Annotated in this window: 116 protein-coding genes, 1 tRNA gene and 2 pseudogenes (1 of these 119 cut by a window edge); 67 read left to right on the forward strand and 52 right to left on the reverse strand. The window is 56.8% G+C overall.

Annotated elements, in window-relative coordinates; all coding sequences use genetic code 11:
• Positions 1-35: 35 nt before the first annotated feature.
• On the reverse strand, positions 36-1,295 hold the full coding sequence (gene rho / locus AC14IB_RS00505) for a transcription termination factor Rho (RefSeq protein WP_068857571.1): 1,260 nt from the start codon (positions 1,293-1,295) through the stop codon (positions 36-38).
• Between the two features lie 192 nt (positions 1,296-1,487).
• The gene (trxA, locus tag AC14IB_RS00510; RefSeq protein WP_068857570.1) at positions 1,488-1,817 is read right to left on the reverse strand and encodes a thioredoxin TrxA; all 330 of its coding nucleotides are present in this window, start codon (positions 1,815-1,817) and stop codon (positions 1,488-1,490) included.
• Positions 1,818-1,961: 144 nt separating this feature from the next.
• On the opposite strand from trxA, the gene ppx reads away from it, so the two are divergent.
• Positions 1,962-3,467, forward strand: coding sequence for an exopolyphosphatase (gene ppx, locus AC14IB_RS00515; RefSeq protein ID WP_484230062.1), 1,506 nt, complete (start codon positions 1,962-1,964; stop codon positions 3,465-3,467).
• A 32-nt stretch (positions 3,468-3,499) separates the two neighbouring features.
• Here the strand turns inward: ppx and ppk1 are convergent, their stop codons facing one another.
• Positions 3,500-5,590: a polyphosphate kinase 1 gene (gene ppk1 / locus AC14IB_RS00520; RefSeq protein WP_484230063.1), complete on the reverse strand. Its 2,091-nt coding sequence runs from the start codon at positions 5,588-5,590 to the stop codon at positions 3,500-3,502.
• Between the two features lie 41 nt (positions 5,591-5,631).
• Positions 5,632-6,654, reverse strand: coding sequence for a porphobilinogen synthase (gene hemB, locus AC14IB_RS00525; RefSeq protein WP_484230207.1), 1,023 nt, complete (start codon positions 6,652-6,654; stop codon positions 5,632-5,634).
• A 131-nt stretch (positions 6,655-6,785) separates the two neighbouring features.
• On the opposite strand from hemB, the gene AC14IB_RS00530 reads away from it, so the two are divergent.
• Positions 6,786-7,280, forward strand: coding sequence for a thioesterase family protein (locus AC14IB_RS00530; protein ID WP_068857567.1), 495 nt, complete (start codon positions 6,786-6,788; stop codon positions 7,278-7,280).
• A 3-nt stretch (positions 7,281-7,283) separates the two neighbouring features.
• Here AC14IB_RS00530 and AC14IB_RS00535 read toward each other — a convergent pair whose 3' ends face one another.
• Positions 7,284-9,209 carry an ATP-binding cassette domain-containing protein gene (locus AC14IB_RS00535; RefSeq protein WP_484230064.1) on the reverse strand — a complete coding sequence of 642 codons (1,926 nt, stop codon included), beginning with the start codon at positions 9,207-9,209 and terminating at the stop codon, positions 7,284-7,286.
• Between the two features lie 88 nt (positions 9,210-9,297).
• Between AC14IB_RS00535 and AC14IB_RS00540 the strand changes: the two genes are divergently transcribed.
• From AC14IB_RS00540 to AC14IB_RS00550, 3 genes are all read left to right on the forward strand, one after another.
• Entirely contained in the window at positions 9,298-9,831 is a 534-nt protein-coding gene (locus AC14IB_RS00540; protein WP_484230065.1) for a hypothetical protein, read from the forward strand.
• 20 nt (positions 9,832-9,851) lie between these two features.
• Positions 9,852-10,280: a hypothetical protein gene (locus AC14IB_RS00545; RefSeq protein WP_484230066.1), complete on the forward strand. Its 429-nt coding sequence runs from the start codon at positions 9,852-9,854 to the stop codon at positions 10,278-10,280.
• 146 nt (positions 10,281-10,426) lie between these two features.
• A complete protein-coding gene (locus AC14IB_RS00550) occupies positions 10,427-11,200 on the forward strand; it encodes an FKBP-type peptidyl-prolyl cis-trans isomerase (RefSeq protein ID WP_484230067.1) in 774 nt (257 codons plus the stop codon).
• A gap of 58 nt (positions 11,201-11,258) precedes the next feature.
• On the opposite strand, the gene AC14IB_RS00555 is transcribed toward AC14IB_RS00550, so the two are convergent.
• On the reverse strand, positions 11,259-11,519 hold the full coding sequence (locus tag AC14IB_RS00555) for an accessory factor UbiK family protein (protein WP_484230068.1): 261 nt from the start codon (positions 11,517-11,519) through the stop codon (positions 11,259-11,261).
• 396 nt (positions 11,520-11,915) lie between these two features.
• On the opposite strand from AC14IB_RS00555, the gene AC14IB_RS00560 reads away from it, so the two are divergent.
• The 5 genes from AC14IB_RS00560 (at position 11,916) to AC14IB_RS00580 (ending at position 15,918) form a co-directional block, all read left to right on the forward strand.
• Entirely contained in the window at positions 11,916-12,647 is a 732-nt protein-coding gene (locus tag AC14IB_RS00560) for a TorF family putative porin (RefSeq protein ID WP_484230069.1), read from the forward strand.
• Positions 12,648-12,713: 66 nt separating this feature from the next.
• Entirely contained in the window at positions 12,714-13,052 is a 339-nt protein-coding gene (glnK, locus tag AC14IB_RS00565; protein ID WP_068857562.1) for a P-II family nitrogen regulator, read from the forward strand.
• Between the two features lie 249 nt (positions 13,053-13,301).
• Positions 13,302-14,576 (forward strand): ammonium transporter, encoded by a 1,275-nt coding sequence (locus tag AC14IB_RS00570; protein WP_484230208.1) that lies wholly within the window; start codon positions 13,302-13,304, stop codon positions 14,574-14,576.
• Positions 14,577-14,759: 183 nt separating this feature from the next.
• A complete protein-coding gene (locus AC14IB_RS00575) occupies positions 14,760-15,017 on the forward strand; it encodes a hypothetical protein (RefSeq protein WP_484230070.1) in 258 nt (85 codons plus the stop codon).
• 10 nt (positions 15,018-15,027) lie between these two features.
• Positions 15,028-15,918: a cation diffusion facilitator family transporter gene (locus tag AC14IB_RS00580; protein WP_484230071.1), complete on the forward strand. Its 891-nt coding sequence runs from the start codon at positions 15,028-15,030 to the stop codon at positions 15,916-15,918.
• Here AC14IB_RS00580 and AC14IB_RS00585 read toward each other — a convergent pair.
• The 6 genes from AC14IB_RS00585 to lptM form a co-directional block, all read right to left on the reverse strand.
• On the reverse strand, positions 15,909-16,658 hold the full coding sequence (locus AC14IB_RS00585; RefSeq protein ID WP_484230072.1) for an HAD family hydrolase: 750 nt from the start codon (positions 16,656-16,658) through the stop codon (positions 15,909-15,911). The genes AC14IB_RS00580 and AC14IB_RS00585 overlap by 10 nt on opposite strands.
• Positions 16,655-17,581, reverse strand: coding sequence for a tyrosine recombinase XerC (locus tag AC14IB_RS00590; protein WP_484230073.1), 927 nt, complete (start codon positions 17,579-17,581; stop codon positions 16,655-16,657). The genes AC14IB_RS00585 and AC14IB_RS00590 overlap by 4 nt, the downstream gene beginning before the upstream one ends.
• Positions 17,578-18,267, reverse strand: a complete 690-nt coding sequence (locus AC14IB_RS00595) for a DUF484 family protein (RefSeq protein WP_484230074.1) — start codon at positions 18,265-18,267, stop codon at positions 17,578-17,580. The genes AC14IB_RS00590 and AC14IB_RS00595 overlap by 4 nt, the downstream gene beginning before the upstream one ends.
• On the reverse strand, positions 18,260-19,108 hold the full coding sequence (gene dapF / locus AC14IB_RS00600; RefSeq protein WP_484230075.1) for a diaminopimelate epimerase: 849 nt from the start codon (positions 19,106-19,108) through the stop codon (positions 18,260-18,262). The genes AC14IB_RS00595 and dapF overlap by 8 nt, the downstream gene beginning before the upstream one ends.
• A gap of 77 nt (positions 19,109-19,185) precedes the next feature.
• Positions 19,186-20,436, reverse strand: a complete 1,251-nt coding sequence (gene lysA, locus AC14IB_RS00605) for a diaminopimelate decarboxylase (RefSeq protein WP_484230076.1) — start codon at positions 20,434-20,436, stop codon at positions 19,186-19,188.
• A 44-nt stretch (positions 20,437-20,480) separates the two neighbouring features.
• Positions 20,481-20,621 carry an LPS translocon maturation chaperone LptM gene (gene lptM / locus AC14IB_RS00610; RefSeq protein ID WP_484230077.1) on the reverse strand — a complete coding sequence of 47 codons (141 nt, stop codon included), beginning with the start codon at positions 20,619-20,621 and terminating at the stop codon, positions 20,481-20,483.
• A 66-nt stretch (positions 20,622-20,687) separates the two neighbouring features.
• On the opposite strand from lptM, the gene cyaY reads away from it, so the two are divergent.
• Positions 20,688-21,002 (forward strand): iron donor protein CyaY, encoded by a 315-nt coding sequence (gene cyaY, locus AC14IB_RS00615; RefSeq protein ID WP_484230078.1) that lies wholly within the window; start codon positions 20,688-20,690, stop codon positions 21,000-21,002.
• Here the strand turns inward: cyaY and AC14IB_RS00620 are convergent.
• Positions 20,986-21,888 carry a LysR family transcriptional regulator gene (locus AC14IB_RS00620; RefSeq protein ID WP_484230079.1) on the reverse strand — a complete coding sequence of 301 codons (903 nt, stop codon included), beginning with the start codon at positions 21,886-21,888 and terminating at the stop codon, positions 20,986-20,988. The two genes, cyaY and AC14IB_RS00620, sit on opposite strands and share 17 nt — an antisense overlap.
• A 92-nt stretch (positions 21,889-21,980) precedes the next feature.
• Here AC14IB_RS00620 and AC14IB_RS00625 point away from each other — a divergent pair, with 92 nt between their 5' ends.
• Together AC14IB_RS00625 and cysD are read left to right on the forward strand one after the other, a co-directional pair.
• Entirely contained in the window at positions 21,981-22,946 is a 966-nt protein-coding gene (locus AC14IB_RS00625) for a sodium-dependent bicarbonate transport family permease (RefSeq protein WP_484230080.1), read from the forward strand.
• A gap of 14 nt (positions 22,947-22,960) precedes the next feature.
• Positions 22,961-23,866, forward strand: a complete 906-nt coding sequence (cysD, locus tag AC14IB_RS00630) for a sulfate adenylyltransferase subunit CysD (RefSeq protein ID WP_484230209.1) — start codon at positions 22,961-22,963, stop codon at positions 23,864-23,866.
• Between the two features lie 78 nt (positions 23,867-23,944).
• Here cysD and rimO read toward each other — a convergent pair whose 3' ends face one another.
• Complete coding sequence (gene rimO, locus AC14IB_RS00635) at positions 23,945-25,285, reverse strand: 30S ribosomal protein S12 methylthiotransferase RimO (protein WP_484230081.1); 1,341 nt, start codon at positions 25,283-25,285, stop codon at positions 23,945-23,947.
• A gap of 260 nt (positions 25,286-25,545) precedes the next feature.
• Between rimO and glnL the strand changes: the two genes are divergently transcribed.
• Both glnL and glnG read left to right on the forward strand, forming a co-directional pair.
• The gene (gene glnL, locus AC14IB_RS00640; protein ID WP_484230082.1) at positions 25,546-26,622 is read left to right on the forward strand and encodes a nitrogen regulation protein NR(II); all 1,077 of its coding nucleotides are present in this window, start codon (positions 25,546-25,548) and stop codon (positions 26,620-26,622) included.
• Entirely contained in the window at positions 26,619-28,055 is a 1,437-nt protein-coding gene (gene glnG / locus AC14IB_RS00645; RefSeq protein WP_484230083.1) for a nitrogen regulation protein NR(I), read from the forward strand. The genes glnL and glnG overlap by 4 nt, the downstream gene beginning before the upstream one ends.
• A 39-nt stretch (positions 28,056-28,094) precedes the next feature.
• On the opposite strand, the gene AC14IB_RS00650 is transcribed toward glnG, so the two are convergent.
• From AC14IB_RS00650 to AC14IB_RS00660, 3 genes are read right to left on the reverse strand one after another with little or no spacing between them, the layout of a single operon-like run.
• On the reverse strand, positions 28,095-28,460 hold the full coding sequence (locus AC14IB_RS00650; RefSeq protein WP_484230084.1) for a DUF3106 domain-containing protein: 366 nt from the start codon (positions 28,458-28,460) through the stop codon (positions 28,095-28,097).
• Entirely contained in the window at positions 28,447-28,785 is a 339-nt protein-coding gene (locus AC14IB_RS00655; RefSeq protein WP_484230085.1) for a hypothetical protein, read from the reverse strand. Before AC14IB_RS00655 ends, AC14IB_RS00650 begins: the two co-directional genes overlap by 14 nt.
• Positions 28,782-29,351 (reverse strand): RNA polymerase sigma factor, encoded by a 570-nt coding sequence (locus tag AC14IB_RS00660; RefSeq protein ID WP_484230086.1) that lies wholly within the window; start codon positions 29,349-29,351, stop codon positions 28,782-28,784. The genes AC14IB_RS00655 and AC14IB_RS00660 overlap by 4 nt, the downstream gene beginning before the upstream one ends.
• 169 nt (positions 29,352-29,520) lie before the next feature.
• Here AC14IB_RS00660 and AC14IB_RS00665 point away from each other — a divergent pair, with 169 nt between their 5' ends.
• Positions 29,521-29,985, forward strand: coding sequence for a tRNA (cytidine(34)-2'-O)-methyltransferase (locus tag AC14IB_RS00665; protein ID WP_484230087.1), 465 nt, complete (start codon positions 29,521-29,523; stop codon positions 29,983-29,985).
• An 18-nt stretch (positions 29,986-30,003) separates the two neighbouring features.
• On the opposite strand, the gene secB is transcribed toward AC14IB_RS00665, so the two are convergent.
• From secB to rsgA, 4 genes are read right to left on the reverse strand one after another with little or no spacing between them, the layout of a single operon-like run.
• Entirely contained in the window at positions 30,004-30,465 is a 462-nt protein-coding gene (secB, locus tag AC14IB_RS00670) for a protein-export chaperone SecB (RefSeq protein WP_484230088.1), read from the reverse strand.
• Positions 30,466-30,489: 24 nt separating this feature from the next.
• Positions 30,490-30,744, reverse strand: a complete 255-nt coding sequence (grxC, locus tag AC14IB_RS00675) for a glutaredoxin 3 (protein ID WP_484230089.1) — start codon at positions 30,742-30,744, stop codon at positions 30,490-30,492.
• A 25-nt stretch (positions 30,745-30,769) separates the two neighbouring features.
• Positions 30,770-31,180, reverse strand: coding sequence for a rhodanese-like domain-containing protein (locus tag AC14IB_RS00680; protein ID WP_068857545.1), 411 nt, complete (start codon positions 31,178-31,180; stop codon positions 30,770-30,772).
• A 48-nt stretch (positions 31,181-31,228) separates the two neighbouring features.
• Entirely contained in the window at positions 31,229-32,251 is a 1,023-nt protein-coding gene (gene rsgA, locus AC14IB_RS00685; protein WP_484230090.1) for a small ribosomal subunit biogenesis GTPase RsgA, read from the reverse strand.
• Positions 32,252-32,332: 81 nt separating this feature from the next.
• On the opposite strand from rsgA, the gene orn reads away from it, so the two are divergent.
• Positions 32,333-32,899, forward strand: a complete 567-nt coding sequence (gene orn, locus AC14IB_RS00690) for an oligoribonuclease (protein WP_068857543.1) — start codon at positions 32,333-32,335, stop codon at positions 32,897-32,899.
• On the opposite strand, the gene queG is transcribed toward orn, so the two are convergent.
• Positions 32,886-33,989, reverse strand: coding sequence for a tRNA epoxyqueuosine(34) reductase QueG (gene queG / locus AC14IB_RS00695; RefSeq protein ID WP_484230091.1), 1,104 nt, complete (start codon positions 33,987-33,989; stop codon positions 32,886-32,888). The genes orn and queG overlap by 14 nt on opposite strands.
• Positions 33,990-34,015: 26 nt before the next feature.
• Between queG and AC14IB_RS00700 the strand changes: the two genes are divergently transcribed.
• The 13 genes from AC14IB_RS00700 to AC14IB_RS00760 all read left to right on the forward strand — a co-directional run bounded on the left by AC14IB_RS00700 (position 34,016) and on the right by AC14IB_RS00760 (position 47,715).
• Positions 34,016-34,867: an NAD(P)H-hydrate dehydratase gene (locus AC14IB_RS00700; RefSeq protein WP_484230092.1), complete on the forward strand. Its 852-nt coding sequence runs from the start codon at positions 34,016-34,018 to the stop codon at positions 34,865-34,867.
• Between the two features lie 13 nt (positions 34,868-34,880).
• The gene (gene tsaE / locus AC14IB_RS00705) at positions 34,881-35,348 is read left to right on the forward strand and encodes a tRNA (adenosine(37)-N6)-threonylcarbamoyltransferase complex ATPase subunit type 1 TsaE (protein WP_484230093.1); all 468 of its coding nucleotides are present in this window, start codon (positions 34,881-34,883) and stop codon (positions 35,346-35,348) included.
• Positions 35,345-36,595 (forward strand): N-acetylmuramoyl-L-alanine amidase, encoded by a 1,251-nt coding sequence (locus AC14IB_RS00710; protein ID WP_484230094.1) that lies wholly within the window; start codon positions 35,345-35,347, stop codon positions 36,593-36,595. The genes tsaE and AC14IB_RS00710 overlap by 4 nt, the downstream gene beginning before the upstream one ends.
• A 9-nt stretch (positions 36,596-36,604) precedes the next feature.
• Entirely contained in the window at positions 36,605-38,416 is a 1,812-nt protein-coding gene (gene mutL / locus AC14IB_RS00715; protein ID WP_484230095.1) for a DNA mismatch repair endonuclease MutL, read from the forward strand.
• 8 nt (positions 38,417-38,424) lie between these two features.
• Positions 38,425-39,372 (forward strand): tRNA (adenosine(37)-N6)-dimethylallyltransferase MiaA, encoded by a 948-nt coding sequence (miaA, locus tag AC14IB_RS00720; protein ID WP_484230210.1) that lies wholly within the window; start codon positions 38,425-38,427, stop codon positions 39,370-39,372.
• A 134-nt stretch (positions 39,373-39,506) separates the two neighbouring features.
• The gene (gene hfq / locus AC14IB_RS00725) at positions 39,507-39,824 is read left to right on the forward strand and encodes an RNA chaperone Hfq (RefSeq protein WP_484230096.1); all 318 of its coding nucleotides are present in this window, start codon (positions 39,507-39,509) and stop codon (positions 39,822-39,824) included.
• 8 nt (positions 39,825-39,832) lie between these two features.
• A complete protein-coding gene (hflX, locus tag AC14IB_RS00730; RefSeq protein WP_484230097.1) occupies positions 39,833-41,140 on the forward strand; it encodes a ribosome rescue GTPase HflX in 1,308 nt (435 codons plus the stop codon).
• Between the two features lie 13 nt (positions 41,141-41,153).
• Positions 41,154-42,281: an FtsH protease activity modulator HflK gene (gene hflK, locus AC14IB_RS00735; protein ID WP_484230098.1), complete on the forward strand. Its 1,128-nt coding sequence runs from the start codon at positions 41,154-41,156 to the stop codon at positions 42,279-42,281.
• Positions 42,281-43,153 carry a protease modulator HflC gene (hflC, locus tag AC14IB_RS00740; RefSeq protein ID WP_484230099.1) on the forward strand — a complete coding sequence of 291 codons (873 nt, stop codon included), beginning with the start codon at positions 42,281-42,283 and terminating at the stop codon, positions 43,151-43,153. Before hflK ends, hflC begins: the two co-directional genes overlap by 1 nt.
• A gap of 195 nt (positions 43,154-43,348) precedes the next feature.
• Positions 43,349-44,536 carry an ATP phosphoribosyltransferase regulatory subunit gene (locus AC14IB_RS00745; protein ID WP_484230211.1) on the forward strand — a complete coding sequence of 396 codons (1,188 nt, stop codon included), beginning with the start codon at positions 43,349-43,351 and terminating at the stop codon, positions 44,534-44,536.
• 24 nt (positions 44,537-44,560) lie between these two features.
• Positions 44,561-45,856, forward strand: coding sequence for an adenylosuccinate synthase (locus tag AC14IB_RS00750; protein ID WP_484230100.1), 1,296 nt, complete (start codon positions 44,561-44,563; stop codon positions 45,854-45,856).
• A 27-nt stretch (positions 45,857-45,883) separates the two neighbouring features.
• Positions 45,884-46,384, forward strand: a complete 501-nt coding sequence (locus AC14IB_RS00755) for a DUF2505 domain-containing protein (protein ID WP_484230101.1) — start codon at positions 45,884-45,886, stop codon at positions 46,382-46,384.
• A 107-nt stretch (positions 46,385-46,491) separates the two neighbouring features.
• A complete protein-coding gene (locus AC14IB_RS00760; RefSeq protein ID WP_484230102.1) occupies positions 46,492-47,715 on the forward strand; it encodes a DUF445 domain-containing protein in 1,224 nt (407 codons plus the stop codon).
• Between the two features lie 55 nt (positions 47,716-47,770).
• Here AC14IB_RS00760 and AC14IB_RS00765 read toward each other — a convergent pair.
• Positions 47,771-47,857 (reverse strand) — tRNA-Leu (locus AC14IB_RS00765).
• 85 nt (positions 47,858-47,942) lie between these two features.
• Here AC14IB_RS00765 and rnr point away from each other — a divergent pair.
• The 10 genes from rnr (at position 47,943) to radA (ending at position 57,586) form a co-directional block, all read left to right on the forward strand.
• Positions 47,943-50,366 carry a ribonuclease R gene (gene rnr / locus AC14IB_RS00770; protein ID WP_484230103.1) on the forward strand — a complete coding sequence of 808 codons (2,424 nt, stop codon included), beginning with the start codon at positions 47,943-47,945 and terminating at the stop codon, positions 50,364-50,366.
• 19 nt (positions 50,367-50,385) lie between these two features.
• Positions 50,386-51,132 carry a 23S rRNA (guanosine(2251)-2'-O)-methyltransferase RlmB gene (rlmB, locus tag AC14IB_RS00775; RefSeq protein ID WP_484230104.1) on the forward strand — a complete coding sequence of 249 codons (747 nt, stop codon included), beginning with the start codon at positions 50,386-50,388 and terminating at the stop codon, positions 51,130-51,132.
• Between the two features lie 216 nt (positions 51,133-51,348).
• Entirely contained in the window at positions 51,349-51,879 is a 531-nt protein-coding gene (locus AC14IB_RS00780; RefSeq protein WP_484230105.1) for a hypothetical protein, read from the forward strand.
• 263 nt (positions 51,880-52,142) lie between these two features.
• Positions 52,143-52,529 (forward strand): 30S ribosomal protein S6, encoded by a 387-nt coding sequence (gene rpsF / locus AC14IB_RS00785; protein WP_068857529.1) that lies wholly within the window; start codon positions 52,143-52,145, stop codon positions 52,527-52,529.
• A 14-nt stretch (positions 52,530-52,543) separates the two neighbouring features.
• A complete protein-coding gene (gene priB, locus AC14IB_RS00790; protein WP_484230106.1) occupies positions 52,544-52,846 on the forward strand; it encodes a primosomal replication protein N in 303 nt (100 codons plus the stop codon).
• 12 nt (positions 52,847-52,858) lie between these two features.
• Positions 52,859-53,086, forward strand: coding sequence for a 30S ribosomal protein S18 (rpsR, locus tag AC14IB_RS00795; RefSeq protein WP_068857527.1), 228 nt, complete (start codon positions 52,859-52,861; stop codon positions 53,084-53,086).
• A 14-nt stretch (positions 53,087-53,100) separates the two neighbouring features.
• Positions 53,101-53,547 (forward strand): 50S ribosomal protein L9, encoded by a 447-nt coding sequence (rplI, locus tag AC14IB_RS00800; protein WP_068857526.1) that lies wholly within the window; start codon positions 53,101-53,103, stop codon positions 53,545-53,547.
• Positions 53,548-53,665: 118 nt separating this feature from the next.
• Positions 53,666-55,060, forward strand: a complete 1,395-nt coding sequence (gene dnaB, locus AC14IB_RS00805; protein ID WP_484230107.1) for a replicative DNA helicase — start codon at positions 53,666-53,668, stop codon at positions 55,058-55,060.
• Positions 55,061-55,113: 53 nt separating this feature from the next.
• Positions 55,114-56,226 (forward strand): alanine racemase, encoded by a 1,113-nt coding sequence (alr, locus tag AC14IB_RS00810; protein WP_484230108.1) that lies wholly within the window; start codon positions 55,114-55,116, stop codon positions 56,224-56,226.
• Positions 56,219-57,586 carry a DNA repair protein RadA gene (radA, locus tag AC14IB_RS00815; protein WP_484230109.1) on the forward strand — a complete coding sequence of 456 codons (1,368 nt, stop codon included), beginning with the start codon at positions 56,219-56,221 and terminating at the stop codon, positions 57,584-57,586. The genes alr and radA overlap by 8 nt, the downstream gene beginning before the upstream one ends.
• Before the next feature lie 23 nt (positions 57,587-57,609).
• Here the strand turns inward: radA and AC14IB_RS00820 are convergent, their stop codons facing one another.
• Both AC14IB_RS00820 and AC14IB_RS00825 read right to left on the reverse strand, forming a co-directional pair.
• A complete protein-coding gene (locus tag AC14IB_RS00820; protein WP_484230110.1) occupies positions 57,610-58,383 on the reverse strand; it encodes a hydroxypyruvate isomerase family protein in 774 nt (257 codons plus the stop codon).
• Between the two features lie 5 nt (positions 58,384-58,388).
• Positions 58,389-59,276 (reverse strand): NAD(P)-dependent oxidoreductase, encoded by an 888-nt coding sequence (locus tag AC14IB_RS00825; protein WP_484230111.1) that lies wholly within the window; start codon positions 59,274-59,276, stop codon positions 58,389-58,391.
• A 134-nt stretch (positions 59,277-59,410) separates the two neighbouring features.
• Between AC14IB_RS00825 and AC14IB_RS00830 the strand changes: the two genes are divergently transcribed.
• The 4 genes from AC14IB_RS00830 to minE all read left to right on the forward strand — a co-directional run bounded on the left by AC14IB_RS00830 (position 59,411) and on the right by minE (position 61,632).
• The gene (locus tag AC14IB_RS00830) at positions 59,411-59,665 is read left to right on the forward strand and encodes an acyl-CoA-binding protein (protein ID WP_484230112.1); all 255 of its coding nucleotides are present in this window, start codon (positions 59,411-59,413) and stop codon (positions 59,663-59,665) included.
• A gap of 79 nt (positions 59,666-59,744) precedes the next feature.
• Positions 59,745-60,482, forward strand: a complete 738-nt coding sequence (minC, locus tag AC14IB_RS00835; RefSeq protein WP_484230113.1) for a septum site-determining protein MinC — start codon at positions 59,745-59,747, stop codon at positions 60,480-60,482.
• 82 nt (positions 60,483-60,564) lie between these two features.
• Positions 60,565-61,374 (forward strand): septum site-determining protein MinD, encoded by an 810-nt coding sequence (gene minD, locus AC14IB_RS00840; protein WP_484230114.1) that lies wholly within the window; start codon positions 60,565-60,567, stop codon positions 61,372-61,374.
• Positions 61,375-61,377: 3 nt separating this feature from the next.
• Complete coding sequence (minE, locus tag AC14IB_RS00845; protein ID WP_068857517.1) at positions 61,378-61,632, forward strand: cell division topological specificity factor MinE; 255 nt, start codon at positions 61,378-61,380, stop codon at positions 61,630-61,632.
• Between the two features lie 83 nt (positions 61,633-61,715).
• Here the strand turns inward: minE and AC14IB_RS00850 are convergent, their stop codons facing one another.
• Entirely contained in the window at positions 61,716-62,276 is a 561-nt protein-coding gene (locus AC14IB_RS00850) for an outer membrane lipoprotein (protein WP_484230115.1), read from the reverse strand.
• A gap of 76 nt (positions 62,277-62,352) precedes the next feature.
• Positions 62,353-64,011 (reverse strand): energy-dependent translational throttle protein EttA, encoded by a 1,659-nt coding sequence (gene ettA, locus AC14IB_RS00855; protein ID WP_484230116.1) that lies wholly within the window; start codon positions 64,009-64,011, stop codon positions 62,353-62,355.
• A 94-nt stretch (positions 64,012-64,105) separates the two neighbouring features.
• Between ettA and nhaA the strand changes: the two genes are divergently transcribed.
• On the forward strand, positions 64,106-65,257 hold the full coding sequence (nhaA, locus tag AC14IB_RS00860) for a Na+/H+ antiporter NhaA (RefSeq protein ID WP_484230117.1): 1,152 nt from the start codon (positions 64,106-64,108) through the stop codon (positions 65,255-65,257).
• Between the two features lies 1 nt (position 65,258).
• Here nhaA and AC14IB_RS00865 read toward each other — a convergent pair whose 3' ends face one another.
• Both AC14IB_RS00865 and AC14IB_RS00870 read right to left on the reverse strand, forming a co-directional pair.
• On the reverse strand, positions 65,259-66,197 hold the full coding sequence (locus AC14IB_RS00865) for a metal-dependent hydrolase (protein WP_484230118.1): 939 nt from the start codon (positions 66,195-66,197) through the stop codon (positions 65,259-65,261).
• A gap of 26 nt (positions 66,198-66,223) precedes the next feature.
• Entirely contained in the window at positions 66,224-67,168 is a 945-nt protein-coding gene (locus tag AC14IB_RS00870) for an alpha/beta fold hydrolase (RefSeq protein WP_484230119.1), read from the reverse strand.
• A gap of 211 nt (positions 67,169-67,379) precedes the next feature.
• Here AC14IB_RS00870 and glyA point away from each other — a divergent pair, with 211 nt between their 5' ends.
• From glyA to thiL, 9 genes are all read left to right on the forward strand, one after another.
• Entirely contained in the window at positions 67,380-68,651 is a 1,272-nt protein-coding gene (gene glyA, locus AC14IB_RS00875; protein WP_484230120.1) for a serine hydroxymethyltransferase, read from the forward strand.
• 165 nt (positions 68,652-68,816) lie between these two features.
• Positions 68,817-69,287 carry a transcriptional regulator NrdR gene (gene nrdR / locus AC14IB_RS00880; protein ID WP_484230121.1) on the forward strand — a complete coding sequence of 157 codons (471 nt, stop codon included), beginning with the start codon at positions 68,817-68,819 and terminating at the stop codon, positions 69,285-69,287.
• Entirely contained in the window at positions 69,287-70,441 is a 1,155-nt protein-coding gene (gene ribD / locus AC14IB_RS00885) for a bifunctional diaminohydroxyphosphoribosylaminopyrimidine deaminase/5-amino-6-(5-phosphoribosylamino)uracil reductase RibD (RefSeq protein WP_484230122.1), read from the forward strand. Before nrdR ends, ribD begins: the two co-directional genes overlap by 1 nt.
• A 3-nt stretch (positions 70,442-70,444) precedes the next feature.
• Positions 70,445-71,116: a riboflavin synthase gene (locus AC14IB_RS00890; RefSeq protein WP_484230123.1), complete on the forward strand. Its 672-nt coding sequence runs from the start codon at positions 70,445-70,447 to the stop codon at positions 71,114-71,116.
• The gene (locus AC14IB_RS00895; protein WP_484230124.1) at positions 71,109-71,462 is read left to right on the forward strand and encodes a hypothetical protein; all 354 of its coding nucleotides are present in this window, start codon (positions 71,109-71,111) and stop codon (positions 71,460-71,462) included. The genes AC14IB_RS00890 and AC14IB_RS00895 overlap by 8 nt, the downstream gene beginning before the upstream one ends.
• Positions 71,463-71,498: 36 nt before the next feature.
• Positions 71,499-72,602, forward strand: coding sequence for a bifunctional 3,4-dihydroxy-2-butanone-4-phosphate synthase/GTP cyclohydrolase II (ribBA, locus tag AC14IB_RS00900; RefSeq protein WP_068857507.1), 1,104 nt, complete (start codon positions 71,499-71,501; stop codon positions 72,600-72,602).
• Positions 72,603-72,632: 30 nt separating this feature from the next.
• Positions 72,633-73,106, forward strand: coding sequence for a 6,7-dimethyl-8-ribityllumazine synthase (gene ribH / locus AC14IB_RS00905; RefSeq protein WP_068857506.1), 474 nt, complete (start codon positions 72,633-72,635; stop codon positions 73,104-73,106).
• Between the two features lie 3 nt (positions 73,107-73,109).
• Positions 73,110-73,550 carry a transcription antitermination factor NusB gene (nusB, locus tag AC14IB_RS00910; protein ID WP_484230125.1) on the forward strand — a complete coding sequence of 147 codons (441 nt, stop codon included), beginning with the start codon at positions 73,110-73,112 and terminating at the stop codon, positions 73,548-73,550.
• A gap of 42 nt (positions 73,551-73,592) precedes the next feature.
• Positions 73,593-74,591: a thiamine-phosphate kinase gene (gene thiL / locus AC14IB_RS00915; RefSeq protein ID WP_484230212.1), complete on the forward strand. Its 999-nt coding sequence runs from the start codon at positions 73,593-73,595 to the stop codon at positions 74,589-74,591.
• A gap of 109 nt (positions 74,592-74,700) precedes the next feature.
• On the opposite strand, the gene AC14IB_RS00920 is transcribed toward thiL, so the two are convergent.
• Genes AC14IB_RS00920 through AC14IB_RS00940 form a run of 5 tightly spaced genes read right to left on the reverse strand, consistent with a single transcriptional unit; the run spans position 74,701 to position 79,790 of the window.
• A complete protein-coding gene (locus AC14IB_RS00920) occupies positions 74,701-75,750 on the reverse strand; it encodes a putative solute-binding protein (RefSeq protein ID WP_484230126.1) in 1,050 nt (349 codons plus the stop codon).
• Positions 75,751-75,769: 19 nt separating this feature from the next.
• Positions 75,770-76,477, reverse strand: coding sequence for a hypothetical protein (locus AC14IB_RS00925; RefSeq protein WP_484230127.1), 708 nt, complete (start codon positions 76,475-76,477; stop codon positions 75,770-75,772).
• A complete protein-coding gene (locus AC14IB_RS00930) occupies positions 76,477-77,991 on the reverse strand; it encodes a flavin-containing monooxygenase (protein ID WP_484230128.1) in 1,515 nt (504 codons plus the stop codon). Before AC14IB_RS00930 ends, AC14IB_RS00925 begins: the two co-directional genes overlap by 1 nt.
• A 26-nt stretch (positions 77,992-78,017) precedes the next feature.
• Positions 78,018-78,944, reverse strand: a complete 927-nt coding sequence (locus AC14IB_RS00935) for a ferritin-like domain-containing protein (protein ID WP_484230129.1) — start codon at positions 78,942-78,944, stop codon at positions 78,018-78,020.
• Between the two features lie 18 nt (positions 78,945-78,962).
• Positions 78,963-79,790, reverse strand: coding sequence for an SDR family NAD(P)-dependent oxidoreductase (locus AC14IB_RS00940; protein WP_484230130.1), 828 nt, complete (start codon positions 79,788-79,790; stop codon positions 78,963-78,965).
• Positions 79,791-79,901: 111 nt separating this feature from the next.
• Between AC14IB_RS00940 and AC14IB_RS00945 the strand changes: the two genes are divergently transcribed.
• The 3 genes from AC14IB_RS00945 (at position 79,902) to ribA (ending at position 82,158) form a co-directional block, all read left to right on the forward strand.
• Complete coding sequence (locus tag AC14IB_RS00945; protein ID WP_484230131.1) at positions 79,902-80,924, forward strand: helix-turn-helix transcriptional regulator; 1,023 nt, start codon at positions 79,902-79,904, stop codon at positions 80,922-80,924.
• Positions 80,925-80,970: 46 nt separating this feature from the next.
• Positions 80,971-81,477, forward strand: a complete 507-nt coding sequence (locus AC14IB_RS00950; RefSeq protein ID WP_484230132.1) for a phosphatidylglycerophosphatase A family protein — start codon at positions 80,971-80,973, stop codon at positions 81,475-81,477.
• 81 nt (positions 81,478-81,558) lie between these two features.
• Positions 81,559-82,158: a GTP cyclohydrolase II gene (gene ribA / locus AC14IB_RS00955; RefSeq protein ID WP_484230213.1), complete on the forward strand. Its 600-nt coding sequence runs from the start codon at positions 81,559-81,561 to the stop codon at positions 82,156-82,158.
• Between the two features lie 17 nt (positions 82,159-82,175).
• Here the strand turns inward: ribA and AC14IB_RS00960 are convergent, their stop codons facing one another.
• From AC14IB_RS00960 to AC14IB_RS00980, 5 genes are all read right to left on the reverse strand, one after another.
• Entirely contained in the window at positions 82,176-82,589 is a 414-nt protein-coding gene (locus AC14IB_RS00960; RefSeq protein WP_484230133.1) for a CBS domain-containing protein, read from the reverse strand.
• Between the two features lie 122 nt (positions 82,590-82,711).
• Positions 82,712-84,625 (reverse strand): 1-deoxy-D-xylulose-5-phosphate synthase, encoded by a 1,914-nt coding sequence (gene dxs, locus AC14IB_RS00965; protein WP_484230134.1) that lies wholly within the window; start codon positions 84,623-84,625, stop codon positions 82,712-82,714.
• Between the two features lie 44 nt (positions 84,626-84,669).
• Positions 84,670-85,539: a polyprenyl synthetase family protein gene (locus AC14IB_RS00970; RefSeq protein ID WP_484230214.1), complete on the reverse strand. Its 870-nt coding sequence runs from the start codon at positions 85,537-85,539 to the stop codon at positions 84,670-84,672.
• Positions 85,540-85,567: 28 nt separating this feature from the next.
• Positions 85,568-85,819, reverse strand: a complete 252-nt coding sequence (locus tag AC14IB_RS00975; protein WP_068857493.1) for an exodeoxyribonuclease VII small subunit — start codon at positions 85,817-85,819, stop codon at positions 85,568-85,570.
• 87 nt (positions 85,820-85,906) lie between these two features.
• Entirely contained in the window at positions 85,907-87,922 is a 2,016-nt protein-coding gene (locus tag AC14IB_RS00980; protein WP_484230135.1) for a TonB-dependent receptor, read from the reverse strand.
• A 120-nt stretch (positions 87,923-88,042) separates the two neighbouring features.
• Between AC14IB_RS00980 and AC14IB_RS00985 the strand changes: the two genes are divergently transcribed.
• Entirely contained in the window at positions 88,043-88,528 is a 486-nt protein-coding gene (locus AC14IB_RS00985) for a hypothetical protein (RefSeq protein ID WP_484230136.1), read from the forward strand.
• 36 nt (positions 88,529-88,564) lie between these two features.
• Positions 88,565-89,263 (forward strand): TetR/AcrR family transcriptional regulator, encoded by a 699-nt coding sequence (locus AC14IB_RS00990; protein WP_484230137.1) that lies wholly within the window; start codon positions 88,565-88,567, stop codon positions 89,261-89,263.
• On the opposite strand, the gene mtgA is transcribed toward AC14IB_RS00990, so the two are convergent.
• Positions 89,223-89,912, reverse strand: coding sequence for a monofunctional biosynthetic peptidoglycan transglycosylase (mtgA, locus tag AC14IB_RS00995; RefSeq protein ID WP_484230138.1), 690 nt, complete (start codon positions 89,910-89,912; stop codon positions 89,223-89,225). The genes AC14IB_RS00990 and mtgA overlap by 41 nt on opposite strands.
• Positions 89,913-89,919: 7 nt before the next feature.
• Complete coding sequence (locus AC14IB_RS01000; protein ID WP_484230139.1) at positions 89,920-90,906, reverse strand: class 1 fructose-bisphosphatase; 987 nt, start codon at positions 90,904-90,906, stop codon at positions 89,920-89,922.
• A gap of 150 nt (positions 90,907-91,056) precedes the next feature.
• Here AC14IB_RS01000 and mscL point away from each other — a divergent pair, with 150 nt between their 5' ends.
• The 5 genes from mscL to AC14IB_RS01025 all read left to right on the forward strand — a co-directional run bounded on the left by mscL (position 91,057) and on the right by AC14IB_RS01025 (position 96,538).
• Positions 91,057-91,473 carry a large-conductance mechanosensitive channel protein MscL gene (gene mscL, locus AC14IB_RS01005; RefSeq protein ID WP_484230140.1) on the forward strand — a complete coding sequence of 139 codons (417 nt, stop codon included), beginning with the start codon at positions 91,057-91,059 and terminating at the stop codon, positions 91,471-91,473.
• A 5-nt stretch (positions 91,474-91,478) separates the two neighbouring features.
• Entirely contained in the window at positions 91,479-92,915 is a 1,437-nt protein-coding gene (locus tag AC14IB_RS01010) for a patatin-like phospholipase family protein (RefSeq protein ID WP_484230141.1), read from the forward strand.
• A gap of 129 nt (positions 92,916-93,044) precedes the next feature.
• Positions 93,045-94,139, forward strand: coding sequence for a ferredoxin reductase (locus tag AC14IB_RS01015; RefSeq protein WP_484230142.1), 1,095 nt, complete (start codon positions 93,045-93,047; stop codon positions 94,137-94,139).
• A 30-nt stretch (positions 94,140-94,169) separates the two neighbouring features.
• The gene (locus AC14IB_RS01020; protein ID WP_484230143.1) at positions 94,170-95,288 is read left to right on the forward strand and encodes a fatty acid desaturase family protein; all 1,119 of its coding nucleotides are present in this window, start codon (positions 94,170-94,172) and stop codon (positions 95,286-95,288) included.
• 23 nt (positions 95,289-95,311) lie between these two features.
• Positions 95,312-96,538: an esterase/lipase family protein gene (locus tag AC14IB_RS01025; RefSeq protein WP_484230144.1), complete on the forward strand. Its 1,227-nt coding sequence runs from the start codon at positions 95,312-95,314 to the stop codon at positions 96,536-96,538.
• On the opposite strand, the gene AC14IB_RS01030 is transcribed toward AC14IB_RS01025, so the two are convergent.
• From AC14IB_RS01030 to AC14IB_RS01040, 3 genes are read right to left on the reverse strand one after another with little or no spacing between them, the layout of a single operon-like run.
• Positions 96,535-97,248 (reverse strand): MIP/aquaporin family protein, encoded by a 714-nt coding sequence (locus AC14IB_RS01030; protein WP_484230145.1) that lies wholly within the window; start codon positions 97,246-97,248, stop codon positions 96,535-96,537. The genes AC14IB_RS01025 and AC14IB_RS01030 overlap by 4 nt on opposite strands.
• Positions 97,249-97,251: 3 nt before the next feature.
• Positions 97,252-97,731, reverse strand: a complete 480-nt coding sequence (locus AC14IB_RS01035; protein WP_484230146.1) for an arsenate reductase ArsC — start codon at positions 97,729-97,731, stop codon at positions 97,252-97,254.
• A 14-nt stretch (positions 97,732-97,745) separates the two neighbouring features.
• On the reverse strand, positions 97,746-98,093 hold the full coding sequence (locus AC14IB_RS01040; RefSeq protein WP_484230147.1) for an ArsR/SmtB family transcription factor: 348 nt from the start codon (positions 98,091-98,093) through the stop codon (positions 97,746-97,748).
• Between the two features lie 41 nt (positions 98,094-98,134).
• Between AC14IB_RS01040 and AC14IB_RS01045 the strand changes: the two genes are divergently transcribed.
• Both AC14IB_RS01045 and AC14IB_RS01050 read left to right on the forward strand, forming a co-directional pair.
• Entirely contained in the window at positions 98,135-98,764 is a 630-nt protein-coding gene (locus tag AC14IB_RS01045; protein ID WP_484230148.1) for a DNA-3-methyladenine glycosylase I, read from the forward strand.
• A 64-nt stretch (positions 98,765-98,828) separates the two neighbouring features.
• Positions 98,829-100,148 (forward strand): alkaline phosphatase PhoX, encoded by a 1,320-nt coding sequence (locus AC14IB_RS01050; protein WP_484230215.1) that lies wholly within the window; start codon positions 98,829-98,831, stop codon positions 100,146-100,148.
• On the opposite strand, the gene AC14IB_RS01055 is transcribed toward AC14IB_RS01050, so the two are convergent.
• The 5 genes and pseudogenes from AC14IB_RS01055 to AC14IB_RS01075 all read right to left on the reverse strand — a co-directional run bounded on the left by AC14IB_RS01055 (position 100,139) and on the right by AC14IB_RS01075 (position 107,450).
• Complete coding sequence (locus AC14IB_RS01055) at positions 100,139-101,065, reverse strand: transglutaminase family protein (protein ID WP_484230216.1); 927 nt, start codon at positions 101,063-101,065, stop codon at positions 100,139-100,141. The genes AC14IB_RS01050 and AC14IB_RS01055 overlap by 10 nt on opposite strands.
• Positions 101,066-101,091: 26 nt before the next feature.
• The gene (locus AC14IB_RS01060; RefSeq protein WP_484230149.1) at positions 101,092-103,566 is read right to left on the reverse strand and encodes a circularly permuted type 2 ATP-grasp protein; all 2,475 of its coding nucleotides are present in this window, start codon (positions 103,564-103,566) and stop codon (positions 101,092-101,094) included.
• A gap of 38 nt (positions 103,567-103,604) precedes the next feature.
• Positions 103,605-106,529, reverse strand: a pseudogene (locus AC14IB_RS01065) (transglutaminase family protein); the annotation flags it as partial.
• Positions 106,530-106,763: 234 nt separating this feature from the next.
• A pseudogene (locus AC14IB_RS01070) lies at positions 106,764-106,955 on the reverse strand (transglutaminase N-terminal domain-containing protein); the annotation flags it as partial.
• 87 nt (positions 106,956-107,042) lie between these two features.
• A complete protein-coding gene (locus tag AC14IB_RS01075) occupies positions 107,043-107,450 on the reverse strand; it encodes an OsmC family protein (RefSeq protein WP_484230150.1) in 408 nt (135 codons plus the stop codon).
• A 90-nt stretch (positions 107,451-107,540) separates the two neighbouring features.
• Between AC14IB_RS01075 and AC14IB_RS01080 the strand changes: the two genes are divergently transcribed.
• Positions 107,541-108,419 carry a crotonase/enoyl-CoA hydratase family protein gene (locus tag AC14IB_RS01080; RefSeq protein WP_484230151.1) on the forward strand — a complete coding sequence of 293 codons (879 nt, stop codon included), beginning with the start codon at positions 107,541-107,543 and terminating at the stop codon, positions 108,417-108,419.
• Between the two features lies 1 nt (position 108,420).
• Here AC14IB_RS01080 and AC14IB_RS01085 read toward each other — a convergent pair whose 3' ends face one another.
• The 3 genes from AC14IB_RS01085 to AC14IB_RS01095 all read right to left on the reverse strand — a co-directional run.
• Entirely contained in the window at positions 108,421-109,812 is a 1,392-nt protein-coding gene (locus AC14IB_RS01085; RefSeq protein WP_484230152.1) for a DEAD/DEAH box helicase, read from the reverse strand.
• 54 nt (positions 109,813-109,866) lie between these two features.
• Positions 109,867-111,021: a PAS domain-containing sensor histidine kinase gene (locus tag AC14IB_RS01090; protein ID WP_484230153.1), complete on the reverse strand. Its 1,155-nt coding sequence runs from the start codon at positions 111,019-111,021 to the stop codon at positions 109,867-109,869.
• 110 nt (positions 111,022-111,131) lie between these two features.
• Positions 111,132-111,511, reverse strand: partial view of a dienelactone hydrolase family protein gene (locus AC14IB_RS01095; protein WP_484230154.1) — the 3' portion only. It continues 535 nt past the right edge of the window; the window shows 380 of its 915 coding nt (coding positions 536-915); the start codon falls outside the window, past its right edge; its stop codon occupies positions 111,132-111,134.

Genomic DNA, 111,511 nt, shown 5'->3' on the forward strand with positions numbered 1-111,511 from the left:
GAACGCCAGCCCAGTACCTCATGCGGATGGAGCGCTTATTTGCGCTTCATCATGTCGAAGAATTCTTCGTTGGTCTTGGCGTCTTTGAGTTTATCGAGCAGGAACTCGATGGCCGCAATTTCGTCCATGGAATGCAGCAGCTTGCGCAGAATCCAGACCTTCTTCAATTCATCGTCACCCATCAAGCGTTCTTCGCGACGCGTGCCAGACTTCTTGATGTTGATTGCCGGGAAGACGCGCTTTTCAGCGATGCGGCGATCCAGGTTGACCTCGTGGTTGCCCGTGCCCTTGAACTCTTCAAAGATCACTTCGTCCATTTTCGAACCGGTTTCGATCAGCGCCGTGGCGATGATGGTCAGCGAGCCGCCCTCTTCGATGTTACGTGCTGCACCGAAGAAACGCTTTGGACGTTCCAGCGCATGAGCATCAACACCGCCGGTGAGCACTTTGCCGGAGCTTGGAATCACCGTGTTGTAGGCGCGCGCTAAACGCGTGATGGAGTCGAGCAAGATGACCACATCTTTTTTGTGCTCGACCAAGCGCTTGGCTTTTTCCAACACCATTTCGGCAACCTGAACGTGACGCGCAGGCGGTTCGTCGAAGGTCGAGGCCACCACTTCGCCACGCACCGTGCGCTGCATTTCGGTAACTTCTTCTGGGCGCTCATCGATCAGCAGCACGATCAGGTAAGAGTCCGGATTGTTGCGTGCGATGGACTGTGCCAGCGTCTGCAAGAGCATGGTTTTACCGGCTTTCGGCGGTGCCACGATAAGCGAGCGCTGACCTTTGCCAAACGGCGCAATCAGATCGATGGTGCGTGCCGTGACATCTTCCGTGGAGCCGTTACCCAGCTCCATGAACATGCGCACGGTCGGGAACAATGGCGTCAGGTTTTCAAACAGGATCTTGTTACGGGCGCTTTCTGGCGAGTCCAGGTTGATCTGGTTGACCTTAAGCAGGGCAAAGTAACGCTCAGTTTCCTTGGGCGGGCGAATCGTGCCGGTGATGGTGTCGCCAGTACGCAAATTGAAGCGACGAATTTGCGATGGGCTGACATAAATGTCATCCGGGCCGGCCAGGTAGGAACCTTCAGAGGAACGCAGAAAGCCGAAGCCGTCAGACAAGATTTCCAGAACGCCATCACCATAAATCTCTTCGCCGTTTTTAGCGTGAGTTTTAAGAATGGCAAAAATGATGTCTTGTTTGCGGTTGCGGGCCATGCTTTCCAGGCCCATCGTTTCGGCGATCTTGATGAGTTCGCCAATCGGCATTTTCTTTAGTTCGGTGAGGTTCATACCGTGGTTTCAATTAGAAATAAAAGGATTAAGCACATCTAAGCTGAGCCTGAAAGGCTAAGTCGTTCGGCAAGGGACCACTGGCGTTGGTAGGTGCTAACGGGTTACAGGGCGCAGAGATCGAAGAGAACGGATGCAACGAAGATGGCGTGTTGAGAACGGTGACGCCCGAATGGGCGTCACCGACATGACTTATATAGTGGAGTCGATGAACGCTGTCAACTGGGACTTGGACAACGCGCCGACTTTCGTTGCTGCAATCGCGCCGCCTTTGAAGAGGGTCAGCGTTGGAATGCCGCGAACACCGAACTTGGCGGCCGTTGCGCCGTTGTCGTCAACATTGACCTTAACGATCTTGATACGGCCGGCATATTCGCCTGCAATTTCATCCAAAACCGGTGCGATCATTTTGCACGGGCCACACCAAGGGGCCCAGTAGTCCACCAAAACGGGGACATCAGACTGCAAAACATCGGCTTCAAAATTGGCGTCATTGGTGTTGACGATCAGTTCGCTGCTCATCGCGGCACTCCGCATGTGGGATCAAGTGGTTGTTGATAATAGCACCGTCTATTGCAAAAGCATGCAAGACAGATGCAATCAACGCTGGGTAAACTCCAGCTAGTATTAAAATTTATCGAGTCAATGCAAAGGAGCGCGCTGCGCATGACCAGACCGCTGCGCTTAGATGATGGCCTAATGGCCGCTGTCGATTTAGGTTCAAACAGTTTTCATTTGGCGATTGCGCGCTTAGATCATGGGGTCATTCGCGTAACCGAAAGCTTGTCTGAAAAAGTGCAACTTGCCGCTGGTTTGGATGCAGATGGCAACCTCGATGAGGCCGCTCAGGAACGCGGACTGGCGTGTTTGTCCCGCTTTGCACAGCAGTTGCATGGTGTTGAGCCGAAGCGGCTACGCATCGTGGCCACCAACGCGTTGCGGGTGGCTAAAAATGCCCGCGAGTTTGTTCGCAAAGCTGAACTTATTTTGAATCACCCGATTGAAATTATTGCGGGTCGTGAAGAGGCGCGTCTGATTTATGTCGGCGTGTCACAAACACTGGCCAGTGAAGGCAAGCGGTTAGTCGTAGATATTGGCGGTGGCTCGACCGAGTTCATTATCGGTACGGGTGTGGAGCCGATACTGACCGAGTCCCTGCACATGGGCTGTGTCAGTTTTACGCAGCGCTTTTTCCCTGATGGCGCACTGAGTGCGAAAGCACTGGATCGTGCTATTACGGCTGCTAAACAAGAGATTGCGGGCATTCAGTCGGCCTATGAGGACCTAGGTTGGGACAGTGCTGTCGGCTCTTCGGGCACCATCAAAGCCGTTCGAACCGTGGTGCAGCAGTTGGGCTGGGCCTCTACCGATGGCCGCATCACCTCCGACAGCATGGCTAAATTGCGAGAGCGAATCCTGGAAGCTCGCGATGTGCGGGATATCGATTTGCCCGGCCTAAAAGAAGATCGCCGCCTCATCATGCCGGCGGGCTTCGCGATTGTTTCTGCGATTTTTGAAGCCTTTCATCTCGACACCTTGGATTACTCCGACGGTGCCTTACGCGAAGGCGTGCTACATGATTTGTTGGGCCGCTTTCAGCAAGGCGATATTCGCGATAACACGGTGAGTTCCTTGCAGGCACGGTATAGCGTAGACCCCGCACTCGGTGAGCGTGTCTCGGATACTGCGTGGCAACTCTTCCAGCAAACCGAAGGTGCCCTGTGTTTGCGTGAAGAAGATGCTGCCGTGTTAATTCGCGCCGCCCGTTTGCATGAAATTGGTAAGGCGATTTCCCACTCGGGCTATCACAAGCACGGTGCTTACCTGCTCCAGCACTCCGATATGGCGGGGTTTTCGCGACCTGAACAAGAGTCAATGGCGCAGCTCGTAGCCTGCCATCGCCGTCGCCTTCGCCCTGAACATTACACCGCGCTATTAAGTATTGGTGGCCTGCCGCTATTCCGACTGTGCTTGCTGTTGCGATTAGCGGTGCTGCTGCACCACAGCCGCAGCCGTGAGCCTTTGCCTGCGATTAAATTGCATACCGATGGACAGACTTTTGAGGTGCGCTTTCCGCGGGGTTGGTTGGCGAGCCACCCGCTGACGCAAGCGGACCTTAATGAGGAGAAAGGCTATTTTGACGCCATCGGGCTGGCGCTGGATTATGCCTAAGGCATGATCCAGCGCTGCCTGAGCGTCTAGCGTTAGGTCAGTTTTTTCAGCAGCACTTGCTGGGCAATATGGGGAGGCTCCTCACCCGCATCGGCACGCAACCACTCACCACTCGGCTGTAACAACCAAGCTTGCGTGTTGTCCAACAAGTACGTGTTAAGGCCTTCCTCGATGACCCGGTCCCTCAACGTCGGGTCGAGAATGGGGAAGCAAGTCTCTACGCGTTGAAACAGGTTGCGATCCATCCAGTCCGCACTAGAGCAAAAGACTTTGGGGTCGCCGCCGTTCTCAAAATAAAACACACGCGTGTGTTCAAGAAAGCGCCCAACAATAGAGCGTACGGTGATGTTTTCTGAAATGCCGGGGATGCCCGGGCGCAGGCAACACACAGAGCGCACAATTAAATCAATGCGAACCCCCGCCTGCGAGGCCTTAATCAGGGCCTGCATAATATGCTTCTCGGTCAGCGAATTGATTTTCACAATGATGCGACCAGGAATGCCGGAGGCTGCGTTTTGCGCTTCTTGCTCAATCATATGCAGCAGTTGCGGGTGCAGTGTGAACGGCGCGTGCAGCAATTGCTTCAGGCGTAATACGCGCCCCATGCCGGTGAGCTCTTGGAAGATTTTGTGCACATCTTCGGCCATTTCCGGATTGGCGGTGAGCAGACCATAGTCAGTGTATAGGCGCGCATTGCCAGCATGATAGTTGCCAGTGCCTAAGTGTACGTAGCGCATTAGCTTTCGACCTTCGCGCCGCACGACCAGAATCATTTTCGCGTGGGTTTTATAGCCGACAATGCCATACACCACGATGGCGCCGGCTTGTTGCAGCTTATTTGCGACTTCAATGTTGGACTCTTCATCGAACCGAGCGCGCAGCTCGATGACCGCGGTAACTTCTTTTCCGTTACGCGCAGCCTCGGCCAGCACATTGACGATTTCTGAGTCAGGACCGGAGCGATACAGCGTTTGCTTGATCGCCAATACATTCGGGTCGCGCGCGGCTTGACGCAGGAAATCAATAACTGGGGCAAACGACTCAAAGGGGTGCATAAGCAAAATATCTTGCTGTTGCATGGCCTCAAAAATGTTGTCGGCCTTTTGCAAAACGCTCGGGATGCGCGGGCGGAATGGCGGGAATTTTAAGTTGGGGCGATCAAAGTTAGACAGCATGCGCGCCAAATTCACCGGGCCATTACATTGGTACAACGCCTCATCCGGAAGACCAAATTGCTTTAATAAATAATCGATGATGCTGCGTGGGCAATTGTCGGCCACCTCTAAACGCACCGCCGCGCCATAACGGCGAGACAGTAACTCGCCCTTCAGCGCCAAAGCCAAGTCTTCGGCGTCTTCGTCCACGTTCATGTCGGCATTTCGGGTAACGCGAAATTGGTAGCAACCGTTCGCGGTCATGCCGGGAAAAAGCTCGGAGACATGTTCGTGAATAATGGAAGACAACATCACGTGCTGATCACCGCCATCACTGATCTCATCCGGAAGACGAATGACGCGAGGTAGGGAGCGCGGTGCAGGAACAACGGCGAGTGACATCTGCCGACCGAAGGCATCTTTGCCATCCAGCGAGACAATAAAGTTCAGCGACTTGTTCACGAGTCGCGGAAACGGGTGAGCAGGATCAAGGCCAATGGGTGTGAGCACCGGCAGAACTTGCTCCTTGAAGTACTTCCGTACCCAAACGGATTGTTTCTCGTTCCATTCTTCGCGGCGTAAAAAGCGGATATTTTCAGCGGCCAGCGCAGGCAGCAGCTCTTCATTCAAAATCCGATACTGCCGATCCACCGCCGCATGACAAATCTGTGAGATTTGCTTTAGCACATCGTGTGGCATTAGTCCGTCCGGGCCGGGCGCACTGCGTCCAAAAGAAACTAATTGCAGCAGCCCAGCCACGCGAATTTCAAAAAACTCATCCAAATTGCGCGAGAAAATGAGCAGGAAAATCAGTCGCTCTATGAGCGGGTGGCGCGCATCAGTTGCCTGCTCAAGTACGCGTAAATTGAAGTCGAGAATGCTGAGTTCGCGATTCAAATACAGTGCAGGGTTTTGCAAATCAATGGTGTCCAACGAGGCCGTCATGTAACGCATCCGTTTAGCTTTCATGACATTAGATCTCAGTTTAATGACAGGCGTATTGCACTGTCTTAGCGACTGCCGGTAATTTCTCTTTCACGCAACAGGCGCGCGGCCTCGGGCGCAAAGTAGGTCAGAATGCCATCGGCCCCTGCCCGCTTGAAGGCCAGTAAGGATTCTAAAATCACGGCCTCACGATTCAGCCAGCCTTGTTGAAACGCTGCCACATGCATCGCGTATTCGCCACTGACTTGATAGGCAAAAGTAGGCACTGCAAATTGATCTTTCACTGTTTTTACGATATCGAGGTAGGGCATTCCAGGCTTCACCATAACCATATCCGCACCTTCGGCGATATCCATAGCGACCTCGTGCAGCGCTTCATCTCCGTTGGCAGGGTCCATTTGGTAGCTGAATTTATTGCCACCTTTTAAATTCCCCGCGGAGCCGACGGCGTCGCGAAAGGGGCCGTAGTAACTGGAGGCATACTTGGCGGCGTAAGACAGGATACTGACGTTGATGTGTCCGGCAGCTTCTAGTGCATCACGAATTGCCCCAATTCGGCCGTCCATCATGTCAGAGGGTGCCACAATATCGGCGCCTGCATCTGCCTGCGATACCGCCTGTTTCACCAGTGCTGCAACCGTGACATCGTTAAGCACATAGCCGGCTTCATCGAGAATGCCGTCTTGCCCATGTACGGTGAAGGGGTCTAGGGCTACATCGGTAATGATGCCCAGATCAGGGTATGCCGCTTTCAATGCACGGGTGGCTCGTTGCGCCAAACCCTCAGGGTTCCATGCCTCCTCCGCCAATAGTGACTTAGCTTCTGGTGGTGTGACCGGAAACAAGGCCAGTGCAGGAATGCCCAGTGCGACCCATTCGGCACAGGCGCTTACGAGGCGGTCAATGGATAAGCGTTCAACGCCGGGCATGGAGGCCACAGGCTCGCACCGATTCTCGCCTTCCAGCACAAAGACCGGGTAGATTAAATCGTTGGCGCTCAGACTATGCTCTCGCACCAAGCGCCGGGCCCACGCATTAGCACGTAAGCGGCGCAGGCGAGTGGCGGGGTAAGGGGCGCGTAAGGGCATAGCGTGGGGCATGTCATTTCTCTGTGTGGTCAGTCCGTGACTCAAGCTTAGCGTAATGCTCTCTTCTAGACACGATGGCAGCTCGCCTTACGCATGATAGAGTCGGCCATATTTTTAGGGACTCATCAGTCATGACTCAAGACGTCACCGATGTTGCAGCACTTCAAGCCAAGCAGGAGCGCCTGCAAGCGCTGCAAATGCAATTAATGAACGGCTTTAATCTCACGCCGTTTAATCAGCATATTGGCGCTCGTATTGTCTCGGTCACGGAAACGGAAGTGCGTGCTGAAATTGCTATGCAGCCCTGTTTAGTGGGCAATGTCTTTAAGCAGATCTTGCACGGTGGAGTGATTGCGACCTTGCTCGACAATGTGGGTGGCGTTGCTGCGATGACAGCGGCGTATGCGCGTTTGAAAGGCGAGCCGCGTGAAGAAAAAATGCGCCGTATGGGTCAGTTAGGCACGATCGATATGCGGATTGACTACCTGCGTCCGGGGCGCGGCGAGCAGTTCACAGCGATAGGCCGAGTGGTGCGCGTGGGCAGCAAGATCTGTGCAACGCAAATGGAATTGCGCAATGAGCAAGATGTGCTCATTGCGACGGGCAATGCAGTATTCCACTTTTAAGCCTTACTGCGTTAACGCTTCCAGCTCATCGTTTTTACTGAGCCAGTCAGACTCTGCCTTGGCGAGTGCAGTTTGGGTCTCTGACTGCTTGGCTAGGGTCTGCTTCAGCTGCGCGGCATTCGCGGTCTCATAAATAGTCGACGCACTAAGGGCTTTCGCGCAGGCCTCGAGCGTCGCTTGATGTTCAGCCATTGCTGCCTCGAGTTTTACCAGTTGCTGCTGAAGCGACCGAATATCCGCGGAGCGCACAACTTTTTTTGGCGATGCGCTAGCGTCTGTCTTGGGCTCAGTAGCAGCGACTTTAGGTTGCGTTTTGGCCGTGGCCTGCGCAGAAGCCGTTACGGCCGCGCGTGCAGTTTCTGCTCGCCACTTTCTCAGCCACTGTGTGTAATCGTCTAGGTCGCCATCGAAACGCTCGACGCGACCATTGCAGACTAGCCAGAGCTCATCGCAAATCACCGACACCATGTTGCGATCATGCGAAACCAATACTACGGCGCCTTCAAAGGCTTGGACGGCGACGAGCAGGGCATGTCGCAAAGAGAGGTCCAAATGGTTGGTGGGCTCATCGAGTAGCAAGACGTTAGGCCGTTGCCAAATAATTAGCGCGAGGGCTAGTCGAGCTTTCTCGCCGCCGGAAAATGGCGCGATGATGGAGGTGACGCGTTCCCCGCCAAAGCCGAAGCCACCCAGAAAGTTACGTAAGCTCAGCTCGTCTGTTTTCGGGCTAATGCGCTGCAGCATCAGCAAGGGCGTTGCCTTGACATCGAGATGGTCAACCTGATGTTGGGCGAAATAACCAATGCGCGTGTGCTCACTGATGAGTCGAGTCCCATTCAGCAGCGGGAGCTCCCCCACCATCGCTTTCACTAGAGTTGACTTGCCTGCGCCATTGGGTCCGAGCAGGCCAATGCGGGCGCCGGGATATAGGCCCACATCAACACCGGTTAACCACGGGGTTTTGTCGTAGCCAATATTGGCTTCATCGAGGCGCATGAGTGGGCTGGCTAATCGCTCCGGCGACTTAAAGCGAATATCCAAGCCCGAGTCCACTTGTGATGGCGCCGTGAGTGTCATGCGCTCCAAGGCTTTTAAACGACTCTGTGCTTGACGCGCTTTTGTGGCTTTGGCGCGGAAGCGCTCCACAAAGGAGGTGAGATGAGCCACCTGTTGCTGCTGCTTTTCGAAAGCCTGCTGTTGCTGTGCTAGGCGTTCCGCGCGGGTGCGTTCAAACGTGGAGTAATTGCCGCGATAATGCGTGAGTACGCCGTGTTCGATGTGTAGGGTGTGCTCAATCACCGCATCCAAAAAATCACGGTCATGCGATACCACGAGTAGCGTGCCCGGGTATGCGCGTAGCCAGTCTTCTAGCCAAATAATGGCATCCAGGTCGAGATGGTTGGTGGACTCATCGAGCAGTAGTAAATCAGATCGGCACATCAGTGTTTGCGCCAGATTGATACGCATGCGCCAGCCGCCGGAAAACTCAGCAACGGGTCGTTGTTGATCGCCCTCTGCAAAACCTAAACCAGCCAACAATTGTGCAGCCCGCGAACGGGCGGTGTAGCCGTCTATGCTTTCGTAGCGAGCAAACAGATTGCCCATTTCGGTGCCATCAATACCGTCAAGATCATTCAGGCGTAAATCGAGTTCGCGCCACTCGGCGTCACCGTCCAGCACGTACTCAATGGCCGGTTGATCCAGTGCCTCGACCTCCTGCGCCATATGCGCAACTACCCAACCTGCTGGTCGAGTTAGGGTGCCTGCGTCGGCTTGCAGTTCGCGTCGCAAAAGCGCAAAGAGCGAGCTTTTGCCGCAACCATTATTGCCCGTAAGCCCGACTTTCCAGCCAGGGTGCAAGGTGAAGCTGGCCTTTTCAAAGAGGGGGCGGCCGCTACGAAGCAGGCTAAGGTTCTCGGCAAAAATCATGGTGAGCTCGCAGCAAACAGGTCTTCAATCGCAGAAAAAACAACGGGCCCGAAGGCCCGTTGACTGATGCAGAGTTTACCGGACTTACGTGGCCGATGGTGCATCCTTTGCAGGTGCTATAACAGCCGGTGCTGCAGCTGCGGCTGGTACTGCGGCCGGTTTAGCGGCTGCCGGCTTGGCCACTGGCTTCGCCACCGGTTTAGCGGTTGGTTTAGCTGTGGGTTTAGCCGTTGGCTTAGCGGTTGGTTTGACTGCGGGTTTAGCTGCTGGCTTTGCTGCAGGAACGGCTGCGGGTTTAGCAGGCGCTGGCTTGGCGGCCGCTGGTTTAACTGCGGCGGGTTTGGCCGCAGGCTTTGCAGCCGGCTTGGCAGCAGCAGGCTTAGCAGCGGGCTTTGTTGCCGCAGGCTTGGCGGCAGCGGGCTTTGTTGCTGCAGGTTTTGCTGCTGCAGGTTTTGCGGCGGGCTTACTGGCAACTGGCTTGGCAGCAGCGGGCTTTGCAGCAGCTGGCTTTGCAGCAGCTGGCTTGGCGGGCGCAGGTTTTGCGGCGGGCTTAGCGGGAGCCTTTGGGGCTGCCGCCTTTTTGGCTGCAAGCGCTTCGCCTTTTAGCTTGGCTTGCACGTAGGCTTTAAGTTCACTTTTTTGTTGAAGCAAAGTGATGGCCTTGCGCGCTTGTTCATAGTCTTTTTTGGCGGCCGAAACGGCAGCTTTAGCTTCCGTCTGGGCTTGCTTAGTACGGTCATTGATGAGCTTGACCAGTTCCTTATCGCCAGTGGCTTTTACTTTGGTCAGTTGTTGTTGCAGCTTGGTTTGAACATCTTTGTAGCTGGATTCAGCTTTGTCGACGAGCTTGCGTGCGGCTTCTACATATTGCTCAGCTTCATGCTGAGCGCGCTCAACAACTTTTTGGATTTGATCGCGAACCTTGGCGGCTTGCTTCTCAACATCGGCTCTCATTTTATCCACTTGGGTCTCAACAGCACTCGCTGCTTGAGCAGCTTTGGCCTTGACCGGCGAGGCTTTCTTTTTTGCAGCGGGCATGGAGATTTCCTCTCTTGGTTTATGCATGAGTGAAGTTATCCGATGACTTTTAAAAAAGCGAGAACAAGCGCAATAGATTTAACGCATTTTGTCGGTCTGTAGCGAAATGCGGGGTGGTATTCGTAGATAAGTTAACCGTATGCTCAGATATAGGTTTATCTAATCGTTTGGAGTTGAACATGCGTCGCCTTGCTCTCACCTTAGCCGTTACTGGCACACTGCTTTTCACCAGCGTGAACACATGGGCAGCGGAGCCAACGGCCTCTGCTGCTGCCGCACCAACCCTAGCGCCCAATAATGGCAAGAAGCCGGTGGTTGACCGAGAGCAATTTGCCTACAGCATTGGCTATCTGAATGGTCAGGGTAGTGGTGAGCAAATCCCAGATCTCGACATTGAAACTTTTATGCGTGGTTTCCGTGACGCATTCGCTAAGAAAGAAAGTCTATTGACACCACAGGAGCGAACGGCTGCCATCAGTCGCTACAAAGAGCAGCGCTTAGCTGCCCTGCAAGCGGACATGGAAAAGCTGGGTAAAGAGAATGCGGATGCCGGCGCTGCTTTTCTGGAGCAAAACAGCAAGGCTGACGGCGTCGTCAGCACAGCGTCTGGCTTGCAGTATCGCCTGCTGAAGACGGGCACTGGCGCCAAACCTAAAGCTAAAGACACGATTAAAGTGCACTACGAAGGTAGCTTCTTGGACGGTACTGTTTTCGACAGCTCATACAACCGTGGCGAGCCAGCGACATTTCAGTTAGACCAAGTGATCCCTGGTTGGACCGAGGCATTACAGCTATTCCCTATGGGTACCACGGCTGAGCTTTTTGTGCCGTCGAAGTTGGGCTATGGCGAGGCAGGCGCTGGTCCTATCCCACCAAACGCATTGCTGAAATTTAAGATTGAGTTGCTGGGCATTGAAAAGCCAGCAGCCAAGGCAAAAGGCAAAAAGAAGTAAGGGTATTCCTGCTATAAAAAACCGGAGCTGAGTCTCCGGTTTTTTTTATGGCTAAAGCTTAACGCGTAGAGGTGCTATTTAACTGTGCCTCCAGCGTGCGCAACTGCTGCTCGAGTTGGTCAACCTTGGCGCGCGTTTTAGCCAGCAAGGTTTGTTGAATGTCGAATTCATCTCGCGTTAACAGGTCCATGCGAGAAAGTGCATCGCGCAGGATGACTTTAAGGTGATCTTCAAGCTCATGACGCGCACTGCTTAATGAGCTGGGCAAACGGTCACTGAATTGCTGCCCCAGACGGTTGATCAACTGCTCTATAGCCATGCTGCACTCCTGATTAGTTAAATGATGATACCTGAGCCCCATCGGGCTGTGCAGTCGCTATTAAGTTGGGCTGCTCTAGGGCTTTATGCCCCATAAAGGTGCGCATGCAATTTTTCAGTGCCATCGGAGATGCGGTTGCCCTGAAATGGGGCGAATGCTTTGTATGTGCGCGCTTAAGGCTTGAAGGGCGATGGTTCAGTTAAAAAAATTGGGAGTGGGCAGGCTGTTTCGGTCGCGCTGCGTTGTCCTTAAATAATAAAAAGATACCGTTAGTCGGCGAAAAACACCTTACATCGAGATGCTTTCAAGAAGTTGGCACGGCATCTGCTAATACCTTGATGTAGTCCGCGGCGATGATCGCGGCGATAACCCCAAAAAGAAACTGGAGCGGTAACCATGAAGCTGTCCAAACTGTCCTCTGCTGTTGTTGTTGCCTCGTTGATGGCTGCCGGTGTTGCTCAGGCTGCTGTTACAAGTGCTGGCTCTGTTGCGCTGACTAGCGATTACTTATTCCGTGGTATTTCTCAATCCGATGAAGGAATGGCAGTTCAGGGTAGCGTGACCTTGAACCATGACTCGGGTGTTTACTTTACTGCCTGGGCCTCAAGCATTGCAGAAGAAGCAACAACAGAGCCAGAACAAGCCGGCTTGGAAGTTGATACCCTACTGGGCTATGCATTCAAGTCTGGCGAAGTTACCTACGATGTAGGTGTTATGCGCTACAACTATCCTGGCGCAGACAACAAAACCAAGGATACGCGTTATAGCTACAACGAAGTTTATGCTTCTGCGGCTGTAGCGGGCGCTAAAGTGGGTGTTGCTGTTTCCGATGATTATTTCGGCGAAACCGGTAAGTTCCTGTATGTATATGCAGATTATGGCGTAGCCCTGAACGACAAAGTTAACCTGACTACTCACGTAGGTTGGAACAAGTTTGATAATGACGGCACCAATAATTTCCTCGGTGGAAATAGCGATGCTTACTTCGATTATAAACTTGGCTTAAATACTACATTGGCAGGTTTAACTGTTGAAGCGGCCTATATTGGAGCCGATTCAATCGCTGAAGCCACTTATGCTGATTTGGCTGATGGCCGCGCCGTATTCACGGTTTCCAAGTCCTTCTAACTAACTGATTTAAATGAAAACTGAGCCGCCTTTCGGGGCGGCTCACCCCACCCCAGGAGTACCCAAATGAAACTGGTAACTGCCGTTATCAAGCCATTCAAGCTTGATGATGTAAGAGAGGCGCTGTCGGATATCGGGGTGCAGGGCATCACCGTAACCGAAGTAAAGGGTTTTGGCCGTCAAAAAGGACATACCGAATTATATCGCGGTGCAGAATATGTCGTTGATTTTCTGCCCAAGGTAAAAATCGATATTGCCATTAGTGATGAGCAGCTCGATCAAGTGATCGAAGCCATTACTAAAGCAGCTAATACCGGCAAGATCGGTGATGGCAAAATTTTTGTGACGGCGCTGGAACAGGCTATTCGTATTCGCACCGGTGAATCCGGCGTGGATGCTATTTAAGTCATCTCAATTCGCTGAAACGGGAGTATGACCGTGAAGAAATTATTAATGGCGCTCGCTTTGAGCACCTCGATGCTGGGCGCTGCCCCAGTATTTGCTGAAGAAGCTGCTCCGGCAGTCGTAGTCACTGAAACTGTTGCGGAAGCAGTAGCGGTTGAGCAAGTCGCTGCGCCAGTTGCAGAGGCAGTAGCTGTGGCAGAGGCAGCACCTGTTGCCGCCCCTGTTCCTGATAAAGGCGATACGACGTGGATGTTAGTGGCCACGGTTCTGGTCATCTTTATGTCGCTGCCTGGCTTGGCGCTGTTCTACGGTGGTCTGGTGCGTAGCAAAAATATGCTATCGGTGTTGATGCAGGTGTTTAGCATCTTCGCCATGGTTGCAGTGCTCTGGGTGCTGTATGGCTACTCATTAGCCTTTACCAGCAACCCGAATTCAGCACTTGATCCCTTCATTGGCGGCTTCTCGAAAGTCTTCATGAGCGGTGTTGGTGTGGGTGCTGTGGTTGAAACGTTCAGCAAGGGCGTTGTCATTCCCGAGCTGCTGTTCGCGATGTTCCAGCTCACGTTCGCCGCCATCACCTGTGCGCTGATCGTGGGTGGTGTTGCCGAGCGTATGAAGTTCAGTGCGGTCATGATTTTCACCGCCCTGTGGTTCACTTTCGCTTACCTGCCTATGGCTCACATGGTTTGGTACTGGGGTGGTCCGAGCGCTTTCGATGCACCAACAGGTTATCTGTTTGGTAAAGGCGCGATCGACTTCGCCGGTGGCACTGTGGTTCACATCAATGCCGGTGTTGCCGCCCTTGTTGCTGCCATCATGGTCGGCAAGCGCAATGGCTACGGCAAGGTTTCCATGGCGCCTCATAGCCTGACGATGACGCTGATTGGCGCCGCCATGCTGTGGGTGGGCTGGTTCGGTTTCAACGCCGGCTCCAATCTCGAAGCTAATGACTATGCTGTGCTGGCATTCGCTAACACCTTGTTCGCCACCGCGGTTGCTGCCTTAACGTGGACCGCCATTGAGTGGGCGATCAAAGGTAAAGCCTCGCTGCTCGGTTCGATCTCGGGTGCTATCGCTGGCTTGGTAGGTATTACGCCAGCCTGTGGCTTCGTGGGTCTGGGTGGTGCGCTGGTCATTGGTGCCGCGTCGGCAGCCGTTTGCTTGTTCGCCGTCATGTGGCTGAAGTCCAAACTGGGCTATGACGACTCCTTGGATGCCTTCGGTATTCACGGTGTGGGCGGTATTGTTGGTGCCCTGCTGACAGGCGTGTTCGTTAACCCAGCTCTGGGTGGCGCCGGTGTCGTTGACTACTCGACGGATCCAGCAGGCACAGCGGCCTACGATTTGATGGCGCAGATGACCAGCCAGCTGACAGGTGTCCTCGTGGCTGTGGTGTGGTCCGCCGTGGTGACCTTCATCATCCTGAAAGCGTTGGATATGGTGATGGGCATCCGTGTATCGGAAGATGCTGAACGTGAAGGCCTGGATCTGGCTGAACACGGTGAGCGCGCTTACAACAGCTAATCGCTGAGGTAACGCAAACACATAAAAAAGGGGCTCGTAAGAGCCTCTTTTTTTGTTTGTGGACTGGGCTAACATAGTCTTCAAGCAAAATACTAGGCTGTTCAAACTGGGCTAAGCTGCCGACAATGGACTTGTAGCCCGCAGGCTTATTTAATTGCGCTAATGCAGGTGTGGAGAGAGCAAATGGCAGAAAACGATTACGACTATGAAGGCCCTGAGGATGATGCCGAAGAGGCTGAGAGCGTAGAGCCTGAAGTTGAGGTAGACATTGATCCGGAGGTTGCTGCTAAGGCACGCAGTGAGGTGGCTGAAGCTGAAACTTTGAGCCCCTCGGCGAAGGAGTCGCTACGTCGTCAGTTAGAGGAAGAGATGGAGCGTTTCCTCGCCTCGGGTGGACGTATTCAAGAAGTGCCGCCCGATCCCGACGCAGAATCTTTGTGAGCTATTTCGGGTGATAAATCGCTTCTCGCGACTGCAGCGCATGGCGCTGCTGTCCGTTGCCACCGCGCTGGCGACCATGGCGTTGAAGTTTTGGTCTTGGCATATCAGCGGCTCCGTGAGCTTGCTGTCCGATGCCATCGAGTCCTTCGTGAACTTGGGGGCGGCTTTATTGGCGTTTACGGTGCTGACCATCGCGGCTCAGCCCGCAGACAAAGACCACCCTTTTGGGCATGACAAAGCAGAGTACTTTTCATCGGCGGCAGAAGGCTTGCTCATTCTCATCGCTGCCGTGGGCATCGCCTTCGCTGCGTGGGAGCGCTTGTGGTCCCCGGAGTCACTCCATGCCCTAAGTTGGGGCTTATTGATTGCTGCGGTTGCAGCGGTACTCAATGGACTGACCGCTTGGAAACTCTTTGCGGTCGCTAAAGCAGAAGACAGCTTAACCCTGCGAGCCGACGCGGAGCATTTGCTGTCCGATGTCTGGACGTCGGTGGCGGTGATCGGTGGGCTCATGGCGCTTTGGGTATGGCCCACTCAGACGTGGATAGATCCAGCCATCGCCCTGCTGGTTGCCCTGCACCTAGTGATCACGGGGATTAAGTTGCTGGCACCTTCCTTAGCCGGCCTGATGGATGAGGCACTCCCTGACGTGGAGTTGCAAGCGTTACGTCAGGCGGCACTGCCGCTAATGCCAGCAGAGGTGGAACTCAGTCCGTTACGCACCCGTAAATCAGGCCATCGTCGCTTTGTCGACGGTAGCCTCTTGGTGCCGGGTACGCTGTCTGTTGCAGAGGCTCATGCCCTTTGCGATGACATTGAAGATGCCATGCGGGCCACGCTCAAGGCCTGTGATATCACGCTACACGTGGCGCCCTTGGATGAGCGTCATCGTCACCTGTGAAGTAACCGTTTTAGGTAGCAGCTGGCGCTGGTTTCGGGATCGGCAATGAGTAAGTCGAGTGCTGCAGGAAGCTCACTGAAGTGGCGAATTTCCGCATCCGGGCGGCGTGAGAGCGGCCATTCCTGCTGACTGAAATTGACCCATACGGAACGCAGCCCTACCGCCTGAGCAGCAGCAATATCCTCGGCTGGATGATCGCCTACATGGACGGCTTGTTGAGCACTGACACCGGCCTCGGCCAGTGCTTGTTCGAACATGCGGGGATGCGGTTTGGCGTGCCCTACCTTAGCTGCCGAAAAGTGCCCTTTAAACCATGCGCCAATGCCCGCGCGATGAATGTCGGCATTGCCATTGCTCAAGGCAAATAAAGGGAAGCGTTGCGATAGCGCGCTCAGGGTGTCGGCCACACCATCAAATAAAACCACGCGATTGCGACCGGTATAGAACACATCAAACGCGCCCGCCGCGCCCGCTCGTGCCTGCTCCTGGTCGTAGCCTGTGGCCAGCAATAATTGCTCCAGCATGGTCAAACGCATGGCGCTAAAGTCGTGGGCAATATCGCGACGCTCTGCAATGACTTGTTGACGGATGGCTTGGAAGCCGCTGACCCCCAGTGCTTGCGATGCTGGGTAGTGCTGCCCCAGCCAAGCATGCATGTCTTCGTCAGCTTTCACGATGATGCTCTCGACATCCCAAAGGGTGTTATCGAGATCGAGTGTGAGTAGTGAAATAGCGCTCATGAAGTCTCGTCCTTGCGCTGCTTTGCGCGGGGATGTGCTTGGTCATAGACCGTGGCTAAATGTTGAAAATCGAGATGAGTATAAATCTGCGTAGCACGAATATCGCTATGGCCAAGGAGCTCTTGTACCGCACGTAAATCATGGCTGGATTCCAGCAAATGCGAGGCAAATGAGTGTCGCAACAAATGCGGATAGAGTCGCCGATCAAGTCCGATACGTTCTGCCTGATGCACTAAGCGCATCTGAATGCTGCGCTCACTTAAGCGCGTGCCGCGTTGGTTTAGAAAAAGCCAAGTCTCCGATGGCGCGCGAACAAATTGCGGGCGAATGCTAAGCCAATCGGTGATCGCTGTGCGTGCCATTTTGCCCACCGGCAGAACGCGTGTTTTGCGCCCTTTGCCGAGCACAGTAATGAGGCCGCCGCTTAAATCAAGATCCATCAGCTTCAGCTGAGCCAGCTCTGCCAAACGCAGTCCGGAGGAATAGAACAATTCTAGAATGGCTTTGTCGCGACGCCACAAGAGAGCTTCTTTTTCTGCCTTGGGTGCCGGCGCATCGAGTAACTGCTGCATGAGGTCGACATCCAGCACCTGTGGCAAATCTTGGCGTATGCGCTTGAGTTGGTAACCATGAGTGGGGTGCGCGCCGGCTTCATCGAAGCGTCCCAGCCAGTCATAAAAACGGCGCACAGCAGACAATTGTCGTTGGATGCTGCGTATCGAAAGTCCGGCATCGCGGCTTTCGGCTATCCAGCCTTCCAGCTGGGGGCGCTGAAAGTCTGCCCAAGTGTGCGCGTCGCAGCGTTCTAAATAGCTAGCGAGGCGGCTGATGTCTAGGCGATAGGCTGTGAGCGTATGAGGCGAGCACAGGCGTTGACTAGCAAGGTAGCTGAGAAACTGTTCCAGACGTTCGCGACTGATCATGCACTTTGGGCGACGCTACGATCGAGCCGCGCAATTAAGCGCGCGATGATATCGCCGAGGTGGGTGATAAAGAGTGTGTCCATGCTGCTACGGAAGTGGCTGGCTTCGGTACTACCAAGGGCAATAACGCCCACTGCCTGGTCGCCATTTAAGAGCGGAATCAGTGCAGCCGAACTGAGTTGTAGGCCGTCATCACCAAACAGATAGCGCAGTTCGTCACGACGCCACTTGCCGGCCAGTGCGTGATGGTGGCGCAGCAGCCCGGGCAGGCGTTGCTCAAACTCTGTCTGCACGCAGCTGCGCCAAGGAGACTCACATTCCTCTCGAAATAACAGGAGCGCCAGTTGCTCGCAGCCAAAGGGTTCACGCAGCGCGCTGTATAGGCGAGTGCCCAGCTGTGCTGCGCTTTCGGCGTCGAGAACGCCCAGCATGACTTCGCGTAATTGGCCAAACAAGCGATCGTTGTCACTGGCGATGGCAATTAATTGATTGAGACGCTCCTCAAGCTCCTCATTGCGACGTCGCAACTGAGTCACTTGGCGTTCAATCAGTGACGCAGCATTGGTGTCGTGACTGAGGTGCAGCTGGGTGAGCAGTGCCGGGTAGTCGTCGAAAAAGTGTGGATGTTTGCGCAACCATGCCGCGACGTGTTCCGCACTGAGGGTGACGAGATCGGGACTAGTCATCATTTACGTCATTGACCCGCAGCGTACCGTCAAAAACGCGTGCAGTAGGGCCAGTCATCAGCACGCTGGCGTTGTCATGGCTCCAGCGGATACGCAGAGAGCCGCCAGGCAAATGCACCTTGATGTCACGATCAACCAAGCCCCAGCGCATGGCTGCAACGGCTGCCGCGCACGCACCCGTACCGCAAGCTAAGGTTTCGCCTGCTCCGCGTTCGTACACACGCAGTTTAATTTCCTGACGATTAATCACCTGCATAAAGCCGACATTGACGCGCTCAGGGAAGCGCGGGTGTGACTCCAGCCGGGGGCCCAATGTGGCTACGGGCGCACTATCCGCGTCGTCTACGCGCAAAACGGCGTGCGGATTGCCCATGCTGACGGCGGCAATCTGGTAGAGCTCACCGTCAACTTCAATGCGGTAGTCCAGCGCAGCGTTGTCAGCCACAAAGGGGATGGCGTTGGGCTCTAGTCGGGGCGGGCCCATGTCGACCGTAACCCAACCCTGGCTATCAATTTGCAGCGTAATAATGCCGCTGGCAGTTTCTACCCGCAGCGTATCTTTTCGGGTGAGGCGACGATCGCGAACAAAGCGCGCAAAGCAGCGAGCCCCGTTACCGCATTGGGAAACCTCAGAGCCATCGGCATTGAAAATGCGATAGCGAAAATCGACATCGGGTTGATGAGGCGGTTCGACCACCAACAGTTGATCAAAGCCGACGCCGAAGTGACGATCGGAAAGGCGACGGATCAAGGCTTCGTCCAAACGAACGCGTTGCGTGACCAAATCGAGCATCAAGAAATCGTTGCCGAGGCCGTGCATCTTGGTGAATTCCAGACGCATGAACGGTCTCCTGAAAAACGGGTGATGCTGCTAATGCCCCGTTGGCATTAGCCAGCTAAGTTAAGGCTATTCTGGGTTCAGGGCAGTAGCGATTCAAGAGCCAATAGATCAGCGACCGTTTCACGGCGACGCACCTGCCATGCTTGGTCGCCATCGACCATGATTTCGGCTGCTCGGCCACGGGTGTTGTAGTTCGAGCTCATGACAAAGCCATAGGCACCGGCACCCGTCACCGCGAGTAAATCGCCAGCAGCTAGGCGTAGATCGCGATTTTTACCGAGGAAATCACCGGTCTCGCAGACGGGCCCAACGATGTCATAGCACTGGCTTTCAGTGTCTTCGCCGCGTGGGGTGACTGGCACGATGTCCATCCACGCACTGTAAAGGGCGGGGCGAATCAGGTCATTCATGGCGGCATCGATCACGGCAAAATGCTTGTGCTCTGTCGGCTTGAGGAACTCTACGCGGGTCAGCAATACGCCTGCGGTTGCGGCAATAGCACGGCCCGGCTCCATATAGACCTTGAGTCCGCGTGCTTTCAGGCGCGGCAGTAGGACGGCCGCATATTCAGCCGGCGTTGGCGGTGTTTCATCGCGATAGCAAACGCCCAAGCCGCCGCCAATATCAATATGACTGAGTGTGGTGCCTTCAGCGGCAAGCTGATCAATCATCGCCAGCACACGATCCAGTGCATCGGAAAATGGCGCTGTACTGGTGAGCTGCGAGCCAATGTGGCAGTCAATGCCAACAGCTTGCAGGTTCGTCAGAGATTGAATTTGACGATAGACCACGGGTGCACGCTCAATAGCGACACCAAACTTATTCTCTTTGAGACCCGTTGAGATGTAAGGGTGCGTCTGTGCGTCAACATCGGGATTGACGCGCAAGCTCACCGGCGCGATCACCCCCAGTTCAGCAGCCACCGCATTTAAGCGGATCAGTTCGGCCTCCGACTCCACATTAAAACAGGCGATACCGACGGTTAAGGCGCGGCGCATTTCATCGGCTGTTTTGCCCAGTCCCGAAAAGACAATCTTGGCTGGATCGCCGCCGGCCGCGAGCACGCGCTCCAGTTCGCCAGCAGACACAATGTCAAAGCCCGCACCCAGACGCGCCAAAACATTGAGCACGGCTAAATTCGAATTGGCTTTTACGGCGAAGCAGACTTGGTGATCAATATCGGCGAAGGCGTGATCGAAGGCCAGATAGTTTGCTTCTAGGGTGGCGCGCGAGTACACATATAGCGGCGTGCCGAAGCGTTCAGCGAGTGAAGTTAGCGCGGTATTTTCGAGGTGCAACTGGCCGTGACGCAAATTCAAAGTCGACATGAAATCTATCCTGTTAAGCAGGTGCGTATGATGCCTTGAACTGATCAGGAGGGCGAGTCAAAGGTCTTTTTTGGCTGGACAAGATTGCCCGATTGCCCGCAGGCAGTGAGCAGCACGGTGCTTGCGAGCAAGCTAACAATAACCACACGGGAGAGTATTAATGCTCGGGAAAAGTGCTTCTTCATGGCAAACTATCCTGAAATAGGGGCATAGCCCAGCTTACGACCTAAGTGAATGGAGTTGCACTTCACATGAACGAACATGAGTACTTGGATCTTGTGGACGCAACACTGCTTGATATCGAAACCCGCATCGAAAATTTCGATGAAGATATCGACTTGGAAGCAGGCTCCGGCATGCTAACCGTTACGTTATTGAATGGCAGCAAAGTCATCATTAATCGTCAACGTCCCACGCAAGAAATCTGGGTGGCGGCACGCTCCGGAGGCTATCACTGCGGCTGGCGTGACGGCCAGTGGGTTTGCAATACCACGCAAGAAACGCTGGCGGATCTGTTGACTCGCGTCATCAGTGAGCAAGAAGGTGGCGTTATCCATTTTCGCTGAGCTGCTGCGCGGCCAGCAGTAAGTGATCTTTAAAGGCCTGTGCCACGGGTGATAAGCGTTTGCTGGCGGGATGCACAAGATGCCATGCCGCCGGTAAGGGAAAGCCGGGCAGCGACAGCACCACTACATTGTCTGAGGGAGTCAGGGGCGAAATGGCATGGCGAGACACAATGCCGAGGCCCAAGCCACCCGCGACGGACTCCTTAATCGCTTCATTGCTCCCGAGCTCCAACCGTATTCGCGGAATCAAGCCGGCGTTTGCTAGGCAGCGATCCACGGCCATGCGGGTGCCAGAGCCGGGTTCGCGCAAGATCAGTTGATGCTGCAAAAGTGCGGCTAAATCGTTGGGAAGTTGGTCGCTGGGCAGGTCGGCGGGTGCGATGACCTCAATGGGGTTGGGCAAGAAAATAGAGTCTTCCAGCGGAATGTCCATCGGGGGCTGGGACATGATGTAGAGGTCGTCGCGATTCTCACGCAGACGTGTCACCACGCCGTCTCGGTTCAAAATTTCCAACGATAAATCTATGCCGGGATGTGTTCTGCAGAACTGCCCGATTAATCTCGGCATAAAGTATTTTGCTGTGCTGACCACCGCCACGCGGAGTCGCCCTCGAGACAGACCGCGCCAGGCATCTGCCTGTTGCGTAAAGTCCTCCCAGCTCTGCTGCATATTTCGCGCCGTCTCCACCAGGGCCAGGCCGGCTTCGGTGAGGTGCACGCGCTTTCCAATGACCTCATGTAGCGGCAATCCCACCACTTCCGACAGCGTCTTTAGCTGCATGGATGCTGTGGGTTGCGTGACATGGAGTAAGCGCGCAGCAGCACTGATGCTGCCGCTGTCTGCCAAGGCGACAAGAAGGCGCAGTTGCTTCAGGGATACATCCATAGATAATTATTATGGTTAGTGATTTAAATATCGATTTTACACGAAGTATCGGTAGCAAGGACAATATCTGCCATCACTGGAGATGAACCTTGATGAATACCTTGCTGGACCCAGCCATTCTCTTTTTTGTGTTCGGGGTGCTTGCCGGTTTGATGGGCAGTAACCTAGAAATTCCCAAACCGATTTCACACTTTTTGTCCCTGTATTTACTCATGGCGCTGGGTTTGAAAGGCGGTTTTGCCTTGGCCGAGACCGGGCTGGACTTCAATGTGGCGAAAAGTTTGGGGGTTGCGCTCCTCCTGGCCTGGCTGATTCCGATCGGTGCTTACGCGTTTCTTCGCCGCCATGCCGCACCGCTGGATGCGATCGCGATTGCGGCAGCCTACGGATCAGTCAGCGCCGTCACGTTTGTCACCGCCATTCAGTTCCTTGACGGCCAAGGCTTGCAACCCGGCGGACATATGGCCGCGGCATTAGTCATCATGGAGTCGCCTGCCGTTATTTTTGCCGTGAGTATGGCGAATCGACTACGTCGTCAGTCGGTAGTGGGAAATGCGGTGGCGCAATCAGGTGCGGGTCATCATTTGCGTGAGTCGCTGACGCAGGGCGCGCAATTGCTCCTGTTAGGCGGCATGGCGATTGGTTGGATTACCGGCGATGCCGGTCGCGAAGTCATGCAACCGTTCTCGATCGATTTGTTCAAAGGCATGTTGGCCTTTTTCTTGCTGGACATGGGTCTGCAAGTAGCCCGCAATGTGAAAGATGTACGTGCGGCTTCGCCTATGCTGGTGCTCTTTGCACTGATTGCACCACCCTTGCATGCACTATTAGCGCTAGGGATTTGTCTGCTGGCTTCCATCTCTCTGCCCGACACCATCCTGCTGATGGTGCTTGCGGCCAGTGCGTCTTATATCGTGGTGCCGGCGGTTCTGCGCCATGCCATTCCAGAGGCTCGCCCGGCGCTTTATTTCGGCATGAGCTTAGTGGTGACGTTCCCACTAAATTTGATCTTCGGTATTCCGCTGTACACCTTCTTAGCCCAACAGGTGATGTTATGAGTCCGGTCAACACCATGTCCCACTTACGGCAACTGGAAGCTGAGGCGATCTATATTATGCGAGAGGTGGTGGCTGAGTTTGAGCGCCCGTGCATGTTCTATTCGATCGGCAAGGACTCTACCGTGATGCTGCATTTGGCGCGCAAAGCCTTTGCGCCCGGGCGAATTCCCTTTCCCTTGCTCCATGTGGATACGACCTGGGAGTTCCACGAGATGGCCAGCTTCCGAGATCGTATCGCTGAGCAATACGACCTTGATATTCGCGTGCACGTGAATCGGGAAGCGTTGGCAGCGGGTGTTGATCCCTTCACTTCTGGCTCTGTGAAATATACGGACCAGATGAAAACCGTCGCGCTCAAGCAGGCCCTCGACCAGTATGGTTTCGATGCCTGCTTTGGGGGTGGCCGTCGTGATGAGGAGAAATCACGAGCCAAGGAGCGCGTGTTTTCATTCCGCGATCGTCAGCATCAATGGGACCCAAAGAATCAGCGTCCTGAGCTTTGGCAGACCTACAACGGCCGCATTAATAAAGGGGAAAGCATTCGCGTTTTCCCCTTATCGAATTGGACCGAGCTGGATATCTGGCAGTACATCTGGCTGGAGAAAATCGACATTGTGCCGCTTTATTTCGCGGCTCCCCGTCCGGTGGTGGATATGGATGGCGCGCTGATTTGTATCGATGATGAACGCATACTCAAGCATCTGACAGCCGACGAGCTGGCCAGCATCAGCACCCGTTCAGTGAGATTCCGGACACTGGGCTGCTACCCATCAACGGGTGCGGTGGAGAGTACGGCGACCACCGTGCCAGACATCATCGCTGAGATGCTGGTGACGCGCACCAGTGAGCGCCAAGGCCGCTTGATTGACAGCGACCAAAGCGGCTCTATGGAGAAAAAGAAGCGTGAAGGCTATTTCTGAGCACTGAAAGCTACTGAGTTAAGACGGACCCGCCTACAGGCCGCTAAGCCCGAGGCGGTTCAACTCAAGCGGCTCGGGTCAGGCAGTGACGATCTCAGCGTAAAGGTCGTAGTCATCCGCTTCAGTGATGCGCACTTGCACCTTTTGGCCCGGCTTCAGGTTAGCGGCGCCAGTGCCTTCGATAAAGACGTTACCGTCGATCTCAGGCGCGTCCGCATAGGAGCGGGCGATAGCAACGCCCTCTTCGTCGTCGATCTCATCCACTAGCACTGTTTCGACGCGGCCCACGCGGCGCTGCAGGCGCTCAGCTGAAATCTCGGCGGCGAGTTTCATAAAGCGCTCGTGGCGTTCGAGCTTAACGTCTTCGGGCACGGCTTCGGCGACATCATTGGCCACAGCGCCTTCAACGGGTGAGTAGGGGAAGCAACCGACGCGATCAAGCTGCGCTTCCTTGAGCCAATCCATCAGCTCTTGGAATTCTGCCTCAGTCTCGCCGGGGAAGCCGACAATAAACGTGGAGCGGATAATGAGATCGGGGCAGATTTTGCGCCAGGTGCGAATGCGTTCTAGCGTATTTTCGGCATGCGCCGGACGCTTCATGCGCTTGAGCACGCTCGGGCTGCCATGCTGAAAGGGAATGTCTAAGTAGGGCAGGATCTTGCCCTCTGCCATCAGCGGAATCACGTTGTCCACATGCGGGTACGGGTAAACGTAATGCAGGCGCACCCAGACACCCATGGTGCCCAGCGCTTCACACAGCTCCAGCATGCGGGTTTTCACTGGCTGGCCGCCCCAGAAATCGAGCTTGTACTTGAGGTCGACGCCGTAGGCGCTGGTGTCTTGCGAGACCACGAGGATCTCCTGCACGCCGGCCTTGACCAGATTCTCGGCCTCGGTCAGCACCGAACCGATCGGGCGCGAGACCAGATCGCCACGCAGCGACGGAATAATGCAGAAGGTGCAGCGATGGTTGCAGCCTTCGGAAATCTTCAGGTAGGCGTAGTGCTTGGGCGTGAGTTTGATGCCCTGTGCTGGCACGAGATTAATGAACGGGTTGTGGTCGGCCTTGGGCGGCAAATGCAGATGCACCGCGCTCATCACTTCTTCGTAGGCGTGCGGGCCAGTAACACTGAGCACACTGGGATGTACATCGCGAATCACATCCGCTTTCTTGCCGAGGCAGCCGGTAACAATCACCTTGCCATTTTCTGCCAGCGCTTCGCCGATGGCATCCAGCGATTCCTGCACGGCTGAGTCAATAAAGCCGCAGGTGTTAACCACGACTAAATCGGCACCATCGTAGCTGGGCGAGATTTCATAACCCTCGGTGCGCAGCTGAGTGAGGATGCGTTCGGAATCAACCAGCGCTTTGGGGCAACCGAGGCTCACGAAACCGACTTTGGGATTGGCAGCAGACATGGGGGCGATACCGCAGGTAGTAACTTTGGCGCGTATTGTAGCGCAAATGCTGAGCAGCACGGATTGAGCTGTCGTGGCGCATATACGAAATGTGTTGCACTATATTGGTGCGAATTGAGTGGTTCGTGCGCTTACATGCGGCCTATGTGTGACTCAGTATGGGGCGTGATGGCGCTGAGACATCAATTCCAGCAATTTGCGCTGAATGGGTGCAATTTTTGCAGGCAATCACCATTACGTTGTCTATTCCTGAGACTTTCATGCACCAAGCCCGAATCGCCAAACGCTTGCTCGATAATCTCAGTACGGCGGTGCTGTTATGCGACACACAGCTTCGCCTACGCTATTTAAATCCGGCAGCCGAAAGCTTGCTGGCGGTGAGTCATACCCGTGCCATTGGTGCAGCCTTGTCAGATGTACTGGTTGAGACGCACCAAAACACCGAGGAAGCCCTGCAAGAAACCCTGCACAGTGGGCATCCCTTTACTAAGCGTGAGGCATTATTGCGCGTTGGTTTGCGCGATATCGTGGTGGATTATTCGGTATCGCTCATGCAGTCGCCCGAAGAGGAAACACAGCTGCTCATTGAGATACAGCCGCGCGATCGCTTGCTGCGTATTGCCCGTGAAGAAGCCATGCTGGCCAGTCATCGCGCCACGCGGACGCTGGTTCGCGGGGTTGCCCATGAAATTAAAAACCCGTTGGGTGGCATTCGAGGCGCGGCCCAGTTGTTGGAGCGTGAGCTGCCCTCGGCGGATCTGAAGGAATACACGCGCATCATCATTGAAGAGGCTGATCGCTTGCGTTCACTGGCGGACCGTATGTTAGGCCCCCGGCGGTTGCCCACTATCCGTAGTATGAATGTGCATGAGTGCTTGGAGCGGGTGGCGGGTTTGCTGGCTGCCGAGGCTGATGGTCGCGTTCAGCTGATTCGCGATTATGACCCGTCATTGCCCGATATCGTGGCGGACCCTGATCAAATCATTCAGGCCATGCTCAACATCGGCGGTAATGCCTTACAAGCCTTGCTCGAGAATCCCAGTGATCGTGAGCCCACGTTGACCCTGCGGACACGTCCGGTGCGGCAATTCACCATTGGTGCCAAACGCCATCGCTTGGTGCTTAGGGTAGATATTCGTGACAACGGCCCCGGGATTCCCGGTGATCTCTTGGAGTCAATGTTTTACCCCATGGTGAGTGGCCGCGCCGGCGGTTCCGGACTTGGCCTGTCGATTGCACAGGACATCATTCATCAATACCACGGTCTGATCGAGTGTGAGTCGAAGCCGGGTGATACCACGTTTAGTATTTTTCTGCCTTTGGATGCCAAAAAATGATGACGAAACAGGTATGGGTTATCGATGATGATCGCGCCATTCGCTGGGTTCTGGAGCGCGCCCTGACTCAGGCAGGTTTAAAGGCAACGTGTTTTGAAGATGCCGGCAGCGCGCTGGACCAGCTCGATGACGAGCAGCCGGCAGTAATTGTGACGGATATCCGTATGCCGGGCATGGATGGGCTAATTTTTCTTGCCAAGGTGCGCGATCGATTCCCTGATGTGCCGGTCATCATCATGACAGCGCACTCGGACTTAAGTTCAGCGGTAGCGTCTTACCAAGGTGGGGCCTTCGAGTATCTGCCCAAGCCCTTTGATGTGGACGAGGCCGTTGCCCTCGTGAAGCGCGCAATTGCTCACCATGAAGAGCAGCAGATCGAAGCGGTGCCAGATCTTACCGAGACGGCACGCAGCACCGGTATTATTGGCGAATCTCCGGCGATGCAGGAGGTCTTTCGTGCCATTGGCCGTTTAAGCAACTCCAATATCACCGTCTTGATTAATGGCGAATCGGGCACCGGCAAAGAGCTGGTTGCCGGTGCGCTTCATCAGCACTCGCCACGAGCGCGTAAACCCTTTATTGCGCTGAATATGGCGGCAATTCCCAAGGAGCTCATGGAGTCAGAGCTCTTTGGCCATGAAAAAGGTGCGTTCACCGGCGCAAGTACTCAGCGCGTCGGACGCTTTGAGCAAGCCAACGGCGGCTCACTCTTTCTCGATGAGATTGGCGATATGCCCATCGATACCCAAACCCGATTACTGCGGGTGCTAGCCGACAATGAATTCTATCGCGTGGGCGGGCATGTGCCGGTCCGTGTCGATGTTCGAATCATTGCGGCAACGCATCAAAACCTAGAGAAGTTGGTGGCAGAGGGCAAGTTCCGTGAGGACTTGTTTCATCGACTCAATGTGATTCGGGTGCACATCCCGCGCTTGCGTGATCGCAGCGAAGATATCCCTCGTTTGGCCGCATTCTTTATGACGCGTGCCGCTCGGGAGCTGCAAGTAGATCCCAAGTCACTGACGCCCGAGGCCGCCAGTTATTTGCAGCAGCTGCCTTGGCCCGGCAATGTCCGTCAGCTAGAAAACACCTGCCGATGGCTCACCGTGATGGCCTCGAGTCGCGAAGTGCTGATCTCGGATCTGCCGCCGGAGTTGCAGCCGGGTGGCGAGCAAGAGCCGCAGTTAATCTCTACGGGTTGGGAGCAATCGCTGGCGCAATGGGCAAAACGGGCATTACAAAACTCTCCGACCATGCCTTTGTTGGATGCGGCGGGCCCTGCATTTGAGCGCGTGTTGATTCTTGAGGCCTTGCAGCATACCGGCGGACGCCGTCGAGATGCCGCCGTGGTTTTAGGCTGGGGGCGTAATACGCTGACGCGCAAAATTAAAGAGTTGGGTTTAACCGTGGCGGGTGACGACGAGGAGGAGTGAGTCTGTGCTGGCGTTCCCTGCCAGCAGCAAAAGTGGACGTTAGTTAGCTTTTGGGCAGCGTGCTTTATGCGGGCTGTTTTGCATGGCCTCACGACGCTGCAAGGGCGTCATGCTCTGCCAGCGCTCACGCAATGTGCTGCGAACCTCAGGTGGAAGTTCACGCAGCTCACGCCAACGGTTTTGCAAAGCCTCTCGGCAATCTGGGGATAACTGCTGCCAATTATCCGCACGCTTCAAGAGTTTTTCGCGACGTTCATTGGGCAGTGTCTCCCAAGTCGACTGAAAGTCAGCTAAGACCTGCTGATGCTCAGGCGTCAGGCGATCCCAATCAGGGGCATCCGCTGCCGCAAAGTTACTCAGCAGGCCACAAACGGCTAGGCAAAGGAGCGCATTAACGGCCTTCACTGGCAGCTTCCTCCATGGCCATCAGCCAATCAATTTCTTCTAGCATTTGCCCTTCAACACCGGCGGGAACGGCAGCTTGAGAGCTGCTGCTGGCCTTCATGAGCCAACTGCCTGGCATGGCCAACATAAAGGTCACACTGGCTGCCAATGCGAGGCCACCAGACCATTGCAGGCGATGCGGGCGGGTGGGCGGCTTAAGGCGACCAGCGGCGATATCGGCGACGCGGGCTTCCCATGCGGCATCCGCTTCGCTGGCGGCTTTGGTTAATGTGGCGGCAACGCGCGCGGCGAGGCGTGCGTCATCCAACGTGAGTTCGTTGCTCATGTCATATCCTCCGCCGTGGTGCCAATAGCACCCAGCTTCGCCCGAATGTTGTTTAGCGCGCGGAAGTAATGCGTTTTCACGCTGCCTTCGGCGCAACCCATAATTTCAGCAGTTTGCGCGGTGTCATAACCTTCCCAGGCGCGCAGCAAAAAGGCTTGCTGTTGGCGCATGGGCAGCTCTTTCACGGCGTCTAAAACGACATCCATGTTGTCGGCACGCTGCAGCAGCGTGACGGGGTTGTGGTCCACGGTTTCCGGAATCTGTTGCCATGGATCTTCCACGCCTTCTTCATCAGGAGACTCCAAAAATGTGAACCATTTTCGTCGCCGTGTTTCGCGGCGGAAGTGATCCATTAATCGGCTGTGTAAAATACGGTGGAATAATGGTCCCCAGCTGGCTGGGTCGTGTTGTCCGTACTTGGATACCAGTGTCAGCATCGCTTCTTGCACAATATCTTGCGCGACATCGCGATCGCGCGTGGCAAACTCAGCCGTCATACGGGCGCGTCGACTCACATCGCGTAAAAAAACCTCGATGGAGTTCGGGGCGGGGCGGCGTGCAGTCATAACTTTGGGTGTCGAACTTAAAGAACGCACACCATAGGCGAGAGCGCTGTTCGCGACAAGATCCATAATCGATATGCTCAACTAATCATCACGCCTTAATCAACGGGTGTTCATGGGATAGGTTGACGCTAGACGAATCGTTTTTTGTTCAATTTGAGTGAGTAAGGCAATGTGGAATGTGGTTCTGTTTGAGCCGGAAATCCCCGGAAATACCGGCAATATCATTCGCTTGTGTGCTAACACGGGGGCTAGCCTGCATTTAGTGAAGCCACTGGGCTTTGAGCTGGACGATAGCAAGCTAAAGCGTGCTGGTCTGGATTACCACGAATGGGCTCAGATCAAAATTCACGATGACTGGTCGGCGCTTCGGCTGGCCTTAAGTGAGCAGCGCTGGTTTGCTATCACCACCAAAGGTTCAAGCTCCGCCTTTGAGACGAGCTTCCAGGCTGGTGATGTGTTGGTGTTTGGGCCGGAGACGCGAGGCTTGTCAGCGCATTACTTGGCTGAATTTGATTCAGCACACAGGCTAAGATTGCCCATGCAGGCAGATAGTCGCAGTTTGAACTTATCAAACAGTGTGGCTGTTATGGTCTATGAGGCATGGCGCCAAGCGGGCTTCGTGAATGGCCGCTGAGCTTGGCGCCAGAAGCACTTAGTGAGCGGTGGAGGCAGCGGCCTCTTCAGCTTCGTGACGCTGACGCTCAGCGTAAACGGCATCGAAGTTGATGGGCTGCAGTAATAACTGTGGAAAGCTGCCCTTGCCGACAATGTCGGAAATCGCTTCACGCGCATAAGGGAAGAGCAGGTTCGGGCAGTATGCGTTTAGCAAGGGACCGAGTTCAGGTTCGGCAAAGCCTTGAGCTTGAAAAATCCCGGCTTGCTTTACTTCAACCAAAAAGGCGACCTGGCCTTCATTTTTGGCGGTAACAGTCAGGCCGAGTGTGACTTCATAATGGCTGCCATCTTCAAGACGCTCGTGCGCGGTGGAGAGCTCGATGCTGACTTCTGGGCTCCAGGTCTGCAAAAACACGCGGGGCGCGCCTGGCACTTCAAATGAGCTGTCTTTTAAGTAGATACGTTGCAGAGCAAATTGCGGCTGTACGGCGTCGGACATGGTTATTCTCGTTAGGGGTTCGCGTTAAGTATTTAGTAAGGCGTCAAGTTGACCATTGCGCTCTAGCGCATACAGGTCATCACAGCCGCCGATATGTTGATCGTTAATAAAAATTTGTGGCACGGTGCGCTGCTTCGTGCGAGCCACCAAGGCCATGCGCTCGGCCTGATCGAAGCTTACATCGACTTCGCGATAGGTCAGGCCTTTACGCTGAAACAATTGTTTTGCGCGCACACAGTAAGGGCAAACCTGCGTGGTATAGATGACAATATCGTTCATGTTTGCTCTCAGCGATCACGCAGAATTAACGGACGAGGGGTAGGCCTTGTTGGCGCCAGCCTGAGATGCCATCACCGAGAAAGCTAATGTCAGTCGCGCCGGCGAGTTTCAGCGTTTTAGCTGCCGTACTGGCGACTTGACCCAAGGCGCAGACCACAATAATGGGCTTGCCGAGCTTGACCAGTTCCGCTGCTTTTTCACTGACCTGGCTGTAGGGAACATTCATGCTGCCGGTGATATGGCCTTCACGAAATTCCTGAACATTGCGGATATCAATGACGCGCGCATCGTGTTGATTCACCAAGCGAGATAGCTCATTGCCGGAAATGCGACGGCCGCCACGTTGCGACTCAGTGACAACAAAGGCAATGAGCAGCGCGATAAAGCTGCTGACCAGCATGGGGTGGTTACCCATAAACTCAAAAACGCGATCCATGATTTACTCAATAAGCAGTGGCGGAAAAGGCCGGAGTATACCCTGCGGTTAGCGTGCTTCCAATTCACTGATCAGACGTTGAAAGCTGGCCAAACGGCGTGCTTGGATATGACCGTCTTCAACGGCCTGCAAGAGCGCGCAACCGGGCTCCCGCGCATGTTTGCAGTTACGGAAACGACATTGCCCTAAGTGATCTTGGAACTCAATAAAGCCTGATAAAAGCTGCTCACGATCCATGTGCCAAACACCAAATTCGCGAATGCCGGGCGAGTCGATGAGCGCACCACCTGCCGGCAAATCGAACCAGATCGCGGTGGTGGTGGTGTGCTGGCCCAGCTTAGAGCCGGTGGAAAGCTGATGCACTTTTTGGTTCACATCCGGTAGCAGTGCATTAATAAGGGAGGACTTGCCCACGCCAGACTGGCCGACAAAAACCACGGTGCGTTGTGCGACTAAGGCATGCAGATCGCCCATGTCGCCATGGGCCGACAGCGTGCGGGTTTCGTAACCCAGTGCTGCAAAACTCTCGAGGAGTGCGCCCAGTTCTTTGGCCTGTATTGGCGTCATCACATCGGCTTTATTTAACACAATGACCGGACGGATGCCGGTGGTTTCGCAGGCAATGAGGTAGCGGTCAATCAGCTCAGGTGAGGGCGTTGGCTCGGGAGCAATGACCAGCAGAATGCGATCAATATTGGCCGCAACCGGCTTGAGCTTGTTGTAAGGATCGGGACGTACGAGCACCGAGTGTCGGGGCATGAGCGCAGTAATGACGCCCGTGAGTCCATCGGCAGCGGGTTGCCAAATCACGTGATCACCGGTGACCAAGGCATCGATATTGCTGCGTCGATGGCAGCGAAAGCGCTGACCCTGTAGGTCGCCTTCCAGCGCCTCAATGGCGAGTTGCACACCATAGTGAGCAATCACGCGGCCGCGTTGCTCAGCACCCAGTTCGCCACCCGCAAGCAAGGCATCAGCCTTTGCTTCACGTTTTTCTGCGCGCGCGATACGTTCCGATTGAATGCGATCAATTCGAAAACCTTGTTGGCGGCTAATGCGGCGTTGACTCATGCAATTCCTATCGGGCTGGGCTGTCGCGGTCTGCTATGCTTGTGGCCATTGTGCCACTGATGGCGAGTGCTGGGAGTGTTCATGAGTATTAACAAAGCGAGCAATCTGGTCTGGATTGATTTGGAAATGACCGGGTTGAACCCTGACACGGATCGTATCATTGAGATTGCAACCATCGTGACGGATGCGCATCTCAATATTTTGGCGGAAGGCCCAGTGCTGGCCATTCACCAAAAAGACATCGTGCTAAATGCCATGGATGAGTGGAATACCACGCAGCACGGTAATTCAGGCCTGATCTCGCGCGTTCGGCGCAGCACCATTTCAGAGGCCGACGCTGAGGCCCAGACGCTGGAGTTTTTGAGTCGTTTTGTTGACCCTAAAAAGTCGCCGATTTGCGGTAACTCGATTTGTCAGGACCGCCGCTTTCTGTATCGCAGCATGCCCAAGCTCGAGTCTTTCTTTCACTACCGTAATTTAGATGTGAGCACGGTTAAAGAGTTGGCGCGTCGCTGGTACCCGGATCTGTTGCAACGATTCACCAAGAAGAGCTCGCACCTGGCCTTAGATGACGTGAAGGACTCCATTGAAGAATTGCGCTACTACCGTCAGTACTTCTTCAAGCTGCCTGGCTTTAGCGAAGAGTAAGTTGTTGCTGATTGATCGCCCAGTCTAGGTGCTCGGCCAGCACGTCATCGAGTTGCTCGCTGTTCGCGAGTGACTGCTTGCGAGCCTTAAGTGCAGTCAAAATCTCCGCAGACTGCGGCGCATTTCCCAAAGCGATCGAGAGATTCCTCAGCCAACTGGGATAGTTCATGCGGCGCAGGGGCATGCCTTCGGTTTGCTTTAGCCAGGTGGCTTCATCCCAAGCCCAAAGATCGAGCAGGGATGGGCCATCAAAGGCGTGGCGGGGCGTGAAGGCGGCCTCCTGACTGGCTTGAGCGTAGCGATTCCACGGGCAAACCAGCTGGCAATCATCGCAACCAAAAATGCGGTTACCGATAGCTCGCCTTAATTCCAAAGGAATCACGCCGCGGTATTCAATCGTTAAGTAGCTAATGCATTTGCCGGCATCGAGTGTGTAGGGCGCGACAATGGCTTTGGTGGGGCAAACATCGATACAGGCTTGGCAGCTGCCGCAATGATTCGTGACGGGCGTATCCACGGGTAGCGGTAAGTCGGTAAATAACTCCCCCAGGAAAAAGTACGAGCCAGCGCTGCGGTTCAAAATGACCGTGTGCTTACCCATCCAACCGAGTCCCGCTTGACTGGCCAGCGCTTTTTCCAGCACGGGGGCGGAGTCGACAAACGCGCGATAACCAAAAGGCCCCACCGCTGCAACAATGCGGTCCGCTAGGTGTTGTAGGCGTTTGCGAATAATTTTGTGGTAGTCGCGGCCCAGAGCATAACGCGCCAAGTACGCTCGGTTACCGTCATTCAGAATTTCATGGATGCGCGGTTCGGCCGGCAAATAGTCCATGCGCAAACTAATGATGCGTTTCGTGCCTGGAATTAATGCTTCCGGGTCGACACGTTTGGGCTCGCGCAACCACTCCATATTGGCTTGAAAGCCCTTGTCCAGCCAGTTCGCCAGATGCTCAGGGTGCTCGCCGAGATCGGTGTCGGTAATGCCAACTTGTTGAAAGCCGAGCTCTCGCCCCCAGCGCTTAATGTCGGTGGCGAGTTCGTTAAAATTAAGCGTATTGCTGGCTTCTTGCTGTACAGGGAGTCGCCTCATGGCGCGCATTCTGCCATTCTTAGGGGATGACCACCAAGACCAACCCCATCCTGATCACAGATGCGCTGCATGCTGACTTAGCGCAGTGCTGGCTGAAGCCCCGTGCGCGTGATGCCCATAAAGGGCAGTTCGGACCCACGCTTTTGGTGGGCGGCGATGTCGGCTATAGCGGGGCCATTTTACTGGCAGCAGAAACGGCATTGCGGTGTGGTGCAGGCGTTACGCAGGTGGCTTGCGCTCCGCTAACAGCGGCTACGTTATGGCTGCATCGGCCTGAACTCATGGCGAAATCGGTGGCTCAGCGCAGCGATTTGCAGCCCTTGCTGAGTGGGGCGCGAGTGGTGGTCGTTGGTCCTGGGCTGGGGCTGGGGGCATGGGCGCAGCAGCTTTGGCCTACGCTGGCCGAGGCCGGTGAAAAGCAGGTATTAGATGCCGATGGTTTGAGCTGGCTGGCACAAAATCCGCAGCCACATCCTGCACGCGTGTTGACGCCGCATCCGGGAGAAGCCGCTCGATTATTGAACTGTTCGGTGCAAGCGATTCAGCAAGATCGAATAGCAGCGGTTGAGGCCTTGCAATCGCGTTATGGCGGGGTCGTCATCCTTAAGGGTGCGGACTCGTTAATTAGTGACGGCAAGCAATGTTGGCAATGCCCTGCGGGTAATCCGGGCATGGCCACGGCGGGTATGGGTGATATTTTGGCGGGCGTGGTTGCGGCGTTGTTGGCACAGCATGTGCCTGTATTTGAGGCGGCGGCGCTGGCGGTGAGTTTGCATGCCCGTGCCGGTGATATGGCCGCTGAGCAGGGGCAGCGCGGTATGCTGGCCTCCGATTTATGGCAGCCTTTGCGCCACTTGTTGAACCCTAAGATGCTTTAAAGTGAGTTTGTCGATGTCATCTCAAACATTTGATTTAGCAGACGCTGAAGCGACAGTTGCCTTAGGGCACAGGCTGGGCAAGCTATTTTCAGGCTCAGGTGTAGTCTATCTGCAGGGTGATTTAGGTGCGGGGAAGACAACGCTGACACGAGGCATCTTGCAGGCATATGGGCACACGGGTCCCGTAAAAAGTCCAACCTACACCTTGGTTGAGCCCTATGAGCTGCCGGACACCACGGTTTATCACTTTGATTTGTACCGACTACTCGATCCAGAGGAGCTGGAGCTCATGGGCTTTAGAGATTACTTTCACCCTCAGGCTTTGGCGCTAGTGGAGTGGCCGGTTCGTGGCGAACCGTTGCTACCGTCACCAGATTGGTTGATTGCACTAGAGGTTACGGAGAGTGGCTCTGGACGAGTTGCACGCCTCACGGCTGTGTCTGGTGCGGCTAACGATATTTATATGAGAGTTTTTGCATGAAGCAGGCGTTAGGTTGGGGGCGTTGGCTTTTCGTCTCGGCATTCTGTTTATGGTCTGTGAGCGCCTTGGCGGCGCAGATTGTCGGCGTACGTTCTTGGAGCGGTGAGGACAGTACGCGTCTGGTTTTAGAGCTGGATAAAGCAACTGAGTTTCGTGTCAGCGAAGACAGTACGCCGGGTCGCATTATTATTTTGCTGCCAGGGGCTAATACCACGATAGAAGGGCCACGCTGGCCCGCTCAAGTAGGGGCTCTCGAAGCGATGCGTTTGGATACGAGCTCGCGTACGCCGCGACTGATTCTGGACTTAAAGCAAGAAGCAGAGGCCAAAGTATTTGCGCTTAGCCCCAGCGCTCAATACCAACATCGCCTTGTTATCGATCTGATGCCTCGGAATACTAATACCGTCATTGAGGTGGTGCCTCCTGCGAAGGCCAAAGCCGCGGTTCGCGCCGAGCCTAAATTGCCCGAAATTAAGTTGCCGGAAAAACCCTCGCGTGGGTTGTCAGGCCTGTTTAAATCCAGTGGACGTAAAATCGTCGTCTCGATTGATCCTGGCCATGGTGGTGAAGATCCCGGCGCGATTGGCAGTATGGGTACGTATGAAAAGCGCGTGACCCTAGCGATTTCCCGTGAGCTGGCGAATTATCTCAATAACCAAGACGGTATTCAGGCAGAGCTCACCCGCGATGGTGACTTTTATATTCCACTGCAGCAGCGCCGCAAAATTGGCCGTGAAGTGCACCGTGCCGATATTTTTGTCTCCATTCATGCGGATTCAGCGCCCAACCGTAAAGCGCATGGCGCTTCAGTATTTGCGTTGTCGTTAAAAGGAGCTAACAGCGCAACCTCCCGATTTGCCCAACAGTTAGCGGAGCAGGAAAATAAATCGGATTTAATCGGTGGTGCGGTTGCTGTGAGCGACGATATCTCCGGTGTTTTAGCGGGCATGTTGATTGAGGGCACGCTCAAGCACAGCTTGGAAATGGGCAGGATGATCTTGGGAGAAATGCAGCCGCTTGTGGGCAAATTGCACAGCCCACGGGTGGAGCAGGCCGGCTTTGCTGTTTTAAAAGAGCCGGGCATGGTGTCGCTGCTGGTTGAGACGGGGTTTATTTCGAATCCAGATGAAGAGCAACGCTTAGCTGATAGTGACTATCAGCGCGAATTGGCAGTAAAGATTGGCAATGGAATTCTCAATTTCTGTCGTCAGTATCCGGTGCCCGGCACCTATTTCGATCAAAACTGAGGTTGCCGCGTGGCCCGTATTCATTTGCTTGATGCCCGCCTGGCTAACCAGATAGCGGCGGGTGAAGTCGTCGAGCGCCCCGCCTCGGTGGCGAAAGAGCTAATTGAAAATGCCATTGATGCCGGTGCACGCGCCATTGATGTTCAAGTCGAGCAGGGTGGTATTGCGGGGCTGCGTATTCGCGATGATGGCGACGGCATTGCTAAGGAAGATTTGCCGTTAGCCTTGGCGCGTCATGCCACCAGCAAAATCCATCATTTAGACGATCTAGAAGCCGTGGCCACCTTAGGGTTTCGCGGAGAGGCCTTAGCTTCGATAGCTTCGGTGTCTCGCCTCACACTCACTTCTAGCCAAGTGGAAGAGGGTGTGGGCTGGGCCGTGCGCTCAGAAGGGCGTGATATGTCGGCGGTGGTCGAGCCCGCGCGCCATCCACGCGGAACGACGGTTGATGTGCGCGATTTGTTTTTTAATACGCCCGCCCGCCGGAAGTTTTTGCGCAGTGAAACCACCGAATTCGGCCATTTAGAAGAAACCGTGCGCCGACTGGCCTTGGTGGCGCCGCAGGTCAGTTTTAGCCTGAGTCATAACCAGCGCCAGCTCTGGCAGCTCAAGCCAGCACACGATGAGCTGTCCTTAAAGCGACGCTTGAGTCAGGTCTGTGGCCCGGCCTTTGTCGCGGCAGCGCAGCCAGTGTCCATTGAGTCGGCAGGAATTCATTTACACGGATGGATTGCCTTGCCAACGTTTTCGCGTGCGCAAGCCGATCTCCAGTACTTTTTTGTCAATGGTCGCCATGTTCGCGATAAAACCGTCTCGCATGCGGTGCGTCAGGCCTATGCGGATGTTTTATTTCATGGGCGTCATCCGGCATTTGTGCTGTATCTCGATATAGATCCGGCGGCGGTCGATGTGAATGTGCATCCGACAAAGCACGAAGTGCGTTTTCGCGAGCAACGCAGTGTTCACGACATTATTTACCGGGGCTTGCATCGTGCGTTGGCGAGTGTGCGTCCACAGGATGCTGCGCCCGTGCATCATGAGACAGCGGGGGCCTGGCTGGGCGCATCGGGTTCGGTGAGCCCAGTGCGGGCAGGCGAGATGCCTCAATATGCCGCGCCTACTCACCAGGCCGGGTTGGACTGGAGTGCCGGCGGGTCGGCGCGAGAAGCTTTTGCAGAGTATCTGCGTGCCCCCGCGACCGCGCCAACGATGGCTATGTTGGATGATCAGGCAGGGCCGCCGCCCTTGGGTTATGCCTTGGGGCAGCTTCATGGCGTCTATATCTTGGCGCAAAATGCCGAGGGGTTGGTTCTTGTGGACATGCATGCGGCGCACGAGCGCATCGTGTATGAGCGTTTAAAGCGTGCTCAGGGTGGTGAAGGCATCGTGGCGCAACCGCTGCTGGTGCCGATTAGTCTGGCGGTTAGCCAGCGTGAAGCCGATCTAGCGGAAACCAGTGAAGCAGCACTCACGGAAATGGGCATTGCCCTGCAGCGCGTAGGTCCAGAGACCTTGTTAATTCGGGCTGTACCGTCCTTGTTGGCGCAGGCTGGCGCAGAAGCTTTAGTGCGTGATGTGCTGTCGGACCTGCTCACTCATGGTCAAACGCGGCGGGTAGAAGAGCAGCGCAATGAATTGATGGCCACGATGGCCTGCCACGGTGCCGTACGCGCCAATCGTCAATTAAGTCTGACCGAAATGAATGCGCTTCTGCGTGATATGGAAGCCACGGAACGCAGCGGCCAGTGCAACCATGGCCGCCCGACGTGGACGCGCCTGACCATGGCGGATCTCGATCGGCTTTTTATGCGGGGTCGCTAATGTCCGCTATGACACAGGTACCCGCCACGCTACCTCCCGCCTTATGTTTAATGGGGCCCACGGCGGCCGGAAAAACCGCTTTAGCCATGGCGCTGGTGGTGCAGGGTGTCGGTGAAATTATCTCGGTGGATTCCGGCATGATTTACCGGGGCATGGATATTGGTACGGCCAAGCCATCAGCGGACGAGCTGGCGTTGGCGCCGCATCGTCTCATCGATATTCTCGATCCTGCACAGGCGTATTCGGCTGCCGATTTTCGTCGCGATGCCTTGCAAGCCATGCACGAAATTACGTCAGCAGGACGTGTACCGATTCTAGTAGGCGGCACCATGATGTATTTCAAGGTGCTGCGAGATGGCCTGGCTCAGTTGCCAGAGGCTAATGCCGAGTTGCGTGCCGCGCTCGATGCTGATGCCGCTCGTGAAGGCTGGCCAGCATTGCATGCGCGCTTGCAGGTCGTGGATCCGGTCGCAGCCGCTCGTATTCCGCCACATGATAGCCAGCGCTTACAGCGCGCCTTGGAGGTCTGGCTGTTGACGGGCAAAACCTTGACTGCCTGGCATGCGGAGCAATCGCCTGTGGAGGCGCTGCCGTGGCAGATGCATTGGCTGGCGATTTCGCCCCCAGACCGAACGGTATTGCACCAGCGGATTGCGCTGCGCTTCGATCAGATGCTGTCGCAGGGCTTGATTGAGGAAGTGCAAGCATTGCGTCAGCGCGGCGACCTGCATCTAGGCTTCCCGTCGATGCGATCTGTTGGCTATCGCCAAGTTTGGCAATATTTGGATGGCGAATTTGATGCCAAGGAATTGCGCGAGCGCGGTGTGGCCGCTACGCGTCAGCTCGCAAAGCGCCAGCTTACCTGGTTGCGTAGCTTCCCTGATGTCACTTGGTTAGACCCTCAGCGTGACGACTTGGTCGCACATGTCACTGCACTTCTGTCGGCGTCCGCTTGAAATAAAAAGCAACTGCCCCCACAGTGGCTATCAAGTTGTCCTGTTTTTGGGGTGGCTATTTCTGCTTTGCAGAGAGCTGGCGCTACGCCGGTCCATTTGGATCGACTCATTTTGAGTCATTTGAGGAAGTTTTTATGTCTAAGGGACAAACATTGCAGGATCCATTCCTGAACGCGCTTCGTAAAGAGCGTATTCCTGTGTCTATTTTCTTGGTTAATGGTATCAAGCTGCAGGGCCAGATTGAGTCGTTCGACCAATACGTGGTGCTGCTGAAAAATACCGTTAGCCAAATGGTTTATAAGCACGCAATTTCTACGGTGGTTCCAGCACGTAATCCGCGCACCAGCTTGCCGGGCAGCACCGTGCCGATTGGTGGTGCAGTGGCCGGTACGGCTTCCAGCCTTGAAGATTTCGATGACGAGGAAGATGAAGATCAGCCAAGCTTCACCTGAGGTCTGGCATGGAGTACTTTGAGCGACCAGCGGGTGGTGAGCGCGCCATCTTGGTTCATCTTGAGCTAAAGCAGCACGGCCAAGATGAAGACCTGCATGAGTTTGAGCTGCTAGCGGCTTCGGCAGATGTGCAGGTGCTCACCATCGTCACGGGCTCCCGTCAGCGACCCGATGCGCGACTCTATGCGGGTACCGGCAAGGTCGCTGAGATTGCTGCTTTGGTGGCCGAGCTGGATGCCGAGGTCGTGCTGTTTAATCACGCCTTATCGCCTGCTCAAGAGCGAAATCTGGAAAGTGTCCTGAATTGCCGTGTGTTGGATCGCACCGGGCTGATTTTGGATATCTTCGCGCAACGTGCGCGTACCCATGAAGGCAAGCTGCAAGTAGAGCTAGCCCAGCTCGATCATTTGTCGTCACGATTGGTGCGGGGCTGGACTCACTTGGAGCGTCAAAAGGGCGGCATTGGCTTGCGCGGCCCCGGTGAAACGCAGCTCGAAACGGACCGCCGCCTCCTGCGTATTCGGATTGAAAACCTGAAAGAGCGTTTGGAAAAAGTGCGTCAAACGCGCGCACAAGGGCGAGCGGCTCGGCAAAAAGCAGGCATGCCCACGGTCTCGTTGGTGGGCTACACCAACGCGGGAAAATCGACACTCTTTAACCGATTAGCTGGCGCTGATGTCTACGCAGATGATCGCTTGTTTGCTACTCTCGATCCTACCTTGCGGCGCCTCAATTTAGATGGCATCGGCCCCATGGTGCTGGCCGATACGGTGGGTTTTGTGCGCCATTTGCCGCATCAGCTGGTGGATGCTTTTCGCGCTACGCTAGAAGAAACAGCACAAGCGGATTTGCTTTTGCATGTCGTCGATGCGGCGAGTGCAGATCGGGATATTCATTTGCAGGCCGTTCAGGCGGTGCTGCAAGAAGTGGGTGCGACAGCGCCGGTATTGTTGGTTTACAACAAAATTGACGCGCTGGCTGATCGCGAGCCGAGCATTGATTGTGATGATCAAGGCCGCCCGCAAGCGGTATGGATTTCTGCCCGTGATAACTCAGGCATGAATGAGTTGTTGCTAGCCATGCAGGCGTGCTTGGCAACACCATGGGAATGGCTGTGGCTGGAACTGCCGCCTCAGCTTGCGCGTTTGCGCTCTCGGCTTTACAGCTTGGGTGTGGTGGAAGAAGAAGTGGCAAATGAGGCGGGCGGCTGTCGCTTGCATGTACGAATTCAAACCCCTGATTTGGCGCAATGGTTAGTGCGCGAAGGGCTTACGCGAGCTGATGTGGTGGTTGATCTCGACCCTGCAGCAGCCTAATGGGAGTTTAGTGATGGCGTGGAATCAACCAGGTTCTGGGCAAAAGCCTGAAGGCGAAAAGCCCGATCCGTGGGGGCGCAAGCCAGCGGCAGGCGGGCCTAAAGGTCCTTCGATGGCCGAAAAGTTGGGCGGCCTGTTTGATGGCTCGGATCCATCCGGCGAAAAACAGCTGTCACGCTTATTGCTGCTCGGTGCCTTTGCGCTTTGGGTGGTGTTTGGCTTCTATCGCGTAGAGCAAGCCGAGCGAGCCGTGCTTTTTCGATTCGGTGCCTTTCAAAGTATTCAAACGGCGGGTTTGCATTGGCATCCGCCTTTAATGGACTCGGTGCAAAAGGTAAATGTTGAGCGTACGGAGCAGATGCCACTCAATGCCAGCATGATTACCGAAGATGAGAACATTGTTGATATCTCGCTGTCGGTTCAATACCGAATTGCCGATGCACGTCTCTATGCCTTATCGGTTGCTAGCCCTGAATCCACGTTGGCGCATGCGACCGAATCAGCCCTGCGCCATGTCGTGGGTAATGGCACGATGACGCAGATCCTCAATGAGGGCCGCGCGCGCGTGGCGCAAGACATTCAGCCGCGCCTGCAATCGTATTTAGATCGTTATAAGACCGGCCTTAGCGTGCGTAACGTGAACATCTTGGAGGCGTTGCCGCCGAAAGATGTGAAGTCTGCATTTGATGATGTGATTCGCGCCAAGGAAGACAAAGAGCGTCTGAAAAACCAAGCTGAGACCTATGCGAATGGCATCGTGCCGGAAGCGCGAGGTCAGGCGGCGCGCTTGGTGGCCGATGCTGCTGGCTACAAGCAAGAAGTGGTTGATCGCGCTCAAGGTGATGCCTCCCGCTTTAGAGGCTTGCTGGCAGAGTACCGCTTGAATCCGGGGGTCATGCGCTCGCGTATGTACCTCGACATGATGAATGACGTCATGAGCAAAACCAGCAAAGTGGTGGTTGAGCCCAAGGGTGCGGCCCCGTTGCTCTATTTGCCGATGGATAAGCTGGGCTTGCCTGCGGTCACGGTGCCTGCGGCGCCTGCACCCGCAGCAGGAGCGGGTCCTATCATTGAGCCGGCAGCGACTTCAGCGGCTCGGGATTTCGTTCGTAGTGGCCGAAACTTGGAAGGAGCACGCTAATGGGCTCGCGTAATGTATCGGCGTTGACCGTCGTTCTATTCATTCTGTTTATTGTGAACAGTGCTTTCTTCACGGTCAGTGCCACTGAGCGTGCGGTGATGTTGCGTTTCGGTGAGGTTGTGGAGGCTGATCTAAAGCCCGGTCTGCACTTCAAGATCCCGATGGTGCATGAGGTGCGTCGTTTCGATGCGCGTCTGCAGGTTAGTGATGCTGAGCGCACCGAATTCTTGACCAAAGAAAGCAAGTTTTTGATTATCGATGCCTACGTGATGTGGCGTGTGGATGATGTGAAGCGCTTCTTTACGGCCACGGGCGGCGATATCAAACAAGCTGAGTCTCGCCTGTTGCCTCTGGTTCGTGATGGTCTGAAAAATCGCGTGTCTGAACGCACCGTTAAAGAGGTGGTTTCGGGTCAGCGTGAGCAGCTCATGATTGATCTAACCAAAGCGGCTAACACGGTAGCCAGTCGCGAGTTCGGTATTCAGGTCGTTGATGTTCGCGTCAAGCGCGTTGATTTTCCGAACTCCACGCTAGAGTCGATCTATAACCGTATGCGTACTGAGCGTGAGCGTGAGGCGCGTGAGCATCGTTCGCAAGGTACGGAAATGTCGGACCGCATTAAGTCGGAGGCGGAACGTCAGCAGCGGGTGATTCTGGCGGAAGCGTATCGCCAAGCAGAAACACTGCGCGGCGAGGGTGATGCGCTGGCAGCATCCATTTCACGCAAAGCCTTTGGGCAAGATGCTGAGTTCTACAAGTTCTACCGCTCTATGCAGGTTTATCGCAACACCTTCAATAAGCCCAGTGATGTTATGGTCTTGAAGGGGGATAGTGAATTCCTGCGCTATATGCAGCGCTCTGGTAAGCAGTAACCACCAAGACCGCTAGCCGTGAACGGCTGGCGGTCTTGGGCAATACGCTAAATCCTGTGTTAAACTGCACCGAACCGAGTATTGACTCGGTTTTTTTGTGGCCTGCCATCCATGGCGGCCACCCTCCGGGCCGTCGCTAGCGCGACGTCAAAAATGTCTCCCGGATATTTTTTGTGGCTGAACTTGCGAGAAATCATGGTCAAACCGGTCGATGCCTGGTTGCTGCCCGATGGGGTGGCGGATGTGCTACCTGCTGAGGCGGCTCGTCTGGAGTCGTTGCGACGCCGTTTGCTGGATCGATTCTCCAGTTGGGGTTACGCACTCGTTTTTCCGCCATTAATGGAATATCTGGATTCTCTCCTGACCGGCTCCGGCAGTGATCTGGATGATCTGACCTTCAAAATTACGGATCAGCTCAGTGGTCGCATGATGGGCGTGCGCGCCGACATGACGACGCAAGTTGCTCGCTTGGATGCGCATTGTTTGCCTGTGCAAGGCCCAGCACGCTACTGCTACGCCGGTACTATTTTGCAAGCACGCCCCACTGGCCTGTCTGCGTCGCGCTGCCCTGTGCAGATTGGCGCCGAGCTCTATGGTCACGCGGGGGTAGAAAGTGACATTGAAGTCATCCGACTCATGCTCGACGGGCTGCTGCTAGCGGGCGCCAAAAACATCACCTTGGATTTAGGGCACGTTGGCATCTTCCGTGCCTTTGTGCAGGCTGCGTCGGTGTCTTCGTTAGCGGAGTGTCAGCTTCAGGCCATTCTCTCGCGTAAATCATTGCCTGAATGGCGCGAGCAACTGGCGGCATTGGTTCCGCAGACAGATATTGCTCAGGCGCTAATGCCACTGCCAAGCTTGTCTGGGGATGTTTCGGTGCTGTCGCGTGCAGCGCGTGCGTGGTCGGACGCCCCCCCGGCGGTCGCTGATGCGCTGGCCGATATTCAAGCCGTGGTTTCGGCGCTACACCTGTCACACCCGCAAGTGAATATTTATGTGGATCTTGGTGAACTGCGTGGCTACCACTATCACACCGGATTAGTGTTCGCAGCGTATGTCGCTGGACAGCGTAGCGAAGTCGCGAAAGGAGGCCGTTACGACCATGTCGGCGAAGCCTTCGGTCGCGCCCGCCCCGCCACAGGATTTAGTGCGGACCTTAAGCAGTGGCTGGATTTTGATCATCAGCCGGCCATAGCGCGCGGCATTTTGGCGCCTGCTGGCGAGGCTGCCGCGCTATTACAAGCCATTACCGATGCGCGAGCCGATGGTCAGCGTGTTGTGCAGCAACTTCCGGGTGCGCCGGTGTCGGCGGCGGAAGTGAGTTGTGATCGAGAATTTCTTTTTGAAGATGGGCGCTGGCAAGTGCGCACTATCGTTTCCTGAATCCTGCAAATTAGAGACTGAGTCATGGGCAAGCATGTAGTGGTTTTGGGTACCCAATGGGGTGATGAAGGTAAAGGCAAGATCGTTGATTTATTAACCGATAACGCCCAAGCCGTAGTGCGCTTTCAGGGTGGCCACAACGCCGGCCATACACTCGTTGTAGAGGGTGAAAAGACAGTTCTACATCTCATTCCATCGGGCATTTTGCGTGCCGGGGTTCAGTGTTTAATTGGGAATGGTGTGGTCTTGGCTCCCGATGCACTGCTGAAAGAAATGGCTTACCTAGAAGCCAAAGGCGTGCCGGTTCGTGAGCGTCTTAAGGTGTCTGCTGCCTGCCCATTGATTCTGCCCTACCACGTAGCCCTGGATAAGGCGCGTGAAGCCGCTCGCGGTAAGTCAGCCATTGGCACTACCGGTCGCGGTATTGGACCAGCCTATGAAGACAAGGTGGCGCGTCGCGGTTTGCGTCTGGCGGACTTGTATCGTCGTGAAACGTTGGCGGCCAAGCTCGGCGAAATCATTGCCTACCATAACTTCCAGTTGGTGAATTACTACAAAGTCGACCCGATCGACTTCCAAGAGGTGCTGGATCTGGCGCTGGCTTGGGGCGAACAGCTGCGTGACCTCGTGGCCGATGTGCCAGGTATTTTGCATGACTTCCGTCGTGCCGGTGCGCGCATCATGTTTGAGGGTGCGCAAGGCTCGTTGTTGGACATCGACCACGGCACCTACCCGTATGTGACGTCATCGAATACCACGGCCGGTGGTACCTCAACGGGTTCCGGTTTTGGCCCGCTCTACCTCGACTATGTGTTGGGTATTACCAAGGCCTACACCACACGTGTCGGCGGTGGCCCCTTCCCAACCGAACTGTTTGATGAAACCGGTGCACATCTGGCCAAAGTGGGTCATGAGTTTGGCTCAACGACGGGTCGTGCGCGTCGCTGTGGTTGGTTCGATTCTGTGGTGCTGCGTCGTGCCGTTGAGCTCAATTCCATCTCAGGCATTTGCTTAACCAAGCTCGATGTACTGGACGGCTTGGCCTCAGTCAAAATTTGCACCGGGTATGAAACACGTGAGCCTGGCTGCATTGAAGGCATGATGTCGGATGCTGTGGCGTATGAAACAGTTGTTCCAGTTTACGAAGAGCTGCCGGGCTGGACAGAATCCACCGTGGGCGTGCAATCGCTAGATAAACTGCCGGAAAATGCGCGCGCCTACATCAAGCGTATTGAAGAGCTGGTCGGTTGCCCAATTGATATCATTTCGACCGGTCCTGACCGCGAAGAAACGATTGTGTTGCGCCATCCTTTCCAATAAAAACACCTAACAAGGCGAGGCAAGAGCATGAAATTTGAAACAACGTTAACGTGGGATGCCCCACTGTCTCGTGTTCTGGTCATGCTGACCTCGCCTGAGTATGTGGTACGTAAAGCTGAGCTGGCGAATCACGATAGCTTTGCTGTCGTGGCGCAATCTGATGATGGGCGTTTTTTCTCCATCACCTCGCATATCCAAGGCAGGCCCAGCATCAAGCTGCCCGCTATCGCACAGAAGTTTGTCAAATCCGATCAGAAGATTGAGATTGATCAAACGGACCGCTGGGATAGGGAGACGGCTACCGGTGCGTTGCTGATTGTGAATCAGTCGGTCAAGGCGGTGAGTATTTCGGCCACCATGCAGTTGCGCGAGCAAGACGGCATCACAACGAATACGGTGAGCTGGGATGTCAGCTGTGACATTCCGTTGATCGGGAGTAAGTTGGCCGCTTTGCTGGCAGAAGATATTCAACAGAAAGCGGCATTAAACGCAGATGTCAGTCGTCAGATTTTGACTAAATTTTATTGATTCAAGTTGGTGGGGCTAGGTCATTAGCCGAGAAGTCGTCATGATTGGCGCGAAGAAAGCGTGGCTTCCACAAAAATAATAAATTCGATTACTCAAGGATTGGTGTCATGTTTGAACATTTCATTGCCGAATTTAAAGCGGATATGTGGCTGTACATATCCATTCCATTTATTAGCGGCATTATTGGCTATGTCACCAAGGTGGTGGCCATTCAGATGATGTTCTCGCCCATGGAGTTCGTGGGTATTAAGCCGTTTCTAGGCTGGCAGGGGATTGTTCCGCGTAAAGCGGAAAAGATGGCCATGATTTCTGTGGACCTGATGACCTCCAAACTGATTAAGCCCTCTGAGATTTTTGCGCGCTTAGACCCGCAACGCATCGCCAAAGAAATCGAGGTGCCCATGATGGCTGCCGCAGAAGATATTGTTCGCGACGTCGCGCAGCAGTATCAGCCCGGTCTATGGGAGGGCATGCCAGAGTTTGCTCGCCAGAAAATCATTAATCGCGTGAGGGCGGAGTCGCCTGCGGTGGTCGCCGCCATCATGCAGGAAGTGAAGAACAATACAGACAAGTACTTTGACATCAAGCATATGGTGCTGACCAACTTGATGAAAGATAAGGCCTTGTTGAATGACATCTTTAAGAAGGTGGGTAAGCAGGAGTTCCGCTTTTTCAGTAATGCCGGCTTCTATTTTGGCTTCGGCATTGGCTTGATTCAGATGGTTTGCTGGCTGGTGTTCAAGCAGCCGTGGATGCTGCCGGCCTTTGGCGGCTTTGTTGGCTTCTTTAGCGACTGGATCGCTTTGCAGATGATGTTCCGTCCGCAGCTGCCAACAAAATTCATGGGCATAACGTTCCAAGGCCTATTCCTGAAGCGCCAAAAAGAAGTGGCTGCAGATTACGCGGCACTGATTTCAAAGCAGTTGCTGACGCCCGCCAACATGATAGAAGAGCTATTCCGTGGTGCTTTCTCGGATCGCATCATGGAGTTGGTGCACAAGAACGTGAAGCGCTTGGTTGACGAGCAGGCCGGTGTAGCGCGCCCGCTGGTGGTCTATGCCGTGGGTAGCCAGCGTTACATTGAAATGAAGAATGTGGTGGCTGAGCGTATTCTGCAAAAGATGCCAGAAACCATGAAGTACGTTGAGGCTTATGCTGAAGACGCGATGGATGTTCGCAACACACTGGTTAACCGTATGCAGGATCTCACGCCGCAAGAGTTTGAAGGCATGCTGCGACCAGCGTTCAAGGAAGACGAGTGGTCGCTGATTGCAGTGGGTGCGATTTTGGGCTTCTTAGTGGGCGAGATGCAGATTCAGTTCATGCTGTAAGCATGTTCGAACCGCAGAAAAGCAAAAAGGCCGATCAATGATCGGCCTTTTAATTTGGTGCCCAGGAGAGGACTTGAACCTCCACTCCCTTGCGAGAACCAGCACCTGAAGCTGGCGTGTCTACCAATTTCACCACCTGGGCATGTGAGGCCGCGAAATATAGAGAGGCGAAACGAGGCTGTCAACCATCTTCCGTGTAGAATGAGGAAAATTTAACGAGATGGCGCATGAGTCGCAACAGCATACCCCCTATTCAAGATCCGCACGCCCAGCGTGAGGCAGAAAAGTACGAAAATCCGGTGCCCAGCCGAGAGATGATCCTAGCCACGCTCGATGAGCTGGCCAAGCCCCTGACCCATCCGCAGCTTGCCCATCACTACGGCATTTTTGAGCCCGAGCGGGAAGAGGCGCTGCGCCGACGCTTGATCGCCATGAGTCGCGACGGCCAGCTACGCTCTGATCGACGCGGAGCCTACACGCCGTTGCATGATGATGAGCTGATTCGTGGGCGAGTACAGGGCCATAAAGATGGCTTCGGCTTTCTCACGCCAGACGAGGGTGGTCAAGATTTGATCCTGCCTTCGCGTCAGATGCGCTTGTTGTTTGATGGCGATATTGCCTGCGTGCGCGTCGCGGGGTACGACCACAAGGGGCGTCGCGAAGCCATTGTGGTGCGCGTTGAGGAGCGTCGATATAAGTACTTAGTGGGGCGTTACCGCGAAGAAGACGGCGTGGCCTATGTCATGCCGGATAACCCGCGCATTACTCAAGAAATTCTGGTGGTTGATGGCGGCATGCCGGCCGAGCCGGATCAGTTTGTCAGCATTGAGCTGGTGGATTACCCCAGCCATCGCGGCCTTGCGACAGGCCGTATCGTTGAAGTGTTGGGCGACTTTATGGCGCCGGGCATGGAAATTGACATCGCGCTACGTAACTACGATATCCCCCACGCGTGGCCTTCGGAGGTTGAGCGTGAAGTCGCGACGCTTTCACCTGAAGTGGACGAAGACGCCAAAATCGAGCCAGGCCGTGTCGATTTGCGTGACTTGCCGCTGATGACGATTGATGGCGAAGATGCCAAAGACTTCGACGATGCCGTCTATGCCGAAAAGCGTAAAGGCGGTGGTTATCGCCTGGTCGTAGCCATTGCCGACGTGTCGCACTATGTGCGCCCCGGCACGGCGCTGGATGACGAAGCCAAGGCGCGCGGTAACTCCGTGTACTTCCCCGGCTTTGTCGTTCCTATGTTGCCGGAAATTCTGTCGAACGGCCTGTGCTCGCTGAATCCGCATGTGGATCGCCTGTGCATGGTCTGCGACATGACCATCTCAGCCGCTGGGCGTATGACCAGCGGCAAGTTTTACCCAGCAGTGATGCATTCGCAAGCACGCACCACGTACACCCAGGTCAGCCAGTTCCTAGAGACGCCCAACAGCCGTGAAGCGGACGCATTGCGTAAGCGTTGGCCTGAGTCGGTGCAGTCCTCGCTGCACACGCTATACGATCTCTTTAAGCTGTTCCGCACCGTGCGCGAAACGCGTGGTGCCCTGGACTTTGACAGTGGCGAAACCCGCATTCTGTTTGGTGCAGATCGCAAGATCGAACGCATCATTCCTGTGGTGCGTAACCAAGCGCACATGCTGATTGAAGAAATGATGTTGGCGGCTAACGTGGCCTCGGCGGCCTATGTGCTGAAAGCTAAAATGCCTGCATTGTTCCGTAACCACGAAGGTCCGAAGAACGAAAAGCTGAACAAGCTGCGTGGCTTCTTGCAAGCGCTGGGTCTGCGTTTTACGGCGACAGCCCAGCCTAAGCCCGCTGACTTCTTGGCCGTGATCCAGCAGATTCAGGATCGCCCAGACAAGCACATCATTGAAACGATGTTGCTGCGCTCCTTGTCACAGGCGGTGTACTCGCCAGACAACATTGGCCACTTTGGCTTGGCTTACGAGGCATATTCGCACTTCACCTCGCCGATTCGTCGCTACCCCGATTTGCTGTTACACCGTGCCATCCGCAATATTCTGGCAGGTGATCACGAAACCACGCCGATGCAGCGCGTGAGTCGTGCCATTAAGGGTGCGCTGGGCGCAAAGGTTGAGCCGCTGCCGGGCCAAGTTCAGATGGTCTCGCTCGGTGAACATTGCTCCATGACGGAGCGTCGTGCTGATGAAGCCACGCGCGATGTGATGGCCTGGCTCAAGTGTGAGTACATGCAAGATCGCGTCGGCGAAGAGTTCGACGGCGTGATTTCCGCCGTGACCTCGTTTGGTTTCTTTGTTGAGCTGAAAGAAGTCTATGTGGAAGGCTTGGTGCACATCAGCCAGTTGCGTGACGACTACTACAGCTATGACGCCACCTTTCATCGCCTGCAGGGCGAGCGCACACAGCGCCGCTTTGGTATTGGCGAGCCGGTACGAATTAAAGTTGCAGCGGTCAATCTCGACGAGCGCAAGATGGACTTCGAGCTGCTCTCTGGCGGCGGCACCGGCAAGCGTTCGCTGCGCGAGCGTCTGAAGGAAGGTGAGATTCCCGGTGTGAGTGAAGGTCGTGCCCGTAAGGCCGCCCGCACGGGTGCCGCTCCTGCTAGCGATGCCTCGGGCGCTAAGCCCGCCGGCAAGCGCACGCAACCCCGTACTCGTAAGCGCTGATTGCCAAGGAACTGTTTAAATGTCGAAGATGTCGTGGATATACGGTCTGCACACCGTGGAAGCGCTGCTCAATACGGAGCCTGAACGCGTCCTTGAGCTGCAGGCCATGGACACGCGCGAAGATGCGCGTCTGAATCCGTTGGTTAAGCAGGCGCGCCAACTCGGCCTGCCGGTCAGCTTCCGTGATCGCACCGCGCTCGATCAGCTCGCTGACGGTGGCCGCCATCAAGGCATCGTCGCCCGTATTCGCGAGCGTCAAGCCGGCGACGACAACGACCTGCAGGAGCTGCTCGATGGCCTGAGCGTGCCGCCGTTGCTGCTGATTCTCGATGCAGTCACTGACCCGCACAATCTCGGCGCCTGCCTGCGCACGGCTGAAGCGGCCGGCGTGCATGCTGTGGTGTGTCCGCGCGATAAGGCTGTCGGCCTAACGCCGGTCGTGCGTAAAGTCGCCTGTGGCGCTGCCGAACTGATCCCGTTCATGCAGATCACCAACCTGGCGCGCACCATCAAGCAATTGCAGGAGCGTGGTGTCTGGGTCGTCGGCACCAGTCTCGGCGACGGCGCCAAGCCGTTCTACGATGTCAATCTGAAAGGCCCGCTGGCGATTGTCATGGGGGCGGAAGGTACGGGCTTACGACGACTCACAGCGGAATTGTGCGACCACCTTGCGTATATCCCGATGGCCGGGCAGATCGAGAGCCTCAACGTTAGCGTGGCCACTGGCGTTGCGCTGTTTGAGGCTGTTCGGCAGCGTGCTCGTTGAGCCTGTGTTTTGAGGCTTGTCAGCTGGAACTGTAACGGCGCTTTGCGCAAAAAGTTCTTAGAGCTGCAAGCTCTCGAAGCAGATATTTACATCGTCCAAGAGTGCGAAGATCCAAAGCGCTGTTCAGATAGAGCCTACTCGGAGTGGGCTCAAAACTCCTTATGGATAGGCGGGAGCAAAAGTCGTGGGCTAGGCGTGTTTGCTAGGCCTCGATTAGTGCTGACTGAAATGCAATTGGATGCGAAAGGCCTCGAGCTGTTCCTTCCCTTCAAAGTTAATGACACAGTCACCTTCTTAGCGGTATGGACAAAAGAAGCGGGCTCGCCAACGTTCAAGTACATCGGCCAGCTTTGGAAGTACCTCCAGTTGCACGCGGACTTTCTAAGCGCCGGAAAATCAATTCTGATTGGCGATCTCAATAGCAATGTCTGTTGGGATAAATGGGATCGTTGGTGGAATCACTCGGATGTCGTCAAGCAATTAGCGGACCTTGGGTTGCACAGCCTGTATCACCACCAAAGCACTGAGCTCCAAGGAGCAGAGATGGTCCCCACTTTTTTCATGCATCGCAACACCGAAAAGCCGTATCACATCGATTATTCATTTTTGTCCCAAGAGCTTCTGCAAGACGCAGCGCTACAAATAGGTATTCCCCAAAATTGGATAGCGCACAGCGACCACATGCCGCTAATTGTGGACCTCCCAAATTCTTTAGGTTTTGAGCATGCTGTTGGTGGTGGGAGTTGAGCAGGGTAGCCGTCGTCACGCGCCATGGATGGCGCGTGAGAGCCTACATGGACGTACTCGCGGCGTGCGGCAGCCCTGCTTAACTCCCACCACCAGCTGACCCGCTTGAAAAACCACCAAATTCCTGTATAGTCGCGCGTCCTCCGCATGGTCTTCACCGACTATCCGGAGTCGCGAGCGCCTAATTCTGAAGAACAAGGCCTCGTACTCCTTGCTCCGCCGCTGTCCGGCGGGGCTGTTCAATCCGTAAGGAGCACAATCCGATGCGTCATTATGAAGTCGTGTTCCTGGTGCACCCCGATCAAAGCGAGCAAGTTCCCGCGATGGTCGAGCGTTACACCGGGATGGTAAAAGATTCGGGCGGTTCCGTTCACCGCTACGAAGATTGGGGCCGCCGCCAGTTGGCTTACCCAATCAACAAAGTTCACAAAGCTCACTACATCCTGCTCAACATTGAATGCGCTGATAGCGTTCGTGCTGAACTGGAAGAAGCGTTCCGTTATAACGATGCCGTGATCCGCAGCCTGATCATCCGTCGTGACGAAGCCATTACCGAAGAATCCATCCTGGCCAAGGGCGCTGAAGAAAAACGCGCTCGTAAGGCGGCTCGCGCCGACGAAGGTCAGGAGTATTCGGCTTCCGCTGAATAACTCAGATCGTTAGCGTGGAGCAAAACACGCTGCAGATCACAGGGATACTGGAAAAGCAGTATCCGCCTCGGGTCAGTCCCGCCGGCGTCGCGCATCAGGATTTTCTGTTGCAGCACCGGTCCCGGCAACGGGAAGCTGGCTCGGCACGCGAGGCTCGCCTCGTGCTCACGGTACATTGTGCTGGTGAGTTAGTGCAGCAGTTGCAAGCTTTGCAGCGGGGTGATCGGTTAGTGGTGACGGGGTTTCTGGCTATGGCGAGTTATCGCGACACCGAAAAAGTGGTTTTGCACGCGCAAACGTTAGACAGACAAGATTAAGGAGAGGAAACCATGGCGCGTTTCTATCGTCGTCGTAAGTTCTGCCGTTTCACGGCTGAAAAGGTCACCTACATCGATTACAAAGATGTTGAGACCCTGAAGCAATTCATCACCGAGAACGGCAAGATCGTCCCGAGCCGTATTACCGGTACCAAGGCACGCTACCAGCGTCAGCTGACCCTCGCTATTAAGCAGGCCCGCTACCTGGCAATCATGCCGTATACCGATAACCACATTTAAGGTTGGGGTGCGTGATGCAAGTTATTCTGTTAGAAAAAATCAAAGGCCTCGGCGCTCTCGGCACCAAGGTTGACGTGAAGCCAGGCTACGGCCGCAACTTCCTGATCCCACAGGGCAAAGCACTGCCAGCTACGGCTCGCAACTTGGCCGATTTCGAAGTGCGTCGTGCTGAGCTTGAGCGTCAGGAAGCTGCTGTTCTGGCTGCTGCTGAAGCTCGCGCTGCTGCATTGGCTGAACTGAGCCTGACCATCGCCTCTAAGGCTGGTGACGAAGGTAAGCTGTTCGGTTCGATCGGCAACCGTGACATCGCTGAAGCAGCTACCGCTGCTGGCGTTGCTGTGGACAAGAGCGAAGTTCGTCTGCCGACGGGCCCGCTGCGTCATACCGGCGAGTACGACATTGCTGTTCAGGTTCATAGCGACCTGTTGGCATCGGTTAAAGTGGTTATCGTTGCTGAGTAAGCAATGTTGACCCGCTGATGTCGTATCAGTAAAAAACAGGGCGCTTGGGGCAACTCAAGCGCCCTGTTTGTTTTGGGCTTTTGCGCTAAGCTTGCAGCCTTGTTGGAAGAGAATATCTATGTCGCAATCTACCTCTGTCGCCTCGGAAAACACGCTGGCGAACCTGAAATTGCCACCGCATTCGCTGGAGGCTGAACAGGCCGTGCTCGGTGGCCTGATGCTGGACGACCAAGCCTGGGACAGGGTTTCAGATCGCGTCAAAGAGGAAGACTTCTACCGCCGTGATCATCGCCTGATATTTCAAGCCATCGCTCTCTTGGCAAACGCGGGCGATCCGCGCGATGCCCTAACAGTATCGGAAACGCTGACCCGTCTCGGGGAGTTGGACAATGCCGGTGGCTTGGCCTACCTCGGTGAGCTAGTGCGTAACACCTCATCGGCCACGAATATTGCTGCCTATGGCGACATCGTGCGTGAACGCTCGGTGCTGCGTCAGCTCATCCGCATCAGCAATGAGGTGTCGGACACCGCGTTTCAGCCACAGGGGGCTACCGCACAAGACATTCTCGATCAGGCTGAGCGCAAGATTTTTGCCATTGCCGAACAGCAGCAAAAGGGCGGCGGCCCCCAAGCCTTACGACCTTTGCTGCAAAAGGCCTTGGATCGAATTGATAAGCTCTTTCAGTCCACTGAGTCTATTACCGGCCTGAGCACCGGATTTACCGATCTCGATGATCGGACCTCGGGTCTGCAAAATGGCGACTTGGTGATTGTGGCGGCACGTCCGTCCATGGGTAAAACCACGTTTGCCATGAACCTCGTGGAAAATGCCATGTTGCGCTCGGGCAAGCCGGTGCTGGTGTTCTCCATGGAAATGCCCGCCGAACAGTTGGTCATGCGTATGTTGTCGTCGCTGGGGCGTATTGATCAGGGGCGTGTGCGTTCGGGCAAGCTCGAGGAAGAAGATTGGCCGCGCCTCACCTCAACCATGACCATGCTGACGGAGCAGAAGTTATTGATTGATGATTCGGCGTCGTTAAGTCCTAACGATGTTCGTACCCGTGCTCGGCGCGTGGCACGTGAGCAGGGCGGCTTAGGCCTGATCATGGTCGACTACTTGCAGCTCATGCGGGTGCCTGGCTTGGAAAGCAACCGCGTGAACGAAATTTCGGAAATCTCGCGCTCGTTGAAGGCGCTGGCGAAAGAAATGGAATGCCCGGTGATTGCGCTATCGCAGCTCAACCGCTCGCTGGAGCAACGACCGAATAAGCGCCCGGTGATGTCGGACTTGCGTGAGTCTGGTGCTATTGAGCAAGACGCGGACGTCATCATGTTTATCTATCGCGATGAGGTCTACAACCCGGAGTCGCCAGACAAAGGCACGGCTGAGATCATTATTGGTAAGCAGCGTAACGGACCGATTGGTGCGTTGCGCTTGGCCTTCCATGGCAAGTACACCCGTTTCGAGGATTTGGCGCCTGAGCACTATCGCAACATGGAAAGTGACTACTAATTCGAACACCGAACGTCATACGAACACCGCACGACTGGAGCGCGAGACAACGCATGCGTGATACCTGGCTGACGCTGAACCCCCATGCGCTGACGCAAAATCTCGCGGTGTTGCGTGCGCATCATCCGCAATCCAAGCTGCTGGCCATGGTCAAAGCCGATGCCTACGGTCACGGTGTGGCGCAGGTAGCGCCGTTGTTAGCAACGCAGGTGGATGCTTTCGGCGTGGCATTTCTCGATGAAGCCTTGGCGCTAAGAGCACAAGGCATTAGCACGCCTATCGCCGTGCTGGAAGGTGTGTTCACAGCCGCTGAATTGGCTGCAGCACGCACAGCACAGCTGTCCTTGGCCGTGCATAGCCCGGAGCAAGTGGCGCTCTTGCAAGCTGCGCCAGCAGGTGAGCCACTCACCGTGTGGCTCAAACTCAACACCGGCATGAATCGTCTTGGTTTTCGTCCAGCAGACGCGCTCAAGGTCTGGCATCAGCTGCACCGACTGCCCCTGGTGAGCTCGATTCATGTCATGACGCACTTTGCCCGAGCCGATGAGTTAGCCTGCCCGCAGACCGAGTTGCAGTGGGGTCGTTTTTGCGCGGTACGCGATGCCATTGCACTGGCGCAGCATGAGCCCGTCATTGCCAGCGTTGCCAACTCGGCCGCTATTTTGGCGTGGCCACAGACGCAAACCGAGTGGATGCGCCCCGGTATCGCCCTATACGGCAGCTCCCCATTTGCTGATCAATGTGCTGAACATTTTGGCCTACAACCTGTTATGACCTTGCACTCGCGAATTATTGCTGTGCATGAGTTGAGTGCGGGCGATGAGGTGGGTTATGGCGCAACCTGGGTGGCTGACGCCGCCACGCGTGTAGCCGTGGTTGCCATTGGCTATGGCGATGGCTATCCCCGCCATGCGCGTAATGGCACGCCGGTGTTGGTGAATGGCCACCGCTGTGCGTTGATCGGTCGAGTGTCTATGGACATGATTACGGTGGATCTTGGCGCAGTGGCGGCAAAACCCGGCGACGAGGTCGTGCTTTGGGGCGAGGGCTTGCCTGCTGATGAAGTCGCGCAAGCCGCCGGCACCATCAGCTATGAGCTATTTTGCCGACTAACGCCCCGCGTGCGTCGAGTGCCACCGAGTCTGTTGAGTCCGTCTCATGTCTAAGCTACGCAGTGTCTATGTCTGTGCCGACTGTGGCAGTGAGGCGAGCAAGTGGTCGGGCCAATGCGGTGACTGCGGCGCTTGGAACACAATGGCTGAGGTGCAGCGAGAGCCTGCGGTGACCGGCAAGGGTGCGCGCGCTAGACCCGGAGGTTATGCGGGTCAGGCTGCAACGGTCACGGCGCTGCGCGATGTGCAAATTGATGCTCAAGAGCGGCGCACGAAAACGGGGTTGTCTGAGCTCGACCGCGTGTTGGGTGGCGGGCTGGTGGATGGCTCGGTAGTGCTCATTGGCGGCGATCCTGGCATTGGTAAATCGACCATTCTGCTGCAAACACTGACGCATCTGGCGGCGACACAGACGGCACTTTATGTGACGGGCGAGGAATCGTTGGCGCAGGTGGCCCTGCGAGCACGCCGCTTGGAATTGCCGGTGGAACATCTGCGCTTGATGGCGGAAACCAGCGTGGAGCGCATTCTGGCGACGGCACAGATCGAACAGCCAAAAATCATGGTCATTGATTCGATTCAGACCCTGTATACCGAAGCCCTGAATTCAGCGCCGGGAGGTGTGTCGCAGATTCGGGAGTCCGCAGCGCTGCTTACCCGTTATGCCAAACAAAGCGGCTGTGCCTTGTTTCTGGTGGGTCATGTCACGAAAGACGGCACACTGGCTGGCCCGCGCGTGCTTGAGCACATGGTGGATTGTGTCCTGTACTTTGAAGGCGAAGCCGATTCTCGTTTCCGCTTGATTCGTGCGGCTAAGAATCGTTTTGGTGCAGTCAATGAGTTAGGCGTGTTCGCCATGACCGATCGCGGCCTGCGCGAGGTGTCGAACCCCTCGGCGATTTTCTTGTCACGCTACGATCAGCCCATTCCTGGCTCGGTGGTTATGGTCACTCGTGAAGGCACGCGGCCTTTGCTGGTGGAGGTGCAGGCCTTGGTGGACGATGCATTCAGCAACCCGCGCCGCGTGGCTGTAGGTTTGGACCAGAATCGTCTGGCCATGCTGCTGGCGGTTTTGCATCGTCATGGCGGCATCGCCAGTGTGGGGCAGGATGTGTTCGTGAACGTGGTGGGTGGTGTGAAAGTGCTGGAAACCGGCTCTGATTTGGCCGTGGTCTTGGCCGTCACATCGAGCTTGCGCGGCCAGCCTCTGGATAGCGACCTCGTGGTCTTTGGCGAGATCGGCCTGAGCGGCGAAATTCGCCCGGTGCCGAATGGTCAAGAGCGCCTGCGTGAAGCAGCCAAGCATGGATTTAAGCGTGCCATCGTGCCTCGAGGCAATGTGCCCAAGCAGGGTATCGACGGCATGCAAGTGATTGGCGTGGGGCGTCTGGCCGAGGCCATCGAAGCGCTTTAGCCGATGCGCTTTCATTCAGCGTCTTAACGGGGAAGCCAGCCTAAACTGGCTTCCGTGCCTGCGGGTCCCGGCCGATACTCCGCTCCACACCAGCCCGCATAGGGCAGCTCGTCAATCACTGCGAATACAGATTTGAAGTCGATGGTGCCGGTGCCGGGCGCGCCGCGACCCGGATTGTCGGCAAATTGAATATGGCCAATCAGCGGCCAGTTCTCCACCAAGCTGCTGATTAAGTCCTCGCCCATGCGTGCTAAGTGATAGCAATCAAATTGCATCTTCAGGGTGGGGTGATCGGCAGCCTCCAAAATCTCCTGCATCTGCGCGATGTTATGGATGAGGAATCGAGGCATATCGTCTGTGTTAATGGCCTCCAGCGTGGTGGTGACGCCCACGCTGTGAAAGGCCTCGGCGGCATAGCGAGCATTTGCGGTGAGGGTATGTAGGCAGTGCAGCAAATCCCCTTCTTCGGGCAAGCGTCCAGCTAACACATTGACGCAGCGCACGCCCAGCTCCTCGGCATAAGGCAATGCCTGAAGCACGGCGCGACGGAACTCCTGCTCGCGCCCCGGTACGCTGGCAATGCCATCGCCGCCCTGCATTAAGTTGCCTGCCGGTACATTGATCAGCACCAGTTCCAGATCATGCGCATCCAATTCGGTGCGGATGGCTTTCGGGCTGAGCTCATAGGGAAATTGAACTTCAACCGCCTCAAAGCCTGCGGCCTTGGCTGCCGCAAAGCGCTCAATCAGTGGGTATTCCGTAAAGAGCAGCGACAGGTTGGCACAATAGCGAAGCATAGAAATTAGTCCTGTTCTGCAGCGGATGGGCGGGCATGTAAGAGCACCGTCGAGCTCAGGTCTTCACGCGTGAAACCGTGGTCGGCATGCCGCTGCATAAGTGTATGCGCTGCCGTGGCAAGAGGCAGTGGGCTGTCCACGGTTTGACCAAGTGAAACCGCATTGCCCAAATCTTTGAGCAGAGTTTGCACTTTCCATTGCACGGGCTCAAAACGCCGCTCCGCCATGCGTGGCGCCAAAATTTGGAAAGGTAGGGAATCGGCAAAGCCGCCGGCTAAGGCGGGGGCGAGCAGTCGTGCATCGACTCCCGCTTGCTCTGCCAAAGCCACCGTTTCGGCAATGAGCAAGCTGTTGGCCGCCACAATCAATTGATTGCAAATTTTCGTGACTTGGCCGGCGCCCACATCGCCCATACGGGTAATGCGCTGTGCGTAGTGTGAAAGTACGGGAGTCACACGGCATATGGCTTCTGCATCGCCGCCGGCCATGATGACCAAACGCCCTTGCTCCGCACCCACCACACCGCCGGATACCGGCGCATCGACCCACGTCGCGCCACATTGCTTATGCAGTTCAGCGGCTAATTGTCGCGTGAGTTCGGCGGTGATGGAGGAGTGGTCAACCACAATCAGTCCGGCATGTGCCCCAGCTAAGATGCCCTGTTCAGCATGCATAACATCGGCGACAGCCGCTGAGTCCGAAACACAAAGTAAAAGCACATCAACATGGGTTGCCATAGCGGCGGGAGAGTCGGCAGGTATGGCGCCGGCAGCTATTAATGCATCGACTTTGCCTGCACTCCGGTTCCATACCTGTAGCGAGATGCCAGCATTTAGCAGCCGCTGGCACAGCGGTAAGCCCATTAGCCCAATGCCGATAAATCCCACACGCATATGTATTTCCTGATCATATAAAACGCACATTGTGCCTTGAACGTTTCGTCACCAAAAGTGTTCAGAACGCTGGGGTTTTTAGCGCGGCGCTGTTACTGTCTAGCGGCATAAAAACAATTAGGAGGAGCTCAGCCATGAGCGCTTTTGAACAAGCTCAACGCGATGTGAAAACCCTGACACAGCGCCCATCCAACGAAGACATGCTGTCTTTGTATGCTCACTTCAAACAAGCCAGTGCCGGTGATGTTTCCGGCAGTCGTCCTGGCATGTTCGACATGATTAATCGCGCCAAATATGATGCGTGGGCCGCGTTAAAGGGCATGAGTCAGGCCGCTGCCGAACAAGCCTACATTGATAAAGTGAACGGCCTGCTTAAAACGCACGCTTAATGCCGCGTTTGCTGTGAAAAAACGAGACGGTGCTTGCGTGTCAACGCCGCCTCGTTTCCAATACGCGCAACTATTCTAGATGACCGCTGTTATGGTTAACCCGTCTTCTGCCCTGCACGATGCCAGCCCTGCGTTTCAGCTAAAGGGCGGCTCTTTTACAGGCACAGTGCTTGAATTGCACAGTACTGACCTTGAGCAGGTCGCCGCACAACTCAAGGCACGTCTTAACGATGCGGCTGCTTGGCTGCAGGAAGCGCCTGTTATTTTAAATGTTGAAAAGGTGGCGAATGCCGGTGTGGATTGGCCCGCCTTAGTGACACTGCTGCGTGCCCATGCAGTCAGTCTGGTTGCTATTCGCGCCCCACAATCTTTGCACGCCAGCTTAGCGGTGCTCGACGTGCCGGTATTGCAAGGCCTTAAGCGTAAGGGGGCTGAAGTTGAAGTCGCCGCGCCTGCGGTGATGGTTGCCACTGTTGCGCCAGCCCCTCGTGCAGCTACCCGCATCGTGACGCAACCGGTGCGTGGTGGTCAGCAGATTTACGCCGAAGGGGATTTAATTGTGTTGGCCCCAGTGAGTGCCGGTGCTGAAGTATTAGCGGATGGCAATATCCATATCTACGCACCGCTGCGTGGCCGTGCGCTGGCGGGTGTTCAAGGCAATAGCGAAGCGCGAATTTTTTGCCAATCACTGGAGGCGGAACTGGTTTCCGTGGCGGGGCGTTACCGCGTCGCAGAAGACCTGAGGAAGACGCCGCAGTGGGGCAAGGCTATTCAAGTAATGCTCGATCAAGATCAGTTGAACCTGCTGGATCTTTAAACAATACTGGCGCGAATTTTGTATTCGCTGATGATGAAATAAGCGTGTTAGTGCAAACACTGACCGCAAAGAGGATGACATTTTGGCAAAGATTATTGTGGTGACATCGGGCAAGGGTGGTGTCGGTAAAACCACCACCAGCGCAGCCATCGGAACGGGCTTAGCCATGCGCGGCCATCGTACGGTCGTGGTCGATTTTGACGTGGGTCTGCGTAACCTCGACCTCATCATGGGGTGTGAGCGCCGCGTGGTGTATGACTTCATTAACGTTATTCAAGGCGATGCATCACTGAATCAAGCCCTGATTAAAGACAAGCGCCTAGACAACCTCTTTGTCTTGGCAGCCAGCCAGACACGGGACAAAGATGCGCTGTCGGAAGAAGGTGTGGCACGCGTCATGGACGAGTTAGCCGCGCAGTTTGATTTCGTCATCTGTGATTCGCCAGCGGGCATCGAGAAAGGCGCACACATGGCGATGTACTTCGCCGATGAAGCCATTGTGGTGACCAACCCCGAAGTGTCGTCGGTACGTGACTCCGATCGCATGCTCGGCCTGCTGTCGAGCAAGTCCAAGCGGGCGGAAGAAAATCGCGACCCCATTAAAGAGTTCCTGCTGTTAACTCGCTACAACCCGATTCGCGTGGAAAGCGGTGAAATGTTGTCGGTGGCGGACGTCGAAGAAATTTTGTCAATTAAGTTGTTGGGCGTGATTCCCGAATCACAAGCCGTTCTCAAGGCATCTAACCAGGGCGTGCCGGTTATTTTCGATGCCGAGTCGGATGCGGGTCAGGCTTATAGTGATGCGGTAGAGCGTTTACTCGGTGCTGATGTGCCGCACCGCTTTTTGGATGTCCAGAAGAAGGGCATTCTTCAGCGACTGTTTGGAGGCTAAGCGATGAGCTTCATGGATTTTTTCCGCGCCCAAAAGAAGCCAACCACAGCTTCCATGGCCAAAGAACGACTGCAGATTATTGTTGCGCATGAGCGTGGCCAGCGCAGTCAGCCCGACTATCTGCCGCAGTTACATCGCGACATTCTCGATGTTATTCGCAAGTATGTGCCGATTCGTGAGGACCAAGTGCAAGTTGAGCTGGATAGCCAAGGCACCTGCTCGGTGCTGGAGCTGAACATCACGCTGCCGGATCGTTAAGCATTCTATTGACGTAATCATCGTGCATAAAAAACCGCCAGATCATCGGCGGTTTTTTTATGCGTGAAACGCCGCTGTGTGGCTTAGCGCGCAACCAGCTCGCCATTACGAACACGAACGGCGTTGCCAACACTGAGATTGGGCGCCTGCGCGTAGCTGAAGCTATCACGACGGCCATCTTCGAAACGCACACGAACGCGATAGCTCGTGGTGGTGCGGGATTTGCTTTCAATGGCATTGCCTGCATAGGCACCGCCCACGACACCGGCTGCTGTAGCAACTTTTTTGCCGGAACCGCCGCCGACCTGATGGCCGAGAACGCCGCCCACAACAGCACCCGCGACCGCGCCTAAGCCAGAGGGCGCTGCAGCTTGGGTAATTGGGGTGATTTCAGTGACGACGCCACAGGAAGCGCAAGTCTCTTTCTGTGCGCTGACGGTTACTGGTTCGGATGTTTTTGCGCTTTCAGCGCTCTTCGATGCAGCTTCGCTTGCTTTATTTGCATCACCAGCGGCAGCAACATCTACGGATGTGCTAGAGGGCAGCCAATTCATCATTTTAGCCACACCGACGCCGGACAAAAGGATGACCGCAATGGCGGCGCTCATGATCAAAAGGTTAGGACGAGTGGTGGGAGTATTCATGGAGCGTGCCTCAGAAAGTGTGAGGCAGTGTAACGGTTCGCGCGCGATTCAGTTGACCTGAACCGCGCGCTAGCGATTAACTCATCTTTTTGTACTTAACGCGCTTAGGCCGTGCTTCGTTGCCCAGCTTCTTGCGGCGATACTCTTCGTACTCGGTGTAGTTGCCGTCGTACCACTCAACTTCATCACCCTCAAAAGCGAGGATGTGCGTAGCGATACGGTCCAAGAACCAGCGATCGTGGGAGACCACCATGGACACGCCAGGGAAGGTCAGCAGCGCTTCTTCCACCGCGCGCAGGGTTTCTACGTCGAGGTCGTTGGAGGGTTCGTCGAGCAGCAGGCAGTTCGCACCCGCTTGCAGAATCTTGGCGAGCTGGAGACGGTTGCGCTCACCGCCGGAGAGTTCGCCGACGCGCTTCTGCTGGTCCTGGCCCTTGAAGTTGAAGCGGCCGATGTAGGCGCGCGACGGGATCTCGTAGTCGCCGACTTTCATGATGTCGAGGCCGCCGGAGACTTCCTCCCAAACGGTCTTGCTGTCATCCAGCGAGTCGCGGATCTGACCGATGTAGGCGACCTTGATGCTCTGGCCGACGATGACCTCGCCGGCATCCGGCTTCTGCTCGCCGGTGATCATGCGGAACAGCGTGGTCTTGCCCGCGCCGTTGGGGCCGACGATGCCGACGATGGCGGCTTTGGGCACGGTGAAGCTCAGGTTTTCATAGAGCAGACGGTCGCCGAAGGACTTGGCAATGCCCTTGACCTCGATGACCTGATCGCCCATGCGCTCGCCGGGCGGAATGTAGATTTCCTGCGTCTCGGCGCGCTTCTGGAACTCTTTGCTGGACAGCTCCTCAAACGCCTGCATACGCGACTTGGACTTGGCCTGACGCGCCTTGGGGTTGCTACGCACCCATTCCAGTTCGCGCTTGAGCGCCTTGGTGTGAGCCTCTTCCTGGCGTTCTTCCATCTCCAGACGCGCGCTCTTCTGCTCCAACCAGCCGGTGTAGTTGCCCTGGTAGGGGATGCCGCGGCCGCGGTCGAGTTCGAGGATCCACTCGGCCACGTTTTCGAGGAAGTAGCGATCGTGGGTGATGGCCACGATGGTTCCGGGGAAATTCTTCAGGAACTGTTCCAGCCAGCCTACCGACTCGGCATCGAGATGGTTGGTGGGTTCGTCGAGCAGCAGCATGTCGGGCTTGGACAGCAGCAGGCGGCAGAGCGCGACGCGACGGCGTTCCCCCCCGGACAGCGTGCTCACATCGGCATCCCAGGCCGGCAGGCGCAAGGCATCAGCGGCCTGTTCGAGCTGGTTGTCGAGGTTGTGACCATCCCAGGCCTGAATGATGGATTCCAGCTTTTCCTGCTCGGCGGCGAGCTTGTCAAAGTCGGCATCTTCCATGGCGTATTCGCCGAAGACTTCATCGAGACGCGCCATGGCGTCGAGGCATTCACGCACGCCATCTTCCACATTGCCGCGCACATTTTTCGAGGGATCCAAATGCGGTTCCTGTTCGAGGTAGCCGATTTTTGTACCAGCCGCGGCGCGTGCTTCACCACTAAAATCTTTGTCCACGCCGGCCATGATTTTCAGCAAGGTAGACTTACCCGAGCCGTTCAGACCGAGCACGCCGATTTTGGCGCCGGGGAAAAACGACAGCGAAATATCTTTGAGAATTTCGCGCTTAGGCGGAACCAATTTCGATACACGATTCATCGTGTAGATATACTGAGCCATGAAACAGACCTTTGTTGCAGCTAGGAAAGGTCGCGATTATACCGAAGCCGGCGAATGATGTACGGCTAAACACAGTTGTCAGGGGAAAGAGCGAATGACGCGTTGGAATCAACTCACAGGCGAGGTTCAGTCTGGGCTGCTACTGCTAACGGCCACCGCAGTGGCGCTCATATTGGCGAATAGCGCTGGGGTTGGGCTCTATCAGGAGCTGTTGTCGATTCCGGTACAGGTACGTGTGGGCGCTTTAGACATCGATAAGTCGCTGCTGCTTTGGATCAATGACGGCCTCATGGCCATGTTCTTTCTCCTGGTCGGCCTCGAGATTAAGCGCGAGGTCGTGCATGGCCACTTGAGCAGTCTGCGAAAGCTGGCCTTGCCCGGCTTTGCAGCCATTGGCGGCATGGTGGTTCCCGCTTTAATTTACGCCTCACTGAACTGGCATGACCCCGTGTTATTGCAGGGCTGGGCGATTCCCTCCGCAACAGACATTGCATTTGCACTGGGCGTACTGGCCTTGCTCGGCTCACGCGTACCGCCGGCCCTGAAGGCCTTCGTGCTGGCGCTTGCGGTGATGGACGATCTCGGTGCAGTGATCATCATCGCGTTGTTCTATACCAGCCAGCTCTCGGTGCTGTCGCTGAGTGTGGCTGCTGCCGCCACGTCGTTACTGGTGCTATTGAATGTGTTGGGTGTGCGCCGCATTGCCATCTACATGGTGGTGGGCGTAGTGCTTTGGGTCAGCGTGCTGAAGTCGGGCGTGCATGCCACGCTGGCCGGTGTCGTCATTGCCTTGGCGATGCCGGTGCGCCACGACGCCGACGGTCATTCGCCAGCAGAAAGTCTTGAGCATGCGTTACAGCCTTGGGTCGCGTTTTTTATTGTGCCCGTCTTTGCTTTTGCCAATGCCGGTGTGAGTTTGCAGGGCGTAGGCGCGGAAGTGTTCAGCAACAGTGTTTTCCAAGGTATTTTTCTGGGGTTGGTGCTGGGCAAGCAGCTGGGTATTTTTGCCTTCTCTTGGCTTTGTATTCGACTCGGCTGGGCGACGCTGCCCGAAAACACATCCTATCGTCAGCTCTATGGCGCAGCCGTGCTGTGCGGCATCGGCTTCACCATGAGTCTGTTTATTAGCTCCCTGGCGTTCCAGCATTCCGGCAGCAGTGTGGAGCTGGTAGACCGCTTGGCGGTACTGATGGCATCCATACTGTCGGCCTGCTTGGGTTACGCGGTGCTGAGCCGCCGCAGCTAATTTATTGAGCTGCGGCCAGTGCCGCGGCCTGCGCCGCCGGCGAGCGCGCCAGATAGCCGAGTGCCTGCTCGGTATTGCCCTCGTGAATCGGATGGAACGAGGGTGAGATCCAGCGCTTAGTAGCCGACACGAGGAAGCTGAACTGAGGGATGTTGTGAGTCAGCTTACCGACGCGCTCGACTTCGCGCAGCAGCGTCCAGAACGGTTTGCGCGCCAAGCGCTGGCCGGCCGGGTCGCTGGCATCCTGACGCGCCATGTTGCGATAGCCTTCGAGCAAGAAGTGAATAAACAACGGGAAAATCACCGCCATTAAGGCCTGACGGGTCAGATAGAAGGCGGGCTCGTTCTTGCACAGGTGCTCGTACACATCAAAGGCTACGGTGCGATGCTCAACCTCTTCGGCCAGATGCCAGCGGAAGACATCCGCCATGATGGGGTCGCCAGCATCCCAGCTTTTGTTGTCCATGGCCCATTGCCCCAGCACACCAGTGAAATGCTCGATGGCAGCAATAATGCCGACGCGCATAATCAGCCACTGCTTATCGATGCGGGGGCCGCTGAGCCCGGAAAGTCCTAGGGGTTTGTCGCCCAGTACCTTGCCAAATAGGCCATCGACGCGACCAAGGAACTGGTCAGTCTCGATGCCGTGGCGCGTCAGGTACTTCTGCGCTTCCTTGTGAACGCGGGCATGCATGCCTTCTTGGCGGATGAAACCTTGCATTTCTTCGCGCAGTATCGGGTCGGTGACTAACGGCAGTGCCTTGTTATAAACGCGGCAGAACCACAGCTCGCCGGCGGGTAGCAGCAAGTGAATACCGTTGATCATGTGGCTGGAGAAATTGTCGCCCGGCAGCCAGTGCAGCGGTGTGCTGTCGAGGTTGAATTGCACGCGGCGGGTCGGCAGTGCGGTGGCTTTACGAGCAGTGGCTTCACGAGTCATGACGGTCTCTCGATTAGACAAAAAGGTTAGGCGGCTTCGCTGGCGTTGGCGCGCAAGTGAGCAAACAAACTGTCTTGCTGGTCGAGCTCACAAGCGGAGATAAACTCGGTGATCCACTGAGCGATCAGTTCGTGATGACTGAGCACGACCCAGTGCGTGGCATCGATATCACGGCGATACAGTTCCGGCACCCACTGCGACAGGTCGCTGTAGAGGTTGTGGCTGGCGTAGTTGTCGAAGCGCGGCACGATGAGCTGTACCGGGCAGCTGGCATAACGCGGCTCCGGATTGGCCAGCTTGGGCAGGAAGTTGGCGCGATAGAGCTGTACGCCTTCTTTGCCATCTTCGACCTGGGTCTGGTTCGGCATGCTTTCGGTCACACCTTCGCGATGCTTGAGGTATTTCGGCCAGAGCTTGCCCAGTCCGGCTTGCCAGAGCGTGGGTGCCAGTACCGGCAACTGGAACATGACCACATACCAGGAGCTGCCGAATTGTTTCACGGCTTTTAGTCGTTCATTGAGCGGCAGGCTGCTGGTGGGTGATAGACGTGTACGCATCCAGTGTGCGGCGTGATCCAGCGATGGGCCGGAAATAGTGGTGTAGCTGGCGATGCGGTCGCGCAGCCTCTCCGTTGTGACGGACTCCCAGCTCTGAATGGAGCCCCAGTCGTGACCCGCGAGGTGGAAGCGGCGTCCGGGAATGACGGCATCGACCACACTCATCAGATCTTTTGAAAGCTGGTCCAGCGAGTAATCGCTGACTCGGCGGCCAGACTCGCTTTGTCCAGCGCCGCGCACATCATAGGCAATCACAAAAAACTGATAAGCCAGCAGCTCCGCTACCGGTAGCCAGACTTGGTGGTTATCGGGGTAACCGTGCACCAGCACAATGGGCGTGTTGCTGGCGTCGCCTAGGGTAGCAACGTGGAGTTTCAGACCATCGCTGCTGTTGATGAATTGATGAGTAGGCATTCCGTAAACCCTCGATGAAACTTAATGGCGTTCAGTTGCCCGGATGATTACATTGAGCGATGTTACATTCAATAGGGAGATTTGCAGCAAGGTGAGCGGCTTTCATGTTCTCTGTCTAATCAGTTCACCTGTTATTTATGGGACTTTCCGGTAGAATCTGCCGCCTCTTTGATCAATCCGCCCTGACCAGTCCTTTCTGACGGAGTTGCCCATGTTCAGCCCAGACCAGACCCTTGCTACTTTCGATCCGGAATTGGCTAAAGCCATCAGCCAAGAAGACGCGCGCCAAGAAGCGCACATTGAGCTGATTGCGTCGGAAAACTATTGCTCACCAGCCGTCATGGAAGCACAGGGCTCGAAGCTGACTAACAAGTACGCCGAAGGGTATCCGGGCAAGCGTTACTACGGTGGCTGCGAATACGTCGATGTGATTGAGCAGCTGGCAATTGATCGCGCCAAGCAGTTGTTCGGTGCCGATTACGCCAATGTGCAGCCGCATGCCGGTTCGCAGGCCAATAGCGCCGTATTCCTGGCGCTGCTCAGCGCCGGCGATACCGTGCTCGGCATGTCGCTGGCCCACGGTGGTCACCTGACCCACGGTGCCAAGGTCAACTTCTCCGGCAAGAACTACAACGCTGTGCAGTACGGCCTCGACACCGCCACTGGCCTGATTGATTACGACGAAGTCGAGCGTTTAGCCGTTGAGCACAAGCCGAAAATGATCATCGCCGGCTTCTCCGCGTATTCGCAGGTGTTGGATTTCCCGCGCTTCCGCGCCATTGCAGATAAAGTCGGTGCGTACCTGTTTGTGGACATGGCGCACGTGGCGGGTCTGGTTGCTGCCGGTGTTTACCCGAACCCCGTGCCGTTTGCGGATGTCGTGACCACCACCACGCACAAGACGCTGCGCGGTCCACGTTCGGGTCTGATCCTAGCGCGCGCCAACGAAGAAATTGAAAAGAAGCTGAACTCTGCCGTATTCCCCGGCAACCAGGGCGGCCCGTTGATGCACGCGATCGCTGCGAAAGCCGTGTGCTTCAAAGAAGCCATGTCGCCTGATTTCGTGACCTATCAGAAGCAGGTCGTGAAGAATGCTCAAACCATGGCCAAGGTCTTTATGGCGCGTGGCTTTGATGTGGTTTCCGGCGGCACAGAAAACCATCTCTTCCTGCTCTCACTGATCAAGCAAGACATCACCGGCAAAGATGCCGATGCTGCGCTCGGCCGTGTCGGCATCACCGTGAACAAAAATGCCGTACCGAATGACCCGCGCTCACCCTTCGTGACCTCCGGTATTCGTATTGGTACGCCAGCGGTCACCACGCGTGGCTTCAGCGAAGCGGAGTGTGGTGAACTGGCCGGTTGGATTGCAGACGTGATTGAAGGCCTGAAGGGCAACCCAGCGGGTGATGCGGCAGTTGAAGCGGCTGTGGCCGCTAAGGTCAAAGCGATTTGCGCTAAGTACCCCGTCTACGCCGCCTGATCTGAGCCTGCCCTGAGTGGGGCTACCCCGTCTAAAAGTGTTAGCTCCATGTGCTTTTAGACGGGGTAGCCCTACTCAGGACGTCGCTCCGCTCGTCGGGGCTTGCTTTGGTGGTTGGCTGCGTCATATTCACTGTTGTTGACGAAACACAGGGTGGTTCTTTTTATGCATTGTCCTTTCTGCAAAGCGGAAGACACGAAAGTCATCGACTCACGACTCGTCGCCGAGGGTGATCAGATTCGTCGTCGCCGTGAGTGCACCTCCTGTAGCGAGCGTTTCACCACGTTCGAGACCGCTGAACTCGTGATTCCTCGCGTCATCAAGTCCGATGGCCGTCGCCAACCGTTTGATGAAAGCAAGCTTCGTCACGGCATGTTGCATGCGCTGCAAAAGCGTAATGTCAGCATTGATCGGGTGGATGCTGCGCTGAATCATATCCTGCATAAATTGCGTGCCACCGGCGAGCGCGAAGTGAAGTCACGCCTCATTGGTGAGCTGGTGATGGCAGAGCTGAAGCAGCTCGACTCTGTGGCGTATGTGCGCTTTGCCTCGGTCTATCGCGACTTCAAAGACATTGATGCCTTCCGTGCCGAAATTGATAGCCTGAATACGGCTAACGGCATCGAGCCCAACTGATGACATTCTCTGCGCAAGATTATTCTGCACAGGATTACTCGGCCATGGCTGAGGCCCTGCGTCTCGCCGAGCGCGGTCTTTACACTACGGCGCCGAACCCGCGTGTGGGGTGCGTCATCGTGCGTGATGGCGAGGTGATCGGGCGTGGATGGCATGAGCGTGCGGGTGAGCCACATGCTGAAGTTTTTGCCTTGCGCGAGGCCGGTGAGCAGGCGAACGGTGCAACGGCCTATGTGACGCTAGAGCCTTGCGCGCATACCGGTCGTACGCCGCCCTGCGCGGATGCATTAATCGCGGCGGGTCTGTCTCGTGTAGTGATCGCTGTTGCTGACAGTAACCCGCTGGTGGCAGGTCAAGGCGCGCAGCGTTTGCGGGCAGCCGGTATTGCCGTAGACGTTGGGCTCATGGAAGCGCCGGCACGCACGCTCAATGCTGGATTCTTGCGCCGTATTTCGGGTGGACTGCCCTGGTTGCGCATGAAAACGGCCAGCAGTCTTGACGGCCGCACGGCCATGGCGTCGGGCGAGTCACAATGGATTACGGGTGACGCAGCGCGAGCCGATGTCCAATGTTGGCGCGCCCGCAGCAGTGCCATCATCACGGGTATAGCGTCGGTGCTGGCCGATGACTCGCGCTTAAGCGTGAGGTTACCGGATACGGAGCGTCAGCCCTTGCGCGTGGTGCTGGACTCGCAATTGCGGCTATCACCGCAGGCCAAGATGCTGAAAGAGCCGGGTGCGACCTTAGTGCTTACGCGCGCGGACAGCTTGAGTACGGGCGGGCAACGCTTGCAGTTATTGCAGCGCGCCGGTGCCGAGGTGAAAGCCGTGGCGACGAATAATCAGGGTCGTCTTTGCCCACGCGCGGTGATGCGTGAATTGGCGCAGCGCCAGTGCAATGACGTTTTACTGGAGGCGGGCGCTACACTCAATGCCGCCTTCTTGCAGGCTGGGCTTGTGGATGAGTGGCTGCTTTATCAAGCCCCGACGCTGCTGGGTGCATCAGCGCGACCCTTAGTAGACTGGTCGCTCGCACAAATGGCGCAACAACAGCGCTGGCAACTACAAGACTGTCGTCAAATTGGCGATGATATGCGCATGACCTTGATACCCATCGCTACCGCGACGGCTCATCTTGTTAAGTTAGGGGAGTAGGGCATGTTCACCGGCATTATTGAAGCCATTGGTACGGTGCGTCGCCTTGAGCCACGCGGCGGCGACCTGCGCCTGACCGTTGCCACCGGCAAACTCGATCTGCGCGATGTCAAACTCGGCGATTCGATTGCCACCAACGGCGTCTGCTTGACCGTGGTTGAGCAAGGCAGTGATTACTACGTCGCGGATGTGTCCGGTGAGACGGTGCGCCGTTCCACGCTGGCCAGCTTTCGCGTGGGTCAGCGCGTGAACTTAGAAAAAGCCCTCACACCCACCACGCGCTTAGGTGGCCATCTGGTCAGCGGCCATGTGGATGGCATTGGTGAGGTCATCTCCATGCAGCCCGATGCCCGTTCAATTCGCTATCGTGTCAAAGCGCCAGATGAACTGGCGAAATACATTGCCGAGAAGGGCTCGATCACCACCGATGGCATCAGCCTGACCGTGAATGCCATTGATGGCGCGATTTTTGATCTCAACATCGTGCCGCACACCGTGAGCGAAACCAATATTGCTGATTGGGCGCCGGGCGTGCGCCTGAATCTAGAAGTCGATATTCTCGCCCGCTACTTGGAGCGATTGCTGCTGGGTGATCGTGCGGCTCAGTCGCAAGCGGCATCCGCTGGCGGCATTACCTTGTCGTTTCTCGCAGAGAATGGCTATGGTCATGGCTAAGCCTTTTGGATCTGTGCTTGCGCTACTCCTGTGTATGGGTGTGAGTGGCTCCACTTGGGCGGCGAAAGACTTTGCGCGTGAGCGTGAAGTGCGTTTTATGCAAGCGTGCCTGAGTGACGCCACCGTCGCGGCAGGTCAGCGTCAAGCCTTGTGTGCGTGTGTGCGAGATGCCTTCGCTTATGGCGGCCAAACCACGTTTGGGCTGACCGATGTGCTGACCTTAGAGGACAGCGATTGGGAAGCGCCAGATCGTCGTCTGCCGCGTAATAGCTTGGGCCAAGAAGTTCGCCTGATTCGTCAGTCTTGTTTAAATACCTTGAGTCCAGCGCGCCCCGTGGCCCGCTGATTTCACCTTGATGCACCTTGTAGAGTACTGATTGGCATGAAATTGAATAGCGTTGAGGAACTGATCGAAGACATCCGCGCCGGCAAAATGGTGGTGTTGATGGATGACGAAGATCGCGAAAATGAAGGCGATATTGTCATGGCCGCCGAGCATTGCCGAGCCGAAGACATTAATTTTATGGCTCGTCATGCGCGTGGCTTGATTTGCATGCCGATGACACGCGAGCGCTGTCAGCAGCTCGACCTGCCGCTGATGGTGCAGGCCAATAACTCCGGTTATGGCACCAAGTTCACGGTGTCGATTGAAGCCGCAACCGGTGTGACTACCGGCATCTCTGCCGCTGACCGTGCGCGTACCGTGCAAGTGGCCGCTATGCGCGAAGCCAAGGCCAGCGATATCGTGCAGCCCGGCCACATTTTCCCGCTCATGGCAGAGCCCGGTGGTGTGCTGCACCGCGCCGGTCACACCGAAGCGGCCTGCGACCTGCCGCGTTTGGCGGGTTTGGAACCTGCTGGTGTGATTTGCGAAATCATGAACGACGACGGCACCATGGCGCGCCGCCCCGATCTGGAAAAGTTCGCCGAGCTGCACGGCCTCAAGATTGGCACCATCGCGGACCTGATTCATTACCGTGTGGTCAATGAAAAGACTGTGAACTGCGAATCGCGCAAGACCCTGCCAACTGAGTTTGGTGACCTGCAACTGCACGTCTACCGCGAGGCCGGTAACAACGGTGTACACGTTGCCTTAGTGAAGGGCGAATTGGCGGCGGGTGTGGTGCCGACTGTGCGTGTGCATGCGCTAAATCCGCTGCGAGATTTGCTGCATGCCCGTTATAAGGGTCGCTTAGGCTGGAACTTGCAGAAGAGCTTGCAGGCCATTAGCAGTGCCGAAGCCGGCGTGCTGGTGCTGCTCGGTCAGGACTACAAAGCGCAGAACATGGTCGAGCACATTGAAGACTTTTTTGCGCCCAATGCCCGTGCGGCTGAGAGCGCAGGGATGTATCGCACCATTGGCGTGGGCTCGCAGATCTTGCGTGATCTGGGCGTGACGCAAATGCGTTTGCTTAGCTCCCCGCTCAAATTTAATGCGCTCTCTGGCTTTGGCCTCGAGATCGTCGAATACGTCACCACGGAATAACTTACTTTTAACTGTTTAGAGGATTCATCCATGAGCCACATTAAGACCCTGGAAGGTAACTTCAGCAACGCCGATGCCCGCTACGCCATTGCCGTTGGTCGCTTCAATAGCTTCGTTGTGGAATCGCTGCTGTCGGGTGCGCTCGATGCCCTGAAGCGTCACGGTGTGAGCGACAGCAACATCACCATCATCCGTGTGCCCGGTGCTTGGGAACTGCCGCTGATCGCCAAGAAGCTGGTCGCTACCGGTAACTACGACGCCATCATTGCGCTCGGTGCGGTGATTCGTGGCGGCACGCCGCACTTCGATTTTGTTGCAGGCGAATGTGCCAAGGGCCTGGGCGTGGTCTCGCTGGATTCCGGTCTGCCCATCAGCTTTGGCGTACTCACCGTAGACAGCATTGAGCAGGCCATTGAGCGTTCCGGCACCAAGGCCGGTAACAAAGGCGCCGATGCGGCCATGGTCGCCATTGAAATGATTTCCGTGATGAAGGCAGTAGGCTGAGTCGTGACCCAAGCTAATGGTTTGAACCCCTCGGCGCGTCGCAAAGCGCGCCGATTTGCCTTGCAGGGGCTATACGAGTGGCAGCTGTCGGGCAACCCGTCGTATGAGATCGAGGCGCGTTATCGCGTCGAAAATGCCATGCACAAGGTTGATCTCGACTACTTCCACGAGTTGCTGTCGCGTATCCCGACGCTGACTGAGACGCTGGATGCACTGTTCGAGCCGTTTCTCGATCGCGCCTTCGAGACGCTGGACCCGGTCGAGCTGGCGACGCTGCGCATTGGCACCTACGAGCTCAAGCACCGACTCGATGTGCCGTATCGCGTGGTGATTAATGAAGGTATTGAGTTGGCCAAGACCTTCGGCGCCTCGGAATCGCATAAGTACATCAATGGTGTGCTGGATCAGCTGGCCGTCACGTTGCGGCCACACGAGCGCGACTAAGCTCACCTCACACGGTATCGCTGCCGGGAGTCTGAAATGGCGCTGGATGAGTTTGGCCTGATCCGGCGCTATTTCACCCGCGCCGACCGACCGTTGCCCGCTAGCGTGCGCCTCGGTATTGGTGATGATGCGGCGTTGCTTGATTTGCCGCCCGGCGAATCACTGGCCGTGACCACGGATACACTGGTCGCTGGCCGCCATTTTCCCGCCGATGCCTTACCGTTCGATATTGGTTGGAAAGCACTGGCCGTCAATCTCTCCGACCTTGCTGCCATGGGTGCCACACCCGTCGGCGTTACTCTGGCGCTTACATTGCCAGCGGCCGATGAGGCTTGGATGGCGGCATTTGCCGAAGGCTTCTTTACCCTAGCGGATGCTCACGGCGTGCCGCTGATTGGTGGCGACACCACGCGCGGCCCACTCAGCATCACCGTCACTGCGCTGGGCAGTGTGCCGCCCGCACAAGCCTTGCGCCGCGATGGTGCGCAGCCCGGTGATCTCATTTATGTCAGTGGCACCTTGGGTGATGGCGGCTTAGGTTTGGCGCTCACACAAGACCGTCTGCATGACGTGCATTTGCCGCCCTTACATCAAGCCCATGCCCTTGCGCGATTGCATAGACCCACGCCCCGACTGGCGCTGGGGCTGGCCCTGCGCGGCATGGCCACGGCTGCCATGGATGTATCAGATGGCCTGCTGCAAGACCTCGGGCATTTGCTCAAGGCCTCGGGTGGTATGCAGCCGCTGGGTGCGACGCTAACCCTGGAACAGCTGCCGCTGTCGCCTGCCATGCAATATCTGGCGGGTGAGGGGGACGCATTTCAGCAGCAGGTGCTGGATTGGGCGTTGGCGGCGGGTGATGACTATGAGCTGCTGTTTACGGTGCCGGTTGAGCGGCAAGAGCAAGTGGATGCATTGGCGCATGCACTGGGATTGCCGCTGACGCAGATTGGGGTGGTTGGTACGTCGGCGGGGCTGGATTTGATTTGGAAATCAGAGCCCTATCGAAATGCTGGGCTTGCAGGTTATCGGCATTTTTGACGGACTGATAGTTCGGCAAAGCACGGGAAAGATTTAGGTGAGCTCATAAAGTAAAAGACCCGATGACCAAGCGCTTAGAGGTCGTGCTTCGTTAGCGCTGGCTCCACCCTCACTCATCCTTCAACGAACACTCCGCCGCACCCGGGCTCTTCGAGCAGCGCACCCGCTTCAGCAAACTCATCATTCGCGGGTCGTAGTCGCCTTCGGCGGTCATCTGAATGCGCGCCTGGCGCATCATTTCCACATATTTCACTTTCTCGTGGGCCGGAATATCTAACCAATATTTTTCCGGAATGCCTTTCTCTTCTTTCTCCACAAAGGCGTAGGCTTTGCCGATTTGGGTATACACAAACTCGCGCAGCTTCTGGCCTACATCCGGTGGAAAGCGGTCGTGGCGAATAATGAGTGCCGCACTCAGCATGACCAGCGGAAAGCGGTAGATAGCGCCTTTTTCACCCAGTCCTCGGTAGATTTCCAGTGGCTTGAACGCGAGTGCTGGTGCAGCAATGATGTCGACCTGACCGTTGTTGAACTTGCCGACGAAGTTGATCACGTCCGAGGCCACCGGCTGCGCACCCATGCGCTGAACCATCTTGGCCTGAGACTTGTCCCACTCCATGACCGCCACTTTCTTACCGGCGGCCTTTTCGATGGAGTTGATGGCGCGGTCATTAACCATAACAAACGCCGCACCGAGCGGAATGTTACCGACCACCTCGAAATGGCCACTGCGCATGAGGGGGGCCATGCGCGGCGAGGAGAGGGTTTTCAGCACCATGTCCATGTGCGCGTTATCGGGAATGCCGCCGACGGCATCGAGACTGCCCACAAACTTATTGAACTGTTTGGCACGCAAGGTAGTGATCGCTGCTGCGTCGCATTGGCCGGCTTTCAAGTCTTCCGCAGCCACGCGCTCATCGGTATAGGCCTTGATGTCGGCGTTCACGCCCCATTTTTTGGCCTCCAGCATGTAGTCCTTGGCATAGCCAACAGCAGGGCCATTAGCACCGATGGGGTCAAAAATGCAGATGCGTACCTTTTTGCCCTCCATCGTTTTCAGGGCTGCCAGCTGTTCGCTGTTCGGTGCGGGAAGGGCATGCGCCAATCCCGTCAGGAGGGCCGTGCTCGCCAGAAGGGCTTTCAGCAGGGTGCAATTCATGTTGGATGCTCTTGTTGTTTTATTGGACGGGCGATTGATCGTGAAAAAAGTGCTCAAGATGATCGAGAAAAACCGGCAAATGAGCAACTGGCAATCGCTCGCCTAAGGCGCGTAATTGCCGGAAAGCCAGCCCTTTGATCATGTAGATGGCGCCATCCAGCGTCTTGTCGACAATCAGGTTGAAGCGCATCAGCCGCTTGGGCTCGTTAACGAAATCGACGAGCACGGCATCGACGATGCTGATCAGCACTTCGATGCCGGCGCGGACATCCACTGACTCGCCGGAACGCAGAGCGGCAATGGTCTGGCGGGCATGTGCGGCCAGCAAGGGCTCAATGCTGACGGCGAGAAACTCGCGCTGTGGCTGGGTGGCCACCAGCGGTTGGATCATCGTCAGGTACTTGGCAGCGACCACCGTCATGCGCTCATTCGACAAAAAGCGCGTGAGCCAGCCGAGGTAGTGCTGCACCTTGCCCTGGATGTCTTCGACAACCTTGAGCGCATCCTGATACAGCGCGTGTTCCGGATGCGCGGCGGCTAACTCGCGTAGCAGCTGGGTGAGAAAGGCATCGACCAGCGTGTTGATGGCCAGTCCCAGGGTTTCCGCCGCCGGCTCTGCCTGGGATTCGCGTATGCCGGCTTTCAGTTTCTGGTGAATTTCGCGCGTGCGGGCCGGAATGACCGGGTCCAGCTCACAGCACACATAGGGCAGGCTAACCGTGCTCATCAGGCCACCTCGGTGCGGTAATGCTGTGCATTGAACGAACCCATCTGCGCGGCGTACTGCGTCGCAAAGCCAGGATACATGGTGGCGTTGTAGCCATCTTCGGTGAGGTACCAGCTCTTGCAGCCGGAGTTCCAGTTGGTGCGTGCCAGGCGCTTCTGGATGGCGCGGTTGTACGTCGCCTGCACGTCCGGCTTCACATCCAGCAGACGCAACTTCTGGTCGCGCAGCGTCTTGATGGTTTCCACGATGTAGCCGATCTGCGACTCCATGTAGACCAGCGCCGAGTTGTGGCCCGGCCCGGAGTTCGGGCCCAGAATGAACGACAAATTGGGGTAGCCGGAGACGTTCACGCTTTTGTAGGCCTGTGCGCCGCGTGCCCATTCATCGGCCAGCACCCGCCCTTGAGTGCCGCGGATGGTGAATGGCGTACCCGCCTTGCAGATGTCAAAGCCGGTCGCGAACACGATGCAGTCCACCTGATGCTCGATGCCTTCGGCGGTGCGAATCCCCTTCGGCGAAATGGTCGCAATCGGCCAGGTGATCAGCTTGCAATTCGGTTTCTGCAACGCCGGGTAGTACTCGCTGGACATCAGCACGCGCTTGCAGCCGATGCGGAAGTCCGGCGTGAGCTGACGACGCAGCCAGGGATCGCTGACCTGATGCTTGAGGAAGGCGGCGCTGATGCGCTCGACCACCCGCGTCATCGGCGTGCTCCAGATGAAACTGAAGGCCATCGACTCGTGACCCCAGTACAGGGCTTTGCGCAGCAGGCTCTGAGTGGCCGGCACGGCGCGGAACAGGGCCTTGCTCCATGCCGGCGAGCGATAGTCCATGCGTGGCATGACCCAGCCTGGCGTGCGTTGGAATACAGTGACCTTTTCGGCGACCTTGACCAGCTCGGGAATGATCTGAATAGCGCTGGCACCGGTCCCGATCACCGCGATGCGCTTGCCCTTGAGGTCATAGTCGTGGTCCCAGCGGGCGCTGTGGATGCGCTTGCCTTCAAAGGTGTCGATACCGGGAATTTTCGGCAGGCTGGGGTTGGCTAGGCCACCCGAGGCCATGACCAGCGAGCGGCCGAGAAACTGCTCACCGTCCTGGGTGGTGACCTGCCAGTAGCCGTCGCTTTCATTGAAGGCGGCCTCTGTGACCGTGCGACCAAACCGGATCAGCGGGCGCAGATCGTTGCTGTCGGCCAGGTGACGAGCATAGTCGAGAATTTCGCCGGAGCCCGAATAGGCCCGTGACCAGTCCGGATTTGGCGCAAACGAGTACGAATACAGGTTAGACGGAATATCGCAGGCGGCGCCGGGGTAGCTGTTGTCACGCCAGGTGCCGCCGACTTCGTCGGCACGTTCAAGGATGACGATATCGCTGATGCCCTGCTGGCGCAGGCGGATGGCCGTGCCCAGGCCACCGAAGCCGGCGCCGATGATCAGCACCTCGCTGATCGCGGTCGGGGCCTTTTTGGCTTTGCGCGGGCGTGCCGCCGGAATGTTCACTTCTGCGTTCATGATTCAGTACTCGTTTAAGACAGGTGTCAGGCGGCCGGTTTCCAGGTCAGTTCTTTGACCCAGGTCGGAATCGGCGGCATCACGCGTTTCGGGATGAAGTCAGTCGCCCGCACCAGGGCATCCACCGGGATATGGTAGAGGCGGTTCTGACGGTTGGTGACCCAGCCGCCGTGACGACTGATGACCTGGTACCAGGGGTTGCGACGGCCCTGTTCAGTACGGCCGCCTATTTTGCGGAACTTGTTCATGGCAGCGTACAGGCTCTCTTCTTTCAGCCCGAGATTGACGATGTTGTCGCGCATGCGGTTGAGCAGCGGCACATAGGACAGGATGCCCAGGATCAGGCGCGGATCTGCCATGGTCGCGACCATCTTCAGCGTGTTCTGGTAGACCTTGCCGTGGCCCTGCATTTCCAGCACGTGGAAGCCGACGCCAAGGTGGCGTGACTCGTCATCGTTGATGTGCGCGAAGGCCTGGTGGCAGACCGGGTCGGCCACGGTGTCGAGCAGGAACTTGCAGAGTGCGCCATCGAGAGCGATTTCCAGCATGGGGATGACCGAACCCAGCGCCTCCAGCGGCATGTCGTCGCTGTAGCGATCCAGCCATTCGATGACCAAGCGCAGGTTGATGTTCGGCTCCGGAATCTCATCGCCATCGAGCATACCCCAACGCTTCATCAGCGCCATTTCGGCGTTGGCGTGACGCTGCTCTTCGGCATGAAAGTAAGTGTAGATTTCCTTCAGCGTATCGTTCGGTGCCTTCTTCGCCATGGCGGCAAAGCCGCGCGCGCCGACGTGCTCGATCCACATCAGGTCGGCCATGAAGGCTTTCAGCTTCGGCCATTGTTCCTCGGTGATCAGCTCGGCACCGGGGGCGTCCCAGTCGATGTCGGCAAGGGCCCACTGGCTGCCCTTGATCTTGACCAGCATGTTTTCCAGATTGATCGTTGCCATGATGTTGCTCCTGAGAAATTAGAGGCTGCTGCCGGCATAACGGTTGATGAGGCCTGCGCCGCGGGCATAGAGCGCCGGGGCCAGACGTTTGCTGCGCCAGATCATGCGCGCGTCGAATTGCGGCAAGACATAGAGCTGGTTTTTGTCGAGGGCATCGAGCGTGGTCCTGGCCACGCGCTCGGGCGCAAAGCCGACCAGATCCATGATTTTTTCGGCCAGGCGCGACGAGCCTTCGCTGATGCGGCCATCGCGCGCGATATTGGTTTTCACGAAGGTCGGGCACAGCGCGGTGACGGCGATACCGGTGCCGGCCATCTCCGCAGACAAGGTTTCCGACAGCGCCAGGGCGGCGGCTTTGCTGACGTTATAGGCGGCCATGCGCGGCGCGGCGGCGAAGCTGGCCGTGGAACAGACATTGATGATGCCGCCGCGGCCGAGAGTCCGCAGGCGTGGCGCAAAGACATGGCAGCCGTGAACCACGCCCCAGAGATTGATGCCCAGCGCCCACTGCCAGTCGGCCATGGGCATATCACCCACGAGCTGGCCGCCGGCACCGACACCGGCGTTGTTGATGACCAGATCCACCGGGCCGCGCAGCCAGGCCTCAGCCTGATCGGCCAGTGCCTCCACCTCGGCCAGCTGGCTGACATCGCAGCGCAGGGCATGGGCCTGGCCGCCCTTGGCCACGATCAGGTCCGCTGTCTCCTGCGCCGTCGCCAGATTGATGTCGGCGCAGATAACGCGACCCCCGCGTGCGGCCAGTTCCAGCGCAAACGCACGACCGATACCGCTGCCGGCACCGGTGACCACGGCGGATGCTTGGGCGGAAACCTTCTGCTTGGCCATGAATTCACTCCTTCAATGTCGTTAAATAATGTGACAGTGAAGAATGTGACTTGTTGATCGTACCAGCGGAAGGCTATCCTCAGACAGGTTTTTGTCATTAGCGGACTAAATATGACGGTTGCACTGCAGGCATCAGAGGGCGTTCTGGTCGCGCGCTATTTGCAATACATGCTGGATTTCATGGCTCAGCGCGGTGTTCCAGGGCAGAGCTTGCTGGCGGATACGGGCTTGCACGCCGATGATCTGCGTAATCACCCGGATTACTTGGTGTCGTTACCTGCTTTTCTGCGCACGATGGAGAACTTGCACCGTCTGGACACTTCACCGACCTTGTCGCTGGAGCTCGGCGCGATGCTGACGATTGGCAGTCACGGCTTTCTCGGCTATGCCGTGCAAGCTAGCCCGAATCTAGCCGAGGCCTTGCTACTGGTGAATCGCTATGCCCTGACTCGCACGCAGCTCATGCAAATCAGTTTTCTCCCTGCCGGCGATAGCGTGACACTCGAGATTACCGATCATGGCCTGCTCGGTTCGTGGTTCCCGCACGTGATCGAAGCCATGCTGGGTTCCTTTCATGCCATTGCCAGCGAGCTGTTCCCAGATTTCACGCACGACGGCGTGAGCATGCAGTTCAGCTTCCCCGAAGCACCGCAACATGTGTTGCTGCGCATGCTGGTGCAAGAGCGTGTTCAGTTTGATTGTGCTGTGACTCGCATTCAGTTCCCGCTGGCGTTACTGGCTCGCCCGTTACCGCGCTCTGATCCCCAGCTAGCGGCGCTGGCGGCAGCCCGCTGTGCGGAAGAGCTGCAGCGCGCCGAAGCCCGGGCGGATTTTCTGACGCGTCTGCGCCGACTGATGCAGCAGCATCTTGCTGATGCCAACGCTCAGGAGCAGGTGGCAGCCAGCTTGAGCATGACGGCGCGCACCCTGCACCGGCGTTTGCGGCTGGAAGGCTTGAGTTTCAAGCAATTGCTCGATGACATGCGGCGTAATGCAGCCACGAGTTTGCTGCGTCATGAGTCCATGACCATCGGTGATATTTCAGCGAAATTGGGCTATCAAGATCAAGCGAATTTTGTCCGCGCCTTCAAGCGCTGGACGGGAATCACACCGAGCCAGTTTAGAAAGCACTGATGGCTCGGTTATGCTGCGCGCCTAGTCGTATCCAAGGAACATTGAGATGTCTGATCATTTACCGCTATCCAAACTGCCTAAATTACCCTGGTGGCTGGCGTTGCCCGCATTTGGCCTAGGCTCCGGCTATAGCCCGAAAGCACCGGGCACCATGGGTTCGCTGGTAGCGTTGGTACTGTTCGCGGGCCTCGCAGCCTTGCCAATGCCAGCTTACCTCGCAGTGCTGCTAATCAGCACGGTTGCCGGTATCGCCATTTGCGATGCTGCCGCGACGCGCATGGGTGTTCACGACCACGCCGGTATTGTCTGGGATGAGTTTGTTGGTCAGTGGATTGCGTTGTTGCCTTTAGTGCCGGTAGCGGCTTGGGATACGCGCACCTTGTTAGCCGTGGCGGCGGGTTTTGCTCTGTTCCGTCTCTTTGATATTTGGAAGCCGTGGCCGGTTCGTTGGGCCGATCGCCACGTGGAAGGAGGCTTCGGCATCATGCTCGATGATGTCATTGCTGGTGTGATGGCTGCGTTGGTGCTGGCGCTCTTGCTGCGACAGGTCTGATACAAGCCGTGTCGCGGTCGTACCGCTGAGCGGCATCAGTTGCTACAATCGCGGCCCTTGATGATTTCCGGAGCTAGCCCGGTGGCCTTTGTGTTTATTGCCTCCTCCCGTTTGCCCACGCGTCACGGCGAATTTAGTATCCATGCCTTTGAAGATGTCGACACCGGCAAAGAGCATGTCGCCTTGAGTATGGGCGACCTCAGCAATGGCCAGCCCGCCTTAGCGCGTCTGCATTCTGAATGCCTCACCGGAGATGGCTTTGGTAGCCTGCGTTGCGATTGCGGCCCACAGTTGGAAGCCGCGATGCGTCAAGTCGCCGAGGCGGGTCACGGCGTGATTTTGTACCTGCGCCAAGAAGGCCGTGGCATAGGCTTGGTGAATAAAATCCGTGCCTATGCCTTGCAAGATGCGGGTGCCGATACCGTGGAAGCCAATGAGCAATTGGGCTTTGGTGCAGACCTTCGTGAATACGCCATGTGTGGCGATATGCTGCGTCACTTGGGCGTTACCCACGTCCGTTTGATGACCAATAATCCGAAGAAAGTGGCTGCTGTAGAAGCGAATGGCGTGACCGTCGTTGAGCGCGTGCCACTAATTTCTGGCCTGAATCCGCACAACGAAGGTTACATGCAGACCAAGACCGACAAGATGGGGCATTTGCTGCCCGACGAGTCGGCCTAAGCGTGATTGCGTTTGAGTTAGTGGCTGGTGTTCTGGTGGGTGAGCGAGTCAATCGCGCGTAGCACGTCGTGACGACTGATCTGACCTACAAGGCAACCTTGGTCGTCTACTACCGGTAGGCGGCGGCGATTATGGAGGTGAAACACTTCGGCCGCGCTCAAAATACTGTCATCGGCATGAATTGTTTGTGGTTTGGATGACATCACGTCACCCACTAAGCCTGAGCTCATCTCGTAATACCCAGACTGCACAATATCCTCTAGGCAGTCAGCCTCCGAAAACATGCCCACGAGCTCGCCCTGACTGACTACGGGTGCGCCGGAGATATTGTGCGAGAGTAGGGTTTTGATGGCTAAATCGATGGTCATTTCGGGGCTCAGCGTTATCAACCGTTGAGCCATGTAATCGGCGACACGTAGCGAATGCAACATGGTGCGCTTCCTGATCGAGAAATCTCATTCATCTATCAAGCGCTTTTGTGTTGCGGTCAAGCGGCAAGTGCCGAGCGGCGGTATTTACCCGCTAGGCGCAGCACTACGAGCTTGAATCGGACTTAACGCAGGCGAGTGCGAATGGCGGCGGCGATGCCGGCAGCGTCTAAGCCGCAGTCGGCGAGCATTTCTGCGGGGCTGCCATGCTCGATGTAGGCATCCCGAATACCGAGCAAGAGCATGGCGTTGCGCAGGCCTTCTTGATGGAGAAATTCAGCTACGGCAGAGCCCGCGCCACCCGCAATGGCATGCTCTTCAATGGTCACCAGCAGCTCATGGCTTGCCGCTAATTCGCGAATCAGCGCGGCATCCAGCGGTTTGACCCAACGCATGTCGACGACGGTGGCGTTAACAGTGCCGTCGTGTGCGAGCTGTTCGGCCGCGCTAAGGGCATCTTGCAGGCGCGCACCAAAGTTGAGGATTGCGATGCGCTCGCCTTGGCGACGGATCACGCCGCGACCAATCGGCAGTACCGTGCTCTGGCGCTCGATGACGCTGCCCGGGCCGGTGCCGCGTGGGTAGCGCACGGCGGCCGGGCCGGGATGCTGCCAGCAGGTTTCCAGCAGCTGGCGGCATTCGTTCTCGTCGCTGGGCGCAGCGATAATGAGGTTGGGCAGGCAGCGCATGAAAGCGAGGTCGTAGGCGCCGGCATGGGTCGGGCCGTCTTCGCCGACGAGCCCTGCGCGGTCGATGCCGAAGGTAACATCGAGATTCTGCAGCGTGACATCGTGAATGAGCTGGTCATAGCCGCGTTGCAGGAAGGTCGAGTAGATCGCCACCACTGGCTTCAGGCCTTCGCAGGCGAGGCCGGCTGCAAATGTGACAGCGTGCTGCTCAGCAATCGCGACATCATGGTAACGCTCGGGATACTCGGCGGCGAAGCGCACCATGCCCGAGCCTTCGCACATGGCCGGGGTGATGGCGATTAGGCGCAGATCCTTGGCGGCGGCATCACAGAGCCAATCACCAAACACATCCGAGTATTTCTTTTTAGGCGCTGCAGTGGGTGCCACTACGACCTTAGCCACGCGCTCGCTCACCGGCGCAATCTTGGTGATGGCGTGATAGCCGATAGGGTCGGCCTCGGCCGGCGCAAAGCCCTTGCCCTTGGTGGTGAACACGTGCAGCAGCTGCGGGCCTTTGGCCTCGCGCAGATTGCCGATGGTCTCGACCAGCTCTTCCAGATTGTGGCCGTCGATGGGCCCGACATAGTTGAAGCCGATGGACTCAAAGAGCGCGCCTGGCGAGTCGGTGACCAGTGTCTTCAGGCTTTCTTCGCTGCGTCGGGCAAAGTTCATCGCTGTCGGCATGGATTGCAGCACACGCTTGCCGCCTTCGCGCATGGCGATGTAGCTCTTGCTGGCCCAGATGCGCGAGAAGTAGTTGGACAGGCCACCCACAGCTTTCGAGATCGACATCTGGTTATCGTTGAGGATGACCAGCATGTCGGTGCCCTGATGGGCAGCATCGTTCAGCGCCTCGAAGGCCATGCCGGCGGTCATCGCGCCATCACCTATGACGGCCACGACCTTGCGATTGCTGCCGGTGAGCTGGGCGCCACGCGCCATGCCCAGCGCAGCTGAAATGGACGTGGACGAGTGGCCGACGCCAAAGGTGTCGTACTCCGACTCTTCGCGGCGCGGGAATGCCGCCAGGCCGTCCTTGTGACGGATGCTGAGCATGGCGTCTTTGCGGCCGGTGAGAATCTTGTGCGGATAGGCCTGATGACCCACATCCCAGACCAGCCGATCGGATGGCGTGTTGTAAACATAGTGCAGGGCGATGGTGAGTTCGACGACGCCGAGCCCGGCACCAAAATGGCCGCCGGTCTGGCTGGTAGACCAGAGCAGGTACTCGCGCAGCTCTGATGCGAGCGCTGGAAGGGCATCTTCCGGTAGTTCGCGCAGCTTGTCCGACGTCGGCACCTGGTCGAGGAGCGGCGTGTGCGGGCGGCTGAGCGGAATCTCGTGGAACATCAATCAATCATCCTGACGCAAAGTATGTGAATTATACCTGCGGATTAATGGTCGCGGGCGAGCAGAAAGCGGGCGAGCTCGCGTAACGGGTTGGCACTCACGCCCAAGGGCAAAAGGGCGTCCAAGGCTTCTTGCGTGAGCTGAGTGGCGAGAGCCTGAGCCGCATCTAGTCCGAGCAAGGCGGGGTAGGTCGACTTTTCATGGCGCTGGTCGGCCCCCGCCGTTTTGCCCAGCACGGCGGTGTCGCCAATGACATCGAGAATATCGTCATGGACTTGAAAGGCGAGGCCGAGGCGGTCGGCGTAGCGATCCAGTGCGGCGAGTTGCTCGGTGTTGGCTTGCCCGGCCTGAGCGCCGAGAGCAACCGCACTGCGAATCAACGCACCCGTTTTATGGCGATGCACGGTTTCCAGCGGTTGCAACGCGAGGTGCTGGCCCTCAGCGGCGAGGTCGAGTTGCTGGCCCACCACCATGTCAAAGGCTGCGGTGGCCAAAAGGGCTGTTTGTGCTGCTTTAATGTGCGCAGACAGCTCCGTGTTCGCTAGGGCGCGAAAGGCCAAGGCCTGCAGGGCATCACCGGCTAATAAGGCGGTGGCTTCATCAAATTGGCGATGACAGGTGGGTTGGCCGCGACGCAGGTCATCGTCATCCATGCACGGCAGGTCGTCGTGCACCAGTGAGTAGCCGTGTATGCACTCCACGGCCAATGCTGCGCTATCGGCCTGCGGCCAATCGCCGCCGACGGCTAAGCAAGCGCCCCAGGCCAGCGCCGGACGAACCCGTTTACCACCATTTTGCATGGCGTAATGAATGGCCGCGATGAGGCGTGCGTCCAAGGCATTTTGTTGTGCCAGGAATAGGCCAAATTGGTCGGCAAAGCGTGCCTGAGAGGCGCGAAGTAAAGCAGGGAGCACGGTCATGGCGGTACTCGTGGCGTTGTGCTTAGGTGTCGTCACGCAGTGGCGCGAAATCGCTCAACTCAATACTGCCATCCGCTTTTGCGAGCAGCATATTCACTTTTTGCTCGGCTTGATCGAGGGCTTGCTGGCATTCACGCGTCAGTTTGACGCCGGACTCAAAGGCTTGCAGTGCGGCTTCTAGGGAGAGCTCGCCAGACTCCAGCTGATGAACCTGTTGTTCAAGTTCAGCCAATGCTTTTTCAAAGTCGATAGCAGCAGTGGGGGCGGTAGACATGGCAGCACTCCGTGAGTCAGACCGCGAACGGTAGCGACTGCCTGCCTGCGGGTCAATGACTCCCGCAGGCAGGGCTGACCTTGCGTCTTAGAAGTTGATACGAACACCCATGACAGCGCCACGGCCTGGTGCGGGCGCTACGTCCTTAATGAACGATGTGGAGCGTCGCACGTCGTCATTGAGCAAGTTGGTCCCGCGCAGGAATAGCGTGGGCTTGCCAAGGCCTACGCGGGTCGCCAAGGTGTAGCTGATATCCGCGTTAAGCAGGTTGTGGCTGCCGGTATTGGTTTCATTAGCACCGCTAATGCGCGTTTGACGATCGGCGTGGGTCAGGCTGATGTTCCCCGACAGCGCGCCTTGATGGCCATGCAGACTGACGCCAACACGGTAAGGCGGCATGCGGGGCACGGGCTGGTTATCGGCCAGTTCACCGCGTACGGCATCGGCAAAAATGCGCGCATCGATCTTTTTCGCCTTGGTGTCCACTAATGCCCACGTAACAGCGCCTTCAACGCCACGGAAGTTGGCGTTTTGCTGTTGGTAGTTCAGGTCTGCGAAATCCTCGCCGTCTACATCAGTGGTGGTGCCCACATCCTGACCATAGATGTAGTCACGCACGCGCTTATGAAAGGCATTGGCCTCAAAGGTCAGCGAGCCGACGTGATGGTCAAAACCAACATCGATATTGAGTGCGCGCTCTTTCTTTAGGTTCGCATTCCCGGTCTCAAAGGTGCCGGTGGCAATGTGTGGACCGTTGGCATAAAGCTCTTCCGTTGCGGGCGCGCGTTCCGCATGCGTCATCGAGGCTTTAAGGTGCGTATGTTCATTAAAGGCATACACCGTACCTGCCGAGAGGCTCACGGGTGTGAATTGGCGAGCAGGTAGGCCTGCGGCAGGCTTGTGGCGGACTTGATCGATGCGCGCACCAAGCTCCAGTTTGCCAATGGCAGTTTGGCGTTCTTCAATGATAAAGAGCCCACCCTGACGCGTGACAACATTGGGCACATAGGCTTCGTCACCAATCGCAGAGAAGTCACGATGGCCGAATTGCACGCCCACGACACCGCGAAAGCCAGCAATGGCTTGGTGAACAGCCTCTACGCGTGCTTGATATTCATCATTTTTAAAGCGTGTGCCGGGTTCGCCGGGCGCTTCAAATTCAATGTGGTCATAACGCGCCGAGCCGGCACGAAACTTTAAGGACTCAAGACCTTTGGTTGGGTTACGCAGGACGACTTGACTATCAAATCGTTGCTGCTTCATGTCGATAAAGGCCTCCTCTTCATTGGGTAGGCCATAGCGGTTTTCATAGCGCGACAGGGCGACGCCTGCGCTGTTGCCGTTGTCGTCGACGTGGTTGTAAGCCACTGCGCCGTTGCGAAGTTCGGTGTCGCTATTGAGCAAGCGTTTCTCGTTGCCCGAACCATCGACATGGGTGTTGCCGGGAATACGGTAGTCATCGCTTCGGGTTTGCGTCACATCGAGGTGCAGTTGGTGCGGACCTTTGCCGTAGTTGATGTCTGCAGACGCATGGTTTTCACGCGCGACAGTCCCTGCGCTCGCTTCCACGGCACCGCTCCAGCCCGGTGTGATCTCAGTCACTAGGCGGCTGTCGCTGACGTTAACGACGCCGCCAATCGCGCCATTGCCATAGAGCAAGGTAGCAGGGCCCTTCAGTACTTCAATTTGACGTGCAATTAAAGGGTTAATGGCGACGGCATGATCGGGGCTCAGGTTAGACACATCCATCGCGCCCACGGCATTGCTCAGTACGTCGACGCGTGGGCCTGCTTGACCGCGAATCACCGGTCGGCCTGCGCCTTGGCCAAAATCTGAGTTAGCCACGCCGAGCTCCTGGCTCAGGGTTTGGCCAATGGTTGCTTGGCGTTTGTTGTCTAGCGCTTCGCCACTGAGCAGCAAGGTGGGTTGCACCATTTCATCGGAGGTGCGACCAAAAGGGCTGGCGGTAATGGTGATTTCCATAAGCTGATGACTTTCGCTCAGTGCGGCCTCGTTCGCGTGTGCAGACATGCTGATCGCGAGTGCAGTGGCGATAGGGAAAGCGGTCATGATGGGCTTTAGCGAGGAGGGAAAACGTGTCATGGCGTGGCTCAGTGGGCTGAATCGAATTGTTATAATATAACTTATTTGCGTTGGCCAGCAAGCTGCGTTTCAGTCGGCACGTGACCACGCTATGATGGCGCTCACTGAAAGGGGATAGAGATGGGTGTGATTGCGGATAATCGAGCGCTAAACGAGTTAAAAGCCATTCGTGCGGAGTGCCAGCGTCGCGTCAAAAAAACGGCCTGGACGTCTGCGGGCGCAGCGGTGATTCCCGTGCCCTTGTTGGACGTGGTGGTGGATGTTGGCTTATTAATGAAGCTGATCCCTGAGATTAATCGGGCGTTTGGTTTGGAGCCTGAGCAAATTCAGGCCATGTCAGACGAGAGTCGTTTAAAGGTGTGGAAACGCCGCGCCGAACGAGGCAGCGAGCTCATTGGCATGGTGGTGACGCGTGAGCTGATTAAGCGCAGCGTGCAGGGCTTGGGGACACGCTTAGTGGCCAAGCAAATTACTAAATTTATTCCCTTGGGCGGCCAGATTGTTGCAGCAACCATTGGTTATTGGGTGATGCGCCGCATGGCCATGACGCATGTGGATGACTGCTTTGAAGTAGCGTGCGCGGCACGGGGTATTAGCGACCGTTAAGGCTGCTTTTGATTATTGTTGAGGAGTGCGGAAGGCATGAAAGGCGCGGAAACCCTGTTGAAAGCAAGCAGCTCGGCGTCGGGACGTCGCTACCGTGGGGTTAGCGAAGAGGTTCGGCGTTCAGAGCGTCGGCAACGCTTTATTGAAGCGGGTCTCGATGTGTTTGGTGGCCGCGGCTATCACAGCTCTACGGTGCGCAGCATTTGTGCGTCGGCGGGTTTGACCGAGCGTTACTTCTACGAGTCCTTTGAGAACAGTGAAGACCTGCTCTGTGCGGTCTATAACGCCTGCGTTCAGCGTCTACGTGAGCATATGTTGGCGGCGCTAGTGGAAGCGCCTGAGGAGCCAGAAGTCATGGCTCGAATTGCCCTTCATCAAGTCTTTGAATGTGTGCGTGAGGATCCGCGTCTGGCACGCATCCTGTTTATTGAAGTATTGGGCGTCAGTGAGCGAGTGGACATGATGTATCGCCTCACCGTGGAGAATTTCACAGCCTTAATGGTGCGACTGATGAAGTCCTTATTTGGTGATGGCAAATTGCCGCCGCCGCTCGAAGCCGAAATTATGGCGAATGCATTAATTGGCTCGATTGTGGCCACGGCTGGGCGTTGGTTGTTGCTGGGCTTCTCAACACCCGTGGATGCCGTAGTAGAAAACTTGCATACGATTTTCAAGGGCGTGATTCGTCAGCTCACTAGCGTGGCGGCCGAACATAATTCATCCGTCGCTGAATGATGCGCGTTCGCCTTTCGAGGTAACGCGTACTGCGGTGTTTGTCGTAATAACGCGGGTTTGGCACCATGGCCGCCAATCTCGCTGATTCGTTGGGCGTGAGCGCAGAGGCGGGCTTGCGATAGTAATGACGGGCCGCGGCTTCCGCACCAAACACGCCATCGCCCCATTCAATGACGTTCAAATAAATTTCAAAGATGCGGCGCTTCGTCATCATCTGCTCCAGCATGAAGGTGATGATGGCTTCTTCGCCTTTGCGCCACGGCGTGCGTTTGCCGGATAAAAATAGATTCTTAGCCAGTTGCTGAGAGATCGTCGAGCCGCCAGCGACAATGCGACCTTTCTTCAGGTTTTTCTCCCAAGCGGTTTGCATGCCTTCCCAGTCAAAGCCTTCGTGCTGAAGAAACTTCGCATCTTCAGAAGCCATTACCGCGCGCTTTAAGTTGCGCGAGATCCGCTCATAGGGAACCCAGCGATGATGCAGCTCAGCCTCGGGGTCATCATCCCGCATGTCAGCTAGGCGCGCACTCATAAAGGCCGAGCGCGATGGGTTGTGTTCTATCCACCAGCACACATGCGCAAACAGCCAGCCTTGGTAGAGCAGCACCAAGGCAAGGGTCAGAAGTGTGAGGCGCTTAGCCAGCTTCATCATGGCGGATTTAAGCGTGATAACCGGTGGCGCGCTCGACTTCGGCGCGGGCGCCGAGAATGACCGGAACGCGTTGGTGCAGGCCGGTGGGGGCGATATCCATGATGCGAACACGACCCGTGGTGGCTGCGCCGCCCGCTTGCTCTACCAGCCAGGCCATGGGGTTGGCTTCATACATAAGGCGCAGCTTGCCGCCCTTGCTAGCGGTTTTGCTGTCGAGCGGATATAGAAACACGCCGCCACGGGTCAGGATGCGATGCACATCGGCGACCATGGCCGCGACCCAGCGCATGTTGAAGTCCTTGCCACGCACGCCGGTCTTGCCCTCAAGCAGCTCGCCCACATAGCGTTGCACGGGAGCTTCCCAGTGACGCTGATTAGACATGTTGATGGCGAACTCTTGTGTTTCCTCGGGGATCATCATGCCCGACGTGGTGAGCAGAAATTCGCCGCTGTCTGGATCGAGCGTGAAGGCGTCCACGCCATGGCCCACGGTGATAATGAGCTGAGTCGCCGGGCCATAGATGGCATAGCCAGCGGCGACTTGAGCGGTGCCTGGCTGAAGAAACGGCGTGACTTCCGCGGTATTGCTGCCGGGGGCTGTTTCAAGCACCGAAAAAATTGTGCCGACGGGCGCATTGATATCGATATTGGAGGACCCATCGAGTGGGTCAAACAGCAGTAGGTAGCGGCTGTTTGCGTGTGTGGTCACCGGGAAAGGATCGTCCATTTCCTCAGAGGCCATGCCAGCCAAATGGCCGCCCTGAGCGTGCGCGGCCAGGAGCATGTCGTTAGAAATAACGTCGAGTTTTTTCTGGTCTTCGCCTTGAATGTTCTCACTGCCGGCTTGGCCGAGCATGCCAGTCAGTGCGCCACGGGCAATGGCAGCGCTAATGTTGCGACAGCAGTCGGCTGTGATCTGTAAGGTCTGAATTAAGTCTTGGGGAAGTGGCACAGGGGATTGCTGCAACCAGCGAGTAAACGTCAGGCGGGACATAGGGGCTCCGGCAATAGGCAGTGGCGGTATTAGCGCCTGATTTGCCGCAAAGTATAACAGTGCCTTGCGCTTAACAATGGCTAGACAGTTCGCCATCGGCTGCTCAGAATCTGACGCAGTAGTTTCGTGATGACTTAATGGAGTAAGACGATGAGCTTAGTAAAAGAATTTCGCGAGTTTGCCATACGTGGCAATGTCATTGATCTCGCTGTCGGTGTGATTATCGGCGCTGCTTTTGGCAAAATTGTTTCATCCTTTGTGGGCGATATTGTGATGCCACCTTTGGGTGTCTTGGTCGGTGGCGTGAACTTCTCTGATCTCGCGGTAACGCTGCAAGCGGCGGCGGGTGACAAGCCTGCGGTCATGCTGGCCTACGGTAAATTTATTCAAACCATTTTTGATTTCGTCATTATTGCCTTCGCCGTGATGATGGGCGTGAAGGCCATTAACAGTCTGAAACGACCTGAGCCCGCAGCGGCCCCAGCGGAGCTTGTCGCCCCAGCACCCAGTGCTGAGCAAGCATTGCTGGCTGAAATTCGCGATCTTCTAAAACAGCAGTCGACGTAAACATCATGGCGCTGAGTCTTGAGCGGGCGTTGCTGCGTCTGAAGCGAATGGAGGCTGCACTTATCCGCAGCCACCTCGCGCAGCCCGATGTGTTGTCGCAAGCCGACTATGAGTTGCTGCGTTATGCCCTTGTGCTGGGTCGGCTTCAGGCGTTTGTGCCGGGTGTCGCGGGTGTCGCGCAGGGCACAGCGTCTGTGACGCGCGCGGAGGTGGTGGTTAGCCCCGAGCCGATTCAGGCCTTAAGAGAACTGCTGTTAGCGCAGTTGTATGAGCCCCTGCGCGAACAGCGGAGTGTGGTTCTGCGGCTGTCGCAGTTGCGACAGCGGGTGAGTGCAGTCAAACAGGCCTGCAAAATCGCGCGTGAACAGGTTCTCGCGGATCACGCCAGCGATTTTTCCGCCGCTGAATTGGACGCTGAGCTTTGCCATAAGGTCTTGGTGTTGGCGCCAGGTGGCGGCGGTGGTTCGGGTTTTGTCTATATCGGTCTGGTCGCCCGTTTTCAGGCGGCGGGCATTCGGCCCAGTTATATCGTCGGGGCCTCCATTGGTGCTTTGCTCGGTGGCTTGATGGCGCGTGATCGGTCACCGGATGTCGATGCCCTGATGGCTTGGGGTAAAGGCCTGAAGGTTCGGCATATTTTTTCCCGACCAAAACTGGGCGCCGCCTTGAGTTTGCCGGGCTTGGTGCGTCTGCATCTGCGTGGCATGGATAAGATGTTACGCAATCCGGATGGTTCGCCCTTGCGCATCAAGGATCTGGCCATCCCATACGACGCCATGATTGCTGGCGTGCGTATGTCTGCTTATAAGAGCTTGCCGCAAATCCCTGAGCGTCGGCCCCATTTACTCGGCATACCGATGTTGATTGCCGAGCGCATGCTGCAGCTTATTAGCTATTTTAGTCCGCAAGTCGCTAAGGAGATTGTCTTGGGTCGCGATGCGCGTACCCGCGAATTGCGCGTGGTAGACGCGATAGGCCTGTCTTCAGCCATTCCCGGTGTTCTGCAGTACGCGCCTTATGGCGAGGATGCTGAAAGTCTGGCGATTTTGCGTGAGCTGCGCGAGCAGCATGGCTTGATGGCCTTTATGGATGGCGGCACGGTGGCTAATGTGCCGGCTCGTGCTGCTTGGGAGGGCGTGGAGGCTGGCCGTATTGGTACGCGTAATGCCTATTACTTAGCGCTGGACTGCTTTCATCCCCAGTGGAGTGCGGGCCATGCCTGGCTGATTCCTGTCACGCAGGCGATTCAGGCGCAATTGCCGGCCCAGCGGCCTTACTACGATTGGCTGGTGCGCTTCCAGCCCACGCCGTCGCCAGTAAATTTGCTGCCCTCCGATGAGGTATTCGACAAAGCGTTCCAGTGGGGATGGCAGCAGGCCGATGCCATTTTGGCGCAGATTCAAGAGGCTTTGAGGCCGTTGGCCGTGCCTAACTTCCAGTGATTCCGTGCGGAAACGACGATCTTCATGACTTGCCGGTCGTCGTTTCCTGGGGATTTTAGTGAACGAGTGTTGACTTAAAAAAGTTACATGCGTACTCTGAGTGTGTAGTCGTTCACTTGGAGACGCAAAATGTCGTCACAGTTCAAATTACCTTCTTTTATCAGCCGCACCGTACAAGCGGTTATTACGCCCGCCGTCCTCGATTTCTGGGCCGCCGAACTCGGCTTTGATGCCCGTATCGAGCGCACCATGAGCCGCGTCGTTGCACGCTGGATGGAAACGCCGGACACCGTCACCCTGGTGCTCAAGCCCAACAAGAATTTCCGCGGCTTCAGCGCTGGCCAGCACGTCAACCTCACTGTTGAGATTGATGGCGTTCGCCACACCCGCTCTTACAGCTTCAGCGAAGCCCCGGCCGCAACCGGCCTCGTCGCCATCACCATCAAGAAAGTGCCGAGCGGTCGCGTCAGCGGCCACCTGGTCGACAAGGTCGTTGTGGGTGACACGATCGAGCTTGGTCAGGCCTTTGGCGACATGACTTTCAGTACCGGTGCGCCGGAGAAGATGCTCTTTCTCGCCGCCGGCAGTGGTGTGACACCGCTGATGAGCCTGCTGCGTCAGCTCGTGGCCGAGGGCATGAACCGCGACGTCATCTTCATGTACTGGGTGCGTACCCGCCAAGACCTGATCTTCGGTAATGAACTGAAGGCGCTGGCCGCTCAGCACCCGAATTTCCGCCTGCAGCCGGTTTACGAACTGGAGCCTGAGCTGGAAGCCGGAGAATTGTCCGGTCGCCCGAGCCGCGAACAGCTTGGCAGCGTGGTCAAGGATCTGTGCAAGCGCTCCGTGTATGTCTGCGGCCCGACCGGCTTCATGAATGCCGTGCAGGCGTTGGTGGCAGATGATGCCCTGGCTTTCCACGCCGAAGCGTTCTCGCCGCCGGTGTTTGTGCCGAGCAAGAGCACGGGCATCGCCAAACTGTTCCTGAGCAAGTCCAACCGCACGCTGGAAGTGCCGGAAGGCATGCCGCTGCTCGACGCGCTGGAAGCCCAGGGCATCAAGCCACAGTCCGGCTGCCGCATGGGCATCTGCAATACCTGTGCGTGCGGTAAGGCCAGCGGTGTCACCCGCAACCTGCTGAACAACGAATTGTCTGTGGATGCCAACGCCAGTTTGCGCATCTGCGTGAATGCCGCCGTCGGCGACATCACCCTCGATCTGTAAGACCTCTTCAAGAGAGTTCGGAGAAATATCATGAGCAAGAGCCGTACCCTGACCGCCGCTGAAATCGAAGCTTTCGGTGCCGAAGTTGATGCCATCAAGAAGCGTCATCTGGCCGATGTGGGCGAGAAAGACGCCACCTACATTCGCAAGATCGAAAAGGCCGTGCGCTACACCGAGATCGCTGGTCGCGGTCTGCTGATGGCCGGCATTTTCCCGCCTGCCTTCATCGCCGGCACTGCTCTGCTCGGTGTGTCGAAAATTCTCGACAACATGGAGCTGGGCCACAACGTCATGCACGGTCAGTACGACTTCATGCAGGACCCGCGCTTCAGCGGCCAGACCTTCGAGTGGGACACCTGGTGTACCGCTGACAACTGGCGCTACAGCCACAACTTCATGCACCACACCTACACCAATGTGCTGGGCAAGGACCACGACATCGGCTATGGCGTGCTGCGTATCTTTCCGGAACAAAAGTGGGAGCCGCGCTTCCTCGCCAACCCGGTAATGGCCGTGCTGCTCGCCGTATTCTTCGAGAACCTGCTGGCTCTGCAGACACTGCAGCTGGAAAAGCTGATCTCCGGTGAAAAGTCCTGGAAAGAAGTTCGCGAAGAAGCCAAGCCGACAGTAAAGAAGGGTTTCCGTCAGGTTGCTAAGGACTATGTGTTCTTCCCACTGCTGGCGGGCCCGTTCTTCCTGCCGGTGCTGGCGGGTAACTTCCTCGCCAACATCATCCGCAACCTGTGGACCTTCACCATCATTTTCTGCGGCCACTTCACCGAAGATTCGGAAGTGTTCGCACTGGAAACGCTGGATAACGAAACGCGCGGCCAGTGGTACCTGCGTCAGATGCGCGGCTCCGCCAACCTCACCGGCGGCAAGCTGTTCCACATCATGAGCGGCAACCTCAGCCACCAGATCGAACACCACCTGTTCCCGGAAGTGCCGGCCTGGCGCTACGCCGAGATGTCGGTGGAAATGCAGGAAATTGCGCAGCGCTACGGCCAGAACTACAACAAGGCTTCCTTGTTCAAGCAGTTCGGCACTGTGGTCGGCCGCATCCTGCGTCACTCCTTACCGAGCTCGCCGAAGAAGGCACCGGTGGTGCTGGCTAAATTAGATTCAGCTACGCTGGCCAAAGCGGCCTAACTGTATGCTTGCAGGAGATGACCATGAGTCTGCATCCCGTGGTGATTAATCGTGGTCGTCAGCTTCAACAAGTTTTGAAGCAGACCGATTGGCGTGCGGTGGTTTGGGGTGTTCATGGGGTGAGTCATCTTGCTCTGCATAGTGCTGCCGAGCTCACCGATTTGGTGACCGAGATGGATGGCACCATTCGCCAAGCCCCGGTGCCACTGGGGCGTGTGAATGAGTCCCCGCGTGAGCGTGCGCCGTGGCCCTATCGGCTGGTTGCGCATGTCTTTCGCACCGCAGCGGGTCTTTTGCAGCGCTTGCCGTTGCAGGCCGATATCCGTCAGTCGCATGCCTTGGCGTTGCCCTTGCTCAGTGCCGTTAATGGCGTGCTCGGCGATAAGCTTGAGCGCTGGGACAGTCCGTTGGCACTGGGTATGACCCTTCGTGCCGAAGACAGTGAGGTGTTGGCCTGGTCGCAACTGGCCACCTCTTCAAAGGCCCGCGTCGCGTTGTTCATTCACGGTCTGTGCTGGAGTGAGCGGGAGTGGCAGACGCCGGCTCAAAAACAGTTCCAAGCCTTGCTGGAAAACAAGGGTTGGACCTCCGGCTGGCTGCGTTACAACAGTGGTCGCCCTATCTGGCGTAATGGCGCGGACTTGTCTGAGTGGCTGGAAGCCGCGCTGGAAGCTCATCCTGTAAAAGAGCTGGTGCTGGTTGGGCATAGTCAGGGCGGGTTGTTGATTCGCAGTGCCTTTGCTCACGCTCAGGCGGCAGGCTATGACTGGCCCCAACGCGTGACCCGGGCGGCCTATCTGGCCACGCCACATCAAGGCGCTCCGCTCGAGCGCGCCGGCCGGTGGGCCAACGCCTTGCTACTACATTCCCCCTACACGCAACCGTTAATGCGCCTTGGCAATATTCGTAGTGCCGCCATTAAAGACCTGCGTTATGGCGTGATTACTGAGGCTGAAGCACAGGGCTTGCGTGACGACTTGAAAGCAGATCCGCGCCAACAGGCTGTACCTTTGCCTGACCATGTGCGCCATCTGCTGCTGGCTGGCAGCCTTAGTCCAGAGGCCGCTGAGAATTGGCTGGGTGATGGTTTGGTACCAGTACACAGCGGGCTTGGCCTGCACCGTCGCGAAGCATTGACGCTGACGGCGCCGGACCTCAGCCGCGTTGAGTTGGATCGCATGGATCACATGAACATGCTGGGCGATGTACGGGTGTGGGACGCGCTGGCTGATTGGTGGTGGAAACGCTAAGACTTTTGCTTAATGTCAGTTACTAAAGGGGCTGTGAGCCAGCCAATAAGGCTAACAGCCGCCAATGCCCCCACGAACTGCGCCACAATAAAGCCCGCAACATCGGCGGGATGAATACCGGCAAAGGTATCGCTGGCGGCTCGCGCCAGGGTGACCGCTGGATTAGCAAACGATGTCGAAGCCGTAAACCAATAGGCTGCGGTGATGAATGCGGCCACAGCAAATGGTGTGATCGTCGGTCGGCTACGTTGGCAGCTGATGATGACCGCAATTAAGCCAAAACTCGCCACACACTCACTGAGCTGTTGAGCTGCGCCAGCACGCTCATGCGTTGAGGCCGTAAAGTCCGTTTGCGTTAACAGTTCTTGCGGCAGCAAGGCGCCGCTAAACATGGCGTGTGCCAATGCAACACCGGCAAATCCCCCCAGAATTTGAGCGACGCTGTAACTTAGGCCATCGCGCCAATTCAGTTTGCCCAACAAGACCTCGCTGAGGCTCACAATCGGATTGAAGTGTGCGCCCGAAATCGGTCCAAACGTCAGAATCAATGCAACTAACCCAGCACCCGTGGCGATGGTGTTGGCGAGCAGGGCCAACGCGGTCAGCTCGCCGCTGAGGCGCTCGGCCATGATCCCGGAACCGACCACGGTCGCCAGCAGCAATGCGGTGCCCAGCGCTTCGGCGCTGAGGCGTCGTGACAAGGACAACATGCCTCAGGCACCGATGCCGGCGATGCGGTCCATCTCGGCTTTCAGTGCCGCGCCATCGAGCTTCAGCGATTCCAGCGGCAACGCCAGAAAAGCCTCGATGCGGGTGCGCAGGATGCGGTAGGCAGTCATGAACGCGGCATCGATTTCCGCGTCGGTACCGATGGCATGCGCGGGATCATCCACGCCCCAATGCGAGCGCAGGACGGGGCCGAGATACGCCGGGCAGACTTCGTTGGCGGCATTGCCGCAGACTGAAATGACGATGTCCGGCGTGACCGGCAGATCATCCCAGGACTTGCTGAAATAGCCCTCGGTGGCGATACCTTCACGCGCCAGCAGCGCTAGCGAGCGCGGATGCACATAGCCAGCGGGCTTGCTGCCGGCACTGAGCGCGCGCCAGCCCGTCGGGGCGAGATGGTTAAAGGTGGCTTCGGCGAGAATCGAGCGGCAGGAGTTGCCGGTACACAGCATCAGGACATTCATTTCACGGTTCCGTTTCAGGGCTTGCAAAGGCTTGCGTCGCAGATGGGTGTGAGTGCCACCGCGCCGCAGAGTTCGGGATGGCCGGCACAGCAGTCATCGGTGAGATAGGCAATGAGCTCGACCATGACACCGACCTTGGCGCGATAGCGCAGAAAGCGCCCCTCGGCTTCGGCGGCAATCAGCCCGGCCTGCGTCAGCGCCTTCAGATGAAACGAGGCGTTGTTCGCTGCCAGCCCCTGGTCGCTGGCAATCTGGCCGGCGACCAGACCACTGGGGCCGGCCTTGACCAGCAGACGATAGATCGCCAATCTCACCGGCGAAGACAGGGATTCAAAGACGAGCACGGCGGCTTCTGAGTTCATGCTTCAACATTACAAGAACTATTGAAATAAAGGAAGCGGCCATGAGCTGGGAACTCACGCAATGTGATGATGGTCTGCTGCGTTGCGGCTGGTGTACCGCCACACCGGCGTATCAGCAGTACCACGATCAGGAGTGGGGACGACCAGTGGCTGATGATCGCCGTCTTTTCGAAAAATTGTGCCTGGAGAGTTTTCAGGCTGGCCTGAGCTGGCGCACGATCCTGGAAAAGCGAAGCAATTTTCGGGCGGCCTTTCATCAGTTCGACTGGGTCGCCATGGCCGCGATGGGCCCGCAGGATCTCGAGCGACTGCTGCAGGACGCCGGCATCATCCGCCATCGCGGCAAGATCGAGGCCGTGCTAAACAACGCTGCTCGCATGCCCGACATGCTCGCCGAGTTCGGCTCGCTGGCAGCCTTTGTCTGGTCGTTCGAGGCGCTGATCCCGGCGCAGCCGGAGCTAGTCACTCTCGCACATGTCTGCGCCAACACCACCAGCCCGGCGTCCGATGCCATGGCCAAGGCGCTGAAGCAGCGTGGCTGGAAGTTTCTTGGCAGCACCACCATTCATGCTTTTATGCAGTCCATGGGTTTGGTCAACGATCATCTCAGCGGCTGCGCATCGCGGGATGCTGTGTTGCAAATGCGTGACGATTTCATCATTCCGTCATAAGCACGCTTGAAAATAGTATGTCTAAAAATAGGCTTCGTTTGTGGGAGAGTTAGCCGTGAGTGTGATGCTGCCAGTGGATCGTCGCGCTTTTTTGCGCCAGTTATTTTTGTTGGCTGGTGCGGCCAGTATGCCTGCGCTGCTGACGGCGTGCGGCTCTGACAGCGGCTCATCGACGCCCGCCAGTCGCTTACAAGGGCCGCGTCCTGCGGGGCGCTTCGCCAATCTCGGTCCACTCGGCGAACCTAATGCTTTTGGCGTGCGCCTGCCTGCTGGGTATGACATGCGCGTCGTTGCGGAAGCGTTGAAGCCCGTAGGTGACAGTGGCTATCCGTGGCATATCTTCCCCGATGGCGGTGGCGTGATGGCGAAGCCCGATGGCGGCTGGTTCTACATCTCCAATAGCGAAGTACCAGGCTTCGGCACACTGGGTTTCACGGTGCCGCAACTGGCGCCACTGGCGAATCCGTTAGAGCGACTGGTGCCCGGCTTAGGTGGCGCCAGCGCCATCGAGTTCGATCGGGAGGGCAATATTGTGGATGCCTTCCAAATTCTCTCTGGTACCACCTTCAATTGCGCGGGTTGTGTCACGCCTTGGCAGACCTGGCTGTCATGTGAGGAGATCCCTGAAGGACTCGTCTGGGAGTGTGATCCAGTCGGTCGCCGTGCCGCAATTTCACGCCCAACGCTGGGTTTGTTTTCGCATGAAGCGGTGGCCATTGATAACAATCGTCGCGTGATCTACATGACCGAAGATATGCCCGATGGCCGCCTCTATCGCTGGCTACCAGCCGCGGGAGATTGGCCATCTGGTAGCCGTCCAGCGCTCGCCAATGGCCGCCTGCAAGTTATGGATGTGCCCACCGGTGTTGAAAAGGCGTTATTGGAGCCGCAGCGAGTCGTTTGGCGTGATGCCCTAGAGCCAGCCAAGGCTCAGAATGAGCACCGCCGAGCGGATTCAGCCGCTTTCGATGGCGGCGAGGGTATCTGGTTATTTGACGACTTCATCTTCTTTGCCACTAAGGGCGACAACCGAATCTGGGTCTACGATATTCGCGGTGAAACCCTAGAGGTGCTCTACGACCTCGCCACCGACAGCAATCCCATCCTCTCCGGTGTGGACAACATCACGGTCACCGATCGCGGCGATGTATTAGTGGCCGAAGATGGTGGCGATATGCAGGTGGTCGTGATTTTACCGGATGGCCAGCTCAAACCGCTGCTGCAGATCGTCGGGCAGGACCAATCGGAAGTCGCCGGTATTGCCTTTTCGCCCGATGGCCGTCGTCTCTATTTCACCAGTGATCGCGGCAGTAATCAGAGCGTGGGAGGCCAGCGGGTGGGTCTAGGTGTTACCTATGAGTTGATGCTGCCAGCTCAGCTCTGACGCTGGCGTTGATTCTGCCTGCCAGAAGTCACCGGCATCACGGTGACTGACACTTCCAGCGTGTGTTCGCCTCCGCCGATAATGACGCCGCGTAGTGGTGACACATCGCTGAAGTCGCGGCCCCACGCCAGCGTGATGTGCTGCTGATCCGGCAGCACACCGTTGGTGGGATCGAAATCGACCCATCCAAACTGTGGGCACCAGACCGAAATCCAGGCATGCGAGGCATCGGCTCCGATCAGACGCGGCTGGCCTTCTGGCGGCTCGGTCAGTAGGTAGCCACTGACGTAGCGTGCGGGCAATCCCAGCGAGCGTAAGCAGGCAATCATCAGATGCGCAAAGTCCTGGCAGACGCCACGGCGCTGCTCCAGAACGGTGAGCAAGGGCGTGCCGACATCGGTGGCATCGCTGTCGAATTCAAATTCGTTATAGATCTTCAGCATCAGCGCATTGACGCCGGTTAGCAGCGAGGTATCTGCGCCGAAGCAGGGCGCGGCGAAACGAGCAAAGTCGTGCTTGATGCGCACATAGGGTGACTCCTGGCGGAAGGCCAGGGCATCGAGCTGCTGCGGATGCGCCAGCGCCACGCCGCGAAAGCGACAGCGCTCGACCACATCCTGCCAGTGTGGGCTGAACAGAAAGTTGGGTATGGTGCGTGGCAGTACGCTGATATCCAGCTCGGCACTCAGTTCCAGTTGCTGATGTGGCTGGCGGATGTCCAACCACAGCGCCGGATTGCCGAACGCATCGAGGGCGGCGCTGCGCTGCTGCGGTTCGGGCTTGCAGTGAATGTGTGCGGTGTGAATGAGCTGCCAGGGCAGCGCTCGCGGTTGCAAATGCAGGAGTTGTTGTGACAGTGAAACGGGCAATTGGTAGTCGTATTGCGTGTGGTGACTAATGCGATAGCGGACCGCCATGCCGGCTTCGGCGCTATGGATGGCGCTCATGTCGACACCATCGACTGACTCTGCCGCTCGATGTGCGCGAAGTACTGCAGGCTAAGTTTATCGGCCAGATCCCAGGCGGCCTGCTGCAAGGCGGCGAGCAGTTTTGCCAGTGTCGCCAGTGAATGCGGCAGGCGTTGCGGAAAGGCTAAGTCGCTTTCAATCACCGCCAGATCGAGGCTGAGCAGCTGCGCTTCCAGCTCGCTCATCGTGCGATGTTCGGCACTGCCGACCGTGGTCAGCAGCTGCACGATTTGGCGCAGCTGGAAGGCGACGCTGTGCGGATTGCCGGGGTCGAGCAGGAGCAGGTCGAGCACCGGGATGAGTTGTGCGGATGACAGGTAGCGGCTGCGATAGGTGATGCGGCTGTCGGCAATGTCGAGCAGCCAGTCGAGCGCAGCCTGGCTGTGGCCATGTGGCAGCGGCAGCGTATTGCAGAGCAGGGCGCAGAGCTTTTGCAGGCGCTCGATGCGGCGGCCGAGCATGAGGAAGCGCCAGCTCTGATCCTGTGTCATGTCATCGAGGGCGAAGCCGGCGAGCGACGACAGGCTCATCAGCAGGCGATCGAGAAAGCCGAGTGCGGCACCGGCTTCCTGAGTCGGATCGAGGCTGACAGCTTCTTGCTCCAACTCGACAATGGCAATCCAGTTTTCGTGCGATAGGCGACTGCGCACTTCCGCTGCCGAGCCGATCAGTGCTCGCAGCGTAGACACCACGGACTGGCCGTGATTCGCGCTACCGATGCTATCCAATAGCTGTACATCCAGTGCCTCATTGCCGCTCAGCAGTCCGAGCTTCTGGCCATGATTCTGCGCCAGAATTAAACCGATGCCTTGGCTAGGGTCGGCTTCCAAGTAGCGACTGAGAGCGGAGCGAATCAGGCGCGCATGGTGATCCGTACGCTCGGCATAGCGACCTAACCAAAACAGATTTTCCGCCAGTCGCGAGGGCAGGTAGGGATCTTGCCGCTGCAGGTCGCGAACGCCCAACGTGCGCAGGCGTGGAAACTCGGTAGCGGCCTGCTCGCTGAAGCAAACCCACGTATCTTTGCTAGTGCCGCCGCGCTGCATGGACACAACTTCATCGTCACGTCGTCCTGCCACGCGGGTGAGCCCCCCCGGCATGACTTCATACCCATTCGCCGTCGCTACTGCGTAAACGCGCATGCCCGTGGCGTGATTTTCGAAGCCCTTCGTTTCACCTTGCCAGATCGGCGTCTGTGCCATCGCCACGGTTTCCTGAGCTAAGTAAGCATAAGGGCGCTCGCGGATGCGCTGCCGCATTGCGGCTAAGCCTCGAGCATCGAGATCGCGACCAAACACCGGGGTAAAGTGCTGCGAGGGGAAGGCACCTTTGATGACGAGTTCGGGTAAGCGCGCGAGTGCTTCCTCCATGACCGGCGGCTCGCCGCACCACCAGGTTGCAATCGCCGGCAGTTCCAGTTTCTCGCCAAGCAAATGCTCGCAGGCCTTGGGTAGAAAGCTGAGCAGGCCCTGTGATTCCAGCACGCCGCTGCCGAGGGCGTTGGCAATTAATACATTGCCGGCCCGTGCCACCGCGAGAAGGCCGGGCACGCCCAGCGCCGAGTCGCCGCGCAGCTCCAGCGGGTCGCAATAGTCATCATCGAGGCGTCGGAAGATGGCGTGCACGCGCTTCAGGCCGCTCAGTGTTTTTAGGTAGACATTGGGTTGGCGTACGCTGAGATCGTGGCCTTCCACCAGCGGGATGCCGAGGTGACGCGCGAGATAGACATGCTCGAAATAGGTTTCGTTGAAGCGACCGGGGGTGAGCAACACGATCAGCGGTGGCTCGCCAGTGCTGGGGACCTGCTGACGGAGCGTGCGCATCAAACTTTGAAAATAGCCGGTCAGGGCTTCCACGCCGAGTTCGCGATACAGCGCTGGGAAGGCGCGTGCCACCACCTGTCGGTTCTCCAGCGCATAGCCGGCGCCCGACGGGGCCTGCGTGCGATCGGCCATGACCCACCACTGGCCATCCGCCGAGCGAGCAAGATCGACGCCGACCACATGCAGCCAGGTGTCATTGGCCGGACGCATGCCATGGCAGGGCCAGAGGTAGTTGTGATGACCGAAGATCAGCTCGCTCGGCAGCAGACCCTGAGCAATCAGTGTTTGCGGACCGTAAAGATCGACGAGTAAGGCATTGAGCAAGCGTGCGCGCTGCGCCACCCCGCTAGCGATACCTTGCCACTGGCCTTGCGCGATCAGCTGCGGTATCGGTCCAACACGCCAGCTACGGTCCGGTCCTTGGCTATCACCATATAAATTGTAGGTGACACCGTTTTCCTGCACTTGGCGATTGACCAAGTCGGAGCGCTGTTGCATTTGCGCGGGGGTTAAACGATTCAGCGCCTCGGCAAACTGCGCCCAATGTGGATGCACCTGCCCGTCGCTAGAGAAAACCTCATGGTAGCGATGGGCCGAGGGGCGCAACGTACTTAGCAAATTGGTCATAGCATCCCGAGTGATTTACAGCGCCGCGTGTGGGTTCATCATGGTCGACGCAAATCTAACATGAAGGGATGCTCCAGGTTGCTGACACGAGCTTGAGGCGTGATCCAACCTGGCGTGTGCCCCATGCGGATAAAGCGTGCTTGGCGCCGTGCTTCAGCCGCGTAGGCATTGATCGGATGGTCATCACTATTACTGCCGCCGGGGTGCATGACGTGGTGCTGGAAGCCGCCCAGTGAACGTTTCATCCACGTGTCGTAGAGGTCAAAGGTCAGTGGGGCATGCACGCCAATCGTGGGGTGTAAACAGGATGGCGGCTGCCAGGCGCGAAAGCGCACGCCGCCAATGAACTCACCGGTCTGTCCAGTTGGTTGCATGGGCATGACGACACCGTTGCAGATCAGCGCATAGCGTTCGCCGGCCATGCCGGTGACCTTGACCTGCACGCGTTCCAGTGACGAATCGACATAGCGCACGGTGCCGCCAGGGCTACCTTCCTCGCCCATGACATGCCAGGGCTCGAGTGCGTGACGCAGCTCCACGTGCATGCCCTTGAGATCGACATCGCCCAGTTTCGGGAAGCGAAACTCCAAATGAGGTCGGAACCATTCCAGATCAAAACCATAGCCAGCGCGCCGCATATCGGTCATGACATCGGCAAAGTCCTGCTCCACGAAATGCGGCAGCATGAAGCGATCGTGCAGCTCCGTGCCCCAGCGCGTCAGTCGCTCGGGCGCATAAGGCGTCTGCCAGAAGCGCGCGACCAAGCCACGCAGCAGCAGCTGCTGCGCCAGCGACATCTCGGCATGTGGCGGCATCTCGAAGGCACGCAGCTCGAGCAGGCCAAGGCGGCCGCTGCTGCTGTCCGGCGAGTACAGCTTGTCGATGCAGAATTCGGCGCGATGGGTGTTGCCGGTGACATCGGTGAGCAGGTTGCGCAGCAGGCGGTCGATCAGCCACGGTGCGGTGGTTTCGCCGACGGGCGGAAACTGCCGGAAGGCCGTCTCCAGTTCGTAGAGCGAGTCGTTGCGGGCCTCGTCGATGCGTGGTGCCTGCGAGGTCGGGCCGATGAACAGGCCGGAGAACAGGTAGGACAGCGACGGGTGATTGTGCCAGTAGCTGATCAGGCTGCGCAGCAGGTCCGGTCGGCGCAGGAATGGCGAGTCGGCTGGCGTGGCGCCGCCCATGACGAAGTGGTTGCCGCCGCCGGTGCCGGTGTGACGGCCATCGACCATGAATTTTTCACTGGTCAGGCGTGTGGCATGAGCGGCTTCGTAGAGATGCTTCGTGCGACTGACCAGCTCGCCCCAAGTCGCCGACGGATGAATGTTGACCTCGATCACCCCGGGGTCGGGCGTGACTCGGAAGTTGGCCAGGCGAGGATCCTGCGGTGGTTCGTAGCCTTCCATGAGCACGGGCTGCTTCATAACTCTGGCCGTCGCCTCAATCGCGCAAACCAGCGCCAGATAGTCGTCGAGCTTGGTTAGTGGTGGCATGAACAAGTAGAGATGGCCATCGCGCACCTGCGCACAGAGACTGGTGCGGGTCAGATGTTTGGCGGACTCATGCAGTTCTGGCGGCTGCGCGGCCAGCTTCTGTGCCTCGTGAAACTGCGCCTTTTTCTGGCTGGCGTTGGTGAACGGCAGCTGCTCGATCAGGCGCGTGATGATGTCTGGCGGCTGGCGCAGCAACTGGCTGTAGGGCGGTAGCGGCGGCAAGGCCACGCTGGCGTCCTGCGGGTGTACATAGGGGAATTCGCTGTCGCGTACCCAGGGCTGCGAATCCAGCGGCAGGCGATAACCGATCGGCGAATCGCCGGGAACGAGGTAGCAGGTTTCGTCGCGCAGGAACCACGGCCCGGTCTGCCAATGCTCGCCATCCGCCGTGCGGCCCAGTGGCAGCACATGGCCGATGACGGTGTCCAGGCCCTGACCAAAGACCTTGGCCAGGCGGGCACGCTCCAGGGGATCTTTCAGGCGAGCATCTTTTGGCGTGACATTGCTGGGCAGCTGACGTTCGCGCCAGAGGTAATAGAGTGCGTCCTCATAGGCCGGGAACACAGTTTTCTGGCTGATGCCGAGCGCGGTACACAGCTTGCCGAGAAATTCGGCAGCAGTTTTCTCGGTGGCCTTGCCGGGTTTGGACTCATCGGCAATCAGCGCGGCATCCCGCCAAGTCGGCTCGCCGTCTCGGCGCCAGAAGCAGTTCAGCGACCAGCGCGGAAGCTGCTCGCCGGGGTACCACTTGCCCTGGCCGAAATGCACGAGACTGTTCGGCGCATGCTCCAGTCGCAGGCGATGAAACAGCTCGGCGGCACGGATGCGCTTGGTCGGGCCGAGCGCGGCGGTGTTCCATTCCTCGCCATCGGGATCATCCACCGACACAAAGGTAGGCTCGCCGCCGAGGGTGAGACGGACATCGAGGCGCTGCAAGTCGGAGTCAATGACATGACCGAGTGCATCAATATCCGCCCACTGCTCCTCGCTGTAAGGTTTGGTGACGCGCGCGGTTTCGTGGCTGCGCGTCACCTGCATGTGGTGCTCGAACACGCACTCGGCCTCTTCCAGCAGGCCGGAGATAGGCGCAGCCGATGACGGCTCCGGGCTGCACGCCAGCGGAATATGACCCTCGCCGGCAAACAGCCCGGATGTCGGGTCGAGACCGATCCAGCCTGCACCCGGCAGGTACACCTCGCACCAAGCATGCAGGTCGGTGAAGTCTTTTTCCGGGCCGGACGGGCCGTCCAGCGATTTCACATCGGCGGTGAGCTGGATCAGGTAGCCGGAAGCAAAGCGCGCGGCGAGGCCAAGATGCCGTAGCGCCTGCACCATCAGCCAAGCCGAGTCGCGGCAGGAGCCGGAGCCTTTGGTCAGGGTTTCCTCAGGGCTCTGCACGCCTGGCTCCAAACGGATCAGGTAACTGATATCGGTGTAGATGCGCCGGTTGAGCTCAACCAGAAAGTCGATAGTCTTACGCTTCTGCCGAGGGACTTGGTCCACAAAGGCTTTTAGTCGCTCGCCCATCGGCAGTGTGACCCGATATGGTGCAAGTTCACGCACCAGACTGGGATCTTCATAGCTGAATGGCCACTGCTCTGCCTCGGGCTCAAGAAAAAAATCGAACGGGTTGATGACGGTCATTTCCGCGACCAGGTCGACTTCAACCCGAAACTTTTGAGTTTTCTTGGGAAAGACCACGCGAGCTAAATAGTTAGCCTGAGGGTCTTGCTGCCAGTTAATAAAGTGCTCGCCGGGCGTGACGTTCAGGCTGTAACTGAGGATGCGTGTGCGGCAATGCGGGGCGGGGCGCAAGCGAATGACTTGCGGGCCGAGGGTAATGGCACGGTCATAGTGGTAATCAGTGACGTGGTTTAGCGCGATTTGAATGGGCACGAAGCATGACCTAAGCAGGTGAGGTTAGCAAAGCTAGAGCAAAGGTCATGCCAGCTTAATGCGCAATCGATGGGCGCTCGATGGCGACTATTGAATGGCCTCGGTTTGAATCTGAATGGGGTTTGAGAAGAGCTTGTGCACTGGGCAGGCATTAGCAATTTGCAATAATCGGCTGCGCATGTCGTCTTCCAAAGGGCCTTTCAGGGTGATTTGGCGCGTGATCTGGCTGCCCGCTTCGCCAGTGCCTGGCGAGCCCAAGAATAGCTCAACGTATACGCCCTCCAGCGGCCACGCTTTACGCTTGGCGTACATGCACAAGGTAATGGCTGTGCACGCACCCAAGCCGGAGAGCACCAAAGAGATTGGGTTGGGTCCGTTGTCACCGCCACCCAGGGACGCAGGTTCGTCGGCTAGCCATTGGTGTAAGCCATCGTTGAGCAAAACTTGGTAGGGTGTGTTGCCGCTAGTGGCAGAAATTATTTTTGCTTCAGACATGACGTATCTCATCCGGTGAGTGGTTGTGTCGCTAAGCATCCTCGCGTACAAACAGTCGCAAACTGTGATGACCTAGCTTTGGAGCCAACGATGTATAACACCCTCGACTATCGTGTTGAAGACCGCATTCTTACGCTAACACTGAACCGGCCCGAGCAACTCAATGCCTTTACGGTCGAAATGGCCGATGAGCTGGTCGCGGCATTTGAGCGAGCCAGTGAAGATGATGATGTTGCTGTGATCGTCGTAACGGGAAGTGGTCGTGCCTTCTGCGCCGGTATGGATCTGTCGGTACCTGGCAATGTTTTCGGTCTCGACGAGACGCAGCAACCCACGCTGGCGGATATGCACGAGCGCCTGCATGACGAGGCCATTCACCGCGGCGTGCGCGATACCGGTGGCCGCGTCACGTTGGCCATCTACGAATGCAAGAAGCCGGTGATTGGTGCCATCAATGGTGCGGCTGTCGGCATCGGCGCCACCATGACGCTGGCGATGGATATTCGCCTGGCTTCAGAAAAGGCGCGAATCGGTTTTGTTTTCGGCAAAATTGGCGTAGTGCCCGAAGCCTGTTCGAGCTGGTTTCTGCCGCGCATCGTCGGCATTCAGCAGGCGTTGGAGTGGGTCTATACGGGTGACATTCTAACTGCTGAGCAGGCGCTGGCTGGCAAGCTGGTGCGCTCGGTGCATGCGCCAGAAGAGCTGCTGCCGGCGGCCTACGAGCTAGCCCGCAAGTTCAGCCAGAACAAGTCGCCGGTGGCGGTCGCCTTTGCACGACAGATGCTGTATCGCAACGCCGCGCAGCCGCACCCGATCGAAGCGCATCGCATCGATACGCTGGCGATGTTCTACACCAGTCTGGAAGATGGCAAAGAAGGCGTGAGCTCATTCCTAGAGAAACGCGATCCGGCATACGCCAGCAAGGCTAGCGCTATGCCAGCGTTTTATCCGTGGTGGAAGCAGGCCTGATTTAGAGGCCGGCACGCGGCGGTCGGCGATTGCCGCCGCCCGCGTTGCCACCACCGCCATTGCTGGTGTTGCCACCGGTGGGACGCGGCCCGCTCGGGCGCTGACCTGCAGGGCGGCCAGATCCGGCGGGCTTACCAGTACCCGCTGGTTTGTTGCCTGCTGGCTTGCCTCCAGTTCCGCCACGGGGCGCTGAGTCGCGGCGCGGCGGACGAGCCTGCTGCGGTTTGCGCAGCGGCTCTGGCTTAGCGTTTGGATCCGGCTCAAAGCCGGGCACAATCACGCGTTCAATTTTTTGGCGGATGGTGCGTTCAATATCGGCCAGCAGCTTGTGCTCATCCACGCACACTAACGACACCGCTTCACCGCCGGCACCCGCGCGACCGGTACGACCAATACGATGCACGTAATCTTCGGGCACATTTGGCAGTTCGTAATTCACCACATGCGGCAGGGCATCAATATCGATGCCGCGCGCAGCGATGTCGGTAGCAACCAATACGCGCAGGCGATTGGCTTTGAATTCGCTGAGTGCCTTTTCACGCGCACCTTGGCTCTTGTTACCATGAATCGCCATGGCTGGAATGCCGTCTTTGGCTAAGCCCTCGGCGAGACGATTAGCGCCGTGCTTGGTGCGGGTAAAGACCAATACCTGCGACCACGCGCCATCCAGAATGAGTTTTTCCAGCAGGGCTTTTTTCGAGTCCCGATCGACGGGATAGATTTTCTGCGTGACGCGTTCAGCCGTTGTGGTCTGCGGCGCGACTTCAATGCGCTCTGGATTACTCAGCAGCGAACTCGCAAAGCTACGAATTTCCGGCGCGAAAGTGGCCGAGAACAAGAGGTTCTGTCGCTGCTTTGGCAGTAGCGCCAAAATGCGTTTGATGTCGCGAATGAAGCCCATGTCGAGCATGCGGTCGGCCTCATCAAGCACCAGAATCTCGACACCGCCAAGATCCAGCGAGCCCTGACCTACGTGATCGAGCAGGCGGCCCGGTGTGGCTACCAGAATGTCCAGACGCTTGCGTAGGCGGTCGCGTTGCGGATTGGCATTGACGCCGCCGAACATCACCATCGAGCTTAAGTTCAGGTCTTGGCCGTACTGGCGAACACTTTCTTCCACCTGTGAGGCCAGCTCACGCGTGGGCGTGAGCACCAAAGCACGGATGCGATGCTTAGGTGATGGGTGCAGCACCGGCGTCGAGCTGAGGCGCTGGAGTAGTGGCAGCGTGAAGCCGGCGGTTTTGCCGGTGCCGGTCTGAGCCGCAGCGAGTAGGTCGCGGCCAGACAGCACCACAGGGATGGCCTGCTGCTGAATGGGAGTGGGTGTGGTGTAGCCGACGGCGTTAAGCGCGCTCAGCAACTCGGGCATGAGACCGAGATCAGCAAAAGACATGAAATATCCGGGGGGAGCAAGGAAGGCCGCTATGGTACTCGAAATCGCATGGGTTTAGCGTGGCTCAGACGCAGCCAGCAAGAGGTCGATATAAAACGTGCTGCCTTTGGGTGAGGAGCTCAAAATGCCAATGCAGCCTTGCATTTGCTGCATGAAACCGTGAGAGATGGGCAGGCTAAGCCCCATGCCCCCTCTGATTGCTGATGAATCCTCATAGGAACTGGCAAATTGTTTAAAAATAGTCGCCTGTAAATCGTTAGAGATGCCGGAGCCATAATCACGGATTAATAGCCGTAATTTGGTTGAATCGAGCGCTGATAAAGTCAGGTCAATTCGGCTGCCACGAGGTGAATAGCGAATCGCGTTATCTAAAACCGAGGTGATTACCCGCTTCAAGCGAAAGTTATCCGCCCACACCCAGTGTCCGTATCCCACCTGAGCTGAAGGTAGCTGTATGGCACACAAAGTCGCCGTCTGGTTTAGCTCCTCAAGGGCTTGCTGAATAATTGGCCCCAGTTCATGACTGGCCAGCGGGATATCAATGGTTCTGTTGGTCAGGTGTTCGGCATCGAGCAGTTGTTGCGTGAGCTTTTGAAGGCGAATGCTGTGGCGTAGTGCCATATTCACAAACTCTAGCGCTTGATCGGGCAGTCTCACCAGCTCCGGTGTTTTCAACAGAGATAACGCGCCAATGATGGCGGTTAGCGGCGTGCGGAGTTCGTGACTCATCACCGAAACCAGAGATTGGCGTAAATGGTCTAGCTTCTTTTGTTGTGTAATATCGCGAATCACACCGACATATTGGCTTGTGGAGCCGGGTGGCAAGATCGAAATAGCCATGCCGATGTCGAAGCAGCTGCCATTTTTGCGCTCACCTTTAAGCTCCAGCACAGGCCCGAACAGGTCGGGTCGCGTTTGGCCAGACTTCCGCCCAAGAATGCTGTCATGACGAGAGCGATAAGGCTCCGGCATCAACATAGAGACATTTTGGCCAATAACTTCCTGGCTCTCATAGCCAAACATGGTGAGGGCGGCCGAATTTGCGCGTTGAATAATACCCACACTATTAATGCTGATAATGCCATCAGCGATGGTGGAGAGAACGGTGTCTAAGTAGTGATCAATATCAGTGGCCGTGAGCGCCGGCTCAGCGGACTGCACAGGCGCTGGATGCGGAAATGGACATTGAGATGAGAGCAAATTGTTCATGGCCTTATTGATACAGCACGGGGCCACTACTTGTGTTCTTGAGTTGTATTAGGAGGACTGTCTTTTTGTCAGGAACTGGGCTGAATTGCCCAGTTCTAGTTAGACAAAAACTACACGCCCTGCGCCTTCAACCAGTCACTGGCAAGCTTCCAGGCGTAATCGGCCGCTGCCTTATCGTAGGTGGGGCGATAGTCCGCATTAAAGCCGTGGTTCAGGCCAGGGAAAACCACAATTTCTGAACCGGAACTGGACTTCTGAAGCTCTGCCCGCATTTGGTCCACCATGGCATCGGGAATGAAGCTGTCGCTACCGGCATAAAGCCCCAGTGTGGGCACTTTAAGGCTGGCGGCAATATCAATCGGATCATTTGCTTTGATTTCAGACTTCAAACCACTGAGCAGGCCGTAGTAGGCAATACCCGCTTTCACGCGAGGGTTGTGTTGGTTGTACAACCAAACCATGCGGCCACCATAGCAGAAGCCCAGGGTCC

The organism is Perlucidibaca sp., assembly GCF_057084925.1.

Bases quoted from the DNA above. Each gene is read 5' to 3' on its own strand.
- rho (WP_068857571.1), bottom strand. From the start codon at position 1,295: ATGAACCTCACCGAACTAAAGAAAATGCCGATTGGCGAACTCATCAAG.
- trxA (WP_068857570.1), bottom strand. From the start codon at position 1,817: ATGAGCAGCGAACTGATCGTCAACACCAATGACGCCAATTTTGAAGCC.
- ppx (WP_484230062.1), top strand. From the start codon at position 1,962: ATGACCAGACCGCTGCGCTTAGATGATGGCCTAATGGCCGCTGTCGAT.
- ppk1 (WP_484230063.1), bottom strand. From the start codon at position 5,590: ATGAAAGCTAAACGGATGCGTTACATGACGGCCTCGTTGGACACCATT.
- hemB (WP_484230207.1), bottom strand. From the start codon at position 6,654: ATGCCCTTACGCGCCCCTTACCCCGCCACTCGCCTGCGCCGCTTACGT.
- AC14IB_RS00530 (WP_068857567.1), top strand. From the start codon at position 6,786: ATGACTCAAGACGTCACCGATGTTGCAGCACTTCAAGCCAAGCAGGAG.
- AC14IB_RS00535 (WP_484230064.1), bottom strand. From the start codon at position 9,209: ATGATTTTTGCCGAGAACCTTAGCCTGCTTCGTAGCGGCCGCCCCCTC.
- AC14IB_RS00550 (WP_484230067.1), top strand. From the start codon at position 10,427: ATGCGTCGCCTTGCTCTCACCTTAGCCGTTACTGGCACACTGCTTTTC.
- AC14IB_RS00555 (WP_484230068.1), bottom strand. From the start codon at position 11,519: ATGGCTATAGAGCAGTTGATCAACCGTCTGGGGCAGCAATTCAGTGAC.
- AC14IB_RS00560 (WP_484230069.1), top strand. From the start codon at position 11,916: ATGAAGCTGTCCAAACTGTCCTCTGCTGTTGTTGTTGCCTCGTTGATG.
- glnK (WP_068857562.1), top strand. From the start codon at position 12,714: ATGAAACTGGTAACTGCCGTTATCAAGCCATTCAAGCTTGATGATGTA.
- AC14IB_RS00570 (WP_484230208.1), top strand. From the start codon at position 13,302: ATGTTAGTGGCCACGGTTCTGGTCATCTTTATGTCGCTGCCTGGCTTG.
- AC14IB_RS00575 (WP_484230070.1), top strand. From the start codon at position 14,760: ATGGCAGAAAACGATTACGACTATGAAGGCCCTGAGGATGATGCCGAA.
- AC14IB_RS00585 (WP_484230072.1), bottom strand. From the start codon at position 16,658: ATGAGCGCTATTTCACTACTCACACTCGATCTCGATAACACCCTTTGG.
- AC14IB_RS00590 (WP_484230073.1), bottom strand. From the start codon at position 17,581: ATGATCAGTCGCGAACGTCTGGAACAGTTTCTCAGCTACCTTGCTAGT.
- AC14IB_RS00595 (WP_484230074.1), bottom strand. From the start codon at position 18,267: ATGACTAGTCCCGATCTCGTCACCCTCAGTGCGGAACACGTCGCGGCA.
- dapF (WP_484230075.1), bottom strand. From the start codon at position 19,108: ATGCGTCTGGAATTCACCAAGATGCACGGCCTCGGCAACGATTTCTTG.
- lysA (WP_484230076.1), bottom strand. From the start codon at position 20,436: ATGTCGACTTTGAATTTGCGTCACGGCCAGTTGCACCTCGAAAATACC.
- lptM (WP_484230077.1), bottom strand. From the start codon at position 20,621: ATGAAGAAGCACTTTTCCCGAGCATTAATACTCTCCCGTGTGGTTATT.
- cyaY (WP_484230078.1), top strand. From the start codon at position 20,688: ATGAACGAACATGAGTACTTGGATCTTGTGGACGCAACACTGCTTGAT.
- AC14IB_RS00620 (WP_484230079.1), bottom strand. From the start codon at position 21,888: ATGGATGTATCCCTGAAGCAACTGCGCCTTCTTGTCGCCTTGGCAGAC.
- AC14IB_RS00625 (WP_484230080.1), top strand. From the start codon at position 21,981: ATGAATACCTTGCTGGACCCAGCCATTCTCTTTTTTGTGTTCGGGGTG.
- cysD (WP_484230209.1), top strand. From the start codon at position 22,961: ATGTCCCACTTACGGCAACTGGAAGCTGAGGCGATCTATATTATGCGA.
- rimO (WP_484230081.1), bottom strand. From the start codon at position 25,285: ATGTCTGCTGCCAATCCCAAAGTCGGTTTCGTGAGCCTCGGTTGCCCC.
- glnL (WP_484230082.1), top strand. From the start codon at position 25,546: ATGCACCAAGCCCGAATCGCCAAACGCTTGCTCGATAATCTCAGTACG.
- glnG (WP_484230083.1), top strand. From the start codon at position 26,619: ATGATGACGAAACAGGTATGGGTTATCGATGATGATCGCGCCATTCGC.
- AC14IB_RS00655 (WP_484230085.1), bottom strand. From the start codon at position 28,785: ATGAGCAACGAACTCACGTTGGATGACGCACGCCTCGCCGCGCGCGTT.
- AC14IB_RS00660 (WP_484230086.1), bottom strand. From the start codon at position 29,351: ATGACTGCACGCCGCCCCGCCCCGAACTCCATCGAGGTTTTTTTACGC.
- AC14IB_RS00665 (WP_484230087.1), top strand. From the start codon at position 29,521: ATGTGGAATGTGGTTCTGTTTGAGCCGGAAATCCCCGGAAATACCGGC.
- secB (WP_484230088.1), bottom strand. From the start codon at position 30,465: ATGTCCGACGCCGTACAGCCGCAATTTGCTCTGCAACGTATCTACTTA.
- grxC (WP_484230089.1), bottom strand. From the start codon at position 30,744: ATGAACGATATTGTCATCTATACCACGCAGGTTTGCCCTTACTGTGTG.
- AC14IB_RS00680 (WP_068857545.1), bottom strand. From the start codon at position 31,180: ATGGATCGCGTTTTTGAGTTTATGGGTAACCACCCCATGCTGGTCAGC.
- rsgA (WP_484230090.1), bottom strand. From the start codon at position 32,251: ATGAGTCAACGCCGCATTAGCCGCCAACAAGGTTTTCGAATTGATCGC.
- orn (WP_068857543.1), top strand. From the start codon at position 32,333: ATGAGTATTAACAAAGCGAGCAATCTGGTCTGGATTGATTTGGAAATG.
- queG (WP_484230091.1), bottom strand. From the start codon at position 33,989: ATGAGGCGACTCCCTGTACAGCAAGAAGCCAGCAATACGCTTAATTTT.
- AC14IB_RS00700 (WP_484230092.1), top strand. From the start codon at position 34,016: ATGACCACCAAGACCAACCCCATCCTGATCACAGATGCGCTGCATGCT.
- tsaE (WP_484230093.1), top strand. From the start codon at position 34,881: ATGTCATCTCAAACATTTGATTTAGCAGACGCTGAAGCGACAGTTGCC.
- AC14IB_RS00710 (WP_484230094.1), top strand. From the start codon at position 35,345: ATGAAGCAGGCGTTAGGTTGGGGGCGTTGGCTTTTCGTCTCGGCATTC.
- miaA (WP_484230210.1), top strand. From the start codon at position 38,425: ATGACACAGGTACCCGCCACGCTACCTCCCGCCTTATGTTTAATGGGG.
- hfq (WP_484230096.1), top strand. From the start codon at position 39,507: ATGTCTAAGGGACAAACATTGCAGGATCCATTCCTGAACGCGCTTCGT.
- hflX (WP_484230097.1), top strand. From the start codon at position 39,833: ATGGAGTACTTTGAGCGACCAGCGGGTGGTGAGCGCGCCATCTTGGTT.
- hflK (WP_484230098.1), top strand. From the start codon at position 41,154: ATGGCGTGGAATCAACCAGGTTCTGGGCAAAAGCCTGAAGGCGAAAAG.
- hflC (WP_484230099.1), top strand. From the start codon at position 42,281: ATGGGCTCGCGTAATGTATCGGCGTTGACCGTCGTTCTATTCATTCTG.
- AC14IB_RS00745 (WP_484230211.1), top strand. From the start codon at position 43,349: ATGGTCAAACCGGTCGATGCCTGGTTGCTGCCCGATGGGGTGGCGGAT.
- AC14IB_RS00750 (WP_484230100.1), top strand. From the start codon at position 44,561: ATGGGCAAGCATGTAGTGGTTTTGGGTACCCAATGGGGTGATGAAGGT.
- AC14IB_RS00755 (WP_484230101.1), top strand. From the start codon at position 45,884: ATGAAATTTGAAACAACGTTAACGTGGGATGCCCCACTGTCTCGTGTT.
- AC14IB_RS00760 (WP_484230102.1), top strand. From the start codon at position 46,492: ATGTTTGAACATTTCATTGCCGAATTTAAAGCGGATATGTGGCTGTAC.
- rnr (WP_484230103.1), top strand. From the start codon at position 47,943: ATGAGTCGCAACAGCATACCCCCTATTCAAGATCCGCACGCCCAGCGT.
- rlmB (WP_484230104.1), top strand. From the start codon at position 50,386: ATGTCGAAGATGTCGTGGATATACGGTCTGCACACCGTGGAAGCGCTG.
- rpsF (WP_068857529.1), top strand. From the start codon at position 52,143: ATGCGTCATTATGAAGTCGTGTTCCTGGTGCACCCCGATCAAAGCGAG.
- rpsR (WP_068857527.1), top strand. From the start codon at position 52,859: ATGGCGCGTTTCTATCGTCGTCGTAAGTTCTGCCGTTTCACGGCTGAA.
- rplI (WP_068857526.1), top strand. From the start codon at position 53,101: ATGCAAGTTATTCTGTTAGAAAAAATCAAAGGCCTCGGCGCTCTCGGC.
- dnaB (WP_484230107.1), top strand. From the start codon at position 53,666: ATGTCGCAATCTACCTCTGTCGCCTCGGAAAACACGCTGGCGAACCTG.
- alr (WP_484230108.1), top strand. From the start codon at position 55,114: ATGCGTGATACCTGGCTGACGCTGAACCCCCATGCGCTGACGCAAAAT.
- radA (WP_484230109.1), top strand. From the start codon at position 56,219: ATGTCTAAGCTACGCAGTGTCTATGTCTGTGCCGACTGTGGCAGTGAG.
- AC14IB_RS00820 (WP_484230110.1), bottom strand. From the start codon at position 58,383: ATGCTTCGCTATTGTGCCAACCTGTCGCTGCTCTTTACGGAATACCCA.
- AC14IB_RS00825 (WP_484230111.1), bottom strand. From the start codon at position 59,276: ATGCGTGTGGGATTTATCGGCATTGGGCTAATGGGCTTACCGCTGTGC.
- AC14IB_RS00830 (WP_484230112.1), top strand. From the start codon at position 59,411: ATGAGCGCTTTTGAACAAGCTCAACGCGATGTGAAAACCCTGACACAG.
- minC (WP_484230113.1), top strand. From the start codon at position 59,745: ATGACCGCTGTTATGGTTAACCCGTCTTCTGCCCTGCACGATGCCAGC.
- minE (WP_068857517.1), top strand. From the start codon at position 61,378: ATGAGCTTCATGGATTTTTTCCGCGCCCAAAAGAAGCCAACCACAGCT.
- AC14IB_RS00850 (WP_484230115.1), bottom strand. From the start codon at position 62,276: ATGAATACTCCCACCACTCGTCCTAACCTTTTGATCATGAGCGCCGCC.
- ettA (WP_484230116.1), bottom strand. From the start codon at position 64,011: ATGGCTCAGTATATCTACACGATGAATCGTGTATCGAAATTGGTTCCG.
- nhaA (WP_484230117.1), top strand. From the start codon at position 64,106: ATGACGCGTTGGAATCAACTCACAGGCGAGGTTCAGTCTGGGCTGCTA.
- AC14IB_RS00865 (WP_484230118.1), bottom strand. From the start codon at position 66,197: ATGACTCGTGAAGCCACTGCTCGTAAAGCCACCGCACTGCCGACCCGC.
- AC14IB_RS00870 (WP_484230119.1), bottom strand. From the start codon at position 67,168: ATGCCTACTCATCAATTCATCAACAGCAGCGATGGTCTGAAACTCCAC.
- glyA (WP_484230120.1), top strand. From the start codon at position 67,380: ATGTTCAGCCCAGACCAGACCCTTGCTACTTTCGATCCGGAATTGGCT.
- nrdR (WP_484230121.1), top strand. From the start codon at position 68,817: ATGCATTGTCCTTTCTGCAAAGCGGAAGACACGAAAGTCATCGACTCA.
- ribD (WP_484230122.1), top strand. From the start codon at position 69,287: ATGACATTCTCTGCGCAAGATTATTCTGCACAGGATTACTCGGCCATG.
- AC14IB_RS00890 (WP_484230123.1), top strand. From the start codon at position 70,445: ATGTTCACCGGCATTATTGAAGCCATTGGTACGGTGCGTCGCCTTGAG.
- AC14IB_RS00895 (WP_484230124.1), top strand. From the start codon at position 71,109: ATGGCTAAGCCTTTTGGATCTGTGCTTGCGCTACTCCTGTGTATGGGT.
- ribBA (WP_068857507.1), top strand. From the start codon at position 71,499: ATGAAATTGAATAGCGTTGAGGAACTGATCGAAGACATCCGCGCCGGC.
- ribH (WP_068857506.1), top strand. From the start codon at position 72,633: ATGAGCCACATTAAGACCCTGGAAGGTAACTTCAGCAACGCCGATGCC.
- AC14IB_RS00920 (WP_484230126.1), bottom strand. From the start codon at position 75,750: ATGAATTGCACCCTGCTGAAAGCCCTTCTGGCGAGCACGGCCCTCCTG.
- AC14IB_RS00925 (WP_484230127.1), bottom strand. From the start codon at position 76,477: ATGAGCACGGTTAGCCTGCCCTATGTGTGCTGTGAGCTGGACCCGGTC.
- AC14IB_RS00930 (WP_484230128.1), bottom strand. From the start codon at position 77,991: ATGAACGCAGAAGTGAACATTCCGGCGGCACGCCCGCGCAAAGCCAAA.
- AC14IB_RS00935 (WP_484230129.1), bottom strand. From the start codon at position 78,944: ATGGCAACGATCAATCTGGAAAACATGCTGGTCAAGATCAAGGGCAGC.
- AC14IB_RS00940 (WP_484230130.1), bottom strand. From the start codon at position 79,790: ATGGCCAAGCAGAAGGTTTCCGCCCAAGCATCCGCCGTGGTCACCGGT.
- AC14IB_RS00945 (WP_484230131.1), top strand. From the start codon at position 79,902: ATGACGGTTGCACTGCAGGCATCAGAGGGCGTTCTGGTCGCGCGCTAT.
- AC14IB_RS00950 (WP_484230132.1), top strand. From the start codon at position 80,971: ATGTCTGATCATTTACCGCTATCCAAACTGCCTAAATTACCCTGGTGG.
- AC14IB_RS00960 (WP_484230133.1), bottom strand. From the start codon at position 82,589: ATGTTGCATTCGCTACGTGTCGCCGATTACATGGCTCAACGGTTGATA.
- dxs (WP_484230134.1), bottom strand. From the start codon at position 84,625: ATGTTCCACGAGATTCCGCTCAGCCGCCCGCACACGCCGCTCCTCGAC.
- AC14IB_RS00975 (WP_068857493.1), bottom strand. From the start codon at position 85,819: ATGTCTACCGCCCCCACTGCTGCTATCGACTTTGAAAAAGCATTGGCT.
- AC14IB_RS00980 (WP_484230135.1), bottom strand. From the start codon at position 87,922: ATGACACGTTTTCCCTCCTCGCTAAAGCCCATCATGACCGCTTTCCCT.
- AC14IB_RS00985 (WP_484230136.1), top strand. From the start codon at position 88,043: ATGGGTGTGATTGCGGATAATCGAGCGCTAAACGAGTTAAAAGCCATT.
- AC14IB_RS00990 (WP_484230137.1), top strand. From the start codon at position 88,565: ATGAAAGGCGCGGAAACCCTGTTGAAAGCAAGCAGCTCGGCGTCGGGA.
- mtgA (WP_484230138.1), bottom strand. From the start codon at position 89,912: ATGATGAAGCTGGCTAAGCGCCTCACACTTCTGACCCTTGCCTTGGTG.
- AC14IB_RS01000 (WP_484230139.1), bottom strand. From the start codon at position 90,906: ATGTCCCGCCTGACGTTTACTCGCTGGTTGCAGCAATCCCCTGTGCCA.
- mscL (WP_484230140.1), top strand. From the start codon at position 91,057: ATGAGCTTAGTAAAAGAATTTCGCGAGTTTGCCATACGTGGCAATGTC.
- AC14IB_RS01010 (WP_484230141.1), top strand. From the start codon at position 91,479: ATGGCGCTGAGTCTTGAGCGGGCGTTGCTGCGTCTGAAGCGAATGGAG.
- AC14IB_RS01015 (WP_484230142.1), top strand. From the start codon at position 93,045: ATGTCGTCACAGTTCAAATTACCTTCTTTTATCAGCCGCACCGTACAA.
- AC14IB_RS01020 (WP_484230143.1), top strand. From the start codon at position 94,170: ATGAGCAAGAGCCGTACCCTGACCGCCGCTGAAATCGAAGCTTTCGGT.
- AC14IB_RS01025 (WP_484230144.1), top strand. From the start codon at position 95,312: ATGAGTCTGCATCCCGTGGTGATTAATCGTGGTCGTCAGCTTCAACAA.
- AC14IB_RS01030 (WP_484230145.1), bottom strand. From the start codon at position 97,248: ATGTTGTCCTTGTCACGACGCCTCAGCGCCGAAGCGCTGGGCACCGCA.
- AC14IB_RS01035 (WP_484230146.1), bottom strand. From the start codon at position 97,731: ATGAATGTCCTGATGCTGTGTACCGGCAACTCCTGCCGCTCGATTCTC.
- AC14IB_RS01040 (WP_484230147.1), bottom strand. From the start codon at position 98,093: ATGAACTCAGAAGCCGCCGTGCTCGTCTTTGAATCCCTGTCTTCGCCG.
- AC14IB_RS01045 (WP_484230148.1), top strand. From the start codon at position 98,135: ATGAGCTGGGAACTCACGCAATGTGATGATGGTCTGCTGCGTTGCGGC.
- AC14IB_RS01050 (WP_484230215.1), top strand. From the start codon at position 98,829: ATGCTGCCAGTGGATCGTCGCGCTTTTTTGCGCCAGTTATTTTTGTTG.
- AC14IB_RS01055 (WP_484230216.1), bottom strand. From the start codon at position 101,065: ATGGCGGTCCGCTATCGCATTAGTCACCACACGCAATACGACTACCAA.
- AC14IB_RS01060 (WP_484230149.1), bottom strand. From the start codon at position 103,566: ATGACCAATTTGCTAAGTACGTTGCGCCCCTCGGCCCATCGCTACCAT.
- AC14IB_RS01075 (WP_484230150.1), bottom strand. From the start codon at position 107,450: ATGTCTGAAGCAAAAATAATTTCTGCCACTAGCGGCAACACACCCTAC.
- AC14IB_RS01080 (WP_484230151.1), top strand. From the start codon at position 107,541: ATGTATAACACCCTCGACTATCGTGTTGAAGACCGCATTCTTACGCTA.
- AC14IB_RS01085 (WP_484230152.1), bottom strand. From the start codon at position 109,812: ATGTCTTTTGCTGATCTCGGTCTCATGCCCGAGTTGCTGAGCGCGCTT.
- AC14IB_RS01090 (WP_484230153.1), bottom strand. From the start codon at position 111,021: ATGAACAATTTGCTCTCATCTCAATGTCCATTTCCGCATCCAGCGCCT.